The 91092-nt window shown below is 67.8% G+C and carries 92 protein-coding genes, 5 tRNA genes and 1 other RNA gene; 47 read left to right on the top strand and 51 right to left on the bottom strand.

Annotation, left to right across the window (positions count from 1 at the left end):
- Positions 1-94: 94 nt before the first annotated feature.
- The 9 genes from egtE to BST15_RS09990 all read right to left on the bottom strand — a co-directional run bounded on the left by egtE (position 95) and on the right by BST15_RS09990 (position 8400).
- On the bottom strand, positions 95-1174 hold the full coding sequence (egtE, locus tag BST15_RS10030; protein WP_109370867.1) for an ergothioneine biosynthesis PLP-dependent enzyme EgtE: 1080 nt from the start codon (positions 1172-1174) through the stop codon (positions 95-97).
- Positions 1171-2154 carry an L-histidine N(alpha)-methyltransferase gene (gene egtD, locus BST15_RS10025; RefSeq protein ID WP_046190306.1) on the bottom strand — a complete coding sequence of 328 codons (984 nt, stop codon included), beginning with the start codon at positions 2152-2154 and terminating at the stop codon, positions 1171-1173. The genes egtE and egtD overlap by 4 nt, the downstream gene beginning before the upstream one ends.
- A complete protein-coding gene (gene egtC / locus BST15_RS10020; protein WP_046190307.1) occupies positions 2151-2843 on the bottom strand; it encodes an ergothioneine biosynthesis protein EgtC in 693 nt (230 codons plus the stop codon). Before egtC ends, egtD begins: the two co-directional genes overlap by 4 nt.
- Positions 2843-4132, bottom strand: coding sequence for an ergothioneine biosynthesis protein EgtB (gene egtB, locus BST15_RS10015; protein ID WP_046190308.1), 1290 nt, complete (start codon positions 4130-4132; stop codon positions 2843-2845). Before egtB ends, egtC begins: the two co-directional genes overlap by 1 nt.
- A complete protein-coding gene (gene egtA, locus BST15_RS10010) occupies positions 4129-5415 on the bottom strand; it encodes an ergothioneine biosynthesis glutamate--cysteine ligase EgtA (RefSeq protein ID WP_046190309.1) in 1287 nt (428 codons plus the stop codon). Before egtA ends, egtB begins: the two co-directional genes overlap by 4 nt.
- A gap of 64 nt (positions 5416-5479) precedes the next feature.
- Entirely contained in the window at positions 5480-6109 is a 630-nt protein-coding gene (locus BST15_RS10005) for a sensor domain-containing protein (protein ID WP_046190310.1), read from the bottom strand.
- A gap of 19 nt (positions 6110-6128) precedes the next feature.
- Positions 6129-7577, bottom strand: a complete 1449-nt coding sequence (locus BST15_RS10000; RefSeq protein ID WP_046190311.1) for a catalase — start codon at positions 7575-7577, stop codon at positions 6129-6131.
- 56 nt (positions 7578-7633) lie between these two features.
- Entirely contained in the window at positions 7634-7984 is a 351-nt protein-coding gene (locus tag BST15_RS22080; RefSeq protein WP_046190312.1) for a hypothetical protein, read from the bottom strand.
- Between the two features lie 83 nt (positions 7985-8067).
- Complete coding sequence (locus BST15_RS09990; RefSeq protein ID WP_046190313.1) at positions 8068-8400, bottom strand: hypothetical protein; 333 nt, start codon at positions 8398-8400, stop codon at positions 8068-8070.
- 222 nt (positions 8401-8622) lie between these two features.
- Between BST15_RS09990 and BST15_RS09985 the strand changes: the two genes are divergently transcribed.
- Together BST15_RS09985 and BST15_RS09980 are read left to right on the top strand one after the other, a co-directional pair.
- On the top strand, positions 8623-9342 hold the full coding sequence (locus tag BST15_RS09985; protein WP_131701221.1) for a hypothetical protein: 720 nt from the start codon (positions 8623-8625) through the stop codon (positions 9340-9342).
- Between the two features lie 77 nt (positions 9343-9419).
- On the top strand, positions 9420-10124 hold the full coding sequence (locus tag BST15_RS09980) for a hypothetical protein (protein ID WP_083070916.1): 705 nt from the start codon (positions 9420-9422) through the stop codon (positions 10122-10124).
- On the opposite strand, the gene BST15_RS09975 is transcribed toward BST15_RS09980, so the two are convergent.
- The 3 genes from BST15_RS09975 to BST15_RS09965 all read right to left on the bottom strand — a co-directional run bounded on the left by BST15_RS09975 (position 10117) and on the right by BST15_RS09965 (position 13627).
- Positions 10117-11253: a DUF4185 domain-containing protein gene (locus BST15_RS09975; RefSeq protein WP_046190145.1), complete on the bottom strand. Its 1137-nt coding sequence runs from the start codon at positions 11251-11253 to the stop codon at positions 10117-10119. The genes BST15_RS09980 and BST15_RS09975 overlap by 8 nt on opposite strands.
- A 61-nt stretch (positions 11254-11314) precedes the next feature.
- Positions 11315-12361, bottom strand: a complete 1047-nt coding sequence (locus BST15_RS09970; RefSeq protein WP_046190139.1) for an aspartate-semialdehyde dehydrogenase — start codon at positions 12359-12361, stop codon at positions 11315-11317.
- Positions 12362-13627 carry an aspartate kinase gene (locus BST15_RS09965; RefSeq protein ID WP_046190138.1) on the bottom strand — a complete coding sequence of 422 codons (1266 nt, stop codon included), beginning with the start codon at positions 13625-13627 and terminating at the stop codon, positions 12362-12364.
- Between the two features lie 288 nt (positions 13628-13915).
- Here BST15_RS09965 and leuA point away from each other — a divergent pair, with 288 nt between their 5' ends.
- Together leuA and BST15_RS09955 are read left to right on the top strand one after the other, a co-directional pair.
- Entirely contained in the window at positions 13916-15739 is a 1824-nt protein-coding gene (gene leuA, locus BST15_RS09960; RefSeq protein WP_046190137.1) for a 2-isopropylmalate synthase, read from the top strand.
- Between the two features lie 35 nt (positions 15740-15774).
- Positions 15775-17568 (top strand): sigma-54-dependent Fis family transcriptional regulator, encoded by a 1794-nt coding sequence (locus BST15_RS09955; protein WP_046190136.1) that lies wholly within the window; start codon positions 15775-15777, stop codon positions 17566-17568.
- On the opposite strand, the gene BST15_RS09950 is transcribed toward BST15_RS09955, so the two are convergent.
- Together BST15_RS09950 and BST15_RS09945 are read right to left on the bottom strand one after the other, a co-directional pair.
- Entirely contained in the window at positions 17550-18551 is a 1002-nt protein-coding gene (locus tag BST15_RS09950; RefSeq protein WP_109370866.1) for an alpha/beta hydrolase fold domain-containing protein, read from the bottom strand. The two genes, BST15_RS09955 and BST15_RS09950, sit on opposite strands and share 19 nt — an antisense overlap.
- A 212-nt stretch (positions 18552-18763) precedes the next feature.
- A complete protein-coding gene (locus BST15_RS09945) occupies positions 18764-19762 on the bottom strand; it encodes a DEDDh family exonuclease (protein ID WP_046190135.1) in 999 nt (332 codons plus the stop codon).
- An 86-nt stretch (positions 19763-19848) separates the two neighbouring features.
- Between BST15_RS09945 and BST15_RS09940 the strand changes: the two genes are divergently transcribed.
- From BST15_RS09940 to BST15_RS09910, 7 genes are all read left to right on the top strand, one after another.
- On the top strand, positions 19849-21075 hold the full coding sequence (locus tag BST15_RS09940) for a Mur ligase family protein (RefSeq protein WP_046190134.1): 1227 nt from the start codon (positions 19849-19851) through the stop codon (positions 21073-21075).
- Entirely contained in the window at positions 21068-21781 is a 714-nt protein-coding gene (locus BST15_RS09935) for a type 1 glutamine amidotransferase (RefSeq protein ID WP_046190133.1), read from the top strand. Before BST15_RS09940 ends, BST15_RS09935 begins: the two co-directional genes overlap by 8 nt.
- Positions 21782-21794: 13 nt before the next feature.
- Positions 21795-23063 carry a PucR family transcriptional regulator gene (locus BST15_RS09930; protein ID WP_046190132.1) on the top strand — a complete coding sequence of 423 codons (1269 nt, stop codon included), beginning with the start codon at positions 21795-21797 and terminating at the stop codon, positions 23061-23063.
- Between the two features lie 106 nt (positions 23064-23169).
- Positions 23170-24393, top strand: coding sequence for an alkane 1-monooxygenase (locus BST15_RS09925; RefSeq protein WP_046190131.1), 1224 nt, complete (start codon positions 23170-23172; stop codon positions 24391-24393).
- Positions 24393-24563 (top strand): rubredoxin, encoded by a 171-nt coding sequence (locus BST15_RS09920; protein ID WP_046190130.1) that lies wholly within the window; start codon positions 24393-24395, stop codon positions 24561-24563. Before BST15_RS09925 ends, BST15_RS09920 begins: the two co-directional genes overlap by 1 nt.
- Positions 24563-24745, top strand: a complete 183-nt coding sequence (locus BST15_RS09915) for a rubredoxin (protein ID WP_024443033.1) — start codon at positions 24563-24565, stop codon at positions 24743-24745. Before BST15_RS09920 ends, BST15_RS09915 begins: the two co-directional genes overlap by 1 nt.
- Positions 24742-25914: an NAD(P)/FAD-dependent oxidoreductase gene (locus BST15_RS09910; protein WP_083070915.1), complete on the top strand. Its 1173-nt coding sequence runs from the start codon at positions 24742-24744 to the stop codon at positions 25912-25914. Before BST15_RS09915 ends, BST15_RS09910 begins: the two co-directional genes overlap by 4 nt.
- A 177-nt stretch (positions 25915-26091) precedes the next feature.
- On the opposite strand, the gene recR is transcribed toward BST15_RS09910, so the two are convergent.
- Both recR and BST15_RS09900 read right to left on the bottom strand, forming a co-directional pair.
- Complete coding sequence (recR, locus tag BST15_RS09905; protein ID WP_046190129.1) at positions 26092-26703, bottom strand: recombination mediator RecR; 612 nt, start codon at positions 26701-26703, stop codon at positions 26092-26094.
- Positions 26704-27039, bottom strand: coding sequence for a YbaB/EbfC family nucleoid-associated protein (locus BST15_RS09900; RefSeq protein ID WP_046190128.1), 336 nt, complete (start codon positions 27037-27039; stop codon positions 26704-26706).
- A 171-nt stretch (positions 27040-27210) separates the two neighbouring features.
- Here BST15_RS09900 and BST15_RS09895 point away from each other — a divergent pair, with 171 nt between their 5' ends.
- From BST15_RS09895 to BST15_RS09885, 3 genes are all read left to right on the top strand, one after another.
- Positions 27211-27918 carry an Rv3717 family N-acetylmuramoyl-L-alanine amidase gene (locus BST15_RS09895; protein WP_046190142.1) on the top strand — a complete coding sequence of 236 codons (708 nt, stop codon included), beginning with the start codon at positions 27211-27213 and terminating at the stop codon, positions 27916-27918.
- Positions 27919-28016: 98 nt separating this feature from the next.
- Positions 28017-29360 carry an FAD-binding oxidoreductase gene (locus BST15_RS09890; protein ID WP_234708336.1) on the top strand — a complete coding sequence of 448 codons (1344 nt, stop codon included), beginning with the start codon at positions 28017-28019 and terminating at the stop codon, positions 29358-29360.
- Complete coding sequence (locus BST15_RS09885; RefSeq protein WP_046190126.1) at positions 29357-30661, top strand: class I SAM-dependent methyltransferase; 1305 nt, start codon at positions 29357-29359, stop codon at positions 30659-30661. Before BST15_RS09890 ends, BST15_RS09885 begins: the two co-directional genes overlap by 4 nt.
- Before the next feature lie 3 nt (positions 30662-30664).
- Here BST15_RS09885 and BST15_RS09880 read toward each other — a convergent pair whose 3' ends face one another.
- On the bottom strand, positions 30665-31891 hold the full coding sequence (locus BST15_RS09880) for an FAD-dependent oxidoreductase (protein WP_082104167.1): 1227 nt from the start codon (positions 31889-31891) through the stop codon (positions 30665-30667).
- Positions 31892-31964: 73 nt separating this feature from the next.
- Between BST15_RS09880 and BST15_RS09875 the strand changes: the two genes are divergently transcribed.
- Complete coding sequence (locus tag BST15_RS09875) at positions 31965-33281, top strand: class I SAM-dependent methyltransferase (RefSeq protein ID WP_046190125.1); 1317 nt, start codon at positions 31965-31967, stop codon at positions 33279-33281.
- An 18-nt stretch (positions 33282-33299) separates the two neighbouring features.
- Here BST15_RS09875 and BST15_RS09870 read toward each other — a convergent pair whose 3' ends face one another.
- The 4 genes from BST15_RS09870 to ffs all read right to left on the bottom strand — a co-directional run bounded on the left by BST15_RS09870 (position 33300) and on the right by ffs (position 37290).
- A complete protein-coding gene (locus tag BST15_RS09870; RefSeq protein ID WP_083070914.1) occupies positions 33300-35228 on the bottom strand; it encodes a DNA polymerase III subunits gamma/tau in 1929 nt (642 codons plus the stop codon).
- Between the two features lie 55 nt (positions 35229-35283).
- Positions 35284-35889 carry a CHAP domain-containing protein gene (locus BST15_RS09865; RefSeq protein WP_046191478.1) on the bottom strand — a complete coding sequence of 202 codons (606 nt, stop codon included), beginning with the start codon at positions 35887-35889 and terminating at the stop codon, positions 35284-35286.
- Position 35890: 1 nt separating this feature from the next.
- Positions 35891-37165: an aspartate aminotransferase type Ic gene (locus BST15_RS09860; protein ID WP_046191477.1), complete on the bottom strand. Its 1275-nt coding sequence runs from the start codon at positions 37163-37165 to the stop codon at positions 35891-35893.
- Between the two features lie 30 nt (positions 37166-37195).
- An RNA gene (gene ffs, locus BST15_RS09855) (signal recognition particle sRNA small type) lies at positions 37196-37290 on the bottom strand.
- A gap of 202 nt (positions 37291-37492) precedes the next feature.
- Here ffs and BST15_RS09850 point away from each other — a divergent pair.
- The 3 genes from BST15_RS09850 to BST15_RS09840 all read left to right on the top strand — a co-directional run bounded on the left by BST15_RS09850 (position 37493) and on the right by BST15_RS09840 (position 39731).
- Positions 37493-37578 (top strand) — tRNA-Ser (locus BST15_RS09850).
- A gap of 81 nt (positions 37579-37659) precedes the next feature.
- Positions 37660-38370 carry a lipid uptake coordinator LucA gene (gene lucA / locus BST15_RS09845; RefSeq protein WP_046190276.1) on the top strand — a complete coding sequence of 237 codons (711 nt, stop codon included), beginning with the start codon at positions 37660-37662 and terminating at the stop codon, positions 38368-38370.
- Positions 38371-38399: 29 nt separating this feature from the next.
- Positions 38400-39731, top strand: a complete 1332-nt coding sequence (locus BST15_RS09840) for a DUF4226 domain-containing protein (protein WP_052751500.1) — start codon at positions 38400-38402, stop codon at positions 39729-39731.
- A gap of 12 nt (positions 39732-39743) precedes the next feature.
- Here the strand turns inward: BST15_RS09840 and BST15_RS09835 are convergent, their stop codons facing one another.
- The 4 genes from BST15_RS09835 to BST15_RS09820 all read right to left on the bottom strand — a co-directional run bounded on the left by BST15_RS09835 (position 39744) and on the right by BST15_RS09820 (position 44358).
- Positions 39744-40286 carry a hypothetical protein gene (locus tag BST15_RS09835; RefSeq protein WP_046190291.1) on the bottom strand — a complete coding sequence of 181 codons (543 nt, stop codon included), beginning with the start codon at positions 40284-40286 and terminating at the stop codon, positions 39744-39746.
- Positions 40287-40320: 34 nt separating this feature from the next.
- Positions 40321-40794, bottom strand: coding sequence for a DUF5078 domain-containing protein (locus BST15_RS09830; RefSeq protein WP_370759735.1), 474 nt, complete (start codon positions 40792-40794; stop codon positions 40321-40323).
- Between the two features lie 208 nt (positions 40795-41002).
- The gene (locus BST15_RS09825; RefSeq protein ID WP_046190277.1) at positions 41003-43912 is read right to left on the bottom strand and encodes an MMPL/RND family transporter; all 2910 of its coding nucleotides are present in this window, start codon (positions 43910-43912) and stop codon (positions 41003-41005) included.
- Entirely contained in the window at positions 43909-44358 is a 450-nt protein-coding gene (locus BST15_RS09820) for an MmpS family transport accessory protein (RefSeq protein WP_046190278.1), read from the bottom strand. The genes BST15_RS09825 and BST15_RS09820 overlap by 4 nt, the downstream gene beginning before the upstream one ends.
- An 83-nt stretch (positions 44359-44441) precedes the next feature.
- Here BST15_RS09820 and BST15_RS09815 point away from each other — a divergent pair, with 83 nt between their 5' ends.
- The 5 genes from BST15_RS09815 (at position 44442) to BST15_RS09800 (ending at position 50058) form a co-directional block, all read left to right on the top strand.
- Positions 44442-45128, top strand: a complete 687-nt coding sequence (locus tag BST15_RS09815) for a TetR/AcrR family transcriptional regulator (RefSeq protein ID WP_109370861.1) — start codon at positions 44442-44444, stop codon at positions 45126-45128.
- Positions 45129-45254: 126 nt separating this feature from the next.
- Positions 45255-45383, top strand: coding sequence for a hypothetical protein (locus tag BST15_RS23050; RefSeq protein WP_264002336.1), 129 nt, complete (start codon positions 45255-45257; stop codon positions 45381-45383).
- Between the two features lie 79 nt (positions 45384-45462).
- Positions 45463-46404 carry a DMT family transporter gene (locus BST15_RS09810; protein ID WP_046190280.1) on the top strand — a complete coding sequence of 314 codons (942 nt, stop codon included), beginning with the start codon at positions 45463-45465 and terminating at the stop codon, positions 46402-46404.
- 24 nt (positions 46405-46428) lie between these two features.
- Positions 46429-48771, top strand: a complete 2343-nt coding sequence (locus BST15_RS09805) for an MMPL family transporter (protein WP_046190281.1) — start codon at positions 46429-46431, stop codon at positions 48769-48771.
- A gap of 48 nt (positions 48772-48819) precedes the next feature.
- Positions 48820-50058 (top strand): GNAT family N-acetyltransferase, encoded by a 1239-nt coding sequence (locus BST15_RS09800; protein ID WP_046190282.1) that lies wholly within the window; start codon positions 48820-48822, stop codon positions 50056-50058.
- 4 nt (positions 50059-50062) lie between these two features.
- Here the strand turns inward: BST15_RS09800 and BST15_RS09795 are convergent, their stop codons facing one another.
- From BST15_RS09795 to BST15_RS09785, 3 genes are all read right to left on the bottom strand, one after another.
- A complete protein-coding gene (locus BST15_RS09795) occupies positions 50063-51085 on the bottom strand; it encodes a DNA polymerase domain-containing protein (RefSeq protein WP_046190283.1) in 1023 nt (340 codons plus the stop codon).
- Position 51086: 1 nt separating this feature from the next.
- Positions 51087-52127, bottom strand: a complete 1041-nt coding sequence (locus tag BST15_RS09790) for an ATP-dependent DNA ligase (RefSeq protein ID WP_046190293.1) — start codon at positions 52125-52127, stop codon at positions 51087-51089.
- Positions 52128-52286: 159 nt separating this feature from the next.
- On the bottom strand, positions 52287-53192 hold the full coding sequence (locus BST15_RS09785; RefSeq protein ID WP_046190284.1) for a haloalkane dehalogenase: 906 nt from the start codon (positions 53190-53192) through the stop codon (positions 52287-52289).
- A gap of 76 nt (positions 53193-53268) precedes the next feature.
- Between BST15_RS09785 and BST15_RS09780 the strand changes: the two genes are divergently transcribed.
- The 3 genes from BST15_RS09780 to BST15_RS09775 are packed head-to-tail and all read left to right on the top strand — an operon-like array spanning position 53269 to position 55723.
- Positions 53269-53685 carry a DUF302 domain-containing protein gene (locus BST15_RS09780; RefSeq protein WP_046190285.1) on the top strand — a complete coding sequence of 139 codons (417 nt, stop codon included), beginning with the start codon at positions 53269-53271 and terminating at the stop codon, positions 53683-53685.
- A 12-nt stretch (positions 53686-53697) separates the two neighbouring features.
- Positions 53698-53832, top strand: a complete 135-nt coding sequence (locus BST15_RS23045) for a hypothetical protein (RefSeq protein WP_264002337.1) — start codon at positions 53698-53700, stop codon at positions 53830-53832.
- 34 nt (positions 53833-53866) lie between these two features.
- Entirely contained in the window at positions 53867-55723 is a 1857-nt protein-coding gene (locus BST15_RS09775; RefSeq protein ID WP_046190294.1) for a fatty acyl-AMP ligase, read from the top strand.
- On the opposite strand, the gene BST15_RS09770 is transcribed toward BST15_RS09775, so the two are convergent.
- Together BST15_RS09770 and BST15_RS09765 are read right to left on the bottom strand one after the other, a co-directional pair.
- The gene (locus BST15_RS09770) at positions 55720-56193 is read right to left on the bottom strand and encodes an NUDIX hydrolase (RefSeq protein ID WP_046190286.1); all 474 of its coding nucleotides are present in this window, start codon (positions 56191-56193) and stop codon (positions 55720-55722) included. The genes BST15_RS09775 and BST15_RS09770 overlap by 4 nt on opposite strands.
- A 3-nt stretch (positions 56194-56196) precedes the next feature.
- Positions 56197-57555: a WS/DGAT/MGAT family O-acyltransferase gene (locus BST15_RS09765; RefSeq protein WP_046190287.1), complete on the bottom strand. Its 1359-nt coding sequence runs from the start codon at positions 57553-57555 to the stop codon at positions 56197-56199.
- A 50-nt stretch (positions 57556-57605) separates the two neighbouring features.
- On the opposite strand from BST15_RS09765, the gene BST15_RS09760 reads away from it, so the two are divergent.
- The 3 genes from BST15_RS09760 to BST15_RS22635 all read left to right on the top strand — a co-directional run bounded on the left by BST15_RS09760 (position 57606) and on the right by BST15_RS22635 (position 60461).
- Positions 57606-58346 carry an Rv3717 family N-acetylmuramoyl-L-alanine amidase gene (locus BST15_RS09760; protein ID WP_046190288.1) on the top strand — a complete coding sequence of 247 codons (741 nt, stop codon included), beginning with the start codon at positions 57606-57608 and terminating at the stop codon, positions 58344-58346.
- Positions 58346-59812: a neutral zinc metallopeptidase gene (locus BST15_RS09755; protein ID WP_234708333.1), complete on the top strand. Its 1467-nt coding sequence runs from the start codon at positions 58346-58348 to the stop codon at positions 59810-59812. Before BST15_RS09760 ends, BST15_RS09755 begins: the two co-directional genes overlap by 1 nt.
- A gap of 118 nt (positions 59813-59930) precedes the next feature.
- Positions 59931-60461, top strand: coding sequence for a DUF4333 domain-containing protein (locus tag BST15_RS22635; RefSeq protein ID WP_234808415.1), 531 nt, complete (start codon positions 59931-59933; stop codon positions 60459-60461).
- A gap of 82 nt (positions 60462-60543) precedes the next feature.
- Here the strand turns inward: BST15_RS22635 and BST15_RS09745 are convergent, their stop codons facing one another.
- A complete protein-coding gene (locus BST15_RS09745; RefSeq protein WP_083070912.1) occupies positions 60544-61269 on the bottom strand; it encodes an HNH endonuclease family protein in 726 nt (241 codons plus the stop codon).
- Positions 61270-61525: 256 nt separating this feature from the next.
- Here BST15_RS09745 and BST15_RS09740 point away from each other — a divergent pair, with 256 nt between their 5' ends.
- Entirely contained in the window at positions 61526-61771 is a 246-nt protein-coding gene (locus tag BST15_RS09740) for a DUF732 domain-containing protein (RefSeq protein ID WP_046189518.1), read from the top strand.
- Between the two features lie 210 nt (positions 61772-61981).
- Here BST15_RS09740 and BST15_RS09735 read toward each other — a convergent pair.
- From BST15_RS09735 to BST15_RS09725, 3 genes are all read right to left on the bottom strand, one after another.
- Positions 61982-62072: transfer RNA gene (locus BST15_RS09735), tRNA-Ser, on the bottom strand.
- A gap of 29 nt (positions 62073-62101) precedes the next feature.
- Positions 62102-62569: a nucleoside deaminase gene (locus BST15_RS09730; protein ID WP_046189517.1), complete on the bottom strand. Its 468-nt coding sequence runs from the start codon at positions 62567-62569 to the stop codon at positions 62102-62104.
- Positions 62566-63081 (bottom strand): tRNA adenosine deaminase-associated protein, encoded by a 516-nt coding sequence (locus BST15_RS09725; RefSeq protein ID WP_046189516.1) that lies wholly within the window; start codon positions 63079-63081, stop codon positions 62566-62568. Before BST15_RS09725 ends, BST15_RS09730 begins: the two co-directional genes overlap by 4 nt.
- Before the next feature lie 84 nt (positions 63082-63165).
- Here BST15_RS09725 and BST15_RS09720 point away from each other — a divergent pair, with 84 nt between their 5' ends.
- A complete protein-coding gene (locus tag BST15_RS09720; protein WP_046189532.1) occupies positions 63166-64107 on the top strand; it encodes a prephenate dehydrogenase in 942 nt (313 codons plus the stop codon).
- Here the strand turns inward: BST15_RS09720 and BST15_RS09715 are convergent.
- Complete coding sequence (locus BST15_RS09715) at positions 64073-64603, bottom strand: putative glycolipid-binding domain-containing protein (protein WP_276037451.1); 531 nt, start codon at positions 64601-64603, stop codon at positions 64073-64075. The genes BST15_RS09720 and BST15_RS09715 overlap by 35 nt on opposite strands.
- 169 nt (positions 64604-64772) lie before the next feature.
- Here BST15_RS09715 and BST15_RS09710 point away from each other — a divergent pair, with 169 nt between their 5' ends.
- Positions 64773-65108: a LapA family protein gene (locus BST15_RS09710; RefSeq protein ID WP_046189514.1), complete on the top strand. Its 336-nt coding sequence runs from the start codon at positions 64773-64775 to the stop codon at positions 65106-65108.
- 1 nt (position 65109) lies between these two features.
- On the opposite strand, the gene BST15_RS09705 is transcribed toward BST15_RS09710, so the two are convergent.
- The 5 genes from BST15_RS09705 to BST15_RS09690 all read right to left on the bottom strand — a co-directional run bounded on the left by BST15_RS09705 (position 65110) and on the right by BST15_RS09690 (position 70173).
- Complete coding sequence (locus tag BST15_RS09705) at positions 65110-65721, bottom strand: histidine phosphatase family protein (RefSeq protein WP_046189531.1); 612 nt, start codon at positions 65719-65721, stop codon at positions 65110-65112.
- A 34-nt stretch (positions 65722-65755) separates the two neighbouring features.
- On the bottom strand, positions 65756-67633 hold the full coding sequence (locus BST15_RS09700; protein ID WP_046189513.1) for an alkyl/aryl-sulfatase: 1878 nt from the start codon (positions 67631-67633) through the stop codon (positions 65756-65758).
- Between the two features lie 79 nt (positions 67634-67712).
- The gene (locus tag BST15_RS22075) at positions 67713-67850 is read right to left on the bottom strand and encodes a hypothetical protein (protein WP_165757110.1); all 138 of its coding nucleotides are present in this window, start codon (positions 67848-67850) and stop codon (positions 67713-67715) included.
- A 117-nt stretch (positions 67851-67967) separates the two neighbouring features.
- On the bottom strand, positions 67968-69491 hold the full coding sequence (locus BST15_RS09695) for a sensor histidine kinase (RefSeq protein WP_046189530.1): 1524 nt from the start codon (positions 69489-69491) through the stop codon (positions 67968-67970).
- Entirely contained in the window at positions 69469-70173 is a 705-nt protein-coding gene (locus BST15_RS09690; protein WP_046189529.1) for a response regulator transcription factor, read from the bottom strand. Before BST15_RS09690 ends, BST15_RS09695 begins: the two co-directional genes overlap by 23 nt.
- Before the next feature lie 76 nt (positions 70174-70249).
- Between BST15_RS09690 and BST15_RS09685 the strand changes: the two genes are divergently transcribed.
- From BST15_RS09685 to BST15_RS09650, 8 genes are all read left to right on the top strand, one after another.
- On the top strand, positions 70250-70594 hold the full coding sequence (locus BST15_RS09685) for a nuclear transport factor 2 family protein (protein WP_046189512.1): 345 nt from the start codon (positions 70250-70252) through the stop codon (positions 70592-70594).
- Between the two features lie 92 nt (positions 70595-70686).
- Positions 70687-71685: a phosphotransferase family protein gene (locus tag BST15_RS09680; protein WP_046189528.1), complete on the top strand. Its 999-nt coding sequence runs from the start codon at positions 70687-70689 to the stop codon at positions 71683-71685.
- Entirely contained in the window at positions 71682-72923 is a 1242-nt protein-coding gene (locus BST15_RS09675) for an amidohydrolase (RefSeq protein WP_046189511.1), read from the top strand. The genes BST15_RS09680 and BST15_RS09675 overlap by 4 nt, the downstream gene beginning before the upstream one ends.
- 72 nt (positions 72924-72995) lie before the next feature.
- Entirely contained in the window at positions 72996-73304 is a 309-nt protein-coding gene (locus BST15_RS09670) for a hypothetical protein (protein ID WP_046189510.1), read from the top strand.
- Between the two features lie 28 nt (positions 73305-73332).
- Positions 73333-74088 (top strand): hypothetical protein, encoded by a 756-nt coding sequence (locus BST15_RS09665; protein ID WP_046189509.1) that lies wholly within the window; start codon positions 73333-73335, stop codon positions 74086-74088.
- Positions 74089-74097: 9 nt separating this feature from the next.
- Complete coding sequence (locus BST15_RS09660; protein ID WP_046189508.1) at positions 74098-74838, top strand: hypothetical protein; 741 nt, start codon at positions 74098-74100, stop codon at positions 74836-74838.
- Complete coding sequence (locus tag BST15_RS09655) at positions 74835-75572, top strand: hypothetical protein (RefSeq protein WP_046189507.1); 738 nt, start codon at positions 74835-74837, stop codon at positions 75570-75572. Before BST15_RS09660 ends, BST15_RS09655 begins: the two co-directional genes overlap by 4 nt.
- Positions 75569-76285, top strand: coding sequence for a hypothetical protein (locus tag BST15_RS09650; protein ID WP_046189506.1), 717 nt, complete (start codon positions 75569-75571; stop codon positions 76283-76285). Before BST15_RS09655 ends, BST15_RS09650 begins: the two co-directional genes overlap by 4 nt.
- 31 nt (positions 76286-76316) lie before the next feature.
- On the opposite strand, the gene BST15_RS09645 is transcribed toward BST15_RS09650, so the two are convergent.
- The 3 genes from BST15_RS09645 to BST15_RS09635 form a co-directional block, all read right to left on the bottom strand.
- Positions 76317-76694, bottom strand: a complete 378-nt coding sequence (locus tag BST15_RS09645) for a BlaI/MecI/CopY family transcriptional regulator (RefSeq protein WP_046189505.1) — start codon at positions 76692-76694, stop codon at positions 76317-76319.
- 172 nt (positions 76695-76866) lie between these two features.
- Positions 76867-76939, bottom strand: a tRNA-Arg gene (locus BST15_RS09640).
- A 37-nt stretch (positions 76940-76976) separates the two neighbouring features.
- Positions 76977-77065: transfer RNA gene (locus BST15_RS09635), tRNA-Ser, on the bottom strand.
- Between the two features lie 87 nt (positions 77066-77152).
- Between BST15_RS09635 and hisC the strand changes: the two genes are divergently transcribed.
- From hisC to BST15_RS09620, 3 genes are all read left to right on the top strand, one after another.
- Positions 77153-78199, top strand: coding sequence for a histidinol-phosphate transaminase (gene hisC, locus BST15_RS09630; protein WP_046189527.1), 1047 nt, complete (start codon positions 77153-77155; stop codon positions 78197-78199).
- Between the two features lie 11 nt (positions 78200-78210).
- Positions 78211-78624 carry an SRPBCC family protein gene (locus BST15_RS09625; protein ID WP_046189504.1) on the top strand — a complete coding sequence of 138 codons (414 nt, stop codon included), beginning with the start codon at positions 78211-78213 and terminating at the stop codon, positions 78622-78624.
- Positions 78625-78729: 105 nt separating this feature from the next.
- Positions 78730-79212 (top strand): DUF4334 domain-containing protein, encoded by a 483-nt coding sequence (locus tag BST15_RS09620; protein ID WP_046189503.1) that lies wholly within the window; start codon positions 78730-78732, stop codon positions 79210-79212.
- A gap of 4 nt (positions 79213-79216) precedes the next feature.
- On the opposite strand, the gene BST15_RS09615 is transcribed toward BST15_RS09620, so the two are convergent.
- Entirely contained in the window at positions 79217-80170 is a 954-nt protein-coding gene (locus BST15_RS09615; RefSeq protein ID WP_046189502.1) for a TerC family protein, read from the bottom strand.
- Between the two features lie 56 nt (positions 80171-80226).
- Complete coding sequence (locus tag BST15_RS09610) at positions 80227-80802, bottom strand: TIGR03086 family metal-binding protein (protein ID WP_046189501.1); 576 nt, start codon at positions 80800-80802, stop codon at positions 80227-80229.
- Between the two features lie 22 nt (positions 80803-80824).
- Here BST15_RS09610 and BST15_RS09605 point away from each other — a divergent pair, with 22 nt between their 5' ends.
- From BST15_RS09605 to lipE, 4 genes are read left to right on the top strand one after another with little or no spacing between them, the layout of a single operon-like run.
- Entirely contained in the window at positions 80825-81649 is an 825-nt protein-coding gene (locus BST15_RS09605; RefSeq protein ID WP_046189526.1) for a crotonase/enoyl-CoA hydratase family protein, read from the top strand.
- The gene (locus BST15_RS09600; protein WP_046189525.1) at positions 81649-81972 is read left to right on the top strand and encodes a DMT family transporter; all 324 of its coding nucleotides are present in this window, start codon (positions 81649-81651) and stop codon (positions 81970-81972) included. Before BST15_RS09605 ends, BST15_RS09600 begins: the two co-directional genes overlap by 1 nt.
- Positions 81969-82850 (top strand): acyl-CoA thioesterase, encoded by an 882-nt coding sequence (locus BST15_RS09595; RefSeq protein WP_234708318.1) that lies wholly within the window; start codon positions 81969-81971, stop codon positions 82848-82850. Before BST15_RS09600 ends, BST15_RS09595 begins: the two co-directional genes overlap by 4 nt.
- A gap of 10 nt (positions 82851-82860) precedes the next feature.
- Complete coding sequence (gene lipE / locus BST15_RS09590) at positions 82861-84096, top strand: lipase LipE (protein ID WP_046189523.1); 1236 nt, start codon at positions 82861-82863, stop codon at positions 84094-84096.
- Between the two features lie 253 nt (positions 84097-84349).
- Here the strand turns inward: lipE and BST15_RS22380 are convergent, their stop codons facing one another.
- From BST15_RS22380 to BST15_RS22375, 6 genes are all read right to left on the bottom strand, one after another.
- Positions 84350-84589: a hypothetical protein gene (locus tag BST15_RS22380; protein ID WP_188108929.1), complete on the bottom strand. Its 240-nt coding sequence runs from the start codon at positions 84587-84589 to the stop codon at positions 84350-84352.
- Positions 84590-84913: 324 nt separating this feature from the next.
- The gene (locus BST15_RS09585) at positions 84914-86155 is read right to left on the bottom strand and encodes an IS256 family transposase (protein ID WP_046189500.1); all 1242 of its coding nucleotides are present in this window, start codon (positions 86153-86155) and stop codon (positions 84914-84916) included.
- Between the two features lie 131 nt (positions 86156-86286).
- Positions 86287-86376 (bottom strand) — tRNA-Ser (locus BST15_RS09580).
- Between the two features lie 100 nt (positions 86377-86476).
- Positions 86477-88837, bottom strand: a complete 2361-nt coding sequence (locus BST15_RS22070; protein WP_165757109.1) for a PGRS repeat-containing protein — start codon at positions 88835-88837, stop codon at positions 86477-86479.
- A 135-nt stretch (positions 88838-88972) separates the two neighbouring features.
- Positions 88973-90052 carry an outer membrane porin GjpA gene (gene gjpA, locus BST15_RS09560; RefSeq protein ID WP_046191212.1) on the bottom strand — a complete coding sequence of 360 codons (1080 nt, stop codon included), beginning with the start codon at positions 90050-90052 and terminating at the stop codon, positions 88973-88975.
- Between the two features lie 321 nt (positions 90053-90373).
- The coding region (locus tag BST15_RS22375) for a MarR family winged helix-turn-helix transcriptional regulator (RefSeq protein WP_207572049.1) at positions 90374-91092 on the bottom strand (719 nt) is incomplete at its 5' end.

Here is a 91092-nt window from a genome sequence, read left to right as displayed (position 1 = left end):
GGCCTGTTCGGCGGAGGCGGCGGTGGCCTGTTCGGTGGCGGCGGCCGTGGTGGCGGGCTTTTCGGCCACTAGCCCTCCGCGACAAGCGATTCCCTCAGGGGTGCGGGGCGGCGGCCAACGCCGCGCGGAACGCCTCCAGATCCGACACGGTGGCGTCGAGATGTGGAGAGATCCGCAGTACCGGCCCGGTCAGTTCCGCCGGTGCGCGCTCCACACCCGCCGCGGTGGTAACGATCGCGTGCTCGGCGATCAGCCACGCGCGCACTGCCGCCGGGTCGGCACCCCGCAGCGGGGCCAAAGTGGTGATGGCACTGGGTTCGTCATCGGGCTCCACCACCCGCCAGCCGGGCAGGTCCGCCAGCACCCGACGGCTCAACGACCCCACCTCTGCCAATGCCGCACGCACGGTCGCCGGGCCGAGCGCGAGATGTTCACCCACAGCGACGCAGAAGCCCACCTGTGCAGCCACGTTCACATCGCCGGCCTCTGGGCCGGGCGATGCCAGGGCAGCCAGCTCCGGCCGCACAGCCAGCACCCCGACCCCGCGCGGTCCGGCCAGCCACTTGCGGGATGACGAATAGACGGCATCGGCGCCTACCGCACAATCGATCTGGCCCAGGGCCTGCGCCGCGTCGACGATCAGGGGAACACCGCGCTCGCGGCAGATGTCCGCCAAGGCTGCCAGGGGCTGAACCAACCCACGATGACTGCCGACAGGGGTCAGGTGAACCAGGCCTGGCGGTGCGGCACCGAGCATGGCGGCCGCCTCGTCGAGCAGCAGTCGGCCGGCGTGGTCCACCGGTAGCGTCTGCCGGCTGAACCCGTGGGCCGCCATCACCGCCAGATTGGGCCCGTACTCACCCGGCAGGCAGGCCACGGTCCGACGTTGACCCGGCCACCGGGACAGCAACAACGTCAGAGCATGCCGCGACCCGGTGGTGAACACCACCTGGTCGGGAGTCATGGCCGTCAATGCGGCGAAAGCCGCCCGGCCGGCTTCCAGAACCGGCGTGGCGGCCTCGGCAGCGACGTAGCCGCCGACCTCGGCCTCATGGCGGGCGTGCTGGGTGGCGGCGTCCAAGGCGGCGTAGCTCTGGCGCGAGCATGCAGCACTGTCCAGGTGCAGTCCGGCGGCGGGAGGCCGCGCAGCCCGCCAGCTGTCGGCAAGACTCACCTGACGGCCAGCGACAGTCCGAAATCGCCTGCTGCGTCGGTCCACCAGCGCTGCCGCCGTAGCCCCGCGGCGGCCAGCTCGTCGGCCACCTGTTCCGGCCGGAACTTGCACGACACCTCGGTCAGCATCTCTTCTCCGTCGGTGAACTCGACATCAAGGCCAAGCGCCCGAACCGCAATGCGCTGGGCTCGGCAGGAGCGCAGCCACATCTCGATGCGTTGCTCCGCAGCATTCCAGCGCGCCACATGAGCAAAGGCCTCCAGGTCGAAATCGGCATCGAGTTCTCGGTTCACCACCGCGAGCACGTTGCGATTGAATGCCGCGGTCACTCCGGCCGCATCGTCGTAGGCGCGCACCAGCCGCCCGGTGTCCTTGACCAGATCGGTACCCAGCAGCAGGCCATCACCGTCATGCATGACGGCGGCGAGGTCGGCCAGGAACTCGGCGCGCGGGCCGGAGGTCAGATTTCCGATCGTCGACCCCAAGAACACGAACAGCCTTCTGCCGCCGTCGGGAATGTGTTTCAGGTGGTGCTCGAAGTCGCCGCAGACAGCCTGCACCAGCACACCAGGATAGTCACGGGCGATGGCTTCCCCGGCGGTCTCCAGCACGCCGGCATCCACGTCGAACGGGACGAACCGGCGCAGCGCTCCGGCGTCCCGCAGCGCACCCAACAGCATCCGGGTCTTCTCCGAGGTGCCACTGCCGAGTTCCACCAAGGTGTCAGCACCCGACAGTGCCGCCACCTCGGCGGAGTGCGCGCGCAGGATCTCCGCCTCGGCGCGGGTCGGGTAGTACTCGGGCAACCGGGTGATCCGGTCGAACAGCTCACTGCCGACGTCGTCGTAGAACCATTTGGGCGGCAGTGACTTCGGCTGTTGCGTCAGCCCGTGCCGGACGTCGTCGCGGAGCGCGGTGCCCGCCGCGTCGGCAGCCAAGTAGTTCGTGATAGAGACCGCGGCCGCCCCGGGACCCGTCATCGTGGCGCACCCAATGCCGTGACCCGAACCTCGCCGTCGCGCACGTCGACCAGGTGCCGGTCGGGAATGTCCACCCAGCGTGGGTCCTCGTCGTAGGGTTCACTGGCCAGTACCACGCCGTCTGCTCCGTGCAACATCGACAAGGTGTCCCCCCAGGTGGTCGCTACCATCTGTGAACCGTTGGCCGCCAGAATGTTCAGCCGGGCTTTCGGATCTGCAGCGCCGATCTCGACGATCACCTGCGCCAGCGAATCCACTCCGCGCGAAAAGATCGAGGCCGCCAGGATCGCACTGTCGCAGAGCGATTCGGCTACCAGCGTGGTGGACAACACCGCGCGGTCCACCACGCCATTGTGCGACAGCAGCCAGTTGCCGTCGGTGAAGGGCGCCGTGGCACTGGCCTCAATGGGCATGCCGACGGTGGCCGAGCGCACCGCGGCCACCACACAATGACTGGTGAGCACCGGGGCTACCGAGGCGAAGGAGGCATCACCCCACAACGGCGCCGCACTGCGCCATCGCCGCGGCTGGGCACCGTCGAAAAATCCTGCGCCCCAACCGTCGGCGTTGAGCAGACCGTGCTGTTGCCGACGCGGTGCATAGGACTGCACCAGCAGGGAGTGCGGCGGCTCCAGCATCAACTCCGCCACCGACCGCGGCCTGCCCAACCAGCCCAGGTGCCGGCACATCAGACGTCCCAGGCCAGTCGTACACCGGCGAAGATCTGCCGCCGGTAGGGATGGTCCCAGTTCCGAAAGCTCGGACGCAGGATCTCGCGCGCGACCGCCCATGATCCGCCGCGCAGTACCCGGTAGTCGCCGTCGAAGAACGGCTCTGAATAACGTTGGTAGATCATCGGATGAAATCCCGGCCACGGCCGCAGCGGTGAACTGGTCCACTCCCACACGTCGCCGAGCAGCTGTTGAGCGCCGTAGGCCGACGCCCCGTTCGGGTAGACCCCGACCGGCGCCGGACGCAGTGCGGCACCGTCGAGATTGGCCAGCTCCGCTGACACTGGCGCGTCACCCCAGGGATAACGGCGGCGCGCCCCGAGCACCGGGTCCCAGGCGCAGGCCTTCTCCCATTCGATCTCGGTGGGAAGCCGGGCGCCGGCCCATGCCGCGTACGCCTGGGCCTCGAAGTAGCTGACGTGCTGCACCGGTTCATCGTCGGGAAGCTCCTCTGCACGACCGAACCGCACCCGGGAGCGGTGGTCGGGACCCCAGAACTCCGGAGCGCTCAATCCGGCGTGCAGGCAGTGGCGCCAACCGCGTTCGCTCCACCACCTTGGCTGCCGATAGCCGCCGTCATCGATGAACGCGCGCCATTCACGGTTGGTCACCGGCACCCGCCCGATCCGGAAGTCCGCGACGTCGACGCGGTGCGCCGGGCGCTCATTGTCCAGCGCGAAGGGCTCGTCGGCGGCGTCGACGCCCAGGACGAACTCTCCGCCCGCTACCAGGACCGAAGTTCCCGCCAGATCGGGCCGGCCGGCGGGCAACAGGGCACCCGCACCGAGCAGGGGTGGGCCGGCCCGCAGGTTCAGTGCCTGCAGCATGGTCTCGTCGTGCTGGTGTTCGTGACTGAGCACCAGGCCGAAAACGAACCCGTCCGCGGGCCCGCCGGCATCGACGGGCAGGTTCTCCAACCGGTCGAAAACCTTGGAACGCACGGTCGCGCAGTATTTTCTGGCCTGCTCGGGCGCCAGCAGCGGTAAGTCGACACGGCTGGCCCGGGGGTGCGTGAAGGCGTCGTACAGGCCCTCGACATCGGCGGGCAGCATGCCGGGTCGGTCCGGATCGCCGCCGCGCAACAGCCACAGCTCCTCCTGCTGACCGATATGAGCCAGGTCCCACACCAGTGGGCTCATCAGCGGGTCGTACTGGCGGTGCAGTTCGGCATCGTCGAAATCGACGAGCGCCAACGTGCGGTCTCGCGCCCGGGTGAGGTCACGGGCCAGAATTGCGGCGGTGGTCATGACTGGCTGCGCGCCAATCGGCTCACCGTCGCCGCAGTACCGGTCCGGGTCGCCTCATCGGTGACATCGTCGGCCGGGCAGCGGCCCCGTTCCACCAGGCCCACCAACCTGTCCATTCCGTCGCGCAGCGATGCCGGTGCCCGGTCGGCGACCAGCTGGACGCAGTGCATAGCCGCGGCATGTAACCGTGGCTCGGCAAGGCCGACCCGGGCCGCCACGTCCCACGCCGTGGCGACGGGTGCGACCGCCTCGGCGGCTCCGTCGGCAGCGGCCGGGTCGTCGAGCAAGGTGGCGAGCAGGAATACCAGCGCCGGCCATAGGGTGCCATCGACGCTGTCGAGGTACCGGATCTCCAGCCAGCCGCGCGGGCGCACCGGCGGAAACAACGTGGTCAGGTGGTAGTCGAGGTCCGCGATGCCGGCACGGCGGCCGCCCAGACGCACCCGCCCGTCGGCCCAGTCGGCGAAAGGCACATAGCGGCTGACCGGAATGGCTTCTGGCGTGTGCACCAACATGACCGGCGCCTTGAGCGCGTAGCGCGCCCAGTCGGTGGCGGGGTCGGTGCCGTCCAGACCGAGGACGGGACCGCAGCGCGCCGAGTCCAACCGGCTCCATACCCGTTGCCGAGTCGAGCGCCAGCCGGAGAAATCACCCGACAGCAGTGGGGAATTCGCGGCGATCGCCACCATCGTCGGACCCAACGCGTGAGCCAGCCGGACCCGGTCCGCCCAGCCCTGCTGGACGCCGGCGTCCAGGTTGAGCTGAACAGAAGCGGTGGCGGTCATCATCGCAGCACCCGCCGAACCGGTGTGGCTGGCGGCGAAGAACTGTTCCATGGCGGCGTAGCGCTCGCCGGGGTTGATCCGCTGCGTCGGCCGCAGCGGATCGGCGCCCAGCTGCACCAGACCCAGCCCGGCGGCGGCGAACGCCGCCCGCAGCACCGCCTGATCGGCGGCCATGGCCTCGATGGCGGCCAGGGCCCCGCTCAGCGGCGGGCCGGAGAGCTCCACCGCGCCACCGGGTTCGACGGTGACGACACTGCGCCCCGGCAACGCCGGCAGCGCCCGCAGCACGTCACCGATCTCCGCCCACCCGGGACGGCGGTGTGGGTCGGCCGGGTCGAAACAGTGCGCTTCGATCTCCAGGCCGACGCGGCCGTGCGGGGCATCGGTGAGGCAGCTCTGGGCGATGTAGTCGGCGGCCTGGGCCGCTCCAGACAGCTCGGGGCCACCGAGGCAAGACTCATCTCCGCGGGACAGTTGCGCCGCCGCGGCGAACCCCATATCAACCCCTCCGCCCGTCGATCTTCCCGACGCTACCCGAGAGGTAGGACAAGAAGTCCGAAGATCACTGTCCCAGGGAGTTCTGCATCGCCCCTGCCAGCACGTTCACCGCCGGGCCGGCGTTACCGGACTGGCAGACCTTGGCCTGCAACACCACGTTGGCGCGCAGTCGGGTCTGGTTGAAGCAACGCCGGTCGGTCCCGGCTTCCCGCTTGGTCCAGGCCGCGTCGGCCGCCGTCGCCGGCCCGCCGCTGAACTCCCAGACCTGGGTGAGTCCGTTGTCCAGATGCATCGCGGTGGTCCGTCCCGAGCAGCCGACGGTTCGGTCCACGACGCGGCGGAATGCCCCAGTGGCAGCCTCTTGGGTGGCAAAGACTCCCACCGCCTGCTTGACGAAATGCCCTTGGTCATTGGACGCGGTCTGGGTGACAGCGCTGTTGAACGACGCCAGATCGGCGTCATTGAAGATCTCGGGCAGGCCGATGTCGGCCCAGTTGTTACATGCCGGGTCGTCGACCCAGAACGCCTGGAACGGCTGGCCCGAGACGGCTTCGAAACCCATCGGGGCGCCCACGATGTTGCCCACTGAACCCTTGGGCAGCACCGCGTAGGACACCACGCCCGGATCCGAAGGACTCGCCGCGGCTACCGGCACCGCCGCCATGGCGGCAATGCCGATGCCCAGCAACGCCATTGCGGCGGCCCGCCGGCCGTCAGGCAAGGTTGGCCCGCACCCCGGCCTCCACCGCGCTTCCCAGGTCGGGGTCGATGTTGCGCCAGTACTCGAATACCCGCGACAGCACCGGCTCGGTCACCCCGGCAGAGACATGCCCGATGATGTTGGCGGCCAGCCGTTTCCGCGCATCGTCGTCGAGCACATCCCGGACCAGAGTTCGGGCCTGACTGAAGTCGTCGTCGTCTTCGCGCAGCGTGTAGGCGGCGCGCACCATGTCACCGTCGGCATGCCAGCGCACCTCGGCCGCCCGGGCGGGGTCCGCCTTGGGGCCACCCATCGAGTTCGGCGCATATACCGGGTCCGTCGCATTGACGAACCGCATGGCGCCGTCCTTGGAGTAGCTGTGCACCTCGGATTTCGGTGCGTTGACCGGCAATTGGCTGTAGTTGGTGCCGATCCGGGCACGGTGCGCGTCGGCGTAGGAGAATCCCCTGGCCAGCAGCATCTTGTCCGGGCTCAAACCGGTTCCGGGCACCATATTGTTGGGCTGGAACGCCGCCTGCTCGATCTCACTGTGATAGTCGCTGACATTGCGATCCAGGGTCAGCTTGCCGACGTCGATCAACGGGTAGTCGCCATGCGGCCATACCTTGGTGAGGTCAAAGGGGTTGTAACGGTAGGTCTTTGCCTCTTCGAACGGCATGATCTGCATCTTGAGCGTCCAACTCGGATACTCACCGCGCTCGATCGCCTCATAGAGGTCCCGCTGGTGATAGTCGGCATCCACCCCGGCCAACCGGTCCGCCTCCTCCTGGGTGAGGAAGTCGACGCCCTGGTCGCTGATGAAGTGGTACTTGACCCAGAAGATCTCACCGGCGGCGTTGACCCAGCTGTAGGTGTGGCTGGAGTAGCCGTTCATGTGCCGCCAGTTCTTCGGAATGCCCCGGTCGCCCATCAGCCAGGTGACCTGGTGCGCCGACTCCGGCGTGAGGCTCCAGAAGTCCCACTGCATGTTGTGATCACGAAGGTTGCTGGCGGCGCGACGCTTCTGCGAGCGGATGAAGTGCTGGAACTTCAGCGGGTCGCGCATGAAGAAGACCGGGGTGTTGTTGCCGACCAGGTCGAAATTGCCCTCTGAGGTGTAGAACTTCGTCGCGAAACCGCGGGGGTCCCGCCAGGTGTCTGGGCTGCCCCGCTCCCCGGCGACCGTGGAGAACCTGGTCAGGGTCTCGGTCTTGGCGCCGGGCGCAAACACCGCGGCCCTGGTGTACCGGGTGACGTCCGCGGTGACCTCGAAGTGCCCGAATGCCCCGCCACCCTTGGCGTGCGGTTGACGTTCGGGGGTGCGCTCCCGGTTGAACATCGCCATCTGCTCGATCAGGTAGTGATCCTGGAGCAGAAGGGGGCCATCCGGTCCGACTGTCAGCGACTCACCGTCACTGGGTGCCGGGATCCCAGCATCGGTGGTGGTGTGGTGCTCGGTCATGATCGTCTCCTCTTGTGGTCAAGAGCTCGTGTCGACGCGGCGCTGCCTCGCGCGTGTCAGCGACGCGGCGGAGGCGGTGCGGGTGTTCCAGCGGGACCGCCGGGACCACCAGGACCATTACCCGGACCGGCGGGCCGCAAACCCGGCCATTCCGGTTCCTCGCCGGGACCGGCGGGACCGAAGCCGGGTCCCATCGCGGGACCGTGATGCATCATGCACGGGCCGTGATGGTGCCCGCGCCAACCGCCACCGCTGACGTAGGCACCAGCACCGAAGATGACCGCTGCGACGAAGACGGTTCCCGCCACGATCACCACCCAGGCCGCAGCCTGGTAGAGCCGGTTGGGCGGTGGTGGCGAGGACGGAGGAGGCAGCGACGGAGGCGTGGTGATCGGCGACTCGCTCATACCGATCCATCATGCCCCACAACGACGCCGGCCGCCGCCCCTTCTGTCCAGGTGCGACGGCCGGCGATCGCGACCCGCCGGGGTTACCGGCCCGGCGTTGGCGCGGGGGCCTGAGTGGCGACCGAGGGCGGTAGCTCATCGGGCCCGGGCCTGTCCGGTCCCGGCCACATGGGCCCCGGTCCGCGGTGGTGGGCTTTGTGGAACATCGCGTGCTGGCCGTGGTGGCCGTGGTGCCCGTGGCAGTGCTGTCCCCGGAAGCCACCGTGGCTGGCCCAGACGCCGGCGAAGAAGATCGACGACACGATGAAGACGACGCCGGCGACGATGACGACCCAGGCGGCGAGTCGGTAGAGCCAGTAGGGCTTGGGCTCTCCCGGCGGTGCGGGCGGGGGGGTGATCTCAGGTGTTTCGGTCATACATCGATCCTGCCTGGGCAAACACCGGGCGCCGCTAGGCCTGCGCTATGCGTCAGCTATGAGCCCGAACCTAGAAATAGCTTCAGAAAGTCCAGGGAAAACCCTGTATCGGCGACGGCGTCGACGGTCCTAGCATCGGCCCTACGACCAGCCACCAGGGCGGTTAGCAGCAGGGGAGGCAGAACAATGGGGAATCGGAAACGTGTGAGCAGCCTGGGCGCAGTGGCTGTGGGGCTGGGTATCGGGGCCGCCATGGCGGCGGCCGGCGTGGCGGAGGCCGGCACGAACTCGGCTGACGGCGGAGCCGGCGCGCTGGGCGTCTTCGGGGCGTTGGCGGCCGCCGACTTCAGCGACGCCGCCAGCACGGTGGGCATCGCCGCAGCCACGCTGCCGACTCTGCCCACCGACTTCGGCAACTTCGCCATCTCGATCAGCGGCATCGACCTGCTGAGCCTGGGCACCGCATCCGCGGACTCGAGCTTCGGCAACATCGCTATCGCCTACGGTGACTACGCCAACGCCAACGCGATGAGCGGTTTCTTCAACTACGCCTCCGCGCAGGGCTCACACAGCATCGCCATCGTCGGGGACACCGGGTCGTTCAACTACGCCGCCGCGCTCGGCGACCACGCCAGCGCCACCGCGGCCTGGGGCAACGGCAACGTGGCCACCGCCACCGGCGACTACGCCGTCGCCACGGCGGGCGCCTCCGTGGTGTGGGGCGTCTACGACAGCCACTACAACACCGCCACCGCCGAGGGCCTGCACGCGCTCGCCTACGCGGGCTGGGATGGCAGCAGCAACAACGCGGCGAGCGCCATCGGTGACTACGTCCAGGACTACGCCCCCGACGGCAACCCGTACAACCCTGCGGACGCCGACGTCAATCTCCTCGGTGACGGCGGGGCGGATTTCTGGTCCAGCCTGTGGAATCTGTTCTAGAGTCCGAGCTCTAGCGGCGAGCGCCTTCCACGAAAGGAACGGACATCGGACAGTGGAGTCGTGTCGGCAGCCTCGGCGTGCTGGCACTGGGGCTGGGGGGCGGGGCCGCGCTGGCCACGGGAGTAGCCAACGCCGGCCCGCCCTCCGCCGACGGTGGAGCCGGTGCGCTGGGCGTCGCCGCCGTTGTTGCGGCAGCGGATTTCAGCGACGCCGCGGTGGTGGGTTCGGCGGCCGCGACGCTGCCGACTCTGCCGACCGACTTCTCCAACATCGCCATCTCCATCAGCGGGCTTGACCTGGTGAGCTTGGGGACCGCAACGGCGGAGTCGAGCTTCGGCAACATCGCCATCGCTTATGGCGACGGCTCTGACGCCTATGCCACCAATGGCTTCTTCAACTTCGCCGCGGCCCAGGGGCCGGACAGTTTCGCCGAGGCCGGAGACCACGGATCGTTCAACTACGCCTGGGCGGTGGGCGACCACGCCAGCGCCTCGGCGGTCTATGGCGACGGGAACGTGGCGAGCGCCGTCGGCGACTACGCCGTCGCCGGCGCGGGCGCCTCCGTGCAGCTCGGCGTGTACGACAGCAACTTCAACACCGCCACGGCCGAGGGCGCGCACTCCGTGGCCTATGCCGGTTGGGACGGCAGCAGCAACAACGTCGCAAGCGCTCTCGGCGACTACGCGCTGGACTTCGCTCCCCAGGGCCAGGCTTGGTCCGGTGCGGCCGGAGCCGACCTGTTGGGCGACTTCTGGTCCGGCCTGTGGAGCCTGTTCAGCTGACCGACCAGGGCTTGAACGGGTTGACCGCGAACTGGATCACCCGATAGGGCGCCCGGTCACGCGGCTGGGTGTTCCATTGGCTGACGAAGACCCGGAGCTCGTCCAGCGTGGATCCCGGCGAGATGTAGCCGCCGTAGGGCTGGGCGAGCCGATTGTCGAACGGCGAGGGCAGGGTCTCGACGGGCACGGGGGGATCCGGCCACTCGGCGTGCTGCACCACCGTGGTCACCGGCGCGGTCCCCAGCCCGGTCGGCTCGTAGGCCACCCGCACTTCCATGTTCCCGGTCGTGCCGTTGAAGTAGGACAGCACCGGCTTGCCGTCGATCTGCCGCAGACTCAGCTCACCGATCTGGTCGTTCCACAACGGCGTCGGCGTGTGCCCCCAGCCATTGTCTGCCGACCAGCCCTGCCAGGAGGAGCGGTCGGTGAACTCATCCGGGGTGACGCGGTACAACGTCGGCGAAGCGCTGCGGTCAAAGTTGTTGGCCACGATGTACACCCAGCCGGCGTCGGAGTCCGGAGTCGGAATCGGATCGTAGTAACCGCTGATCTGGGACTGGCCGTAATCCTGATAGGTGGCGGGCCGCACCGAACCCGGAACGGTCTGCCAACCCGGTTGCGCCGGATCGGCTTTCACCAACCGTGAACTCTGGGGTACCAGCATCTTGGCGGTGGTCACCATCAGATAGTTGGTCCGGTTGATCGAGACGATTCCGGCCGGCAGCTGCGTACTGCCCGCCGGGGCGGGGTCGGCCAGCAGCGGTTTGTCGACTCCGAGCACACCGGTGTAGCGCACCCCGTCGGCGTCGTCGACCGAATCGGGGTCAAGGCGCAGCGCGATCGGCGAATACCAGCCGCCATAGCCCACACCCTGGCCTGCGAAACTGTCACCGCAGATCTGCAGCATCGCGCTGGGAAACTCCATGAACTCACACAGATCGGTGGCGCCGATGCCGTAATCGCCGGTGGGCGTTCCGGTGCCGGCGCTGGGCCCCATCCGCACCACCTGGCCTTCGGCCAGCGGCCACAGCAGTGGACGCGGGATGGGCGCGGGCGGCTCGGCATGCGCGGGAACGGGCAGGGCCAACAGCAACGCCAGCAACGCCGACCCCGCCCAGCGTGCACTCAGACCGAGAAACCTCGGAAGATTTCGCGCTGAGTGCACGTTCGGCGCCCGGACCAGTCGGGGGTCAGGCCCCGGAAGATCCCGCCAGCAGCTCGGCGATCTGAATCGTGTTGAGCGCCGCGCCTTTACGCAAGTTGTCACCGGAGACAAACAGCGCCAGACCGCGCCCATCGGGAGCGCCCGGGTCAACCCGGATCCGGCCCACCAGCGAATCGTCGGCACCGGCGGCAGCCAAGGGGGTCGGCACGTCGGTCACCGTCACACCCGGAGCACCCGCCAGCAGCTCGGTGGCCCGCTGCGGCGACAGCGGCCGGGCGAACTCGGCGTTGATCGACAGCGAGTGGCCGGTGAACACCGGCACCCGAACACACGTCCCACTGACCAAAAGCTCTGGGATGCCGAGGATCTTGCGGCTCTCGTAACGCAGCTTCTGGTCCTCGTCGGTCTCACCCGAGCCGTCATCGACCAACGAACCCGCCAGTGCCACCACGTTGAACGCGATGGGCGCCACGTACTTGTCCGGCGCCGGGAAACCCACTGCACCGCCGTCGTGCACCAGCTGCTCGGCGCCGTCGACCACGGCTCGGACCTGGCTCGCCAGCTCCTGCACTCCGGCCAGCCCGCTGCCCGAAACCGCCTGGTAGGTCGAGACGATCAGCCGGGTCAGGCCGGCCTCGTCGTGCAGCGGCTTGAGCACCGGCATGGCCGCCATCGTGGTGCAGTTCGGGTTGGCGATGATTCCCTTTGCCAACTTCTTGCCCCGCACGTCACGGTCGAAGTTCACCTCGGAGACCACCAGGGGCACGTCGGGGTCCTTGCGCCACGCCGACGAGTTGTCGATGACCGTGACCCCGGCGGCGGCGAACCGCGGCGCCTGCACCCGCGACATGGTCGCTCCGGCGGAGAACAGCGCGATGTCCAGTCCCGAGGGGTCCGCGGTCTCGGAGTCCTCGACCTCGATCTCGGCGCCGCGGAACGGCAGTTTGCGTCCGGCCGAGCGCGCCGAGGCGAAGAACCGCACCTGCTCGGCCGGGAAGTTGCGCTCCTCGAGCAGGGCGCGCATCACCTGGCCGACCTGGCCGGTGGCACCGACCACACCGATGGAAACCATTTATCGCCCCGTCCCGCCGTAGACGGTGGCCGCCTCATCACTGCCCAGGCCAAACGCCTCGTGCAGCGATACCACGGCCTTGTCCAGATCGTCTTCGGCGCACAGCACCGAGATCCGGATCTCGGAGGTGGAGATCAGGTCGATGTTGACCCCGTTGTCGGCCAGCGTCTCGCAGAACGTGGCCGTCACACCCGGGTGGCTGCGCATGCCGGCGCCGATCAGCGACACCTTGCCCACCTTGGCGTCGTAGAGCACCTCGGTGAAGCCGATCTCGCTCTTGAGCGATTCCAGCTTGGCCACCGCCGCCGGACCGTTGTCGCGCGGGCAGGTGAAGGTGATGTCGGTCTTGCCGTCTTCGATCTTGGAGACGTTCTGCAACACCATGTCGATGTTGATGTCGGCGTCGGCGACCGCGCGGAAGATCTTGGCCGCGTAACCGGGCAGGTCGGGGATACCGACCACGGTCACCTTGGCCTCGCTGCGGTCGTGTGCGACTCCGGTCAGGATGGCGTCTTCCATGGGGATGTCCTCGATCGATCCGGAAACGATGGTGCCCGGCTTGTCCGAGTAGGACGACCGGACATGGATGGGCAGGTGGTAGCGGCGGGCGTACTCCACGCAGCGCAGCATGAGCACCTTGGCTCCGCACGCGGCGAGTTCGAGCATCTCCTCGAAAGTCACGGTGTCCAGGCGCTTGGCGTTGGGCACGATGCGCGGGTCGGCACTGAAGATGCCGTCGACGTCGGTGTAGATCTCGCAGACGTCGGCTTTGAGCGCCGCGGCCAGCGCCACCGCGGTGGTGTCCGAGCCGCCCCGCCCCAAGGTGGTGACGTCCTTGGTGTCCTGGCTGACCCCCTGGAAACCGGCGACCAGAACGACCTGGTCTTCACCGAGGGCGGCCTGCAGCCGGCCCGGGGTGACGTCGATGATCTTGGCCTTGCCGTGCGCCCCCGTGGTGATGACGCCGGCTTGGGAACCGGTGAAGGACCGCGCATTGCAGCCCAGTTCCTCGACGGCCATGGCGACCAGGGCGTTGGAGATCCGCTCACCGGCGGTCAGCAACATGTCCAGCTCACGGGCCGGCGGCGCCGAGCAGACCTGCTGTGCGAGGTCGAGGAGGTCATCGGTGGTGTCACCCATCGCCGAGCAGACCACCACGACCTCGTTACCGGCCCTTTTGGTCTCGACGATGCGCTCCGCGACCCGGCGGACCCGGTCGGCGTCGGCCACCGACGATCCGCCGTATTTCTGCACGACGAGCGCCACGGTCGTCCTTTCCGCCGATCTCATTGATCGGGCCTTTATCAGAACCTCAACAAGGATAGGGGACGGCGTTCACCCGCTCACTCGGCGTCCTGGGCGGCGACGTGGGAGTACGTCGCGCCGTGGGCGCAGGATCAGCGTGTAAGCTTTGCTGCGTGCTGCGCGTGCTCCTGCTCGGACGCCGCGACGGGGTCTGACCAGGACCGGCTTCCCGTCGCGGGTTTCGCCGATGCGCCGGTCTGAGTCCCTTTGACAAACCCTGTCAAGCCCTGACAAGCCGGAGCGAAAATCGTGACTACTTCTTCCAGTACTTCCAGCCCGGACGCCTTCACGTCCAGCCGCGCCATCACCAAACCCGCGGGGCCGCGTGGCCCCGGCCAGCCCGCCTGGAACCCCCAGCGCGGCTCGGCGATGCCGGTCAACCGGTACCGCAGCTTCACCGATGAGGTGCCGGGCGGTAGCCCGGTCCCGTTTGACCGCACCTGGCCGGACCGCATCATCGAACGCGCGCCGCTGTGGTGCGCGGTCGACCTGCGCGACGGCAACCAGGCCCTGATCGACCCGATGAGCCCGGCCCGCAAACGCCGGATGTTCGACCTGCTGGTGGCCATGGGTTACAAGGAGATCGAGGTCGGTTTTCCCTCGGCCAGCCAGACCGATTTCGACTTCGTTCGCGAGATCATCAACGACGGCGCGGTTCCCGACGACGTCACCCTGCAGGTGCTGACCCAGTGCCGCGACGAGCTGATCGAGCGCACCTTCGAAGCCTGCGCCGACGCCAAGAACGTGATCGTGCACTTCTACAACTCGACATCGGTGCTGCAGCGCCGCGTGGTGTTCCGCGCCGACCGGGAGGCGGTGCAGGCCATCGCGGTCGCCGGGGCCCGCAAGTGCCTCCAGGAACAGGCCAAGTACCCGGACACCCGGTGGCGCTACGAGTACTCGCCGGAGTCCTACACCGGAACCGAGCTGGAGTACGCCAAGGCGGTGTGCGACGCCGTCGGCGACGTGATCGAGCCGACGCCGGACAACCCGATCATCTTCAACCTGCCCGCAACGGTCGAGATGGCCACGCCCAACGTCTACGCCGACTCGATCGAATGGATGAGCCGCAACCTCAAGCGGCGCGACAGCGTGATCCTGAGCCTGCATCCGCACAACGACCGCGGCACCGCGGTGGCCGCCGCGGAACTGGGCTATCAGGCCGGGGCCGACAGGATCGAGGGCTGCCTGTTCGGCAACGGCGAACGCACCGGCAACGTGTGCCTGGTGACGCTGGGGCTGAACATGTTCTCCCGTGGGGTGGACCCGCAGATCGACTTCTCCAACATCGACGAGATCCGCCGCACCGTGGAGTACTGCAACCAGCTGGGCGTTCCCGAGCGGCACCCCTACGGCGGCGACCTGGTCTACACCGCGTTCTCCGGCAGTCACCAGGACGCCATCAACAAGGGCCTGGACCAGATGAAGGTCGATGCCGACGCCGCGGACGTCGACGTCGACGACCTGCTGTGGCAGGTTCCCTACCTGCCGATCGACCCCCGCGACGTGGGCCGCACCTACGAGGCGGTGATCCGAGTCAACTCGCAGTCCGGCAAGGGCGGCGTGGCTTACGTGATGAAGACCGATCATGGCCTGGTGCTGCCGCGCCGGCTGCAGATCGAATTCTCCAAGGTGATTCAGCAGCTGACCGACGGAGAAGGCGGCGAGGTCACCCCCAAAGAGATGTGGGATGCGTTCGCCGACGAATACCTGAACCCGATCCGGCCCCTGGAGCGCATGCACCAGAAGCTGATCGCGGCCGAGACCGACGACGGGACCGACCGCATCGAGGCGGTCGTCAAGGTCGACGGGGTGGAGACGGAGATCGCGGGGTCCGGCAATGGGCCGCTGGCCGCGTTCGTCGACGCGCTGAGCAGGGTCGGCGTGCAGGTGAACGTGCTGGACTACTCCGAGCACGCGATGAGTGCCGGCGAGGAGGCCAAGGCCGCGGCGTACGTGGAGGCTCAGATCGGCGACCGGACCGTATGGGGCGTGGGGATCGCACCGTCGATCACCACAGCCTCCCTGCGTGCGGTGGTTTCCGCGGTGAACCGGGCGGCTCGGCTCGGCTAGGACCCACGGGGGGCGAGGATGACGCGAGTGACGCGATGGCCGGGGATGACAACCCGCTGCTGAGGGCCGGCCCCGGCCCCAGCGCAGCGGACGTCTCCGAGGTGATCGCCGCGTCGTGGGAGCGGAGCCGCGACGCCGGCGTCGACGCCGTCCGCCCCCTCAGCACCTACAGCGATGAGATCGACACCGATTCGCTGCTGGCGCGCTGCGCCCGACCCGTTCTGGACCAGCTCAGAGAAGACATCTCCACCTCCGACCTACCCTTGGCGGTGGGTCTGACCGACCGCAGGGTGCGTGTCGTCGCGCGGGTCGACTCCTGCGCGGCGGCCACGCCCCTGTTCGACGGTGCCCAGTACGCGCCGGGATTCGACTTCTCGGAGGGCGCCGTGGGCACCAACGGCGCCGGAACCGTCTTCGAGTCGGGCCAGGCCGTCAGCATCGTCGGCGCCGAGCACTACAGCGAAAGCTTGCGGAACTTCGCCGCCGGCGGCGCCCCGATCCTCGACCCCGTCACCGGGCGCGTCGAGGGCGTGATCGCCATCGCCACCCTCGCCCACGCGTGGAGCCCGGCCATGCCGATCCTGGTCAAGACCGCCGCCCGGGAGATCAGCCGTAACCTGCTGCTGGACCGCGGCCAGGCCCAACAGGCCGTCTTCGACGCCTACCTGCGCGTCACCGCCCGCTCGGTGCGGGTGGCGGTGTTCGCCTTCGGTGCGGCCCTGCAGATCGCCAACCCGGCCGCCCAACGGCTGTTCGACGCCGGCGAGCAACAGGTGCTCCGCGACCACGCAACCTTCCTCTTGGCCCACAAGGAACGTGCCAGCGACACCCTTCTCCTGCCGGGAAGTCAACGTCTGGTGCGCATTCGCGGCGTCCGCGTCTTCGCCGGCGCGCAGATCGCCGGAATGCTGGTGATCGCCGAACCGGCGACGTCTCGGCGCACCGACAGTGCTGCGGAACCCGCCGAACCCGGCCCGCCACCACCCGATACGCCCCCACTCTTCGGCTCGTCCGAGCCGTTGGCCGGCGGCCGCTCGCCCGCCTGGGTGCGGGCCTGCGGTGAACTGCGCGACGCAGTGGAACACCACACACCGGTGCTGCTGGTCGGCGAGGCCGGGGTGGGCAAGTTCACCCTGGCAACCCAGCTTTTCCAGTCGGTCCATCCCGGCGCCCGCATCGTGATCGTGGACCCCGGACACCCTGCAACCGACGGCCCGGACGGTCCCCTGCGCCACGATGCAGACCGGCCCACGCTGTACATCGCACGCGACATCGACCAGGCCGACGCCAAGGGAATCGGCAGGCTGGACGGGTTCTTCTCGGCGGTCGAATCGTTCGACTCCCCCAGTTGGCGGGTCGCCACGGTGTCGCACGATCCCACCGGATCGACGCCGGCGCTCGGCGCGCTGCTGGGGCATTTCGATGCGGCGATCACGGTGCCGCCGCTGCGCTACCGCACCGATGACCTGCCCGGCATCACCGCCGCGCTGCTGCGCGGGATCGCAGCCGAACGCAAGGTGCGGCTCAGCCCGGCAGCGCACCGGCTCATCGGCCGCTATTCGTGGCCCGGCAACATCTCCCAACTGCGCGAAGCCCTGGAGCATGCGCTGCGCCAACGCCACGTCGGCGAACTCACCGACACCGATCTGCCCGGCTACTGCCAGAGTGCGTCCCGCCGCGCCCTGACCCAGCTCGAAGCGATCGAACGCGACGCTATCGTCGTGGCCCTGCGGCAGGCCGGCGGGAACCGGGTCGCCGCCGCAGCGCAGCTGGGGATGTCGCGGTCAAGCCTGTACCGAAAGCTGAAGACCTACGGGATCACCACGTAGTCGTCGACGCCCTCCGGCACCGCCGTCCAATCGGTCATCTCACGGATGTAGGCACCGATCTGACGCAGCGAACGGTGGGCCTCAGGCACGATCGGGGCGATCTGGAACACGTGCATCTGACCGGGCCACACCCGCAGCTGGACCGGAACCCCGACGCCGGCCAGCCTGCGCGCCACCAGGGTGGCGTCCTGCAGCATCGCCTCGGACCCGGACACATGGATCAGGGTGGGGCACAACCCTGACTCGATGTGGTCGAGCGGTTCGAAGATCTCCTCGCGCGTACCGTCGGCGCCGCGACGCCGGGCGGCGTGGGTGATCAGGTCGACCAACGCGTCGAAGGCCTTGGCGGGGAACATCGCATCGGTGGCACTGTTCGGGTGCTCACGCCTGGACGCCTTGGCGATCTGGGTCAACGGCGACATGCAGACAACGGCGGCGGGCTGTTCCGCCTCGTCAAGGAGCCGCACCGCCAGCGCCAGCGCCAGGTAGCCTCCGGCGGAATCGCCGGCCACCACGATCTGATCGGGCGCATACCCCTGGCTCCGCAGCCACTGATAGCCGTCGTAGCAGTCGTCGATCGCCGCGCCGACGGAGTGCTTGGGGATCATCCGGTAGCCCACGACCAGCGCCGGGCTGTCGGCATACTCCGACAGCGTGGTGACCAGCCGGTCATGGGTGTTGACGCCACACGTCAAGAAGGCGCCGCCGTGCAGATACAGCACGACGCGGCCCCGGCCGTCGGCGGGCCGCACACCGGCGGCGCGGACCAGCCGCGCCGTGCAGCGTGGCAACCGAACCGTGCGGCGAACGCTGCCCGGGGCGGAGGGGACGACCCGGGCAGCGTGGTCCAACAGGCCCCATGGCCACGGCGCGTTGGGCAGCTGTGCGCCGACGGCCAGGATGGGCCGAATGCTGAGCCGGGCAGCCAGCCCGACCAGCTGACCGGCAAGGCTGGGTCCGTTCTCCACAACCTCGTCCAGCATCGTGTGGTCCCGGCGGTGAGCGGGATTCGACGCACCCCGGCGGGCCCACCCAGCCAGCGGAGTCACGTCAGCGGGGGTCCGGTCGTCGCGTACAGCGGTGGTCATCGCTGCCCTGCCGGGTGCCGCAAATGTTTCGTCACGGTTAACAGCATGGGGGCAACTGTTCATCTTCCGATGTCCCAATTTGGGACATTTCGCGTCGCGGCGACGCGTTAAAACAGCGAGATCTGCTCGCCGGCCACCCCGGTATCGATGAACTCCTCGATATCGGTGCCCGAGACCACCCCGCCCACACGGTCGACGCACGCCATGAAGTCGCGGTCGGAGACCGTCGGCACACCGAGTTCCTGCGCCAGGTAGCCCTTGCCCTGTTCAGGCTGCTCGTCGTTGCAGATCACCAGCGAGGTGTGCGTATCGACGACATCGCTGTAGGCCAGCCCGGCGTGCAGGATCCGCTCCACGAGTTCCTCGTGGGTGCGGGTGCACTCCGCCGACAACGCCACCCGCATACCCTGCACCAACGGCCGTCCCCGCACGTAGCGGCCCGGGTTGAGGTAGGCGCAGGGCATCCGCGACGCCAACGACTTCAGCGGCCGCAGCTCCTCGTGGGTGATCCGGCCGTTGGGCCAGCGCCGCCGGGTGACCGGGCGTACCGGCAGCCACACGTCGCGCTCTCGCGCGCGCTGCAACGCGGGTTCCAGCACGCCGGCCAGCACCCGGGCGTCGTCCAGGGCATCGTGCGCCCGGGTCTGGACCACACCCCAGTGCGCCGCCAAGGACTGCAACCGCAGGTTCGGCAGACCCAGATCCAGCCGCCGGGTGAGCTCCAACGTGCACATCACCGAGTCGACGGGCAGCGCGACGCCGGCCATCTCGGCCTCGGCCGCCAGAAACGTGTAGTCGAACGCCACGTTGTGGGCCACCAGCGTGCGCCCGGTCAGCAATGCGGCGACCTCATCGACCACATCGGCGAACTGCGGTTGCCCCACCAGCATCTCCGCGGTGAGCCCATGCACATGGGTGGGCCCCGGGTCGGTACCGGGATTGAGCAGGTGCGACACCGCCTGCTCCACGCGGCCCTCGGCGTCCAGTGCCAGCGCGGCCACGCTGAGCACCCGAGCCTGCCCCGGCCGAAACCCCGATGTCTCGACGTCCACAACGACCCAGCCGTCGCCGGTTTCACGGGCCGGGCGGCCCCACCGCGCACTCATCTCACGAGGATGGCATGCCGGGGTGACCGATCCGGGCGCGCACCGCCCGTGTCGCTGCTCCAAGTGGCAGCCCTAAAATCACCGCCATGATCACCGCCCGCGGACGCCTGGCGCTGGCCGCAGGCGCCAGTGCCCGCTGGGCATCGCGGGTGACCGGCCGCGGGGCAGGCGCAATGATCGGCGGCCTGATCGCGATGAACCTGGATCGCTCGATCCTGCGTCAGCTCGCCGCCGGGCGGCGCACCGCGATCGTCACCGGCACCAACGGTAAGTCGACAACCACCCGGATGCTCGCCGCGGCGCTGCGCGACCTGGGGCCGGTGGCCACCAACTCCGAAGGCGCCAACATGGACGCCGGCCTGGTGTCGGCCCTGGCCGCCGACCGAACCGCACAGCTGGCGGCGCTCGAGGTCGACGAGATGCACGTACCGCACGTCGCCGATGCGGTGTCCCCGGCCGCGGTGGTGCTCCTCAACCTGTCCCGGGACCAGCTGGACCGGGTCGGAGAGATCAACGCCGTCGAGCGCGCCCTGCGGGGCGGCCTGGCCCGCCATCCCCAGACCGTTGTCGTCGCCAACTGCGACGACGTGCTGATGGCGTCGGCGGCCTACGACTGCCCCAACGTGGTGTGGGTCGCCGCCGGAGCCGGGTGGGCCGGCGACTCGGTCAGCTGCCCGCGCAGCGGCGAGGTGATCGACCGCCAGGACGGGCATTGGCGCTCCACCGGAAGCGAATTCAGCCGTCCCACCCCCCAGTGGTGGTTCGACGACGACGCGCTCTACGGACCCGACGGGCTGGTGCTGCCGATGCGACTGGCACTGCCCGGCACCGTCAACCGCGGCAATGCCGCCCAAGCCGTCGCCGCCGCCGTGGCGCTCGGGGCGGATCCGGCCACCGCGGTGGCCGCGGTCTCGGCGGTCGACGAGGTGGCCGGGCGCTACCGCCGCGTGCACGTCGGCGAGCACACCGTGCGGATGCTGCTGGCCAAGAACCCGGCCGGCTGGCAAGAAGCCCTGTCCATGGTCGACAAGCACGCCGCCGGGGTGGTGATCGCCGTCAATGGCCAGGTGCCCGACGGCGAAGACCTGTCGTGGCTGTGGGATGTGCGCTTCGAGCACTTCGACGACACCACCGTGGTGGCGGCCGGCGAGCGCGGCACCGACCTGGCCGTGCGGCTGGGCTACGCCGGGGTGCAGCACACCCTGGTGCACGACACGCTGGCGGCGATCGCATCCTGCCCGCCCGGGCCGGTGGAGGTGGTCGCCAACTACACCGCCTTCCTGGCGTTGCAGCGGAGGTTGGGTGATGGCTGATCCGGTGCGGATCGGGCTGGTGCTGCCCGACGTGATGGGGACCTATGGTGACGGCGGCAACGCCGTGGTGCTGCGCCAACGGCTGCTGGCGCGCGACATTGCCGCCGAGATCGTCGAGATCACGCTGGCCGACCCGGTGCCGGACTCCCTGGACCTCTACACCCTGGGCGGCGCCGAGGACTACGCACAACGGCTGGCCACCCGGCACCTGATCACCCACCCCGGGCTGCAACGCGCGGCGGCGCGCGGCGCTCCGGTGCTGGCGATCTGCGCGGCCATTCAGGTACTCGGGCACTGGTATGAGACCTCGGCCGGCGAACGGGTCGACGGCGTCGGGCTGCTGGATGTGACTACCTCTCCGCAGGAGTCGCGCACCATCGGCGAGGTGGTGGCCACACCGCTGCTGGCGGGACTGTCGGCACCGCTGACCGGTTTCGAGAACCACCGCGGCGGCACCGTGCTCGGACCGGACGCTGCGCCGCTGAGCGCGGTCACCAAGGGTGCGGGAAACCGGGCGGGCGACGGTTTCGACGGCGCGGTGCAGGGCAGCGTGGTCGCCACCTACCTGCACGGACCGTGCCTGGCCCGCAACCCGGAACTGGCCGACCTGCTGCTGGCGAAGGTGGTCGGTGACCTGGCCCCGCTCGAGCTGCCCGAAGTCGACCTGTTGCGCCGCGAAAGGCTCGCCGCACCTCGCCGAGTCTGACTACGGTCACACCATGATCGATCAGAGCGATGTCGCCGAGGCCGCGATCGGAATCTCGCAGCGGCTCTACGACCGCCTGCCGGAGACCATCGGCGTGATCGAAGACATGGTCGCCAGGGAATCGCCGGATCTGACCAGTGATTCGTCACTGCTGCAGCTCCTGCACGAGACCGTGTCGGCGAACGTCGACACATATTTCTCGGCGATCCGGCACAACATTCCGGTGGCCGATATCGCGGCACCGCCGGTCGCCCTGGAACATGCCCGCCGGCTGGCCCAGCGCGGGGTGCCGGTCAACGCGCTGGTGCGCGGCTACCGGCTCGGCCACTCCGTGGCACTGCAACTGGTGCTGAGCGAGATTCGTGCCGCGGCACTGGACCCCGACTTGAGCCTGAGCGTGCTCGGTGCCATGTCGGCGCTCATGTTCGGCTACATCGACGAGATGTCGCAACAAGTCTCCGCGGTCTATCAGGCCGAACGGGAACGCTGGCTGGAGAGCCGAAATGCAGTGCGCGCGTTGCGGGTCCGTGAGATTCTCGCCGACGATGGCCGCGACGTCGACGCGATGACGACCGCGATCCGCTATCCGCTGCGACGCACCCATGCCGCGATCGTGGTCTGGTATCCCGACACAGGGGTAGACCGGCTGGCCGCGGCGGAGGCTTTCGTCAAGCACCTGGCGGAGGCGCTTCCACTGCAGGGATCACCGTTGTTCGTCCCCGCCGACAGCACCACCGGATGGGCCTGGCTGCCACTGCAATCCTGCGCCGGATCCGATGTGGTGCAACAGATCCGAACATTCGCACAGAACGCCGACGGCGAACCCTGGGTGGCCATCGGCGACCCGCTGCCCGGGCTCGAGGGTTTCCGCCGGTCGCACCAACAGGCGCTGGCAGCACACACCCTGATGGCGGCATCCGGCGCAAGCGCCAATCGGGTCAGTGCCGCCGGCGACCCCGGGCTCGGCGCAGCGGCCCTACTCGGATCAGACAACATTGCGGCCGCGCGGGCCTGGGTCGCCGAGGTCCTGGGCCCACTGGCCGGCGACACCGAAGCCGACGGCCGACTCCGCGAGACGCTGCGCGTGTTTCTGCGGACCGGATCGAGTTTCAAGGCTGCCGGCGAGCTGCTCCACCTCCATGTCAACACCGTCAAGTACCGGGTGCAGCGGGCGGGCGAGCGGCGCGGGCGCCCGATCACCGAAGATCGGCTGGATGTGGAGATCGCACTGCTGCTGTGTCAGTGGTACGGGGCTGCGGTGTTGTCCTCGCAAGACGAATAGCCGTCCGATTTCCAGCCGCGCCGGACGAGCGGCAAGGCGGCGTAACTACCTAACGTCAGGCACATCGGAAAAACCGTGGTGTGGACCGGCGAGAGGTTGAAATGCGATGAGCACCGAGATGGCCAGCGAACCGAGGGTCTGGCAGGACAAGAAGCGACACCTGTGGCTGTTAGGCCTGGTGGTGCCCACCATGCTGTTTCTCATGCTCCCGCTGGTCTGGGCGCTGAACCTGGCCGGACTGCACACCGCAGCGCAGGTGCCGTTGTACATCGGGCCGATCCTGCTCTACGTGTTGCTGCCGGCGCTGGACCTGTGGATCGGCGCCGATGGGCAGAACCCGCCGGATGAGGTGATGGCGGCGCTGGAGAACGACAAGTACTACCGCTACGCCACCTACGCCTACATCCCCTTCCAGTACGCCACCGCCATCTTCGGCGCCTACCTGTTCACGGCCTCGGATCTGGGCTGGCTCGGGTTCGACGGGTCACTGGGCTGGCTGGGCAAGATCGGCGTGGCGCTCACCGTGGCGACGGTGGCGGGGGTCGGCATCAACACCGCCCACGAGTTGGGCCACAAGCGGGAGTCGCTGGAGCGGTGGCTGGCCAAGATCACACTGGCCCAGGTCTGCTACGGGCACTTCTACGTCGAGCACAACCGCGGCCATCACGTTCGGGTGGCCACCCCGGAGGACCCGGCGTCGGCCCGCTTCGGCGAGACGTTCTGGGAGTTCCTGCCGCGCAGCGTCGTCGGCGGTATCCGCTCGGCGTGGGAGCTGGAAGCTCAACGGATCCGCCGGACCGGTAAGAGCCCGTGGAACCCGCGGACCTGGGCGGACAACGACGTGCTCAACGCCCTGGCCATGTCGGTGCTGTTCTGGGGCGTGCTGATCGCGGTGTTCGGGGTCGCGTTGGTGCCCTACGTGCTGATCAACGCCATCTACGGCTCGTCGCTGCTGGAGTCGGTGAACTACCTGGAGCACTACGGACTGGTGCGCCAGAAGCAGGCCAGCGGCCGCTACGAGCGCTGCACGCCGCAGCACAGCTGGAACTCCGACCACATGGTGACCAACCTGTTCCTGTACCACCTGCAGCGGCACAGCGACCACCACGCCAACCCCACGCGGCGCTACCAGACCCTACGCAGCTTCGATGACTCGCCGAACCTGCCGGCCGGCTATGGAGCGCTCATCGGGGTCACCTACTTCCCTCCGGTGTGGCGCAAGCTGATGGACCACCGGGTGCTCGAGCACTACAACGGCGACATCACCCGCGCCAACCTCTCGCCACGCCGCCGGGAGAAGATCCTGGCCCGCTACCAGGTGCCCGCCTGATGGCCCGGTACGCATGCCCGGGCTGCGGCTACATCTACGACGAGGCCACCGGGGCGCCCCGGGAGGGGTTCGGCGCCGGCACACCCTGGCACCAGATCCCCGAGGACTGGGCCTGCCCGGATTGTGCGGTGCGCGAGAAGCTGGATTTCCAACCGACGGGAGCGAACTGATGAGCGACTACAAGTTGTTTCGGTGCCTGCAGTGCGGTTTCGAGTACGACGAGGCGCTGGGCTGGCCCGAGGACGGTATCGAGCCCGGCACCCGCTGGGCCGACATTCCCGAGGACTGGAGCTGCCCGGACTGCGGCGCCGCCAAGGCCGACTTCGAGATGGTGGAAGTGGTCCGGCCGTGAGCGGGACACTCATTGTCGGGGCGGGGCTGGCGGCGGTCCGCACCGCAGAACAGCTCCGCCGCAACGGCTTTGACGGCCCACTCACGATCGTCGGCGCCGAAGATCACCTGCCCTATGACCGCCCGCCGCTGTCCAAGCAGATGCTGCGGGGGGAAGTCGCCAGCGTCGCCCTCAAGCCGGCCGGTTTCTACGAGGACAACCAGATCACCGTGCGCCTCGGCTGTCCCGCCCGCGCCGTCGACGTGTCCGGACACAGCCTGGAGCTGGCCGACGGACAGGTGCTGGACTACGACCAGCTGGTGATCGCCACCGGCCTGGTGCCCAACCGCATCACGGCGTTCGGCGACCTGGACGGTATCTGCGTGCTGCGCTCACTCGACGACTGCACCGCGCTGCGGACCCGCGCCGCGAGCGCACGCCGCGCCGTGGTGGTGGGCGCAGGCTTCATCGGCTGCGAGGTGGCGGCCAGTCTGCGAACCCTGGGCGTGCAGGTGGTGCTGGTGGAACCGCAGGCCGCACCCCTGGCCGGCGTGCTGGGCGAGCAGACCGGGGCGTTGATCGCGCGGCTGCACCGCGACGAAGACGTCGACGTGCGTACCGGGGTGACGGTGGCGTCCGTCTCCGGCGACAAGGCCGTCGCGTCGGTGACCCTGTCCGACGGTTCGGCGATCGATGCCGACCTCGTGGTCGTCGGCATCGGATCGCGCCCGGCCACCGAGTGGCTGCTCGGCAGCGATATCGACGTGGCCGACGGCGTCGTCTGCGACGAGGCCGGCCGCACCAGCGCCCCGGATGTGTGGGCAATCGGCGACGTGGCGTCCTGGCGCGACGCGACCGGGACCCAGGTCCGCGTCGAACACTGGAGCAACGTCGCCGAGCAGGCGAAGGTCCTGGTGGCGGCGATGCTGGAGAGCGAAGCGGCTACCAGCCCAGGCGTGCCGTACTTCTGGAGCGACCAATACGACGTCAAAATTCAGTGCCTGGGCCGTCCGCGCGCCGGCGACATCGTGCATCTGGCCGAAGACGACGGCCGCCGATTCCTGGCCTACTACGAGCGCGACGGTGTCCTGGTGGCCGTGGTGGCTGCCGGTATCCCGGAGAAGGTTCGGACCGCACGCGCCGCGATCGGCGCCGGGGTGGCCATCGCCGAGGTGCTGCAGCCGGCGTAGCGACTCAGGGGCGCCAGCCGCGTGGCGGGTCAGCCGGCCTGCAGAGATCGCCTCGCTGCCGATGAAGACCCCGCCCATGACGGAATGATGCCAACCCCGACTGACATCGCTCGAGACCGACGTTGTGCAGACACAATGCGGGAACGCGCCTGCACAACGTCGGTTTCGAGGGAAAAATCAGGCCATGGCGCGGCGGCCCGTGAAGGCCCGGCCCAAGGTCAGCTCGTCGGCGAACTCCAGGTCACCGCCCATGGGCAAGCCGGACGCCAAGCGCGTCACGCTCAACCCGGGGATGTCACGCAGTACCCGCACCAAATAGGTGGCGGTGGCCTCGCCCTCGGTGTTGGGGTCGGTGGCGATGATCACCTCACTGACGTCTACCCCGTCGATGCGCTCCCCCACCCGATTGAGCAGCTCACGCACCCGCAGTTGCTCCGGGCCGATCCCCGACAACGGATCCAGCGCACCGCCGAGCACGTGATAGCGACCCCGGAACTCCCGGGTGCGCTCGATGGCTGCGACGTCCTTGGGTTCTTCGACGACGCAGATCTGGGCGACGTCACGGCGCGCATCGGCGCAGATCCGGCAGCGCTGCGCATCGGAGACGTTGCCGCACACCTCACAGAACTGCACCCCATCGCGGACCTTGGTCAGGACCGCGGTGAGCCGGTCGATCTCCGGCGGCTCCACCGACAGCAGATGAAAAGCGATCCGCTGGGCACTCTTGGGCCCGATGCCCGGCAGCTTGCCCAGCTCATCGATCAGGTCCTGGACCGGACCCTCGAACACCTAGGCTCCCGGCATGCCGAGCGCGCCGCCCATGCCGCCGGCCAGCGGTGACAACCGCTGCTGGGCCAGTGCATGCGCCTTCTTCGAGGCGTCTGCGAGCGCTCCCACCATCAGGTCCTGCAAGGTCTCGATGTCGTCGGGGTCGACGACCTTCGGGTCGATGTGCACGGCGAGCACCTGACCGCTGCCGTTGGAGGTGACCTTGACCAGGCCGCCGCCGGCCTCACCGTGTACCTCGGTGACTGCCAACTCCTGTTGTGCCTGCAGCAGTCGCTGCTGCATCTGCTGGGCCTGGGCCAGCAGCGCCGACATGTCGGGCGGGCCTCCTGGTTGCATGACACTCCCTTTGCGTCGATCGTCTGCGCGGTCTCGACCGGGTTGCGGCTTGGTTACAGCTGGACAGACCCGGCGCGCGTGAGGACTCCAGCGTAGTCGGCCCCGGCCTACCTTGGCGGTGTGCGCGTACCAGTTCTTGTCCGTGTCGGCACCGCGATCATCACCGGCCTGATGGTGGCCGCCGTGGTGCCGAGCGCGCCGCCGGCCTCAGCTGCCCCTATCGCGGGCATGATCGTCTTCCTCGACCCCGGGCACAGCGGTTCCGGCGACCCGGCCGCCCTGAGCCGCCAGGTGCCCAACGGCCGCGGTGGCACCAAGAACTGTCAGACCAGCGGCACGGCGACCAATTCCGGCTATCCCGAGCACAGCTTCACCTGGGACACCACGTTGCGGATCCGCCAGGCCCTGACGTCCGCCGGTGTCCGCACCGCGATGTCACGAGGCGACGACACCGGGCCTGCTCCGTGCGTCGACGCCCGCGCCACCGCCGCCAACGCACTGCACCCCAATGCCATCGTGTCCATCCACGCCGACGGCGGGCCGGCCAACGGCCACGGCTTCCACGTCAACTACTCCGCGCCGCCGCTGAACTCGGCCCAAGAAGGACCGGCGGTGCGGTTAGCCCAGGTCATGGCCGGGCAGCTGCAGGCCGCGGGCATACCGCCGGCAAACTACATCGGCACCGACGGCCTGAAGGGGCGCGCCGATCTGGCCGGACTGAATCTGGCCGAATACCCGTCCGTGCTCGTCGAGCTGGGCAACATGAAGAACGCGACCGACGCGGCCCTGATGGAGAGCCCGGCAGGCCGCCAGCGCTACGCCGACGCAGTGGCTCGTGGCGTCATCGGATATCTGAGCAGTCAAACCCTGGTGCCCTGAGCCCGCGGGTCACCGCGCCGCTACGTGCACATCGGCCGATCCGCCGTTAGCGTGGAGGGTGATGTCCGTTCGGCCGGCCGATACACCGACATCCCACACTGGGGGGGGTGCAGCGGCTGCTGGACAGCTACCGCAGCATTCCCGCCGACGCATCGGTGCGCCTGGCCAAGCCCACCTCGAATCTGTTCCGGGCCCGCAGAAAACGGCAGGCCCCCGGCCTGGACACCTCGGGGCTGGTGCGTGTCATCGCTGTCGACCCGCAGAACCGCACGGCCGACGTCGAAGGCATGTGCACCTACGAGGACGTGGTCGCGGCCACCCTGCCCTACGGGCTGACGCCGTTGGTGGTCCCGCAACTGAAGACGATCACGGTGGGAGGCGCGGTCAGCGGCCTGGGTATCGAATCCGCGTCGTTCCGCAACGGGTTGCCCCACGAATCGGTGCTGGAGATGGACGTGCTCACCGGCGGCGGCGATCTGCTGACCGTGTCGCGAGAACAGCATGAAGACCTCTTCCACGCGTTTCCCAACTCCTATGGGACGTTGGGATACGCGACGCGCCTGCGGATCGAGCTCGAAGACGTCAAACCCTTCGTCGCGTTGCGGCACATCCGCTTCGACTCCCTGTCCGAGTTGGTCTCCACGATGGACCGCATCATCGACACCGGCGGCTTCGAAGGGGTCCCGGTCGACTACCTCGACGGGGTGGCGTTCTCGCCCCAGGAGAGCTATCTGTGCGTCGGGATCGCGACCGACTCCCCCGGCGCGGTCAGCGACTACACCGGCCAGCAGATCTACTACCGCTCGATTCGGCACCCACGCGGAATCAAAGACGACCGGCTGACCACCCACGACTACCTGTGGCGCTGGGACACCGACTGGTTCTGGTGCTCGCGGGCCTTCGGCGCCCAGCGCCCGCTGGTGCGCCGCTGGTGGCCACGCCGCTACCGGCGCAGCAGCGTGTATTCGAAGCTGATCGCCTACGACCGACGTTTCGCCATCGCCGATCGGATCGACAGGCGCAACCATCGCCCGCCGCGCGAGCGGGTGGTGCAGGACATCGAGGTCCCGCTGGAGAACTGCCGGGAGTTTCTGGACTGGTTCTTCGCCAACGTGCCGATCGAGCCGGTGTGGTTGTGCCCGCTGCGGCTGCGCGGCGACGAGGAGTGGCCGCTCTACCCGATCCGGTCCAACCACACCTACGTCAATGTCGGATTCTGGTCGTCGGTGCCGGCCGGGGCCACCGAGGGCGCCACCAATCGCCTGATCGAGTCCAAGGTGAGCGAACTCGACGGCCACAAGTCGCTGTACTCCGACGCCTACTACACCCCCGGTGAGTTCGATCAGCTCTACGGCGGTGCGACCTACCGAATGCTCAAGAAGACCTACGACCCCGACTCTCGGCTACTGGATCTGTATGCCAAGGCGGTGCGGCGGCAATGACCGTCGGCAGCGAGCAGGTGCACACTCCGACGGGCCGATTGAGCCTGGCCCAGATCTTGGAGACCCTGGCCACCGACGGACACCTGCCGCTGCGATTCACCGCTTACGACGGCAGTACTGCCGGCCCCAAGGACGCTCCCCTGGGGCTGGACCTGTTGACTCCGCGGGGCACCACGTATCTGGTCACGGCTCCGGGCGACCTGGGCATGGCCCGCGCCTATATCGCCGGCGACCTGGGGCTGCACGGCGTGCATCCCGGCGACCCGTATCAATTACTCAAGGCGCTCGCCGATGAACTGCACTTCAGCCGGCCCTCGCCCCGTGTGCTGGCGAACATCGTGCGTTCCATCGGCATCGAGCACCTGCGGCCGATAGCGCCGCCACCCCAAGAAGCGCTGCCTCGCTGGCGTCGAATCGCAGAAGGACTGCGGCACAGCAAATCTCGAGATGCCGACGCGATTCACCATCACTACGACGTGTCCAATGACTTCTACGAGTGGGTGCTGGGGCCGTCGATGGCCTACACCTGCGCGGTCTACCCAGATCGGGACGCAACTCTGGAGCAGGCCCAGGAGAACAAGCACCGGTTGATCTTCGACAAGCTCCGTCTGCAACCGGGCGACCGGCTGCTCGACGTCGGCTGCGGCTGGGGCGGCATGGTGCGCTACGCCGCGCGCCATGGAGTGCATGCCATCGGGGCGACCCTCTCGGCCCAGCAGGCCCGGTGGGCGCAGCGTGCGATCGCCGAAGCCGGTCTCTCCGAATTCGCCGAGGTGCGGCACTGCGACTATCGCGACGTGGGTGAAACAGGATTCGACGCGGTCTCCTCGATCGGGATGACCGAACACATCGGCGTCGCCCACTACCCCGCCTACTTCGGCTTCCTCAAGTCCAGGCTGCGACCCGGCGGCCTGCTGCTCAACCACTGCATCACCCGGGCGGACAACAGATCCGGCGCTGCCGCAGGTGACTTCATCGACCGGTACGTGTTCCCCGACGGGGAGTTGGCCGGATCGGGCCGGATCACCAGCGAGATTCAGGACGCCGGCCTGGAAGTGCTGCACTGCGAGAACCTGCGTAACCACTACGAGCTGACCCTGAGGGACTGGTGCGCCAACCTGGTGGCGCACTGGGATGAGGCCGTCCGGGAGGTGGGGCTGGCCACCGCGAAGGTGTGGGGGCTGTATATGGCCGGATCCCGATTGGGGTTCGAGCACAATGTGATTCAGCTCCATCACGTGCTGGCGGCCAACGGGGATGCAGCGACAGGCCTGCCGCTGCGACCGTGGTGGAGGCCTTAGCCCTCAGCCCCTGCGCGCGAAAGCGGGTGCCCGCTCGGGGCGCACCCCCACTCCGACCAGGTAGGCCGGCAGGGCCGACAGCCAGGGCAGCGCACTGAACAGGGATGCCACCCGAGCCGGCGGGCTGAAGTTCTGGCCGCGCAGGATCGGATTCAGCGTCCGGTGCGCCAGACGCTGCACCGACTGGGTGACGACCGTGGGCAGCTCACGGCGCCGCTGCACCGCCTCCAGGTCACGCCTGCTCACCCGGCCGCGCCGGAGCGGGTCGGCCAGAATCGTCGCCGCGGCCACCGCGTCCTGCACCGCCAGGTTGATGCCGACACCTCCCATGGGCGACATGGCGTGCGCCGCGTCGCCGATACACAGCAGCCCATCAATGCTCCAGCGCCGCAATCGGTTCAATCGGACATCGAGGTGTTTGATGTCGTCCATGGTGCGCAGGGCCGCCACTGTGTCGGCAGCCTCGGGGATGAGCTCGACCACCTCACGGCGGAAGGATTCGATACCGCGGGCCCGCACCTGCGCATCAGTGCCCTTGAGGCCCAGGAAGGCCACCTGGAAATAGCCGTCACGCGGAATCATGATGGCGGCCTTTCCCGCGCCCAGGCGGGGCAGCAGCGTGGGCTCGGTGGCGGCATCGGTAGGCAGCCGGAACCACCACACGTCGAAGTTCACCGGAAACTCGCGTACGTCCAGCCCGGCGACCTGCCGCGCTATCGACCACCGGCCGTCGCAGGCCACCGTGAGGTCGGCCCGCAGTTCACCGGGCCCTTCGCGGTCCTGATAGCGCACCCCGGCGACCCGGCCGTGCTCGTAGATCAGGCCGGTGACCTCGGACTGCATACGCAAGGTGAACGTCGGCTCGGTCTGTGCGGATTCGGCGAGCAGGTTGAGCAGGTCCCACTGCGGCACCATCGCGACGTAGGGGTGCGGCTGGCCACGTATCCGGCTGAAGTCGACCACGGTGACGTCACGCCCGGCCACATCGAGGCTGAGCTGGCGGATCTGACTGTGCGCCAACGCCGTGAAGCGCTCCCAGAGCCCCAGCTCATCGAGCAGGCGCAGCGTGGTCGGGTGAACGGTGTCGCCACGGAAGTCACGCAGAAAGTCGGCGTGCTTCTCCAGCAACGTCACCTGCACGCCGGCCCGGGCCAGTAACAGACCGAGAACCATGCCTGCAGGCCCGCCGCCGATGATCGCGCACGTGGTGGTTCCGGTCTCCTCGCCCATGGGGCTGCAACGTTACGCGTGTTTGAGGCGCCGCCCGGGCGGTTATCCGCATCTCGACAACGGGGGGTAAACCATGACAGCGAAAACGCTGACGAGAGACACTGCAACCACGACGAACGGCAGGCTGGGCCTGGCCGAGATTCTGGTGTTACTGGCCGGCGGCGGCCAGCCACCGCTGAAGATCTCCGCCTACGACGGCAGCAGCGCCGGGCCCAGCGATGCGGAACTGGGCGTGGACCTGCTGAATCCGCGAGCCACCAACTACCTGGCCACCTCGCTGGGCCAACTCGGGATAGCCCGCGCCTACGTCGCCGGCGACCTCGAACTGCACGGTGTACATCCGGGCAATCCCTATGACGTGCTCAACGCCATGGCGGATCTGGAATTCAAACACCCGTCTCCGCGCGATCTGGCCAACATCGTCCGCTCTATCGGCCTGCGGAACCTCAAGCCGATCGCGCCGCCCCCGGAGGAGGCGCCACCGAAATGGCGGCGCAACGCCACGGGACTGCGCCACAGCAAGTCACGAGACGCCGACGCGATCCATCACCACTACGACGTGTCGAACACCTTCTACGAGTGGGTGCTGGGCCCGTCGATGACCTACACCTGCGCGATCTATCCGAACCCCGAGGCCACTCTGGAAGAAGCCCAGGAGAACAAGTACCGGCTGATCTTCGACAAGCTCCGTCTGCAGCCCGGCGATCGCCTCCTTGACGTCGGGTGCGGCTGGGGCGGCATGGTGCGCTACGCCGCGCGGCGCGGGGTGTATGCACTCGGTGCCACCCTGGCCGCAGAGCAGGTCGCGTGGGCACAGCAGGCGATCGCCGATGAAGGACTCTCCGAGTTCGCCCAGGTGCGGCACTGCGACTACCGAGACGTGCAGGAAACCGAGTTCGACGCCGTCTCATCGATCGGCATGACTGAGCACATCGGGGTGAAGAATTACCCGGCCTACTTCGGTTTCCTCAGATCGAAACTGCGCACCGGCGGGCTGCTGCTCAACCACTGCATCACCACGGCGGACAATTCCGTCTACAAGGGCGACCCCTTCACCGACCGGTATGTCTTCCCCGACGGCGAGATCACGGGCATTGGAACCATCACCGCTGAGATCCAGGAGACCGGTCTAGAGATCCTGCACGAGGAGGACTTCCGGCTCCACTACGCCAAGACGCTGCGCGGCTGGTGCCAGAACCTGGTGGACCACTGGGACGAGGCGGTGGCCGAAGTCGGGCTGGGCCGGGCCAAGGTGTGGGGCCTGTACATGGCGGCGGCGGTGATCGGCTTCGAACGCAACCAATGCCAGCTCCACCATGTGCTGGCCGGCAACGTCGACAACCAGGGCGGGGATGGGGGCCTACCGATGCGACCCTGGTGGACCCCCTAGAAACACCCGCCCCGGTCTCTAGTCGCCGCTGATCCGGCGAGCGCCCAGTTCGTTCTGCAGCAACTCCAGAGCAACTTCTTCGGGGTCGCGCCGCGGGGGCGCATCAGAGCCGGCGTCCACCGCAGCCTCGGCCAACATGGCGTCCTCGTCGGCGCGCCGCGCCGATTCCACGTCGGCCGGGGCGGGCGCCGCCGATGCCGACGACTCTGGGGCCGGCCCACCGGCGTCGCAGCGCACTCGCCAGTTCACCCCGAGTGCGTCTTTGAGCGCCTCGGTGATGACGTCGGTGTTGCGCGGTTCGGAGAGTCGCCTGGCCAGCGAGGCCGTCTCGTGGGTCAGCACCAGCGTGTTGCCGTCGATGGTGCGTACCGTCGCGCCGGCCAGCATCGCCTCGGTAGAGCGGCTGCGCTGACGCACCTTGTCGCGCACCGTGGTCCACATCGCGCGGACGGCCGCGACGTCCGGTTCACCCGGAGTCGGTGCCGCTGCGGGCGTAGGTGCCGCAGGTGCTGGGGGTTGAGGCGCGGGTGCGGGTTCCGGCGACGGTGCCGGTGCCGGTGCCGCAGGTGCGGCGCTGACGGGCGCAGGCGCCGGCCGGGGCGCGGACTCCGGTTGCGGCGCGGGTTCGGCGGCCCGCGACGAGCGGCGGGTGAACTGCTTGGCGGTCGCGGCGGCGGCCGGCGCCGGCTTGGCGGCCGCCGGCGCGGGGGCGGTGGCCGGCGCACCATCGGACGGCGCGGCGCCGGTCCGCACTGGGCCCGCCGGAATCGACATGTCCAGGCGGCCCTCGATGCGCTCGATGCGTTGCAGCAGGGCGGCTTCGGTGTCGGCGGCCGAGGGCAACAGCAGCCTGGCGCACACCACTTCCAGCAGCAGCCGGGGAGCGGTGGCACCCCGCATCTCACCCAGGCCTGCGTGCACCACCTCGGCATAGCGGGCAAGGGTGGCCGGGCCCAGCCGGGCGGCCTGGTCATGCATCCGTTCCAGCATGTCCTCCGGCGCGTCCACCACACCCTTGGCCACCGCGTCGGGCACCGCCTGCAACACGATCAGGTCGCGGAACCGCTCCAGCAGATCGATGGCGAATCGGCGTGGGTCGTGACCGGCGTCGACCACCGCCTCCACCGCGCCGAACAGGGACGCGGCGTCGCCGGCGGCCAGTGCGTCGACCGCCTCGTCGATCAGGGCGACGTCGGTGGCCCCCAACAGGCCCAAGGCCCGCTGGTAGCGAACGTGACTGATGTCGGGGCTGCCGGGCATGGGCTCGGAGCCGGCCAGCAACTGGTCCAGCACCGAGAGGGTGTCGCGCGGCGATCCCCCACCGGCACGGATCACCAGGGGATAGACCGCGTCGTCCACGGCGACGTGTTCCTGCTCGCAGATCCGCCCGATCAGCTCACGCATGGTGCGCGGCGCCAGCAGCCGGAACGGGTAGTGATGGGTGCGACTGCGGATGGTCGGCAGCACCTTTTCCGGCTCGGTGGTGGCGAACACGAAGATCAGATGATCGGGCGGCTCCTCGACGATCTTGAGCAACGCATTGAATCCTGCGGTGGTGACCATGTGCGCTTCGTCGATGATGAAGATCCGGTAGCGCGATTGGGCCGGCGCGTAGAAGGCGCGGTCCCGAAGATCGCGCGTGTCATCGACACCACCGTGACTGGCCGCGTCGAGTTCGACGACGTCGATGCTGCCCGGCCCGTTGGGGGCCAATGCCACGCAGGAGTCGCACGTTCCGCACGGCGTGGGGGTGGGGCCCTGCGCACAGTTCAGCGACCGCGCCAGGATCCGCGCCGATGACGTCTTACCGCAGCCGCGGGGTCCGGAGAACAGGTAGGCATGGTTGATCCGGCCCGCCGACAGCGCCGTGCACAGCGGATCGGTGACGTGTTCCTGCCCCACCACTTCGGCGAAGGTTGCCGGCCGGTACTTGCGGTAGAGCGCCACGCAAGGGAGGTTACTTGCTCGGGCCGACGACGTTGCAGGCCCGGCAGCACCGGCGCTACACCTTGGGGCGCAGGTACCCCAGTGTGTTCCACATCGGAGTGATGTCGCGCCAGTTCAGCGTCACGAACAGCCGTCCGCCGGAGTTCTGTTCGGCGACCTCGTAGCCCATCAGGCTGCCGCTGCCGCGCACGGCGGTGACAACTCCGGCATGCCCGTGTTCGCTGACGAACCCGCCCGGACCATAGACGACGATGTCGCCGACACGAGGCTCATTGAGGCCGCCGTCGAACGGCACCTGATCGAAGTACTGAGCCAGACCATTGGTGGGGAAATGGTGGTAGAGATCGAACGCATTGCCGCTGGGGTCGGTGTTGTGCCAGAAACCCAGAGCCTGGATGTAGTGCTGCACCAGCGGATAGCACTGGCCGTCGCCGTACATCACGGGATGCCCCAGCGCCGCGTCGGCGGCATCGCGGCGGAACACGTCGAGTTCCTCCAGCGCCCGGGGCGGCAAGGCGTCGACGGCCTGCTCGGCCACCACATCGGAAGCCTGCACCGACGGCGGCTCGACCGGCCGTTCGGGCACTGCGTATGCCGCAGGCGCCTGCCCGAGGGCCAGCACCGCTGCCGCCACCACCGCGCACTCCCGCAGGTTTGTCATCTCAGCCCAGCAGCTGCTCGGCGGCGGCCAGCAGCGCACACGTGGCCAGTCCGTCCACTGCGTTGCGCAGATCCTCGCTGGACGGGAACGACGGGGCGATCCGAATGTTCGTGTCGTCGGGGTCCTTGCGGTACGGGAAGGAAGCACCCGCCTTGGTGACCGCGATCCCGGCGTCCTTGGCCAGCGCGACGGTGCGCCGCGCGGTACCCGGCAAGACGTCCAGGCTGATGAAGTAGCCCCCCTTGGGGTCGGTCCACGACGCGATCTTGGCGTCGCCGAGGCGGGCCTGAAGAATCTCGGCGGCCAGGGCGAACTTGGGCTCCAGAATCTCCTGGTGGCGACGCATGTGCCGCCGCACGCCGTCGGCGTCACCGAAGAACCGCAGGTGACGCAGCTGGTTGACCTTGTCCGGGCCGATCGAGCGCTTTCCGGCGTATTGCAGGTACCAGGCGATGTTGCCCAGCGAACCGCCGAAGAAGCTGACGCCGGCGCCGGCGAAGGTGATCTTGGAGGTGGAGGCGAACACGTACGGCCGGTTCGGGTTGCCCGCGGCCGCCGCCAAGCCCAGCACGTCGATCTGGTGGGGGAACTCGGCGGTCAGGGTGTGCACCGCGTACGCGTTGTCCCAGAACAGCCGGAAGTCGGGAGCCGCGGTCTTCATCTGCACCAGACGGCGCACGGTCTCCCACGAGTAGGTAATGCCGGTCGGGTTGCCGAATATCGGCACGGTCCACATGCCCTTGATCGCGGGGTCGGCCGCGACCAGCTCTTCGATCAGGTCGACGTCGGGGCCGTCTTCGCGCATCGGGACACCGATCATCTCGATTCCCAGGGTCTCGGTGATCGCGAAGTGCCGGTCATAGCCGGGCACCGGGCACAAGAACTTGACGGCCGGTTCCTGACTCCAGGGCCGCGGCGAGTCCACCCCACCGTGCAGCATCGAGAAGACGATGACGTCGTGCATGAACTCGAGGCTGGCGTTGTTGCCGGCGATCAGGTTGGGCACCGCGATGCCGAGCAGCTCCCCGAAGATGGCCCGCAGCTCGGGCAGGCCCTGCAGGCCGCCGTAGTTGCGCGTGTCGGTGCCGTCGTCACTGCGATAGTCGTCCGGGCCGGGCAGGCCCAGCAGGCCGTTGGCCAGGTCGAGCTGCTCGGGCGCCGGCTTGCCGCGGGTGAGGTCCAATGCGAGCTTCTTGGCCTGCAGATCGGCGTAGTCCCGCTGGAAGCGCTCATATTGCGCGGTCAGGTCGGCACGGTTGAGGGATTGCAGCGACACGGGTGCGCCTTTCAGCGTCGAAGGCCCGACATAAGGGGACCCCGCGCACCCGCCAGAGCCCATTGACCCTTGCTGCCTTCCGGCCCTGGGGGAGTTCACAGGATGGACGCCGCGCGGGGTCCAGGGGTAAGTCTAGCGGTGGTCGCGAGCGCGGCGAAGCCGGGCGCTGCGGGCCAGCGCCAGCGGGCACAGCGGTGGTCGCGAGCGCGGCGAAGCCGGGCGCTGCGGGCCAGCGCCAGCGGGCACAGCGGTGGTCGCGAGCGCGGCGAAGCCGGGCAGGACGAGCGGCGCGCGAGGCCCGCGACGGACTCAGCTACCATTGCCGACGGAGGATTCGCCTAGTGGCCTATGGCGCTCGCCTGGAACGCGGGTTGGGTTAATAGCCCTCAGGGGTTCAAATCCCCTATCCTCCGCACCCGATTCAGGTGCGGCCGGACCGAACGATGATGGTCCGGTCGCACCTGAATCACTAGCTGACGAGCATGGGAGGTGGCGTGAGTCGTACCGTCGCCACGGTTTGGCACGCGTCGCTCTCGACCCTCGCGGTCCTGCTGTATTTCCTGTTCGTCCTGCCCCGATGGTGGGAGCTGACCGGCTTCGCCCCACACGTGCTGGGCACGGTGATGCGTGTCCTGCTCGGACTGCTGGTGGCGGCGATGGCGCTGCCGGTGGCGGCTGTCTTGAAGCAGGCCCGCAAGCCCGAGTACGGCACCCCGCAGCTGGCGCTGTCCCTGCGGTCCGGCTCGATCGTGGCGCACCTGGTAGCCGGCGCCTTGATCGCGGGCACCGCTGTCAGTGAGATCTGGTTGTCGCTGGACAGCTTCGGAACGTGGCTGTTCGGGATCTACGGCGCCGCGGCCGCGATCGCCCTGCTGGGGATCGGCGCGTTTTACCTGGCGGTCGTCGCCGAGATGCCGCCGCCGCCGCCCAAACCGATCAAGCCCAAGGCCGAAAAGCAGCCCAAGCAGGGGCGCCGCCGGGGGAAGAAGTCCGGCGACGAGACGGCGCAGGACACTGTGGACGCCGAGGCCGAGGTGGACGCCGAGGACGAGTCCGACGCGGAAGCTGAATCCGACACCGAAGACGCCGATTCGGAAGCCACCGAGAGCGTCGAGGCAGACGGCGACGAGACCGCCGAGCCGGAGGCTGCCGACGGCGACGCGCTGCGCCCGTCGGGCAAGCGGCGGGCGAAAAAGACCCCGTAGGCCCGATCCGGCCCGACTACCCTGGCGCTATGGCCGAGAACGTCGGGGCTTTTGCGGACGCGGCGCGTGCGCGTGAAGAGGCGCTCGCGACCCGGCTGGCCGCGTCGGCAGCGGCCGACACAGAGTTTCAGGCGATGCTGCAGCAGGTCGTGCGCGCCAACACCGGTTCTCGGCAGCGCCTCAATGCCATCGAAGCCGAGATCCGCGAATCGGCCGCCACATGGCCAGGCCTGGACACCCCCGCGGGTTCGCGACAGTTCCAGCGATTCCTGACCGCCAAGACCCGCGAGATCCACCACGTGGTCTCTGCCGCGGCCGGCGACGACGAGCGCCGCGCCCACCTCGCGCAGGCCCTGACCAACCACTACAGACTGGGTAGCGGCCAGGACGGGGATTCGCACATTCGGCTGGTGGACAACACCATTGCCGCTGACGGCCAGCAGCCACGCGATCCGAACATCAACGGCGTGGGCAGCCCGCCGATGCCGGAGAAGCAGGACGGCGCTCCCTACGACCTGGGCGCGACGATCCCGGGCACCGGCATCGTCATCACCGGCGACCCGGAAACCGGCCACCCCCGACTGCGCCTCCCCGGACAGCCCGACATGGACAACCCGTTCCCCGTCGATGACGGTTTCCGCGCGCTGCCGACCGGGACCGCCGTCGGCCCCGACGGACAGCACTACGCGTTCTACAGCGTGCGGCCCTACGGGCCGGGCACCTCGCCGGACAACTACATCGCACCGGAATCGCGGGTACAGGACCTGGCCGACCCGGCCACTGACCTGGGGCCACTGCTGGGCACCCCCCTGGGCGCAGACACCAAGGTGGGCATCTCGCAGGCCAGCGGCGTCTACGACCCCGCATCGGGAACCATGATGATCGTCGGCAACGTCGGCCAGGACGGTCAGCGTGCCCTGTGGCAGTCGGCGCCGGTCGCCGCCGGGGACCCGCCCCATGCCTGGATGAACAGCCTGCACGAGGTCGGATCCTTCACCAATCTGGGTTCGGCCAACCGGGAGAATCAGATCGTCTCGCTACCTCAGGGCGGATATCTGTTGACCAGCGCGAGCGACGGCGGCCAGATCGTGGGCGTTGCCGCGGGCAGCCCTCAGGGCCTGCTGCAGGCGCCCGCACAGGAGCTCACCGGCCCGGGCTTGATTGTGAGTCCCGGCAACCAGCCGGCTGTGCCGTACGGGCCGAGCATCGTCAACGTCGAGACTCTCCCCAATGGGCAGGAGCAGGTCACGATGCGCGTCAGCACCTGGCCGACACCGCAGGGCTGGCCGATCGGGCCCGATTCCCCGCCGCCGCCCTACCACCCGCGCACGTACACGACCACGTTCACCGTCACCCCGTAGCGCGCGGGGGCCTCAGAACGCGGTGCTGCCCGAGGGGCTCAGCACGAACCCGTGCTGCCCCAGCGAGGTGTCCAGGCAGGCGACCAGCTGATCATTGCCCACCGCACAGGTGACGTTGCCGTAGGACAGCTTCTGCCCGACACCCAGGAATGCGCCGTTGGAGAACTGGCGGCCGCAAGTGGCCGGTTCACGGTTGAGCCGTAGGCCCGCAGCGCCCTGCGAGCGTACGGTGCCGATCACGCAGCCATCGGGCACGGGGGCACCCGAGCCCAGCGGCGCGTTGGCCAATCCGGGCATGTCACCGTCACAGATGATGGCCTGCGACGTTCCCGCCGGCGGATCGATGGCATCGAATTGACAGGCGACGTTGTAGGGCGTGGAGAAGTTCACCCATCGCCCCGGCCCCTTGGGTCCGGTCGAGATGTAGTTGTCCACCGGCACCGTGGCGAAGTCGTCGAAGTTGGGAAACCCCGCGGGCTGGGCCTGCGCGGGTGATCCGGGAGCCGCCAGGAACAGGCCCCCGGCGGCCGCAGCGGCGCCGACCAGAAGCCGCAAGATGCGACGGTGGGAACCGTTCATCGATCTGCCGTTACGGCTTGGGCGCCCAGTCCCACACCGACATGTCGTCGCGGGGGTACTGGCTGCATGCCTCGGTCGACTTGGCAACAACACCCTTGTTGTTGAAGAAGATCTTCGCGTGGTTGGGCCACGACACCGTCAGTGGGTCGGCGAAGTTGGTCGCCAACTCCTCGGAGTAGGCCCGGCGCTGCTCGGGGCTGAGCGAAAAGAACCAGTGCATCTTGTCGATGGCCGCGTGCTGCACCTGCACCGGCTTGTTGTGCATATCGATCATGTAGCGCTCGTAGTAGATCGGCGACAGGTCGCGGCTGGCGGCCAGCATCTGCTCGGCACTGCAGTCAGTGTGAATCACCCGACGCGGAATCGGGAAGTCGTCGGTCGCGTCGGCGGAGGCGACGGCGGGCAGCAACGCGGCGGCCATGGCTGCGCTTGCGGCGGCAGCGGCCACGACGATGCCCCGCAGAAACGGGCGGTGCGTACGCATGGAATCCACTGTAGCCATTCCCCCGGTCCTTTCACTGTGTCAGTTTTCTGCTAGCCAAACCCGCAGGTGAGACCGCTGAGACGGGTGAGGCGAAAGCGGCGATAAACGGCACAACCAGCCCGCCGAACTCACTTCGTCATGCTACATAACTTTAGTCATGCTACCTAATTGTTTGTGGCCGTTCGACCATGGAATCGCTCACAGCGGGCTAACGCTTGTGAGCCAACTCCTCGGTGTCTTGCCCATCCCCACCGCGCGCCAAGGCGGCCGCCTCGCGGTGCCGGGCGGCCTTGCCGCCCACGTGCGGCAACACGTTGATGGGCCACCAGAACCAGCGCCCCAGCAGGGCCGCGATGGACGGCGTCATGAACGACCGCACGATCAACGTGTCGAACAGCAGACCCAGACCGATCGTGGTACCGATCTGCCCGATGATGCGCAGGTCGCTGACCGCCATCGACGTCATGGTGAGGGCAAAAACCAGGCCCGCCGACGTCACCACCTTCCCGGTGCCGCCCATCGCCCGGATGATGCCGGTGCGCAGCCCGGCGTGGATCTCTTCCTTGAATCGGGCGACCAGCAGCAGGTTGTAGTCCGATCCCACCGCCAGCAGGATGATCACCGACATCACCAGCACCAGCCAGTGCAACTGGATGCCGATGAGGTACTGCCAGAACAACACCGACAGACCGAACGACGCCCCAAGCGACAGTGCCACGGTTCCGACGATCACCAGCGCCGCGATCAGCGCCCGGGTGATCAGCAGCATGATGATGAAAATCAGGCACAGCGAAGCGATTCCGGCGATCAGCAGGTCATAGCTGGAGCCGTCGTGCATGTCCTTGAACAGTGACGCGGTCCCGCCCAGATAGATCTTGGCGTCTTCGAGCGGCGTGCCCTTGAGCGCTTCCTCGGCCGCGACGCGGATCTTGTCGATGTGCGAAATGCCTTCGGCGGTAGCCGGATTGCCGCGGTGCGAGATCATCATCCGGACGGCCTTGCCATCCGGCGCGATGAACATGTTCATCGCGCGCTTGAAGTCCGGGTTCTCGAACACCTCTGGCGGCAGGTAGAACGAGTCGTCGTTCTTGGACTCGTCGAACGCCTTGCCCATGGCCGTGGCGTTGTCGCTCATCTCGTCCATCTGGTCGAAGATGCCGGACATGGTGCTGTGCATCGTCAGCATCATGGTCCGCATGGTCTCCATGGTGTCGATCATCGGCGGGAAGGTGGTCAGCATCTGCGGCAGAAGTGCGTCCATGTCGCCCATGTGCGCAATCATCTTGTCCATGCTCTGACTCATCGGGTCCACGCTGTCGACCATGTCGAACGCCGAGCGCAGCGAGAAACAGATCGGGATGTCGAAGCAGTGCGGTTCCCAGTAGAAGTAATTGCGGATCGGCCGCCAGAAATCTTCGAAGTCGGCGATGTGGTCGCGGATGTCGTAGATCTGCTGCTGGAGATCGTCCATGTCCATGACCATCTCGTGGGTGATACCCGTCATCTGGCTCATGTAGCCGTACATCTGGCGCATGGTGGCGATGGTCTGCTCCATCGCCTCGGCCTGCGTCAGCATGTCGTCCATGCGTTTCTTCTGGAACTGCATGGTCTGCAACTGGCCGGCGTTCTGCATGCTGATCTGGAACGGGATAGAAGTGTGTTCCAGGGGGGTGCCCTGCGGGCGGGTGATCGCCTGGACCCGGGAGATCCCGACGACCTTGAACACCGACTTGGCCAGCTTGTCGATGATCAGGAAGTCCGACGGGTTGCGCAGGTCGTGATCGGATTCGATCAGCAGCACCTCGGGCATCATGCGGGACTGCGAGAAGTGCCGATCGGCCGCGGCGAAGCCCTCGTTGGCGGGGATGTCGGTGGGGATGTACTTGCGGTCGTCGTAGGCCTGCTGGTAGCCCGGCAGGGCCAGCAGCCCGACGGCGGCGACCGCCAGCGAGGCAACCAGAACCGGTCCGGGCCAACGGACGATCACCGTGGCCACCCGCCGCCACCCGCGGGTGCTGGTGGCGCGCTTGGGGTCGAACAGGCCGAACCGGCTGCCGACGGTGATGACCGCCGGGCCCAGCGTCAGCGCCGCGGTGACCGAGACGAGCATGCCCACCGCACACGGGATGCCCAGCGTGACGAAGTAGGGCATCCGGGTGAAGTGCAGGCAGAACACCGCTCCGGCGATGGTCAGGCCCGACCCCAAGATGACGTGCGCGACACCGCCGAATGCGGTGTAGTAGGCCGATTCCCGGTCTTCGCCGGCTTGCCGCGCCTCGTGGTAGCGGCCGATCAGGAAGATCGCATAGTCGGTGCCGGCGGCGATCGCCAGCGAGACCAGCAGGTTCACCGCGAACGTGGTCAGCCCGACCCAATGATGGTGTCCCATGAATGCCACCACGCCGCTGGCGGCGTTGAGCTCCATGTAGACCATGCCCAGTAGCAGCGCCACCGTGACGACGGAGCGGTAGACGAGCAACAGCATGGTCAGGATCACCAGGATGGTGACCACCATCATCCTGAACATCGACTTGTCGCCGGCGTGGTTCATATCGGCGGCCAGGGCCGCGGTTCCGGTGACGTAGACGGTCAGCCCCGGCGGGGTCTGGACCGAATCCACGATGTCGCGAACCGCTGCGATGGACTCGTTGGCCGCGGCCTGACCGATATTGCCGACCAGATTCAACTGCACGTACGTCGCTCTGCCGTCGGCACTTTGGGCGCCTACGGCGGTCATCGGGTCGCCCCAGAAATCCTGGACGTGCTGGACGTGGGCGGTGTCGGCCTTGAGCTTGTCGACCACCTCGGCGTAGTACTCGTGTTCGGCGTCGCCCAGCTCGTGATCGGCCTCCAGCACGATCATCGCGGTGCTGTCGGAGTCCGATTCCTTGAAGACCTTGCCCATCTCGGTCATGGCCTGCATGGAGGGGGCGTCGGTGGGGCTCGCCGAGACGGCGTTCTGCTTGCCGACCTCTTCCAGCGGTGGGATCGTGGCGGCCAGCACGGCGATCAGCGCGAACCACGCCAGGATGATGGGAACCGCGAATTTGCGGATGGTCCGTGCGATGAACGGTCGCTGGGGGTTGCCGCCGGCGCCGTGCTGTGCGGGCCGGCTCATGCCGCCTTCAGCAGACAGAACGTGTAGGCGTTCACCTCGTTGGAGATCCGTTCGGCTTTGACCTCACCGTCGACGGTGATCCGGCAACCGATGCTGTTGCTGTTGCCCTGCGCCATGATGCTTCCCACCACGGCGGGCAGCGTGGTCACGATTTCGAGCTGCCACGGCAGCGCCACGTCCTGAACCCGTTGCGGTTCGGAGTTGACGTCGAAATAGCTGATGTCCGCAATGGTTCCGGGCGGGCCGAAGATCTCATAGGTCAATCGCTTGGGGTTGAACGGTTTGGTCTCATCGTTCTGGCCGTCGGAGTAGGACGGGCGCTTCTCGGAGCCGAACAGGCCGTGGATACGCGTCACGGCGAATGCGGCGACACACACCACTGCCACGATCACCAGGGGTATCCACACCCGGCTCAGCACCTTGAAAATCGGAGTCCCCTTCACCATGTCATCTTTGGGTACCCTAACCCAAGTCAACGTGCGTAAACGCACGCTACAGCACGCGCACGGAGCCCCGCAACGCACATCATGTGCGTTATCCTGCCCCCGTGGCCCCGGTGACCTTCCAACGCGCGCGCAGCGACGAGAAGAAGCGTCAGCGGGCCGAAGCACTGATGGAGGCGGCGCGTTCGGTGGCCGCCGAAACCGGGGTCGCATCGGTCACGCTGACCGCGGTCGCCAGCCGAGCCGGGGTTCATCACTCCGCGGTGCGGCGCTACTTCAGCTCCCACAAGGAAGTGCTACTGCGGCTGGCCGCCGAAAGCTGGCAGCGCTGGGAGTCGAACGTCTGCACGGCATTGAACGAGCCCGGGCCGATGTCTGCGGCACGTGTGGCAGCCACCCTGACCAGCGGATTGGTTGCAGACCCGCTGTTCTGCGACATGCTGGCCAACCTGCACCTGCATCTGGAGCACGAGGTCGACGCCGACGTCGTCGTCGAGGTCCGGCGAAAGAGCACCGCGGCGGGGCTGGCCATGGCCGACGCCATCGAGCGGGCCCTGCCCGGCCTGGGCAAAGAGGGTGCACTAGACCTGCTGCTGGCCTCGTATTCGCTGGCGGCCCCGCTGTGGCAGATCGCCCATCCGCCGGCGGACCTCACCGAGGCGTACGCCGTGGAATCTCAGGTTCCACCGGATTGGAATCTGGATTTCACCACCGCTTTGACCCGGCTGCTCACCGCCACCTGCGTCGGCCTGTTGGCAGCGCGCGCGGACTGAAAGGCCGGTGGCCCCGCCTAGGTCCGGGCCGTCCGCGCTGGGAACCTTGCGTCTTTATAACTCCCGTGGTATCAGAAATCTATATTCAATGAGATAGATTTTCTGGCTCCTGAGGAGGAGGATGCCGTGCACTGCCGATACTCTCCGCCGTCCAAGGCCACCAACAAGAACGCGCCCGGGGTTTCCGATCGGGGTCGCGGGGTACTCAGCCACCAGGCATTTCTCGGCGAGAACCTCGACACCGACAGGCTGTAGCCGGCCATCACTGACAACTGTTCAGCCGGCGGTGTGACAGCTCATTGCCGGCCGGCCCGAGTCACGGGAGGTACTGCGCATGGTCAAGGCGTGCATCGCCTCGTTGCTCGCGTTGAGTTCGGCCGTGTGCATCGCGCTCGGCGACATCTTGCAGCAGCGCGCCGCCTATCGGTTCAACAGCCAGCCACTGGGCTATCTCGACCTGCTGGCGCGACTGGTGCGTGATCGGCAGTGGCGTTGGGGCGCGGTACTGCTGGCCGCGAGCATCGGGCTGCAGGCCGCGGCCCTGAGCCAGTACTCGGTGCTGCTGGTCCAGGTGATGCTCGTGCCTTCGGTGCTGTTCGCGCTGGTGATCAACGCCCGGTGGAACCGCCGCCCGATGAGCGCATCCGAATGGACCTGGGCCGGCCTGCTCACCGCCGCCGTCATTGCGATCGTCACGGTGGGCAACCCCCGACCCGGTCTCGCGACGGCGCCCGGCCCCACCTGGGTCGCGGTGGCCCTTGCGTTCGGGCCGCTGCTGCTGGCCTGTGTCGCGTTCGCGCAACGGCGACACGGTGCGCTGTCGGCGGTCCTGCTGGCGTTCGTGGCGGGATCGCTGTGGGGCGTGTTCGCCGTCCTCGCCAAACAGGTCACCGGCAGGTTGGGCGACGGACTGTGGGAGGTGGCCCGGGCACCCGAGCTTTACGGATGCCTCCTGGCAATGGCGGGCGGCCTGGTACTTGGGCAGGCGGCGTTTCGCGCCGGACCGCTGACCGCTTCCATGCCGGCGCTGGAGGTGTCGCAGCCGGTGGTGGCGGCGGCGCTGGGTGTCCTGGTTCTCGGCGAGACGATCAATACCGGTCACCTGGCGCTGCTCCTCCTGGCTGCGGCGACGCTGGTGATGGTGACGGCAATCATCAAACTCGCCCGCGTCGAAGCCGCCGAGGCCAGCGAGGGCCCGGATCGAGGGCGAGTCCCGCAAGGTCCGCCGACAGGTGCACCAGGGCGCTCGGGCACACAGCAGCGTGCGACCGCGTAAGCGGACAGCGGAAGGGAGCCGGAGATGCTGCGAGCAGTCACTCGACTTGCCATCGCCGCGCCGCGCCGAACTGTTGCGGTCGCCGCGTTGATTGCGCTGGCGGCCGCGATCTACGGCCTCCCGGTGGTAAGCAAGCTCTCGGCGGGAGGGTTCCAGGACCCGACGTCAGAGTCAGCTCAAGCAACCGCGCTACTGCGGGACAAGTTCGACCAAACCGATCAAAAGATGTTGCTGGTGGTGACCGCCCCCGGTGGCGTTCGAAGTGAGCAGGCCCGCGCCGCCGCCACCGACATCATCGACCACGTGAAACGTTCGGAATGGGTGCTCGACGTCTCCTCAGCATGGACGTCGCCACCGGGGACCGCCGAAGCACTGGTAAGCAGGGACTCACACTCGGGCTTAGTGGTGGCCAACCTCAAAGGCGGGGAGAACGAGGCCCCGAGATACGCCGAAGCACTTGCCCACGACCTGGCCCATGACCGCGATGACGGCGTCACCGTTCGTGCCGGTGGTATGGCGGTGGCCTACGCCCAGATCACTCGGCAGAACGAACACGACCTGTGGCGGATGGAAGCCCTCGCGATTCCCTTGAGCTTCGCGGTGTTGGTCTGGGTGTTCGGCGGCCTGGCGGCAGCAGTGCTGCCGATCTGCCTGGGCACCTTGGCAATAGTCGGCACCATGTCGATGCTGCGGCTGCTCAATGCCGTGACCGAGGTGTCAACGTATGCGCTGGATCTGAGCATTGCCATGGGTCTGGCCCTCGCGATCGACTACACCTTGCTGATCATCAGCCGCTACCGCGAGGAACTGGCCCAGCGCAGCGACCGGGAACGGGCACTGCTGCAGACCATGACCACCGCTGGGCGCACCGTGCTGTTCTCGGCCACCACTGTGGGGCTGTCGATGGCGGTGATGGCCCTGTTCCCGATGACGCTGTTGAAGTCGGCCGCGTACACCGTGGTGGCGACCGCGGCAATCGTGGCGACGGCCGCGGTGGTGGTGACCCCGGCGGCCATCGTCTTGATGGGTTCGCGACTCGATGCGCTGGATGTGCGCGGTCTGGCGCATCGCGTGCTCTTCGGCATGGCGGCCAGGCGCGGTCAGGCCTACGAGCCGGCCGGTTGGGTGTTCTGGTACCGGTCCACGAAGTTCGTGTTGCGCCACGCGGTTCCGGTCGCCGCGGCAGTCGTGGCCCTGCTGCTGTTGCTCGGCGCACCGTTTCTCGGCGTGAAGTGGGGATTTCCCGACGAGCGGGTGCTGCCCGAATCCGCCTCGTCACGGCAGGTGGCTGAGATGTTGGAAGGTGAGTTCGACAGCGACGTTGGTATCGCCGTGTCGGTGGTGATCCCCGATGCCGAAGGCTTGAGCGCCGCCGACCTCGGGCGGTATGCGGGCGAGCTCTCGCGGCTACCGGACGTCGCGGCGGTGACCGCACCGACGGGGACGTACGTGGCCGGGCACCGAAGCGGCCCGCCTGCCGCACCTACCGGCATCGCTGACGGCAGCGCATTCGTGACCGTCACCAGCACCGCACCGTTGTTCTCCGAGGCCTCGAACGCCCAACTAGACCGGCTGCATGAGGTTGCCGCACCGCAGGGTCGCCCAGTGCAACTGGCGGGATTGGCGCAGACCAATCGCGACAGCATCGACGCACTGACCACCCGGTTGCCGGCCGCGCTGGGGATGATCGCCGGCGTCACCTTCACGCTGCTGTTCCTGCTCACCGGCAGTGTGGTGCTGCCGGTGCAGGCGCTGGTCTGCAATCTGCTGTCGCTGACGGCTGCCTTCGGCGCGATGGTGTGGATATTCCAAGACGGCCACCTCGGAGGGTTGGGCACAACTCCCACCGGCACCTTGAATGTCAACATCCCCGTGTTGTTGTTCTGCATCGCCTTCGGATTGTCGATGGACTACGAGATCTTTTTGATCTCGCGGATTCACGAATACTGGGTCGCCGCCAAAGCCGCCGCGGCACCGCGGACCCCCGCCCAGGTGCGGGCCGCCATCGACACCAGCACCACCCTGGGCCTGGCCGGCATCGGGCGGGTCGTCACCGCGGCGGCCGTGGTGATGTCGATCTCGTTTGCCGCACTGATACCCGCGCATATCTCTTTTATGCGGATGCTCGGCCTCGGACTGACCCTGGCTGTACTGGCCGACGCCACCTTGGTACGCATGGTCCTGGTGCCGGCATTCATTCACCTCGCCGGTGCATGGACCTGGTGGGCACCCAAACCCATTGCGCGGCTGCATCAGCGCTTCGCGCCGGGCCGCCGGGCCGCCGACGTCGATCAACCCGGGCTTTCCGGCGCGCCAACAGCGTCCGCTGAAACCGCAGCCCCGGAGTGCACATCGGTCCCGCCGTGACGGAACCGACCACAGATCTCCGCGAGCAGCCACCCACGAGGAGGGACGATGAACACGACAGACAACAACATCAGAGTCAGGCTGGCCACCGATGAGGATTGGCCGGCGGTCTATCAGAATCAGGCCCGCATCTACGGAACCTCGGCGGACACCGGGGACATTGAGGCGTGGAAGCGGCGCGTCAAGCTGGGCGACATTCTGGTCGCCGAAGACGTCTCCGACCCAGAGCACCCGTTTCTGGTCGGCACCTCGCTGTACTACCGGCTGCGCCTCACCGTTCCGGGCGGCGCCGGCCTGGACGCCGCGTGGCTGGCCATGATCACCGTCGCCGCCACGCATCAGGGCAGGGGAATCTGGCAACAGATCAGCGCGCAGGGTTTCGGAATTCTGCAGGAGCGCGGCTATCCGATTCTGTGTGGTGTTCCGACCCAGCCGCCCGCCTACGAGATCATGGGGGCCGGCGTCGCCAGCTACTGCCGCCAGTACCACGTCGATCCGCGATCGGCGGAACTGCGCACTCCGCCGGGCAGCAACCGGGCGCGCGAGGTCACCGCCGAAGGGGCGCGGCATCTGCTGCCCGAACTCTTCGACCGCTGGTGCGCCAAGACCCACGGCGAACTGACCCGCGACGCCGCCTGGTGGGACGACTTCTTGGAAGACCGGGAGTCCCAACGCGACGCCGCCTCGCCGCTGAACTTCGTCATTCATCCGGATGGCTTTCTGACGTACCGGGTGATGGGGGCGCCGGCCCACGCATTTCGGCCACCGTTCGGCACCGTGGTCATTCAGGACTTCTGCCCGATCACCGACGAAGCCCATACCGAACTGCTCGCGACGCTGTCCGGCTTCGAGATCTTCGACAACATCGTCATCGAAGTCCCGGTCGACGATCCGCTTCCCCTCAAGCTCAAGGATCAGGCGGCGGCCACAACGGCGGGGCTCAGCGATTTTCTCTGGATCAGGATCATGAAGGTGCCCGAAGTGCTGGCCGCGCGCACCTACTCCGCCGACGCCGATCTCATCCTGGAAGTTGCCGACCCGCTGACCGTCGCCGGGGGGCGATTCCGGCTCCAGATCCGTGACGGCATGGGCAAATGCACTCCGGAGGACGGTCCCGCCGACGTCCGACTGGGCCTCGGCGAGCTGGGCACGATCTACCTGGGGGCCCATCGCGCTGCCGAACTACACCGTGCGCACCGCATCACCGAACTGCGCGAGGGGGCGCTGCGGGAGCTGGACGCGGCCTTCTGCACCGAGCGGGCGCCGCACTGCAGCACGCTCTTCTAGCGCGCTACCTGCGGTCGGTGTCGCGGCTGGGTTGCACCCGCTTGGGTTCGCCCGGCATCTTCGGGTAGTTCGGCGGATAGGGCATGTCGCCCAGCCCGCGGGCTTCGTCGGCGGCGGCCAGCTCGAACAGCGGCTCCAACGATTGTTCGAGGTCGTCGATGGTGCTCCACGGGTCACCGCGGCGTGCGATCAGATCCGGCACGGTGCTGATGGTGTAGTCGTCCGGATCGGCGCCGTCGGCCAGCTCGTCCCACGTCAACGGCGTGGACACGGTGGCGATCGGCGTGGCGCGTGCCGAATAGGCCGACGCCATGGTGCGGTCGCGGGCGTTCTGGTTGAAGTCGACGAAGATCCGCTCGCCACGCTCTTCCTTCCACCACGAGCAGGTGACCGCCTCCGGGGCCCGCCGCTCCATCTCGCGAGCCAGCGCGATACCGGCCCGGCGGACCTCGATGAAGTCCCAGTCGGCCTTGATCCGCAGGTAGATGTGCAAGCCACGGCCGCCCGAGGTCTTGACGTAGCCCACCAAGCCCAGCTCGTCGAGCAGTGGTTTGAGCACCTCCAGCGCCACCACGCGCGCCTGCGCGAAGCCGGTGCCCGGCTGCGGGTCCAGGTCGATGCGCAGTTCATCGGGGTGGTCGGTGTCAGCGCAGCGGACCGGCCAGGGGTGAAACGTCACGGTGCTCATCTGCACCGCCCACAAGATGTCGGCCGGCCGGGTGACTTTCAGGACGTCTGCGGTCCGCCCGGAGGGGAAGGTCACCCGGCAGGACTCCAGGTCGTCCGGATGCGAACGCGGCAGCCGCTTCTGGTACACCTCCTCGCCCTCGATGCCGTCCGGGAAGCGCTGCAGATGGCTGGGCCGGTCGGCCAAAGCACGCAGCAGCGGTCCGCTCGCCACGGCCAGGTAATAGTCGGCCAGCGCCCGCTTGGAGCCGCCGTTACCGAGCCGCGGAAAATAGAGCTTGTCGCCGCTGGTGAAGCGGACGGCGGTGCCGGCAACGTCCAGTTCCTCTGCGCCGGCCATCTCAGGGCACCAGCACGTCAGCGAGGTCGTAGTTCAGCGGTACCTCGAGCTGATCGAAGGTACAGCTGGCCGGGTCCCGGTCGGGGCGCCATCGCCGCAACTTCACGGTGTGCCGGAAACGGTCCCCTTCCATCTGGTCATAGGCGACCTCGGCGACGCGCTCGGGCCGGATCGGGACCCACTGCTTGTCGGCAGCGGAGTTCCACCGGCTCGCTTCGCCGTCGCGAACCTCGCCCAGGCGCAGGGGCTCCAGCTCGGCCAAGAGGGTGAGCCGTTCGGCGTCACTGAACGCGGCTGAACCGCCCACCATGGCCAGCTCGCCATCGGGGCGGTAGAGACCCAGCAGCAGGGAACCGATGCCGTTGCCGCTCTTGTGGATGCGGTAACCCATCACCACGCAGTCGGCGTCCCGGTGGTGTTTGACCTTGACCATTTCACGCTTGCCCGGCAGGTAGTGCCCGTCATTGCGTTTGGCGATCACTCCGTCCAGTCCGGCGCCTTCGAAAGTGGTGAGCCAGCGCCTGGCCTGCTCGGCGTCCGGCGTGGCGCGGGTGACATGGCAGCTGGCACCCCCGGTGATCAAACCGGGCAGCACCTCCCGCCGCACCCGGAACGGCTCGCCCAGCAACGACTTGTCCCCCGTCGCCAAGGCGTCGAAGGCGATGAACTGCGCCGGGGTCTGTTCGGCCAGCAGCCGCACCCTGCTCTGCGCGGGGTGGATCCGCTGACTCAGCGAGTCCCAGTCCAGGCGCGTGCGACCGCCGATCTGACGGGGCACCACCACTTCGCCGTCGAGCACACAGCGCGGTGCGGTCTCGGCGCGCAGCGCCTCCAGCAGCTCCGGGAAGTAGCGGCCCAGCGGCTTGCCGGTCCGCGATTGCAGCTCGACGTCGTCGCCGTCGCGAAACACGATGGCGCGAAAGCCGTCCCATTTGGGTTCGTAGGACCACAGGCCCGGTTCGGTGCCTTCGGGGACGGCGGCGGCCGCCTTGGCGAGCATCGGGGTCACCGGCGGCGCCACGGGCAGATCCATGGTGTCCATCATGGGTGCTGGCGCCACATCTGTCACTGAAGCCCCGGCCGGTAGACAGTGTGTCTGTTGCCCGCCTCTGAGCGACAACTCGGGCTCGCAAGGCCAACCGGGCGATGTTGTCGCGCAAAGGCGGGCGACGGTGCCTGTCCTTCCGCCGGCGCCGGAAGCTCAGCGCCGCAGGAACTCCACGACGTAGCGGGCGAGTTCTTCGCCGGCGTCCTCCTGCAGGAAGTGCCCGGCGTCGTGGATCACCGGATGGGCCCGGCCGTGCGCTCCGGCCATCTCGCGCTCGAAGATGGGCGCCATGGCCCCGGTGATCGGGTCGCCGTCACTGAACGCGACCAGCATCGGGGTCTGCGAGGCGCACAGCGTGGCCCACGCCGCCCGGTTGGCCGGGGCGGCGACGTCCTCGGGAGTGGTCGGGATCAAGGTCGGCATGGTGCGGGGGCCCACGCAGTAACTGTCGTCGGGGAACGGGGCGTCGTAGCCGGCCCGCACCTCATCGCTCATCGGGCGGCGGCACCCGGACTGCACGAACCATCCGACATCGATCGTCGGTGCGGTCTGGATCGCCTCCCGGAAGCGCCACCAGATCTCGGGCATGGCGATGTCGCCGGTGGGCAGGCCGGTGTTGGCCACCACGACGCCACTGAACCGGTCGGGGTTCTCGGCGAGAATCCGCAGCCCGATCAACCCTCCCCAGTCCTGGCCCACCAGGGTCACGTTGCGCAGATCCAGGACGTCGAAGGCCAATGCGCGCATCCACTCGACGTGGCGCGCGTAGGTGTGGTCTTGCGCGCGGGTGGGCTTGTCGGAACGACCGAATCCGACCAGGTCCGGGCAGATCACCCGATAGCCGGCCTCGGCCAGGATCGGGATCATCTTGCGGTAGAGGTAGGACCAAGACGGTTCGCCGTGCAGCATCAGGATCGGCTCGCCATCTTCGGGGCCGTCCTGAACCCACGCCACCCGCAGCGTCCCCCCGTCATCGTCGCCGAGCTCGCAGTACTGCGGCGAATAGGCGAAATCCGGCAGGCCGGCGAACCGGTCATCGGGCGTGCGCAGGGTTTGCATGAGGCGACGATACCGTGTCGGTATATACCCCCAGGGGTTTTTGGTAGGCTGGTGTCACGACAACCAAGGAGGTCTCATGTCCGTGGCACTGAGCACAGCGGTGACCGGCTCCGATTTCGACACCGTTGCACAGAAGACCCGGGAAGTGCTGAAAGACAACGGTTTCGGGGTGCTGACCGAGATCGACATGCAGGCGACACTGAAGGCCAAGCTCGGCAAAGACATGGAGCGCTACCTGATCCTGGGCGCCTGCAACCCGCCGCTGGCGCACCGCGCCGTGACAGCAGAGAAGCGCATCGGGGTGCTGCTGCCGTGCAACGTGGTGATCCGCGAAGACACCGAGCACCCGGGCACCGTGCTGGTGGAGGCCATGAACCCGGGGCTGATGGCGCAAGTCGTCGACAATCCGGCATTGGCGCCGATCGCCGACGAGGTGAGCGAGAAGATCCGCACCGTCATCGATACGCTGGCGGATACGTTGCGCACCGCCTGAAAGGAACCGCCGATGTGCTACCCCGTGCCGTGTCGGGTCTGTGGCAAGACCACCTGGGACGGCTGCGGTGACCACATCGCCGATGTCCGCGCACAGGTACCGCCGGAACAGTGGTGCGAGGGCCACGCGGAGAAGACACGCGCCTAGTCGCGCCGCTGTCCACACGGATTATGGTGTCGGGATGTCAGAGCAGTTTTTGCCGAACGCCCACACCTTGGTGGACCTGCTGCGGGTACAAGCCGACCGGTACGGGGACAAAGTCGCCTTCCGCTTCGCCCCCGACGGCAACAACGTCACGGCAAGCCTGACGTATCGCGAACTCGACGCCCAGGCCCGGGCAGTTGGTTCCGCATTGCGGCGCCAGGGCGCTGCCGGGCAGCGCGTGCTGGCGATCTGCCGACCGGGCCTGGACAGCATCATCAGCATCTTCGGCTGCTTTTACGCCGGGGCGATCGCGGTGCCGGTCGACACTCCCCTGGCCCGCCTGAAGCTGGTCGCACCCGACGCGCAGGCCACCTTCGCGGTCGCGACCTCCACCACCCAAAACCAACTTCAGACGGCGGCCGCAGATGTGCCCGGCATGACGTCGCTGCGATGGTGCGCCATCGACCACGCCGACGCGCCCGAAGCGTGGCAGGCACCGGAGATCGACCCGAACACCACCGCGATGATCCAGTACACCTCCGGGTCGACCAAGTCACCCAAGGGTGTGGTGGTGACGCACGGCAACCTCATGCACAACTTGGAGTCCATCCGGCGCGCCTACCACGGCAACGAGCACGAGACGAGCGTCTACTTCCTGCCGCAGCAGCACGACATGGGCCTGATCGGCGGGGTCCTGGAGATGATCTACGTCGGCTGCACCACCGTCTTGATGTCACCGATCGTCTTCTTCCAGCGGCCGATGGCGTGGCTGGAAGCCATGTCGCGGTTCGGCGCTCACACCACCGCGGCGCCCAACAGCGCCTACCGGTTGTGCGTCAAACAAAGCACCCCCGAACAGCGTGCGGCGCTGGACCTGTCGAACTGGACCACCGCTGCCAGCAGTTCCGAACCGATCCACGCTTCGACCATTCAGGAATTCGCCGACGCGTTCGCTCCGGCAGGATTCCGCATCGAGGCGTTTCTGCCGTGCTACGGCCTGGCCGAGGCCACCCTGCTAGTCGCCGCCGACCCCACTCCTGAGGTCGCCGGCGTCCGCTACGTCGACAGCAAGGCGCTGAGCGAGAACCGCACCGTCGACGTCGACGCCACCACCGACGCCGTCGCCGTGGTCAGCTGCGGCCCGCCGGTCTACGGCCAACGGGTCGTGATCGCCGACCCGGAGACCCGCCGCAGCCTGGGGCCGGACGAGGTCGGCGAGATCTGGGTGTCTGGGCCCAGCGTCGCGCAGGGGTACTGGGCACGGCCGATAGAGAACGCGCACAGCTTCGCCGGATTCCTCGCGGACACCGGCGAAGGCCCCTTCCTGCGCACCGGCGACATGGGATTCCTGTGCCAGGGAGAGGTATTCGTCACCGGGCGGTGGAAGGACCTCGTCACCATCGGTGACAGCAACTACTTCCCGAACAACATCGAGCCGACGGTGCAGGACAGCCATCCGGCGTTGCTGCCTGACCGCGGCGCGGTCTTCTCGGTGCAACCGAAACCGCATGACGACGCCCGACTGGTGATCGTGCAGGAACTGGACTATCGGCAGCAGGTCGCCGAGAGCGACTATCCGGCGATCATGGAGACCATCCGCGCGGCGGTCAGCGAACAGCACGGCTTGGACGCCCATCACGTGTTACTGGTGCCGGCCATGCGGGTGCCCACCACCTCAAGCGGCAAGATCCAACGGGGCGAATGTCGGCGGCAGTTCCTCGCCGGCGAACTGCATCCGCTGGCACAGTGGCAGGCGCCTGCGACGCCGGCAGTCCGGGCCCCGCAGGGAGCTGGGGCAAGTGGAGCGGGCACGCTGGCCCGGATGATCGTGTCCAGCCTGGCGCAGCGGCGTCAGCAGCAACAAGGAACGCCACCGCCCCAGACCGGGGCTTAGGACTCAAGGCCCAGGTAGCTCGTCAACCGATCCAGGGCCGGACGCTGGCCCGCCAGCAGTTTGACGCGTGCCTGGTCCACTGGGAACCAACCGACACGGTCGACCTCGGGAAACTCGCGCAGCTTCCCGGATCGCGGCGGCCACTCCAGCTCGAACGTATTACTGCGGGCATCGGTGACGTCGAGCTCGCCGCGCACCGCGAACACCGTGACCAGTTTGCCGCCGGCCTGACGCACCACACCGAGTTCGGTCCGTTCGCCGTCGGGCGGCTGCAGGCCGATCTCCTCGACGAATTCGCGTCGCGCGGTGTCCCAGGGGTCCGCACCGTCGGGATACTCCCCCTTGGGGATCGACCAGGCGCCGTCATCCCTGCGCGCCCACAACGGCCCACCGGGGTGCACGATCAGCACCTCGACCCCGCCGTCGGCGCCCGCGCGGTACAACAGCAGCCCGGCACTGTGCTTGGCCACCTTTTACACCCCCAGGGCGTGTTCCAGGTCCTCCAGCGCCGTGTCCAGGTGCCCGAGCAGTCGTTGCAGATGCGGCACCGAGCGACGGCAGCCGACCAGCCCGAAGTCGAGGTTGCCGGCATTGCTGACGACGGTCATGTTCAGCGCCTGGCCATCCAAGGCGATCGACATCGGATAGTTGCCGTCCAGGCGAGCGCCGTGCCAATACAGCGGCTCGGCCGGACCGGGCACGTTGGAGATGACGATGTTGAACGGCGGCTTGGCCGTGGAGACGAACCCGGGGATGGCTGCCAGCGCCAGCGGCGCCATGTTGGCCGCCGACAAGGCCAGCGCCTGGGTACGCGGCAGCTCACTGAACACCTTCTTGTTGCCCCGCATCGACGCGCTGATGGTCGCCAGCCGCTGCGCCGGATCCTTCACGTCGGTGGCCAGATTGCACAGAATCGCGCCGACCATGTTGCCCCCGGAATCGGCTTCGGCCTCGGTCCTCAGACTCACCGGGACCATCGCCACCAGGGGATGGTCCGGCAGGGCATGCTGCTCGTCGAGATAGGCCCGCAGCGCCCCGGCGCACATCGCCAGCACCACATCGTTGAGGGTGACCCCGGCCGCCCGTTTGACGGCAATGATCCGCTCCACCGGCCAGGACTGCGCCGCGCACCGGCGCGCCCCGCCGATCTTGACGTTGAGCATGGTGCGCGGCGCTTCGAAGGGCAGCGTCAGTTGCTGTTCCAGCAGCGCGGCACGCGCCAGCTTGAGTGTGGACGGCCCCAGGGCGGCAACGCCTTTGACCATCTGCGTCAGTTCGCCCAACGGGGAGGAAGATTCGGTGCGGGGCCGCGACGACAGCCGCACGGACCACGGGGTGCGCAGTTCCGGCTCGTGCGGGTCGACCGACAGGGTGCGTCGCATCAGTCGCAACAGTGAGACACCATCGATCAGCGAGTGGTGGACCTTGACATACACAGCGAACCGGCCGTCGGCCAGGCCCTCCACCACGTGGGCCTCCCACAGCGGGCGGTGCCGGTCGAGCAGGCTGCCGTGCAGCCTCGATGTCAGCTCCAGCAATTCACGCACCCGCCCCGGCGCAGGCAGCGCCGAGCGCCGCACGTGGTAGTCGAGATCGACGTCGTCGTCGAAGGCCCACCCCACACTGGAGATTCCGCCGAGCAGCTTCGCCGGACGCTTGCGGAAGTCGGGCTGCAGGTCGCCGGCGGCCAGCAGCCCCCGGTAGATCTCGCCGACGAACTCCGGCCCGGCGCCTTCTGGCGGCTCCAACAACATCAACCCGCCGACGTGCATGGGGTGCTCACGCGTCTCGGTCAGCAGGAAGACCGAATCGAGCGGTGACATCAGCTGCATCGATCCATTAGACCCCTAAGGACCCCGTGACCGCTTGCTAGTCTTGCCCGGTGCGTCGCCGGAGCCTGGGCCCCCTTGTCTCGGCCGCGTTCCTCCTGGCGGCCGGCGTAGTGGCGCCCGCAGCCGCCGCAGATCCCACCGCCCCCGCCATTGCCGGCAAAACCGTCTTTCTGGATCCGGGCCACAGCGGTGCCAACGACGCCTCGATCGGCCGGCAAGTACCTAACGGCCGCGGCGGCACCAAGCCCTGTCAGACCAGTGGCACCGCGTCCGACGACGGCTACCCCGAGCACGCCCTGACCTGGGACGTGACCAACCGCGTTCGGGCCGCCCTCGATCAGCTCGGGGTGCACACCGAGCTCTCGCGCGGTGACGACACGTCGGTGGGCCCGTGCATCGACGCGCGGGCGGCGGCGGCCAACGCCGCGCACCCGGACGCGATCGTGTCCATTCACGCCGACGGCGCACCGGCCTCAGGCCGCGGATTTCACGTCAACTACTCCAGCCCGGCTCTCAACGATGCCCAGTCCGGTCCGGCACTGGCGCTGGCCGCCGACATCCGGGATTCCCTGACAGCAGCCGGAATTCCCCCATCGAGTTATCTGGGCGCCGAAGGCCTGTACGGCCGGGCGGATCTGGCCGGGCTGAACCTGGCCGAGTATCCGGCGGTGCTGGTCGAGCTGGGCAACATGCGCAATCCGCAGGACGCAGCACTGCTGGAGAGCGCCGACGGGCGGGCGCAGTACGCCACGGCCGTCACCAACGGGATCGTGGCCTACCTGAGCAGGTGATGATGCCGCGATACCGATTCCACCGCACCGCCAGAACACTTTTCGGGGTAGCCACCGTGATCCTGGCACTGTCGGGCTGCGCGCAGACCGGCACACCCACCGTGGTCGCGGGTAAGGCGAGATCCATGTTGTATGACCCCGGCCGGGTCGGCGGGCTGCCCACCACCGAAGGCCCCAGCGGCCCGCGCGGTGAGGTCGGCCCCGTCACCGCCCGCGTGCAGGGCAGCGATGGCGGCGAGATCGACCGGCTGTCGCTGCTGGCGATCGACGACATCGAGGACTTCTGGACTCAGCACTACGGCCCGGAGCTGCCTGGACGTTTTCAGCCCGTCTCGTCACTGATCTCCTATGACTCCACCGACCCCGACGGACCGCCAGTGTGCGGCGGAGACGTTTACCATCTGCCGAATGCCATGTACTGCCGCCGGCTGGACACCATGGCCTGGGACCGCGCCAAGTTTCTGCCCACCGCACGAAAGTACTTCGGCGACATGGCGATCAACGGGACGCTGGCCCACGAGTACGGCCACGCCCTGCAGAACATGGCCGGGACCGTCAACCCGCTGACACGCACCCTGGTCCGCGAACAGCAGGCCGACTGTTTCGCCGGCGTGTATCTGCAGTGGGTCGCCGCGGGAAGTTCGCCGCGGGTCCAGGTGAGCACCGGCGATGGACTCAACCACGTGCTGGCCGGTCTGATCGTGATCCGCGATCCGGTGTCGACGCCCGACAATCCGCTGTCGATCTCCGACGAGCACGGCACGGCGCTGGACCGGGTGAGCGCTTTTCAGACCGGCTTCGACGGCGGTGCCGAGATGTGCGGCGAGATCACCATGGACGAGATCGGCGCTCGTCGGGGCAATCTGCCGGACTCGCTGTTCGATTCGGAGAACCCGCAAAGCGATCTGGTGATCGACGACGCGGTGCTGGCGACCCTGATGGAACAGCTGGGCCAGATCTTTGGCCTGTCGCGCCCACCGGATCTGTCTACGTCGGGCAAATGTCCCAGCGGCCACCAGCCCGACCCGGTGGCCTACTGCCCCGAGTCCAACCTCATCGTGGTGGACCTACCCGCGTTGCAGGAGATGAGCGCGCCGACGGATCAGTCGACGCTGGGCCTGCCCCAGGGCGACAACACCGGGTTGTCGGCGGTGACGTCGCGGTATGCGCTTGCGGTGCAGCGGGAACGAGAGGTCGATCTGGAATCCGCGGCGGCGGCGTTACGCACGGCGTGCCTGACCGGCGTGGCGCAGCGCCGGATGGCCGAGCCCATGACGTTGTCGTCCGGGCCGGGTCTGACACTGGCCGGCGGCGATCTGGACGAGGCGGTCACCGGCCTGCTCATGAACGGGATCGTCGCCAGTGACGCCAACGACGACACGGTTCCGGCGGGTTTCACCCGGATTCTGGCGTTTCGCTCCGGACTGCTCGGCGACAGCGATGGCTGCCTGAAACGGTTCGGGTGATGGGCCAGCTGCCGTGAGCCATCCCGAAGACCCGCGCAGGCCCCCGGACCGCAGGGCCAACCCGCTGCCGCGGCCACCGCAGCAGCCGCCCCGGCCGCGGGGACCACAACCGCCGCCGGTGCGGCGCCCCCGGCCGCCCGAGCAGCCCTGGTACCTCGAGTTGCGCCGGCCCCCGACACCTCCACCGCAGGCTCCCCGGCCACCGCGGGGGCACCGGCCCGCGGCGCCCGGTCCGCGGCCGCCGGTGCGGCGGGACCACGCGCAGCCCAAGGCGGCCGCCGGCCAACGCCCCACGCCCGCCGCTCCCCCGTCTCGACCGAGCCGGGCGCTATTGATCGCCACGGCCATCACCGGGCTGCTTGCCCTGACCGTGCTGCTGGCATGGGTGCTACGTGGCGTGGGCGGGTCCGGACCGGTCGAGCTGGACGTGTCACGGGCACAGGACGGTGTGCGCCAGGTACTCACCGACCCGATCGACGGCTACGGACGCACGGACGTGACGAACGTCCGCTGCAACAACGGGGTCAACCCGACCGTGCGCAGCGGCACCAGCTTCACCTGCTCGGTCACCGTGGACGGCGCAGCGCGCCAGGTACGGGTGGAGTTCGTCGACGACGCCGGGACGTATGCGGTGGACCGGCCGCGCTGATCAGCGGGTCGATGGACCGGATTTCGCGGGTTGGAGATCACCCCGGAAGTGGGCCAGACGTGGGCATTCATGCCCGTTGCGGCTAGCAGTATTCGGCGAGCACACGGGCCAGCGCGTCACGCTCAGATTGGGTCACCCACAGCCCGTAGCGGGCCTTGATGTCGATGATGCGGGTTGCATAGGTGCAGCGGTAAGCCTTATTGGGCGGCAGCCATGTGGCCGCATCTGCGGAGCCCTTCTCTCGATTGGCTGCGGCAGTGGTGGTTTGCAGGTTGATGGGGTCATTGGCGAAGTTTCGACGGGCCATGTAGTCCCAGTCCTGGGCACCCTTCTGCCATGCGTCGAGTAGCGGAACGACGTGGTCTACCTGGACTTGACTCGATGATCCGGCGCCCCGCTGGAACAGGATCGTCTCGCCGGTATAAGGGTCGTTCAGGGTGCCGGAAAGGACAACGCAGGTCTTGCGACCAGGTTTGAAGCCGGCCCCGGCGAGATCACGGCGCAGCATGTCGTTGCGGGTATCGCACCCGTTGTGGCCGCCTTCAACGGTTACATCGTCTGTCCATTGGTCGCCGAACAGTGCTCGACCGAAATGCGTCTTCGGCGCACGTCCCTTGACCGGCAGGGAGTTGAGCTTCGTCAGAGCAGGGCGGGGTTCTGCGACGGCGCGCGAGGTGGTCGGATAGTTCGAAGTGACCACCGTGGATGCGCTGGAAGACTTTTCGACGACCGACACGACGCCAACAGGCAGAAACACGAGGACCGGGGCCGCGATAAGTGCGACGCGGACCGGCACTGTGAGCCTCATGGAATGGTCAGGTTACCTGCGAGGCGAAGCGCCATTGTGCGGTTTGTCGCGTTGTTAGCAAACGGGGTGCGCTGCTACTACTACCGCGGACGGCCGTGATTCACTTTCTGGCCTGGCGCCGGCCTACGACAACCTGCGATGGCAATGCGTCAGGTGATATCTCTGGGGAATGACAAGAAGTGGTGCGACAAGGAACGTCCTGCGGCTGACTGGTGTGGCTGTGGCCTCGTTGGGATTGCTTTTCTGGACAGGCGCAGTGGCGAGTGCGGATAAGCAGGAGTTCCTGGACTTCATCCACTCGCAGGGTGTTCCGCAGGGCTACTTCGGTACGCCGGGCGCTGACGTCAGCAACGTCATGGTCGCCAATATGGTGTGCGATGTGTTCCACAACGGCGGTACCACCGCGGACATCCCGTTTCTGGGGTTTCAGCAGAACGCTTACCGCGATCCCCTGATTGAGGGTGCGCAGCGATACATGTGCCCCGACACGCTGCAACACTAGATCGTCAGAAGGGGTCATTGGAGCCGAAGAGGGTCCCTATCGCGGACCACATGGTTCGTAGGGCGCGGACTGCCGCGGCCACTCTGCACAGCCGGCATTAACCCACAGGTAGCCGGGTTGTGGGCAAAGTGTGGGGGCACGGGAGCCTGACCGGGACTGCATGCAGAGCGCAAAAAACCCCGCTACCTGCATAGACAGGAGCGGGGCTCTTGGCGGTGGCGGAGGGATTTGAACCCTCGGTGGGGGGTTACCCCACACACGCTTTCGAGGCGTGCTCCTTAGGCCGCTCGGACACGCCACCGCGGGACAGCGTACCCAACGAAGTGCCCCTCAGCCCAATCGCTGTCGGGCGAAGAACTCTTCCAGTGGCGCAGCGCACTCGGCGGCCAGCACTCCACCGCGCACCTGCGGGCGGTGATTGAGGCGCCGATCCCGCACCACGTCCCACAGTGAGCCGACCGCGCCGGTCTTGGGTTCATAGGCGCCGAACACCAGACGCTCCACCCGCGCGGCCACCAGGGCACCCGCGCACATGGTGCACGGCTCCAGGGTGACGGCCAACGTCGCGCCGGTCAGTCGCCAGCCGTCGCCCAGCACGGCGGCCGCAGCGCGGATCGCCAGCACCTCGGCATGGGCGGTGGGGTCGCCCAGGGCTTCGCGAGCATTGGCCGCCTGCGCCAGCACGGTGCCGTCGGGACCCACGATCACCGCACCCACGGGAACATCACCGGGACCGGCCCGCCCGGCCGCCACCAGGGCCGCGCGGATCAGGTCCTCGTCGGCGGGCGCGCCGGTCACCGCTGCGGCAGCGCCGCGGTGAGCTGCTCGTCGAATCCCATCTCGGTGGCGATCCGGTGCAGTTGCTCTTCGACGCTCAGGTCGGACTCGTCCAGGATGACGCTGAGCACCGCGGCGGGCAGCCCGATGTCGGACAGCACCGCGAGATCGCCCTCCTCGAACGGGTCGGCGTCTTCCAGGTCATCGGCGTCGATATCGGCGTCGATCTCCTCAAGCACCTCGTCGGCGAGGTCGTAGTCCAGCGCGGCCGTGGCGTCCGAGAGCAGCAGCCGGGTGCCGGCCGGGCCGGGCCGGATGATTACGAAAAACTCGTCGTCGACGTCGATCAGACCGAAAACCGCTCCGGCACTGCGTAACTCACGAAGCTCCGTCTCTGCTGTGGAAAGGCTGGTAAGCGCTGCGGCGCGCATCGACGTGCAACGCCACTTGCCGTCTTCGCGCACAACAGCCACTCCGAAACCGTCCAGCGTGTCTGCCGGCCGGCCCTGTGCGGACGAGCTCTGTGCTCCCATGGGCGCCTACGGTAGTCGCCGTCTACGCCCTTTACCAGCGTGTGCCAACCTGGACAGGTGACGGCAAGCACAGTGAAAACACCGGTGTGCGTATTGGGGCTGGGCCTGATCGGCGGCTCGGTGCTGCGTGCGGCAGCGGCAGCCGGCCGGGAGGCGTTCGGCTACAACAGGTCCGCCGACGGGGTCAACGCCGCGGTGGCCGACGGTTTCGACGCCACCACCGAGCTGGAATCGGCCCTGACCCGGGCCGCGCAGACGGGTGCCCTGATCGTGATCGCCGTCCCCGTGCCGGCGCTGCCGATGCTGCTCGGCCCCATCAGCCGGCTGGCACCCCAATGCCCGCTGACCGACGTCACCAGCGTCAAGAGCGCGGTGCTCGAGGCGATCACCGCCGCCGGACTGCAGACCCGCTTCGTCGGCGGCCACCCGATGGCCGGTACCGCCCATTCCGGCTGGCCGGCCGGGCACGCCGAGCTGTTCCAGGGCGCGCCGTGGGTGATCAGTGTCGACGACCACGTCGATCCGCAGGTGTTCGCCGAGGTGCTGGATCTGATCCTGGACTGCGGATCGGTGGCGGTTCCGGCCCGCTCCACCGAGCACGACGCCGCCGCGGCCGCCATTTCGCATCTGCCGCATCTGCTGGCCGAGGCGCTGGCCGTCACCGCCGCCGATGTCCCGCTGGCGTTCGCCCTGGCGGCGGGATCGTTCCGGGACGGCACCCGAGTCGCCGGGACTGCCCCGGACCTGGTCCGGGCTATGTGCGAGGCCAACTGGCAGCAACTGCTGCCGGCCCTGGATCGTGCCATCGCGCTGCTGGCCGACGCGCGCGACTCACTGTCGGCGTCGGACTCGGTGGCCGAACTGGTCAATCATGGGCATGCCGCGCGCACGCGCTACGACAACTTTCCCCGCAGCGAGATCGTCACCGTCGTCGTGGGCGCCACCGACTGGCGCCGGGAACTGGCCGCCGCCGGCCGAGCCGGCGGGGTGATCAGATCCGCGTTGCCAACCCGGGATAGTCGATGACGAAACCGTCGGCGTCGACGGTGACGGTGACGCCCCGAGCGTCGGTGCCCGGCGAGATCACCTTGATGCCGTCACCGGTCCCCGCGCTGCTGTAGCTGGCCGTTGCCGCCACCACCGTCATGTCGGGCAGGTTCAGGTACAGCGTGGGCAGGGTGATCGTGCCAGCGCGCTCCTGCAGCCGCGCCCGCCGGATCGGCAGCGTGTTGAAGAACGGGCTGAACAGCATGTCGATATCCAGCGCGCCGTCGTAGGCCGCGCGCGACTGTCCCCGGGCGTCGGTCACCAGCCACATGTTCTCTTCGTCACGGGCGATCACCAGCTGACGTTCACGTTCGGCGAGCGAGACGGTCAGGCCCAGCCGTTTGGTGGCGCCGGACTCATCGGTGTGCAGGTCGTAATAGACGCCGAACGCCGGATGGTCCGCGGTGGCGCCGGACACGATCCGGCCGTTGGCCCTGATGCGGTTTCCGGACAACTGCACCCGCACCGACTCCATGCGGGGGGCGTCGGGCGCCCGCCAGGTCAGAATGGCCGGCCACGGGTTGGACGGGGCTGAGCTCACCAACCCACCGTAGGCGACCCGCCGCGAGCCCGCAGTAGGGCCCCCGGTGCTCAAAGTCACGAGAACCCGGTTATTTCCGCGCCGCAGGCGGCAAGATGTCCCCATGAGCAGCGATCCGAGCGTGCCCTTCGACCCAGCGCAGGGCGACATCAGCACACCGCCGCCTCCTCCTCCGCCGAGCATGCCGTTGACCCGTGCCGGCGCGCTGTGGACAGCGCTGATCGCCGGTTTCCTGGTTCTGATCGTGCTGCTGGTGTTCGTCACCCAGAACACCGCACCGGTGGACCTGGCGTTCTTGACCTGGACGTGGAGCCTGCCCGCGGGCGTGGCGATCCTGCTCGCGGCCATCTGCGGCGGGCTGTTGACCGCCCTGGTCGGCACCGCGCGGATATTCCAGCTGCGGCGCGCCGCCAAAAAGAACCTCGCGGCTCAGCGGTAGATCAGAACCGGGCCTGGTTGCGCGGAAGCAGGTCCCAGACGTGCTCGGTGCCGTTGGTGGCCGCCACCGCGGCCTGGCCGGAGCGGGAGTACAGCAGCCGGGTGATCGACACATAGTCGATGGGAAACGACAACAGCCGCTGCGTGCCCAGGATCTGGTGCAGCACCACATTGATGACGCCGCCGTGGCTGAACACCGCGACCGTGTCGTCCGGATCGGCCTGAGCCGCCACATCGGCGAGAGCTTCGCCGACCCGGGCGCAGAACGCGGCTTCATCGACGCCACTGGGCAGGTGGCCCTGGGCCATCCGAGCCCAGTCCTGCGGGCGCTCGGCACGCAGCTGCTCCACCGGCAGATACCCCGCCAGTTCCCGGTCGTATTCGGCGAAGCGCTCATCGATGTCCACGCTGCGACCGAGGTGGGCGGCCAGCGGCTCGGCGGTCTGGATGGCCCGACGCTGCGGGCTGCTGACCAGGCGGGTAATCGGGAACCGCGCCAACGCCTCCGGCAGGCGCTGCGCCTGGGCGATGCCGGTTTCGGACAGTTCAGGGTCTGAACCCTGGCCGTACTCGCTGCGCAGCGGAAGCGCGTGGCGGATCAACAGCAACTGCACGTCTGTCACCCTAGAGGGCCAGTGCGCACCGGCGTCACGGGGTGACGATGTTGAAACTCGGGTCGGGACGGTCGAGGACGCCCAGCAACCGGGGCAGTGCGGACTGGTCGCCTGAGATCTGCAGGCCGGCCGACTGCAGATCGCCCAGCGCCGCGGCCAGCAGCCGCATCTTGGTGCTCACCGACACCGTGGCATCGGCGACGCCGTCACCGCCGCCCACCAGGCGGCGCTGCACCAGCACACCGTTGCGCAACGTCAGCCGGTAGTCGCCGTCGTCGGCGATCGCCACGTCCAAGGTGAGGTCGAGCTCCCACGCCCGCGGCCCGTTGATGCGGACCGCCAGGGCGTCGAAGATCTGTTCCACGGCGAGCTGGCTGAGCATCGATGTCGAGGTGGTGCTCACCGCCGTGCCCAGCACGCCGCCGCGCAGTTCGGCGGCTCCGGTGAGGAAGAAGTTGCGCCAGGTCGCGTTCTCCGCACCGTAACCGAGTTGTTCGAGGGTGTCCGCATAAAGCTTTCGGGCGCCGGCATGTTCAGCATCGGTGAACATAACGTGGTCGAGTAGTGTGGCCGCCCAACGGAAATCGCCGTCACCGACGGCCTTTGAGGCCAGATCGACCACGCGATCCGCACCGCCCATGGCCGCCACATAGCGGGGTCCGGCCGCCTCGGGCGGGTGTGGCCAGAGCCGGGCCGGGTTGCCGTCGAACCAGCCCAGATAACGCTGGTAGATCGCCTTGACGTTGTGGCTCACCGAACCGTAGTAGCCCCTTGCGTGCCAGGCGTTTTCCAGCGCCGGCGGCAGCTGGAACTGCTCGGCGATCTCGATGCCGGTGTAGCCCTGGTTGAGCAGGCGCAAGGTCTGATCATGCAGATAGGCATACAGATCACGCTGCAGGGCAAGGTATTCGACGATCCGGTCATGCCCCCACGTCGGCCAGTGGTGGGACGCGAATACCACATCGGTGCGCCCGGCAAAGGTGTCGATGGCCTCGGTCAGATAGTTGGCCCAAGCATGCGGGTCTCGCACCACCGCTCCGCGCAGGGTCACCAGATTGTGCAGGTTGTGGGTGGCGTTCTCGGCCATGCACAACGCCCGGAACTGCGGGAAGTAGAAATGCATCTCGGCCGGGGCCTCGGTGCCGGGGGCCATCTGAAATTCGATCAGTACACCGTCGACGGTGTGCGTCTGGCCGGTGTCGGTGATCGTCACCGTCGGGACGATGATGCTGACCTCTCCCGTCGAGGTGTTCTGCCCAAGGCCACAGCCGACCTGCCCAGACGGACCTCGCTGAAGGAGCGTGCCGTACATGTAGGAGGCCCGGCGCGCCATCGCCGTTCCGGCATAGACGTTCTCCGACACCGCGTGCTCGACCAGACCTTCCGGCGCGATCACCGCGACCCGGCCGGCGTCGACGTCGGCCTGGGTTGTCACGCCCAGCACGCCACCGAAATGGTCGACATGACTGTGGGTATAGATGACGGCCGTGACCGCGCGATCTCCGCGATGCGCACGGTAGAGCTTCAGCGCGGCGGCGGCGACTTCGGTGGAGATCAGCGGATCGATGACGATCACCCCGGAGTCGCCTTCGACGAAGGTGATGTTGGACAGATCGAAGCCGCGCACCTGGTAGATACCCTCGACCACTTCATAGAGACCCTGCTTGGCCGCCAGCTGGGACTGGCGCCACAGCGACGGGTGCACCGAGTCAGGCGGGTCCCCGGCGAGGAAGCCGTAGCTGTCGTTGTCCCAGACCACCCGTCCGTCGGCGGCGGTGACGACGCAGGGATTCAGCGCAGCGATGAATCCCTGGTCGGCATCATCGAAATCCGTTGTATCGCCGAAGGGAAGGGTCTTTTGATGTTCGGCGTGGGCGGCCGCGATGGTCGCGCTGACCGGCTGGTTTTCCATGGCCTACAGCTTGCCATCATTGCGGTCCCGCGGCGCGGGTTAACGTCGCCGCCGCACCGCGGCCGAGACGCCCGTCGCGTCACTTTTCCGGCAGGTCTTCGGGAAGCAGTCGTTCCGGCACTTCCGCAGGCGCTAGTCGTTCCGGCGGCTCTGCGGGCACCAGTCGTTCCGGCGGCTCTTGCGGCCCGCCCGGCTCGGGTGACAGTTCGGGATTCATCCGGGTCACCTACCCCTCGGGCGACGTGCGCAAACCCCCGGGGCGAGCGTGCGCAGTTGTACGTCAAACCCGGGGCGTGTTGCCGGGCAAACATGCACGCTCGCGGAAAAAAGGGGGCTACCTGGGCAGGCGCACGGTGAAGGCGGTGCGGCCGGGTTCGCTGGTGACGGCGATGGCCCCCCGGTGTGCCCGAACCACCGCCGAGGCGATCGCCAACCCGAGCCCGGTGCTGCCGCCCTTGCGTGATCGGGAGGTATCACCCCGGGCGAACCGCTGGAAGATCTCCGGCAGGAAGTCCGCGGGAATGCCCGGGCCGTCGTCGGTGACGGTCAGCACCGCGTCGTTGCCGTACACGCTGAGCCGTAGCGTCACCACGGTTCCCGGTCCGGTGTGCACGCGGGCGTTGGTGAGCAGGTTGGCCACCACCTGGTGCAGCCGGGCGCCGTCGCCGGGCACCATCACCGGATCGTCGGGCAGCTCAAGTCGCCACTGGTGATCAGGGCCGCCGATATGGGCGTCGCTGACCGCATCCACCGCCAGCCGCGACAGGTCCACCGGCTCATGCTCCAAGGGGCGCCCGGAGTCCAGCCGCGCCAGCAGCAGCAGATCCTCGACCAGCTGTGTCATCCGCTCGGTTTCGGACTGCACCCGACTTAGCGCGTGCCGCAAAGCCTCGGGGTCCGCACTGTCGGAAACCGGAATACGCTGCGCCAGTTCGGTATATCCGCGAATCGCGGTCAAAGGGGTGCGCAGCTCATGGCTGGCGTCAGCGACAAACTGGCGCACCCGGGTCTCGCTGTCCTGTCGAGTCGACAGCGCGGCGGCGATGTGGTCAAGCATCCGGTTGACCGCGGCACCGAGTTGCCCGACCTCGGTACGCGGGTTGGCGTCGGATTCGGCGACCCGCACCGGCAGGGCCGCCTCCCCGCGATCCAGCGGCAGGCCTGCCACCTCCCCTGCGGTCTGGGCCACGCGGCGCAACGGGGCCAGCGCGCGCCGGATCACCACACTGCCGGCGGTGGCCGCGGCGCCGACCGCGACCAAGGTCACCAGCCCGAAGATCAGCAGCACTCGGAGCAGGGTGTCCTCGACCGTCGCCAAGGGCAGCCCTGTCACCACCACGTCCCCGCCGCGACGGGCCATGGTGGCGACCACCCGGTAGCGGCCCATGCCGTCGAGTCGCCGGGTCACCGACTCGGCCCCAGCAGTCACGTCGGCCAACTGCGTTGCGGCAGAAGGACTCAGTTCCTCACGCTGCCCTGAGGTACTCAGATATCCGGCCTCGATGCCGTTGCCTTCGCCGGGAGATTCTGCGTTGTCCACCACCGCGCCGACCATGCCGGCGGGCTGACCCGGCGCGTCCAGAAAGTCTGGACCAGGCCCTGGCCGGGACCAGTGGTGGCGGTGTCCTAGCGGAAGTAGGTGCGGTCCGTGCAGCCGCGCAGAGCGTTGCGAGGCGTCGTGCAGCTGATGGTCGACTTGGCTGACCAGAAATTGATACAGCGCCAGCTCGGTGACCGCGCCGATCCCGAGACAGGCGAGGGAGAGCAGGGCGATCTGGCCGGCGAGCAGCCGCGCCCGCAGCGACCAGCTGCGCCGGGCGTCGGCGCGCGGCGATCTACCCGGCCGGTTTGAGCACATAGCCCGCGCCACGCAAAGTGTGGATCATCGGCTCTCGGCCGTTGTCGATCTTCTTGCGCAGGTAGGAGATGTAGAGCTCGACGATGTTGGCTCGCCCCCCGAAGTCGTAGTCCCATACCCGGTCCAGGATCTGCGCCTTGGACAACACCCGCTTGGCGTTGTGCATCAGATACCGCAGCAGTTCGAATTCGGTGGACGTCAACGTGATCGGGTCACCGCCGCGCGTCACCTCGTGGGAGTCCTCGTCCAGAATCAGGTCTCCGACCACAATCTGTGCGCCGCTGCCGGCGGCACTGACTCCCGTGCGCCGCAGCAGGGCTCGCAGTCGCAAGACCACCTCCTCGATGCTGAACGGCTTGGTGACGTAGTCATCGCCGCCCGCGGCCAGGCCCGCGATGCGATCCTCCACGCCGTCCTTGGCGGTCAAGAACAGCACCGGCAGGTTCGGATTGACGTCGCGCAGCCGGTGCAGCACGTCGAGTCCGCTCATATCGGGAAGCATCACGTCGAGCACCACGACATCGGGACGGTCGGCTTTGGCTGCAGCGAGCGCCGCAGCGCCGTCACCGGCGGTGACGGTGGTCCACCCCTCGTAGCGCAGCGCCATCGACACCATCTCGGCCAACACCGTCTCGTCGTCGACCACCAGCGCGGTGATCGGCTTGCCATCGGCACGCGCCATCACGACACGTTCGACCGATCCCCGTGGCGCAGTCATCACCTACCAGTATGTTCGGTCCTGCCGATATCTTCATCCCATGGCACGCTCACCCCAGGAGATCTTCGACCACCACCTTGAGGCACTGCTCGCCGGCGACGTCGAGGAGTTGCTCGTCGACTACGCCGACGATTCGGAGCTGATCACCGCGGCCGGCGTAGCTCGGGGACTGGACGGCATCCGCGCCGCGTTCAGCCAGCTGTCCGCGGTGCTGGCCGACGCGAAGTTCCAGATCAAGTCGCAGACCTACAGCGGTGACGTCCTGCTGCTGGAGTGGTCGCTGGACGCGACGGGCTTCGGCGTCGACGGGGTCGACACCTTCCTGTTCGGCGAGGACTCGATCCGGGTCCAGACGATCTCCCAGCAGCCGCGTCCCAAGAACTGAGCCGCCCGGCGACCAGGCCCGCCAATCACCGCAACCGACGCGGGGTTCGCGGGTAGGTTTCCCCCGTGGACCTCGAAGCGGTGGCGCAGTGGATGTCCGACCAAGGCCTGGGCGAGGGCCCGCTCGATGACGTCACGGAGTTATCCGGCGGAACTCAGAACGTCATGCTGCGGTTCACTCGCGACGGCCGAAGTTACGTGCTGCGGCGCGGTCCGCAGCACCTGCGGCCACGCAGCAACGCGGTGATGCTGCGGGAAACCCGGCTGCTGGCGGCACTGGCCGGCACCGACGTGCCGCACCCGGGACTGATCGCGGTCTGCGACAACCCCGCGGTGCTCGGTGACGCGGTCTTCTATCTGATGGAGCCCGTCGACGGCTTCAACGCCAGCGGCGACCTGCCCGCCCTGCATGCCGGCGATCCACTGGTGCGGCACGGGATGGGACTGTCGATGGCCGACGCCCTGGCCAAGCTCGGCGCCGTAGACCACGTCGCGGTGGGGTTGGCGGATTACGGCAAGCCCGACGGCTTCCTGGAACGCCAAGTGCCGCGGTGGCTCTCCGAGTTGGACTCCTACCGGCAGTTCGAGAACTATCCGGGACCGGATCTGCCGGGGCTGCACGACGTCGCCGACTGGCTGCAGCGCAACATTCCGGCATCCTGGAAGCCGGGGATCCTGCACGGCGACTATCACGCGGCCAATGTGATGTTCTCTCCCACCGGCCCCGAGTTGGCGGCGATCGTGGACTGGGAGATGTCGACCATCGGTGATCCGCTGCTGGATCTGGGGTGGCTGTTGGCCACCTGGCGTCAAGACGACGGTTCCAGCGTGTTCAGCCACACGCTGACCGGCATGGACGGGCTCGCCTCCCCCGACGAACTGGTGGCACGCTACGCCGCGGGCAGCTCTCGCGACCTGTCCCATATCGGGTGGTACACGGTGATGGCCGGTTTCAAGCTGGCCATCGTGATCGAGGGCACCCTGGCCCGGGCGTCGGCGGGCATGGCGCAGCAGGAAGTCGGCGATCAGTTGCACGAGGCGGCCGTTTGGCTCTTCGAGCGGGCCCAGATCTGGATGGAGAGCGCGGCATGACGGGCGGGACCGACCGGATCGATGAGATCGTCACCGCGGACGCGCGGCGCCTGGTCGACATCTTCAAAGATCTGCATCGCAACCCCGAGCTGGGATTCGCGGAGGTGCGCACCGCGCGGAAGATCGCCCAGGCGCTCAGCGACCTCGGTATGACGGTGACCACCGGGATCGGCGGCACCGGGGTGGTGGCGGTGCTAGCCAACGGGCCCGGCCCGGTGGTGATGTATCGCGCTGACATGGATGCGCTGCAGGTGCCCGAGGCCACCGGCCTGGATTACGCCAGCAGCAACCCGGAGCTGGGGCACATGTGCGGACACGATGCGCATGTGACATGGATGCTGGGCTTGGCCAAGGTGCTCGCGGAGACCACCAATTCCTGGTCGGGCACCGCGGTGCTGATCGGCCAGCCGGCCGAGGAACTGATCGCCGGGGCGCACGCCATGGTCGACGCGGGTCTTTACGACGTGGCTCCCCGGCCGGATGCCTTCCTGGCCATGCACACGGCCCCGATGCCGGTGGGCATGGTCGCCGCGGTCGGCGGCGAGCGGATGGCCGGCACCGACCAGCTCGACATCGTGTTCCACGGCGTCGGGGGGCACGGGTCAATGCCTCAGCTGGCCCGCGATCCTGTGCTGATGGCGTCCCAGGCCGTGGTGCAGTTCCAGAGCATCGTCAGTCGCTCCGTCACTCCGGGCGAGATCGCGGTGCTCACGGTCGGTTCACTGCAGGCCGGCAGCACCTACAACGTGATCCCGGACCGGGCGCTGCTCAAGGTCAACCTGCGGTGGTTCCACCCCGATGTGCGCGAGACGCTGCTGACCAGGATTGCGGCGATCTGCTCGGGCATCGCGCGCAGCTTCGGCGTCGGCGAGGACCAACTGCCCGAGATCACGCTGGCCGGCGGTGCAACACCGCTGGTCAACGATGCCGTCCTCACCGATCGAGTGGCCACCGCCCTGGGCGAGCTGCTCGGTAAGGACAAGGTTGTCCGCCAGTTGCCCGCCCTCACCGGCTCGGAGGACTGTCACCTGCTCAAGGGGCCGCACGTCGATATGCCGTTGACGTATCTGCTGGTAGGGGTGGCCGATCCGCAGGTGTACGCACAGTCCGCTGAGCGCGGTCAATTGTTTCCCTACACCCCACATGCCCCCGACTACGTGGTCGACCTTTCCGCCATCCCGCTAGGAACCAAGATTGCAGCCCGTGCAATGCTTGAATTGCTTACTCCCGGTATGTAATCGGACAATTACGCTCCTAGGCGTTGCTGAAATACTTGTGTGGTCCACCAACGAGAGCTAAGGTGTATTGCTGTGGACGATCGTCACAAAGACCCAACCGTTGTGTTGCCATACCTCGTGGGCAGGCCGCTCGGAGCGACCGAGGTCTACGAGGCATTCGGTTACCGCAAATCGGCCTATTACAAGGCAGCGCACGAAGGTCGGCTGATCAGCGCCGACAACCTGATCCGTGTTGCCCGCTACTTCGGGCTCAACCCGGTTGACCTGCAGGTGCGTTTCGGATTGATCGAGCACGACGCCGTCGCCGAATACCTGGAGTCGACCGTGCAGCCGCTGCGCCTGGGTGATCTCAAGGCGGATCTGGACAAACCGCCCGTCTGACGGCACCGTTAACAAGTACCGTCGATGCATGACGCCGGTGCTCATCGGCGCCACCGTGACGGTGGCGCTCTACAGCCTGTGGGTGCGTGGCGACACCTGGCGGTCACGGTGGGAGTTCGGCATCACCCTGGCTATCGCGCTGGAGACCATCGGACTGGTGCTGATGTCGCCGTGGGCCGCCGAGACCCTGGGACCGGCGGCGCATAGCACCCTGCGGGTATGGAACATCCAACAGCTGGCCGGGCATATCTGCTTCGTGATCGCCGTCGCCGCCAACATCTACCACGTGCTGGCCCGGCTGGCCGACTTCGACAGATTCCGTCCGCTGTTCCGTCGGCACGTGCGATTGCCTGTCCAGCTCGGCATTGTGGCAATGGTGGCCACGTTCGTGGTCGCCGACGCGGGCTACCGGCCGGACGGCTTCTCGACCCTCGGCGGCGACGGCGCCTGGGCACGCGGGTACTGGGCCCTGCTGTCCCTGCTGATGATGTATCTGGCCGGCTACGCAACGCGCGTGCTGTTGATGCTGCGCTCCGATCCGCGCGCCAAGGAGACCATCGAGCTGTACACCGCCTCGACGGCGTTCGCGGTGGCGGGCATCATGGCGATGATGAGCAATGCCTGGACCAAAGCCGATGTCAGCCCGCTGATTTGGCTGTGCACATGCACTTCCGTGACGATTTTCGCCTACGGTTCGGCCCGCTCGTGGCGAGCCAAAGCAGCGTGGTTCACCAATAGCGGGCGTCCGGCAGCACAGCCCACCCCCCCACAAGCGTTGTCGTGAGAGCGTTCGATGATATCGGGAATCATTGTCACCACCTTGGCGATCGTCGCCTATAGCCTCTGGGTCCGCCGCGAAACTTGGTGGACCCGGTGGGAGAGCGCCGCAACCCTCGCCCTGGCACTGGAGGCCTGCGCGCTGCTGCTGATGTCGCCGTGGGCTGGGGTCGAGTTCGGCCAGGTGCTTCACCGCGGCCTCAGGGTATGGAACGTTCAACAGCTGGTCGGCCACCTGTGCCTGATCGCGGCTGTGACGGCAAACATCTATCACCTACTCTTGCGGCTCGCCGACGCCATTCAGGTGCGGCTGATCATGCGCCGCCAGCTGCTGCTCCCCATCTGGCTGGGCTTGGCAATAATGCTGCCGGCTTACCTGCACTCCGACCAGGAATATCAGCCTGACGTCTTCGCCGCCCCCAGCGTCGATGGCTGGATGATGCTGTACCAACTGGCGGGTTGCGTCCTGATGATCTACCTCAGCGGCTATGCCGGCAGGCTCATGCTGGTGCTGCGGCACGATCCGCGGGCCAAAAGAACAATTGACCTGTACCTGACCTCGATGGCTTTCGTCACCGCAGCATGCCTGATCGTGGTCGGCTCAAGTTGGGTCGACGGCGACGACGCCAGCCCCGGGATCTGGCTCTGCATCTGTCTGGCGGTGGGAACCTTCGCTTACGGGTCCGCGCGATCCTGGCAGGCCAAGAGCGCCTGGTTCACCGCCAACGGGAACGAGAAGGCCGTCGGCGCTCAATGACCGCAGCGATCATCGTGGCCACCCTCGTGATGGTCCTCTACTGCTTGTGGGTTCGCCGTGACACCTGGTGGTCACGGTGGGAGGCAGGCGCCACCTTTGCCATCGCGATGGAGGGCCTCGGCCTGCTGCTGCTCTCGCCCTGGGCGGCCACCCAGCTGAGCCCACCCCTGCACACCATCCTGGGGCTGTGGAACGCCCAGCAGATTCTCGGTTGGCTGTGCCTGCTGGCGGGAGTGCTGGGGAACATCTACCACATGCTGGTGCGCCTGACCGACCCCGCGCACGTGTGGCCGATCATGCGCAGGCATCTGTTGGCACCGGTGGGGCTGAGTCTCACCGTCATCCTGGTTGCCTTCATCAATGCCGAACGCGGATTCGAACCGGACCTGTTCGCCCGCCTCACCGGCGATCCATGGGTGACCGTCATCGAGGCGACCGCCGCCGCGATCGTGCTGTATCTGAGCGGGTACGTCGCTCGGTTGCTGTTGTCCCTGCGACACGACCACCGGGCTAGGACCACCCTGCAGCTCTATGTGGTGGCGATGGTTTTCGCCGTGGCCGGATGCGTGGCCGCCGTCTTCTCGATCTGGACCGGCCACTACGTAGGACCGACGATCTGGGCGTGCGTGTGCCTGTCGGTGGCAACCTTCGCCTACGGGCTCGCACGATCCTGGCAGGCCAAGACCGCCTGGTTCACCGCCGACGGTGGCGAGTCGATAAGCGGTGCGCCATGACGGCGTCTTTCATCGTGACCACACTGGCGATCGTCACCTATTGCCTGTGGGTTCGCCGCGACACCTGGCGGTCGCGCTGGGAAGCCGGCGCCACCCTAGCCATCGCGCTGCAGGGTTGCGCACTGCTGCTGCTGACGCCGTGGGCGGGCACGGAACTCGGTCCGCCCCTGCACAGCCTGCTGGGGCTGTGGAACGTCCAGCAGGTACTCGGTTGGATGTGTCTGATCGCGGCGGTGATCGGGAACATCTACCACATGCTGGTGCGCCTCGCCGATCCCGCGCACGTGTGGCCGATCATGCGCAACCATCTCCTGATGCCGGTGGGCGCTGGCGTCGCGGTAGTCGTGGTGGCGTTCGCCTATGCCAAACGCGGCTACGAACCAGACATGTACGCCGGCCTGGCCGGAAACCGTTGGCTGACCGTTGTCGAGGTGGCATCCGCAACTCTGATGCTCTATCTGGCCGGGTACATCGGCCGGCTGATGGTGGCGCTGCGCCACGATCAGCGGGCCAGGACCACACTCGCGCTGTACGCGACGTCGATGGCTTTCGGGGTGACGGCCTGTGCGGTCGCCGTCGCCTCAAGCTGGGTGGGCGGTTACGCCGGCCCCGCCATCTGGGCCTGCGTCTGCGCGTCGGTGGCGGTGGTTGCCTATGGACTGGCGCGTTCCTGGCAGGCCAAGAAGGCCTGGTTTGCGCCGGACGACAGTTGAATCCGGCCGTCTGGTGGCCCAACGGTCGCGGTCAGGCATCGTTGAGTTCGGCAAGAGCCCGCCGCAATGCGGTGGCTTCGTCAGCGCCGACACGTTCGACAAAATGGACCAGCGCGGCCTCGCGACCGCCGGAGTCGGCGACCTGATCGAGCGCATCAGACATGAGTTCGGCGACCAGCTCGGCACGGCCCCTCCTGGGCACATAGCGGTGCGCGCGATGCTCCCGGCGCTGAATCACCAGGTTCTTCTTCGCAAGCCGTTGCAGCACAGTCATGATCGTGGTGTAGGCGAGGTTTCGCTTGGCGGACACCGAGGAGTGCACCTCGCGGACGGTCAACGAACCCGGCGCCGACCACAGACACTCCATGACAGTGCGTTCGAGATCTCCCAAACCAACTCGCGCAGCCATAGCGGTTACCTCCTGCGGCGTTCACTGCCGTCCTCGGAATCACGGACGGCCGATCGAACGCGCCATCCCACTCACTGTAGGTAAGGCTAACCTAATGTCACCGTTGGTGGGGTTCCTGGTTCGCAAATGGCAAGAGCTCCGGCCGTGGCCGGAGCTCTTGCTGAACACACAGTGCGCCCGAAGGGATTCGAACCCCCAACCTTCTGATCCGTAGTCAGATGCTCTATCCGTTGAGCTACGGGCGCCGGTCTTCAGTTGTCGGTCGAGCAAGCCCGGCCGTTGCGGAGGCGAGAGGATTTGAACCTCCGGTCCCCCGTAAAGGGGACAACTCATTAGCAGTGAGTCCCATTCGGCCGCTCTGGCACGCCTCCTCGAACTCGTTGAGGGTACCGGATCACTGCCCCAGTTCCGAAACCGCGGGCCACTAGCCCCCACACGCTCCACATATGCTGTGGTCCGTGACCGTCCGCCTGCGCCCAGAGATTGCCGCACTGCCGGCCTACGTCGAGGGAAAGACAGTCCCGGGATCGATCAAACTCGCCAGCAACGAGACGGTGTTCCCGCCGTTGCCCAGCGTGGTCAAGGCCGTCGACGCCGCCCTGTCCACCACCAACCGTTATCCGGACAACGGTTACGCCGCCCTGCGTGCCCGGTTGGCCGAACATGTCGGGTTCACCCCGCAGCATGTGGCGGCGGGGTGCGGTTCGGTGAGCCTGTGCCAGCAGCTGATCCAGATCAGCAGTGGAACCGGCGACGAGGTGCTGTTCGGCTGGCGCAGTTTCGAGATCTACCCATTGCAGGTGCGTACCGCCGGCGCCGTGCCCGTGCAGGTGCCGCTGCGCGAGCACACCTACGACCTGGACGCCATGCTGGCGGCCATCACCGACCGCACCCGGCTGATCTTCGTCTGCAACCCGAACAATCCGACCTCCACCGTGGTCGATCCCGAGGCCCTGGCCCGATTCGTGGCTGCGGTGCCATCGCACATCCTGATCGCCATCGATGAGGCGTACGTCGAATACATCCGCGAGCCACTGCTGCCCGACAGTTTGGGACTGGTACGACGCCACTCCAATGTGGTTGTGCTGCGGACATTTTCGAAGGCTTACGGGCTGGCGGGCCTGCGACTGGGATATGCCGTGGCCAGTCCCGAGATCATCACCGAGCTGGGCAAGGTCTACGTGCCGTTCACCGTGTCGAGCGTGGCGCAGGCCGCCGGGATCGCCTCATTGGACGCCGCCGATGAGCTGCTGGCCCGAACCGACGCCGTGGTGGCCGAGCGGACCCGCGTCTCGGCGGCGCTGCGCGACGCCGGGTTCGAGCTGCCGGATTCGCAGGCCAACTTCGTGTGGCTGCCGTTGGCGGAGCGCACTGCCGACTTCGTGGCCGCCGCCGCGGCGGCCCGCATCGTGGTCCGCCCGTACGGGCAGGACGGGGTCCGGGTGACCATCGGCGCGCCGGAGGAGAACGACGCGCTGTTACGGTTCGCACAGACGTACCGCTGAGGAGGAAAGCTATGCACGCGACCGCGACCACCACCGTCGCCGCATCCCCGTCTCGGGTGTGGGCGGTGCTGTCGGACTATGAGGGCATGTCCGGCTGGGCCCCCGGACTCAAGATCACCGTGATCCAGCCCGGCGCTCCCGAGCCCAACGGCGTCGGCGCCCAGCGCCGCATCCAGGCGGTGCCCGGGATGGCCCCGTTGGTGGAGGAGATCATCGCTTTCGAGCCGGAACAACGGCTCAGCTACCGCGGCGTGTCGGGTGTCCCCTTCCGCAACTACGTCGGCAACGTGGCCCTGCGGTCGACCGGAGCCGGCACCGAGATCAGCTACACCGTCAGCGCCGACAACCGTCTGCCCGCCGTTGCCTCGGTGCTGGCACACGGACTGCTGTTCGGCCTCAAGCGGGCCGTGAACAAGGCCGCCTGAGACTTCTCCGACTCCCCCGCCGAGCGTGACGCCAGCTGCACGCTCGACCAGCGATAGTGAAGCTAACTTCACGTTCGGCGGATACCACCAAAGGAAATGGCACCCATGAATGACGACCAGGCCCGCGCGACGTTCGCCGCGCTGAAGGAGCGGACCGGGCAGATCCCCGACGCCGAGATCGACGACTTCTGGGCGGCGCTGCCGCCGGCCACCCTGGAGCTGATGATCGGCGAGTGGCGTGGCGGGGAGTTCGTCACCGGCCACAAGATGAACGGCCTGTTGGAGAAGGCCCGCTGGTTCGGCAAAACGTTCAACTCGGTCACCGACGTGCAACCGCTGGTATGCCTCGACGAGGACGGCAACAAGTTCTCCAACGTCAAGCTGGGCAAGGGCGAGGCAAGCCTGTGGGCCGAGGAGTTCCGCGGCGAAGTGGTGGCCACCATGGTCTACGACGGCCAGCCGACCCACGATCACTTCAAGCGGATCGACGACAACACCGTGCTGGGCATCATGAACGGCAAGGGCGGAGTCCTGGATTACCAGGACGGAGTGGGGCGCTACTTCTACTTCTACCTGGAGCGGGTCTAACCGCTCACGGAAGGAGCGCGAGTTCGTCCCGAGGATCGCCCGCGGCGTTCTGGGTTCGACTGCGCCCGCTCAGCAACGAGGCCACCACGGTGATGCTGAGCACTCCGACGATCACCAGCAGCGACAATCCCGTCCCGATCTCCACCACCGGGACCGGCCTGCCGTCGTTGATGAACGGCAGGTTGTTGTCGTGCAGGCCGTGCAGCACCAGCTTGGTGCCGATGAACGCCAGTATCAGGAACAGACCGGTCGAGAGGTAGACCAACCGGTCCAGCAGGCCGTCGACCAGGAAATAGAGCTGGCGCAGTCCCAGGAGTGCGAACGCCGTGGCGGTGAACACCGTGTAGGTGTCGCGGGTGAGGCCGAAGATCGCCGGCAGCGAGTCAAGCGCGAAAATCACGTCGGTGCCGGCGATGGCGAGCATCACCACCAGCATCGGGCCGCGGGCGACCTTGCGGGCCAGCCGGGTGACGGCGGTGTCACCGGCATGAGCCTGCTGGTCACTGCCTGAGCGCAGCATCCCGGCGGCACTGACCAGCAGGATCAGGCCCAGCACATAGAACGCCCAGCTGAAGGTGTTGATCACCGCCACGCCGACAAAGATGAATCCGGTCCGGGCGATCAACGCCAAGACGATCCCGAACAGCAGGACCTTCTGTTGTTCTGCGGCGGGCACCCGGAAGCGGGCCATGATCACCAGGAAGACGAACAGGTTGTCGACGGAGAGCGCCTTCTCGGTGATGTAGCCGGCGAAATACTCCGAACCGGCATCCACGCCGCCGAAGGCGAACATCCCGAAGCCGAAGAGCATGGCGACGCCGACGTAGCCTGCGGACCACACCGCCGACTCCCGGAGCGTGGGAACGTGCGGTTGGCGAACGTGAAAGACGAAGTCGAAGGCCAGCAACCCGACGAGGCCGACGATAGTCAGCCCCCAGACCCACCCAGCAACGTTCATGCCCCATCGACGCTACGGAAAGTGAACGACGCCCGGTTGGCGCGCAGGTTGCGAAGCTATGACCGGCCGGTGAAGGCGAGGAGCCGGTCCAGGCTCGAAGCCGAATCGGGGACGTCGACCGGATCATCGAAGCCCGCTCGCACCCGGCCCTCCGGCGTGATGATCCTGCGGGCCAGGCTGTGCACGTAGTCGGCCAGGGGCTCTGACACGTTCACGGCGCGATCGGTGGCCGTCGCGTAGTCCCACGCATGCACCAGGAACTCCAGCGACAAGATCCCGGCCGCCACCCGCGCCGGCAGCTCAGCCGGCCCGATCGTGACGGCACCGTCGAGGCCGCGGCTGTGCCACGCGTCCAAGGCAGGCCGGGCCGCGGCGGTGACCTGCCGGAGCACTGCATCGCCTGCCTCGCGCGGGGGAATCTGCGCGCCCGCCGCGCCACCGAGCACGGTGAGGGAATGCAGCAGATGGTCGGTCAGCTGTGCGACGTCGAACTCTGAACACGGCGTCTGGTTAGACCATTCGTCGCTGGTGATGCCGCCGAGCACCTGCTCGAGTACGGCCCACCCGGCCTCGGCGGCGGCGAGCTCGTCGGCGGGAGGCTCGTCAGGGCTGGGTCGCATCTCAGAGGGCATGCGACCACGCTACGGTCTGGGTATGGCCGACACCTATGAATCCGTCACCGTCGAGATCAAAGACCACGTCGCCCAGGTCACGCTGATCGGGCCGGGCAAGGGCAATGCGATGGGCCCGGCGTTCTGGGCGGAACTCCCGGAGGTCTTCGCCGCGCTGGACGCCGACCGCGACGTGCGGGCGATCGTGCTGACCGGCTCCGGCAAGAACTTCAGCTACGGGCTGGATCTGGCCGCGATGGGCGGCACCATGACGCCGATGCTGGCCGAAGGGGCGCTGGCCCGGCCGCGGGCGGACTTCCACCGCGAGCTGCAGCGCATGCAGGGTGCGATCACCGCGGTGGCCGACTGCCGCACCCCGACCATCGCCGCGGTCCAGGGCTGGTGCATCGGCGGCGGGGTCGACCTGATCTCGGCGGTCGACATCCGCTACGCCGCTGCGGACGCCAAGTTCAGCGTGCGCGAGGTCAAACTCGCCATCGTCGCCGATGTGGGCAGCCTGGCCCGGCTTCCGCTGATTTTGTCCGACGGTCACCTGCGTGAGCTCGCGCTGACCGGCAAGGACATCGACGCCGCGCGGGCAGAGAAGATCGGCCTGGTCAACGACGTCTATGCCGACGCCGATGCCTGCCTGGCCGCCGCACACGCCACCGCGACCGAGATCGCCGCCAACCCGCCGCTGACCGTGGCCGGGGTCAAGGACGTTTTGGACGAGCAGCGCACCGACCGGGTGGCGGCCAGCCTGCGCTATGTGGCGGCGTGGAACTCGGCGTTCTTGGCGTCCAAAGACCTGATGGAGGGCATCGGCGCCATCATGGGCAAACGCAAGCCCGAGTTCACCGGCGAGTGATGGCCTGGCTCCTGCTGCTCGGCGCGATCGGTTTCGAGGTCGCCGGAACGCTGTCGATGCGCGCCTCCGACGGATTCAGCCGGTGGCAGTGGGTGATCCCGGTGGCCGTCGGCTATGTGGTGTCCTTCGTGTTGCTGGCGATGGTGCTCAAGCGCGGGATTCCGGTCGGGGTGGCCTACGGAGTCTGGTCGGGAGTCGGAGTGGCGTTGACCGCGCTGCTGGCCCGGTTCTTTTTCGACGACCCGTTCACGCCGGTGATGGCCGGTGGCGTGGTGCTGATCGGCGCGGGGGTGTACCTGATGGAGATGGGCGCGCACGCATGAGCGACGACATGGCCCACCGCCAACCGGCCCTGGCCAAGATCATCGCCACCCTCGACGTCGAGCGCACCGACGACGAGCACTTCGTGGCCACCCAGCTGGACAATCCGGCCCACCATATCGTCGGCGGACATATCGCCGGCCAGGCGCTGATCGCCGCCAGCCGCACCGCGCCGGGCCGGGTGCCGCACAGTGTGCACGTCTATTACCTGCGGGCCGGGGACGCCCGCCGCCCGGTGGACCTGCACGTGGAGGTGGCCCGCGACGGCGGCACGCTGTCGACGCGCCAGGTCACCGCCCGCCAGGACGGCCAGATCCTGCTCGAAGTGCTGTCGTCGTTCACCACCGCCGTCGACGCACCCGAATACCAGCAGCCGATACCGGAAGTTCCCGAACCGGAGTCGCTGCCGACGTCGCAGGAGCAGCACGCCGCCTACGCGGGCGAACTGGGCGGTTACTGGGTGCAGCCGCACCCGTTCGACGTGCGCTACGTGGACGCGCCCCCGCGGATCGCCATGGAGGGTGCCGAACCGTCGCCGCGGCTGCGGATGTGGTGGAAGCCGTCCGGCGCGGTTCCCGCTGATCCCGCGATGCACAGTGCCCTGCTGACCTACCTGACCGGCACCAAGATGGTCGAGGCGGCGCTGGCCATGCGGCGAGCCAACCAGGCCAGCACGTTCAACGCGCTGATCGACCACGCGCTGTGGTTTCAGCGGCCCGTCGACCTCTCGGATTGGGTGCTCTCGGATCAGTTCACGCCCAGCGGGGTCGCCGGGCGCGGACTGACGAGCGCGACGCTGTACAACCGGGCCGGGCAGCTGGTCTGCGTGGCGACCCAGGAACTCTATTTCGGTCGGGGCGGGGCCCGGCGGCCCACGTAACGTGGCGGGCATGACAACTGACGGCACCATCCGTGTCCCCGCCGACCTCGACGCCGTCACCGTGGTCGGCGAGGAGGACCACGCCGGTATCGACCCGGCGGCCGTGGACCGGATCTGGCAGGCCGCCCGGCACTGGTATTCCGCCGGCCTGCACCCGGCCATCCAGTTGTGTCTGCGCCACAACGGTCGGGTGGTGCTCAACCGGGCCATCGGGCACGGCTGGGGCAACGGTCCTTCGGATCCCGCTGATGCGGAGCTGGTCCCGGTGACGGTGGACACCCCGTTCTGCGTGTACTCGACCGCCAAGGCCATCACCAGCACCGTCATGCACATGCTGGCCGAGCGCGGCGCCTTCGCCCTGGATGATCGGGTCAGTGACTATCTGCCCGACTACGGCCGACACGGCAAGCACCGCACCACCATTCGGCACGTGATGACACACAGCGCCGGGGTGCCGTTCGCCACCGGTCCCAAGCCCGACCTCAACCGCGCCGACGACCCGGAGTACGCCCAGGCGCAGCTGGCCAACCTGCGGCTGGTGTACCCACCGGGGCTGATGCACATGTACCACGCCCTGACCTGGGGGCCGCTGACCCGGGAGATCGTGCGGGCGGCCACCGGCAAAGACATCCGCGACGTGTTGGCGACCGAAATCCTGGACCCGCTGGGGTTCCGATGGACCAATTACGGCGTTGCCCCGCAAGATATTCCGTTGGTGGCACCCAGCCACGCCACCGGCAAGCAGCCGACCGGTGCGGCGGTCGCGGTGTTCCGCAAAGCGATCGGCGGGTCGGTGTACGAGATCATCCCGGTGACCAACAGCCCGTTCTTCCTGACCACGGTGGTGCCGTCATCGAACACCATCTCCACCGCGTTCGAGCTGTCGCGGTTCGCCGAGATCTGGCGCCGCGGAGGCGAACTCGACGGGGTGCGGGTGCTGTCACCGGAGACCCTGCGCGCGGCGACGGCGCAGTGCCGCCGATTGCGGCCCGACGTGGCCACCGGGCTGGCGCCACTGCGCTGGGGCACCGGTTTCATGTTGGGGTCCAAGCGGTTCGGGCCGTTCGGCCGGGGCGCTCCGGCTGCGTTCGGTCATCTGGGCCTGGTGAATTGCGCCGTCTGGACCGACCCCGAGCGGGGGCTGTCGGCCGGCCTGATTTCCAGCGGCAAGCCCGGCCAGGACCCGGAGGCCAAGCGCTACACCGCTTTGATGAACACCATCGTCGCGGAGATGCCGCGAGCGTAACCTCAAGCGCCACAGGCGTCACCGCTCCGGGCCATGTGGGCTGGTGCCCACCTCTGAGCGACAAATGGCATTACGTCAACCGGGCTGAGCCGTTGCGCCGGCACTTCACGTTGTTGCTGACTCTGCGGCTACGGCGAGAAAGTGCGAGTGACTTGCGCCGTGAGCGCAGAGTGAACGGAATCGGCCTGAAACGCGACCGCGGCCGCCGAGTCCGGTGAGGGACCCGACGGCCGCGATACGCGATCTGTCGGCGTTAGCCAGGCGTGCCGGGGTTGCCGGGGTTGCCGTTGGCGCCGGTAGCGCCGCTGGTACCGGGGATCGCACCGGGACCACCAGCCGCACCACCGGCACCACTGTTGCCGCCGTTGCCTCCAGCACCACCGGCCAGTCCGACGGCGGCGCTGACGCCGCCCTTGCCAGTCGGTACAAATATCGACCAAGGCCAAGTGGCCCGCGGCGTGCGCTCGCCGGGCCAGAGCCTCAAGAAATTCAAGGGCCGACAACTCGTCCAGATTTTGCATGCAAATAGATCGGTTGGCAATGTCCAGGTGTATCGGAACTGTCGCGGCGGCGTCCGAAATTGCCGCAGAATCCCTACGCGCTGAATATGCGTGCGACCGGAGGGCCGACGGCGTCCGGGGGCCGCCTTGGCTGAATAGGGCGGGGTTGCACGGTATCCGGCCACACGCGACTGCGGTCACCGGTGAGGTGCCCGCGGACGGACTCCGCCTAACCCGGTGTACATGGGATGCGGTCGTGTCCCGTGGAGTGGTGTAAGTCGAGCCGGCGTTTTCGCGTGAGGCTCTGCAGGTTTCCACTATGCCGTGAGTGCTGGTGTGGGGGCAACGCTTTCGGTGGGTTTGTCGCTGAGGTTGCTGGTGTTGAGCAGGGCCAGGGTGGCTTCGGATAGGTAGCGTTTTTCGGCGACCTGCCATTCGTCGTGGGCTTCGACGAGCACCGAGCCGGCCAGCCGCAGCAGTGCGGCCGGATTCGGGAAGACGCCGACGACGTCGGTGCGGCGCTTGATCTCGCGGTTGAGGCGCTCTAACGGATTGGTCGACCAGATTTTTTTCCAGTGCGCCACCGGAAAGTCGGCGAACGCGGTGATGTCCTCAGCGGCATCACGCAGCATGGTCTCGACCTTGGGCAGCTGGCGACTCAGCATCGTGGCGATGGTGTCGAGTTGCTCGCGCACGTGCTCGGCATCGGGCTGGGCGAAGATGGTCCGGATCGCCGCGGCCACCATCTCGGCTGATCCCTTGGGCACCTGGGCTAATACGTTGCGCACGAAATGCACCCGACACCGTTGCCAAGCCGCCCCGATGAGTACGGCTTCGATGGCGGCCCGCAACCCGGCGTGGGCATCGGAGATCACCAGCTGTACTCCAGTCAGGCCGCGGGATTTCAGCGACCGCAGAAACGCCGTCCAAAACGCGCCGTCTTCGGAGTCGCCGACGTCGAACCCGAGGACTTCGCGGCGCCCGTCGGCGGCCACCCCGGTGGCGATGACCACCGCCTGGGAGACCACCCGGTGATTGACCCGTGCCTTGCAGTAGGTGGCATCAAGGAACACATACGGAAACGCTTGCTCACCCAGTGGGCGGTCGCGGAAGGCGGCCACTTCGGTGTCCAGGTCCGCGCAGATCCGCGAGACCTCGCTTTTGGAGATGCCACTGTCAGCGCCGAGGGCTTTGACCAGGTCATCGACCTTGCGGGTCGACGTGCCGTGCAGGTAGGCCTCCATCACCACCGCGAACAGGCACTGATCGACTCGGCGGCGGCGCTCCAGCAGCGCCGGGAAAAATGAGCCCGAGCGCAGCTTGGGGATGCGCAGCTCCAGATCGCCGGCGACCGTGGTCAAGGTGCGCGGCCGTGAGCCGTTGCGCTGATTGGTTCTGGTCTCGGTGCGCTCATGCGGTGTGGCACCGATCAACGCGGTCAACTCCGCCTCTATCAGTGCTTGGTAGATGGTTTCGGCGGCTTGGGTGATTCGCTCGCCGGCATCGGCGGTGCGCAATGCATCGAGCACCTCGAGCAAGGCAGACTGATCCAGGGCCATCGCGGTGTTCCTCTCGGTAGTGATCCTTGGTCGTTTCACCACAGAGACTCCCGCGATGGCCCTCTACATCAGGACCGACACGCCGCCACTACTTACACCACCCCCAGGGACGTGAACTGGGATGCGAAAAATGGCGGTGGCGGAGGGATTTGAACCCCCGGACGGTGTTAGCCGTCTCTCGCTTTCAAGGCGAGTGCATTAGGCCGCTCTGCCACGCCACCGCGGGAAATCGTACCTTGGCCGGGTCAGTGCTCCCGAGCAGACGCAAACTCGCACGCGCACGGCGCCTTTAGTGCGAGTCTGCGTCAGCTCGTCACCGGGTCAGCCAGGTTGGCCGCTGCTACCGGTGGTGCCGGGCTGTCCCGGCGGGGTGCCGGTACCGGCCGCGCCACCGGAGCCGCCCGAGCCGGCCGCCCCGGCCGCGCCATGAGCGCCGTTGGACCCGTTGGTGCTGGTGCCGCCCGCGCCGCCGGCCGCGCCATTGCCGCCGGTTCCACCGTCACCGCCGTTGCCGCCGGGCAGGGTGTTGCCGCTGGAGTCGGTGCCGCCGTTGCCGCCCCTGCTACCGGCGCCGCCGGTGCCGCCCGCGCCGCCCGTGCCGCCGCTGCCGCCGTTGCCGGAGGCCGCGGTACCGCCGGCGCCGCCAAGGCCGCCGTTGCCGGCGGTGCCACCGTCGCGGCCGTCACCGCCGGGCCCGTGTGCGGGATTGGCTGCGGGCGCGCCGACCGAACCCGCACCACCGGCGCCGCCGTTGCCACCATTGCCGGCGTTCACGGTGCCCTGCGCATTACCACCGGTGCCGCCGGCACCGCCGCTGCCGCTGGCGCCGATGGTCCCAGATCCGCCCCTACCGCCGTCACCGCCGTTGCCGGCGTGGCTTGGGCCAACACCGTAGGGGTTGTCAGTGGGCATCGTGGCGCCGCCGCTGTCGCCACCGGCACCGCCGGCGCCACCGTTCCCGGCGATACCGCCTTCGCCGCCGGTAAAGGGGATAGACGCGGTTCCGCCGGCACCACCAGTACCACCATTGCCGCCCGAGGCGGTACCGCTGCCGCCGCTACCACCGCTGCCACCATTGCCGGCCGCGCTCCCACCGGAGGTACCTCCGCCGCTACCGCCGCTACCACCGTTGCCGCCCACGCTGACCACCCCGGCGCCGGTGGCGCCGTCACCGCCAGCCCCGCCGGCGCCCCCAGCACCGCCGGCTACGGGGCCGTAGCCGATGAAGCCGGAGCCGCCAGCACCGCCATTTCCGCCTCGACTCCAGATGGTGCCGGTCCCGTCGTTCCAGCCGGTGCTGGTGCCGCCGTTGCCGCCATTGCCGCCGCCATCTCCGCCGTTACCGCCGTTACCCCCGGCGTAGGTGCCGGTGCCGCCGTTACCGCCGACCCCGCCGCCGAGCTTGCCTCCGATGAAGCCGCCATTACCGCCATTGCCGCCGATGGTCTTCACGCCTGCGTCGTCGGTGGCGCCATTACCGCCGTTACCGCCACTGCCGCTGGCGCCACCCAACGTGTAGCCGCCCTCACCGCCGTTGCCGGCCTGGCCGGCGGTGGCGTCTCCACCGTTGCCACCGTTACCGGCGTTCCCGGAGGTGTAGTTCCAGTTACCGCCGGCGTCGCCGCCGTCGCCGCCGTTGCGTCCGATACCGCCGCTGCCGCCATTACCACCGTTCGCGCCGTCACCGGTACCGGCGTCGCCACCGTAGCTGCCGTTGCCGCCGTTGCCGAGGTAGTGGCCGGTGGCGTCTTGGTAGGCGTTGCCGCCGGCGCCCCCGTCGCCGCCGTCGCCGGCCATACCGGCCTGTCCCGCGTGCCCGTACATGGGGCTGGTGTAGATGCTCGACCCGCGTCCCCCTCCCGCGCCCGCGCTACCACCACTCCAGCCGCCGTTACCGCCATTGCCGCCGTCGACATGATCGAGGGTTCCGGTGGCGCCGTTGCCGCCATCACCGGCGTCGCCGGCGTTGCCACCGCTGCCGCCGTTGCCGAACATGAAGCTGCTGCGCCCGCCATTGCCGCCGTTGCCGCCATTGCCTCCGCCGGTGCCGTTCCCGTCACCGCCGCCTGTGTAGGTTCCCGCAGCACCCGCTGCCCCGGCCGCGCCTAGACCACCGTCTCCACCGTTGCCGAAGAACCACGCAGAAGCATTGCCGCCGTTTCCTCCGTTTCCGCCGTTGCCCAGGGCATCGGCTGTGGCACCCCCGGCACCGCCGTGTCCGCCGTTGCCCATCCAGGTGCCGCCGGCGCCGCCGTCACCGCCATTGGCGCCCGCGCCGCCGTCACCACCGGTGCCGCCATCGCCGAACCAGCCGGCCGCATTGCCGCCGTTGCCGCCGGCCACCCCGGCTTCGGTGCTGTCCCAACCGTTTCCACCGTCGCCGAACCACAAGCCGCCGTTATCACCATCGGGATTGGCTTCGGTGCCATCGGCACCGTCACCGATCAGGAACTGCCCGGCTGAGGTGTTGATCCAGCCGTTGACCATCGCCCCGAGGTCACTGTTGATCCAGTTCTCCATCGAGGTGTGCATCGGCTCGTAGAACCACTGATCCAGCATGGTGGTCCAGTCGAAGGTGCCCGCGTCGGCCGGCTCGGGTACCAGCCACGCGGAGGGATCGAAAAGATCAGCGATCCAGTCGAATTCATCGGCCTGAGCCGGCGGCGCCACGCTCAGCGGCACCATTCCGAAGGCTAGGAACGCACCGGCGGCGCCAACGGCGCCGATCGTGCGGCGGTGGCGACACGGGCTGGTGTGGTGACGGTTCATCGTGAGCGGGACCTCTCTGAAGAGTTGGGAAGTAATGGTTTAGGGGAATCAGAGCCCGAGCAGGTCGCCCAGCCAGCCGAACGCATCAGTTGCGGCGCCGGAGCCGCCGTCATCAAGCAGGGGCAGCTCCGCACCGGCCAACGGCGGAGTGACTACGACCGGGCCCTTGCCGTCCCAGCCCGACCCGAGCAGCGCGCCGACGGTCTGACCCCAGGCCTGCCAGGCCGCGATCGGTCCGATGCCGGCGCTGTTGAGATCGAGAGTGCCCAGCACCGGAACCCCGCTGAATTCGATACCGACACTTTGGAAGATCGATCCACCCACTGCGGGCACCGAGGCGGCGACCTCGCCGCCAGGGCCGAGCACCTGATACGGGCCGACCGCAACGGCGCCCGGCGACAGCAGCCCACCGAAGGCGATGTCCAGGTGATCCATGTTCATTCCGGCCGGAAACACCCCGAAGCCGTTGATCATCGGCAGCAGGGCGTCCAGGTTCAAGGTGGCGCCGTTGAAGAACGCGCCGCCCATGTTGATCAGGGTGTCGCCCAGGCTGTCGTGGTCGGTGATGCTGTTGAGCAGCGCCACCCACGGGCTGATGCCCGGCCCGATCATGCCCATCAGCACGGCGCTTGCCGGCGATCCCAGGTAGTCGATGATCGGCATGATCTGGCTGGCATCGACATCGGCAGGGATGTAGCCGCCGATCTGGCCGAACATCAGCGCATGGGTGCCGTCCATCGTGTGGTTGAGCACCGTGGAATGCGTTGCGTCGGTCTCGTTCTGCAGCGCCCAGCCCGAGATCACCGCATTCAGATGCTTCTGAATCTCCTCGTTGACGTCGTTGGTGGAGCTCGACGGGTCGTTGAGCAGCCGGTCGGCGTAGTCCATCTGGTTGGCCCAAAACTGTTGCATCCCCACCCCGGGCGCCAGGTACCAGTTGTTGAGCATGGTCGTGACATTCGCCGAGGCGGCACTGAGGACATCCTGGAACGCCCCCGTCAATGCCACCGCGTGGGATTGGACATCCCGCAGAACAGGCAACGGCGCGGACACCGGGGTGATGGCGACGAGACTGGCTCCGACCAGAGCCACGCCAGCGGTGGCATAGGGGCGAACGGTGGCGTGCAAGGGGAACTCCTCGGCAGATGGATTGGTGAGGCACTGAACAGCGCTGAACGTAACTAAGCGAGGGCTAAGTGTCTCTAATCGAACGTTGTTATCCACGAAGACGTTTGACGTGGCGGCACGCCGGGACCTTTCGACCGAGATCAAATTCCCTGGTCAACGCCACAATCGGAAGTCACTCATCGGCGACTACCGGGGCCTCAACTGTTTCAAGCGGTAATTACCAGCCGGTAACCATTCCGGTTGTCCCCCAAGCAGAACCACACTGCCCGACTTCAGCAAACTGTGAGAACACTGGGAGCCACAATGGGTCCTAGTGACTACTCAGAGCGAACTCGGGCGATCTGACCGGGCCGATTGCCCGGCATTGGCTTTGAGAGGCGAGCTGATCCGACGGCACGCATCGCCCAGGGCGATAGCCTGCTGGCGCGACATCGGGCCCAAGTAGTGACTGCGAATTTCTTTGGCGTAGCAGGCAAGTGCTGGTCCCAACCGCACACGACCGTGCGGCGTGATAGTGACAACGACGCGCCGCCGATCACCTTGGCTGGGGCCGCGGCGCACCAGCCCGTCGGACTCCAGGCGGCTGATCTGCTGGGTCAGTCGACTGGGTTGCAGTGCACACGCTTTGCCCAACACGCTCATCGGCGCTGATCCGCCAGGCGATTTCGCGATCAGATCCAACAGCAGAATGTCGATCAGGGCGAGCTGGATCGCCTCGACCAACCGATCGTTCACGACCGGGAACAGCGTCGCCGACGACGACATGAACTGGTGCCAGCAACGCTTCCCGGCGTCGTCGACGCCCGGCAGATAACACGTGGGTGCCTCCGGAAAGGCTTGAGTATCAATGCGAACGGGAATCGACGGGCCTGGTTCGACCAATGCGCGCCGCAGTTCGGAAAGCCGCAGTCCCTCGCTGATGCGCCAACAGTTATCCGCAACGGTGCTGGCCTGCCGAGTCGACAGCGAACCGAGTAGGTGAGTCGGGCCTTGCCCCCATGTAGTGGACACGGGATTTGTGGTTAAGCAGCTTCGGGCAG

It is taken from the genome of Mycolicibacter arupensis (assembly GCF_002086515.1).
GTDB classification, from domain to species: Bacteria; Actinomycetota; Actinomycetes; order Mycobacteriales; family Mycobacteriaceae; genus Mycobacterium; species Mycobacterium arupense.
Note: the sequence above shows the minus strand (reverse complement) of the source record. Positions and strands in the feature narration are given on the sequence as shown.

Bases quoted from the DNA above. Each gene is read 5' to 3' on its own strand.
- egtD (WP_046190306.1), bottom strand. From the start codon at position 2,154: ATGACGGGTCCCGGGGCGGCCGCGGTCTCTATCACGAACTACTTGGCT.
- egtC (WP_046190307.1), bottom strand. From the start codon at position 2,843: ATGTGCCGGCACCTGGGCTGGTTGGGCAGGCCGCGGTCGGTGGCGGAG.
- egtB (WP_046190308.1), bottom strand. From the start codon at position 4,132: ATGACCACCGCCGCAATTCTGGCCCGTGACCTCACCCGGGCGCGAGAC.
- egtA (WP_046190309.1), bottom strand. From the start codon at position 5,415: ATGGGGTTCGCCGCGGCGGCGCAACTGTCCCGCGGAGATGAGTCTTGC.
- BST15_RS10005 (WP_046190310.1), bottom strand. From the start codon at position 6,109: ATGGCGTTGCTGGGCATCGGCATTGCCGCCATGGCGGCGGTGCCGGTA.
- BST15_RS10000 (WP_046190311.1), bottom strand. From the start codon at position 7,577: ATGACCGAGCACCACACCACCACCGATGCTGGGATCCCGGCACCCAGT.
- BST15_RS22080 (WP_046190312.1), bottom strand. From the start codon at position 7,984: ATGAGCGAGTCGCCGATCACCACGCCTCCGTCGCTGCCTCCTCCGTCC.
- BST15_RS09990 (WP_046190313.1), bottom strand. From the start codon at position 8,400: ATGACCGAAACACCTGAGATCACCCCCCCGCCCGCACCGCCGGGAGAG.
- BST15_RS09970 (WP_046190139.1), bottom strand. From the start codon at position 12,361: ATGGTTTCCATCGGTGTGGTCGGTGCCACCGGCCAGGTCGGCCAGGTG.
- BST15_RS09955 (WP_046190136.1), top strand. From the start codon at position 15,775: ATGGCCGGGGATGACAACCCGCTGCTGAGGGCCGGCCCCGGCCCCAGC.
- BST15_RS09950 (WP_109370866.1), bottom strand. From the start codon at position 18,551: ATGCTGGACGAGGTTGTGGAGAACGGACCCAGCCTTGCCGGTCAGCTG.
- BST15_RS09945 (WP_046190135.1), bottom strand. From the start codon at position 19,762: ATGAGTGCGCGGTGGGGCCGCCCGGCCCGTGAAACCGGCGACGGCTGG.
- BST15_RS09940 (WP_046190134.1), top strand. From the start codon at position 19,849: ATGATCACCGCCCGCGGACGCCTGGCGCTGGCCGCAGGCGCCAGTGCC.
- BST15_RS09935 (WP_046190133.1), top strand. From the start codon at position 21,068: ATGGCTGATCCGGTGCGGATCGGGCTGGTGCTGCCCGACGTGATGGGG.
- BST15_RS09930 (WP_046190132.1), top strand. From the start codon at position 21,795: ATGATCGATCAGAGCGATGTCGCCGAGGCCGCGATCGGAATCTCGCAG.
- BST15_RS09925 (WP_046190131.1), top strand. From the start codon at position 23,170: ATGAGCACCGAGATGGCCAGCGAACCGAGGGTCTGGCAGGACAAGAAG.
- BST15_RS09920 (WP_046190130.1), top strand. From the start codon at position 24,393: ATGGCCCGGTACGCATGCCCGGGCTGCGGCTACATCTACGACGAGGCC.
- BST15_RS09915 (WP_024443033.1), top strand. From the start codon at position 24,563: ATGAGCGACTACAAGTTGTTTCGGTGCCTGCAGTGCGGTTTCGAGTAC.
- BST15_RS09900 (WP_046190128.1), bottom strand. From the start codon at position 27,039: ATGCAACCAGGAGGCCCGCCCGACATGTCGGCGCTGCTGGCCCAGGCC.
- BST15_RS09895 (WP_046190142.1), top strand. From the start codon at position 27,211: ATGGTGGCCGCCGTGGTGCCGAGCGCGCCGCCGGCCTCAGCTGCCCCT.
- BST15_RS09885 (WP_046190126.1), top strand. From the start codon at position 29,357: ATGACCGTCGGCAGCGAGCAGGTGCACACTCCGACGGGCCGATTGAGC.
- BST15_RS09880 (WP_082104167.1), bottom strand. From the start codon at position 31,891: ATGGGCGAGGAGACCGGAACCACCACGTGCGCGATCATCGGCGGCGGG.
- BST15_RS09875 (WP_046190125.1), top strand. From the start codon at position 31,965: ATGACAGCGAAAACGCTGACGAGAGACACTGCAACCACGACGAACGGC.
- BST15_RS09865 (WP_046191478.1), bottom strand. From the start codon at position 35,889: ATGACAAACCTGCGGGAGTGCGCGGTGGTGGCGGCAGCGGTGCTGGCC.
- BST15_RS09840 (WP_052751500.1), top strand. From the start codon at position 38,400: ATGGCCGAGAACGTCGGGGCTTTTGCGGACGCGGCGCGTGCGCGTGAA.
- BST15_RS09830 (WP_370759735.1), bottom strand. From the start codon at position 40,794: ATGCGTACGCACCGCCCGTTTCTGCGGGGCATCGTCGTGGCCGCTGCC.
- BST15_RS09825 (WP_046190277.1), bottom strand. From the start codon at position 43,912: ATGAGCCGGCCCGCACAGCACGGCGCCGGCGGCAACCCCCAGCGACCG.
- BST15_RS09820 (WP_046190278.1), bottom strand. From the start codon at position 44,358: ATGGTGAAGGGGACTCCGATTTTCAAGGTGCTGAGCCGGGTGTGGATA.
- BST15_RS09810 (WP_046190280.1), top strand. From the start codon at position 45,463: ATGGTCAAGGCGTGCATCGCCTCGTTGCTCGCGTTGAGTTCGGCCGTG.
- BST15_RS09805 (WP_046190281.1), top strand. From the start codon at position 46,429: ATGCTGCGAGCAGTCACTCGACTTGCCATCGCCGCGCCGCGCCGAACT.
- BST15_RS09800 (WP_046190282.1), top strand. From the start codon at position 48,820: ATGAACACGACAGACAACAACATCAGAGTCAGGCTGGCCACCGATGAG.
- BST15_RS09795 (WP_046190283.1), bottom strand. From the start codon at position 51,085: ATGGCCGGCGCAGAGGAACTGGACGTTGCCGGCACCGCCGTCCGCTTC.
- BST15_RS09790 (WP_046190293.1), bottom strand. From the start codon at position 52,127: ATGGACACCATGGATCTGCCCGTGGCGCCGCCGGTGACCCCGATGCTC.
- BST15_RS09785 (WP_046190284.1), bottom strand. From the start codon at position 53,192: ATGCAAACCCTGCGCACGCCCGATGACCGGTTCGCCGGCCTGCCGGAT.
- BST15_RS09780 (WP_046190285.1), top strand. From the start codon at position 53,269: ATGTCCGTGGCACTGAGCACAGCGGTGACCGGCTCCGATTTCGACACC.
- BST15_RS23045 (WP_264002337.1), top strand. From the start codon at position 53,698: ATGTGCTACCCCGTGCCGTGTCGGGTCTGTGGCAAGACCACCTGGGAC.
- BST15_RS09775 (WP_046190294.1), top strand. From the start codon at position 53,867: ATGTCAGAGCAGTTTTTGCCGAACGCCCACACCTTGGTGGACCTGCTG.
- BST15_RS09765 (WP_046190287.1), bottom strand. From the start codon at position 57,555: ATGCAGCTGATGTCACCGCTCGATTCGGTCTTCCTGCTGACCGAGACG.
- BST15_RS09755 (WP_234708333.1), top strand. From the start codon at position 58,346: ATGATGCCGCGATACCGATTCCACCGCACCGCCAGAACACTTTTCGGG.
- BST15_RS09745 (WP_083070912.1), bottom strand. From the start codon at position 61,269: ATGAGGCTCACAGTGCCGGTCCGCGTCGCACTTATCGCGGCCCCGGTC.
- BST15_RS09725 (WP_046189516.1), bottom strand. From the start codon at position 63,081: ATGGGAGCACAGAGCTCGTCCGCACAGGGCCGGCCGGCAGACACGCTG.
- BST15_RS09715 (WP_276037451.1), bottom strand. From the start codon at position 64,603: ATGGAGTCGGTGCGGGTGCAGTTGTCCGGAAACCGCATCAGGGCCAAC.
- BST15_RS09710 (WP_046189514.1), top strand. From the start codon at position 64,773: ATGAGCAGCGATCCGAGCGTGCCCTTCGACCCAGCGCAGGGCGACATC.
- BST15_RS09700 (WP_046189513.1), bottom strand. From the start codon at position 67,633: ATGGAAAACCAGCCGGTCAGCGCGACCATCGCGGCCGCCCACGCCGAA.
- BST15_RS22075 (WP_165757110.1), bottom strand. From the start codon at position 67,850: ATGAATCCCGAACTGTCACCCGAGCCGGGCGGGCCGCAAGAGCCGCCG.
- BST15_RS09695 (WP_046189530.1), bottom strand. From the start codon at position 69,491: ATGTGCTCAAACCGGCCGGGTAGATCGCCGCGCGCCGACGCCCGGCGC.
- BST15_RS09690 (WP_046189529.1), bottom strand. From the start codon at position 70,173: ATGGCGCGTGCCGATGGCAAGCCGATCACCGCGCTGGTGGTCGACGAC.
- BST15_RS09685 (WP_046189512.1), top strand. From the start codon at position 70,250: ATGGCACGCTCACCCCAGGAGATCTTCGACCACCACCTTGAGGCACTG.
- BST15_RS09680 (WP_046189528.1), top strand. From the start codon at position 70,687: ATGTCCGACCAAGGCCTGGGCGAGGGCCCGCTCGATGACGTCACGGAG.
- BST15_RS09675 (WP_046189511.1), top strand. From the start codon at position 71,682: ATGACGGGCGGGACCGACCGGATCGATGAGATCGTCACCGCGGACGCG.
- BST15_RS09665 (WP_046189509.1), top strand. From the start codon at position 73,333: ATGACGCCGGTGCTCATCGGCGCCACCGTGACGGTGGCGCTCTACAGC.
- BST15_RS09660 (WP_046189508.1), top strand. From the start codon at position 74,098: ATGATATCGGGAATCATTGTCACCACCTTGGCGATCGTCGCCTATAGC.
- BST15_RS09655 (WP_046189507.1), top strand. From the start codon at position 74,835: ATGACCGCAGCGATCATCGTGGCCACCCTCGTGATGGTCCTCTACTGC.
- BST15_RS09650 (WP_046189506.1), top strand. From the start codon at position 75,569: ATGACGGCGTCTTTCATCGTGACCACACTGGCGATCGTCACCTATTGC.
- BST15_RS09645 (WP_046189505.1), bottom strand. From the start codon at position 76,694: ATGGCTGCGCGAGTTGGTTTGGGAGATCTCGAACGCACTGTCATGGAG.
- BST15_RS09625 (WP_046189504.1), top strand. From the start codon at position 78,211: ATGCACGCGACCGCGACCACCACCGTCGCCGCATCCCCGTCTCGGGTG.
- BST15_RS09620 (WP_046189503.1), top strand. From the start codon at position 78,730: ATGAATGACGACCAGGCCCGCGCGACGTTCGCCGCGCTGAAGGAGCGG.
- BST15_RS09615 (WP_046189502.1), bottom strand. From the start codon at position 80,170: ATGAACGTTGCTGGGTGGGTCTGGGGGCTGACTATCGTCGGCCTCGTC.
- BST15_RS09610 (WP_046189501.1), bottom strand. From the start codon at position 80,802: ATGCCCTCTGAGATGCGACCCAGCCCTGACGAGCCTCCCGCCGACGAG.
- BST15_RS09605 (WP_046189526.1), top strand. From the start codon at position 80,825: ATGGCCGACACCTATGAATCCGTCACCGTCGAGATCAAAGACCACGTC.
- BST15_RS09600 (WP_046189525.1), top strand. From the start codon at position 81,649: ATGGCCTGGCTCCTGCTGCTCGGCGCGATCGGTTTCGAGGTCGCCGGA.
- BST15_RS09595 (WP_234708318.1), top strand. From the start codon at position 81,969: ATGAGCGACGACATGGCCCACCGCCAACCGGCCCTGGCCAAGATCATC.
- lipE (WP_046189523.1), top strand. From the start codon at position 82,861: ATGACAACTGACGGCACCATCCGTGTCCCCGCCGACCTCGACGCCGTC.
- BST15_RS09585 (WP_046189500.1), bottom strand. From the start codon at position 86,155: ATGGCCCTGGATCAGTCTGCCTTGCTCGAGGTGCTCGATGCATTGCGC.